Below are 112,530 nucleotides of genomic sequence, written 5' to 3'. Positions count from 1 at the left end.
AACGTCCGCGTCGACATCATGACCGCCCTCGTGTCCTTCGAGCGGGTCTTCGAGGTGCTCGACCTCGAGCCGCTCGTCGCCGACGCCCCGGACGCGCGACCGGTCCCCGCGGGCCCGGTGCGGGTCGACGTCGAGAACGTCGGCTTCGCCTACCCGTCCGCCGACGAGGTCTCGCTCGCGTCGCTGGAGAGCACGGCGACGGGCGACCGCCGGGGCAGCGGGCCGGTCCTGCGCGACGTGTCCTTCACCGTCGAGCCCGGCACCCTCGTCGCGCTCGTCGGGCCGAGCGGTGCCGGCAAGACGACGATCACCTCGCTCGTGGCGCGGCTGTACGACCCGACGGCCGGCTCGGTGCGCATCAACGGCGTCGACCTGCGCGAGGCGTCCGGCGAGTCGCTCCACGACGCGGTCGGCGTCGTCACCCAGGACGCGCACCTCTTCCACGACACCATCCGCGCCAACCTCGAGTACGCCGCGCCGGGCGCCACCGAGGAGCAGATGGTCGCCGCGCTGCGCGCCGCCCAGGTGTGGACGCTCGTCGACTCCCTGCCGGCCGGCCTCGACACCGTCGTCGGCGACCGCGGCCACCGCCTCTCCGGCGGCGAGAAGCAGCGCCTGGCCATCGCCCGCCTGCTGCTCAAGGGGCCCGGCCTCATCGTCCTCGACGAGGCGACGGCCCACCTCGACAGCGAGTCCGAGCAGGCGCTCCAGCGGGCCCTCGACGAGGCCCTGCGCGACCGCTCGGCGCTCGTCATCGCGCACCGCCTCTCGACCGTCCGGCACGCCGACCAGATCCTCGTCGTCGACGACGGCCGCATCGTCGAGCGCGGCACCCACGCCGAGCTCGTCGCGGCGGACGGCCTCTACGCCGAGCTCTACCGCACCCAGTTCGACGACGAGCTCGGTGAGGTCCTCGACACCCCGACGGAGTCCCGCCCCGCCTGAGCCCGCACCGGTGTCAGGCCGGGGCGACGTGCTCGAACGCGCCGCCGCGGAAGGCGTCGACGAAGAGCCGGTAGTCCTCGGTGGCGCGCGTCGAGTACGCCCGTGCGAACTCGACCATCGTCGCGACGAGCGCGTCGGTGTCGTCGCCGACGGCTCGCCCGACGACCTCCTCGACGCTGACCCGGACGAGGTCCTGGTCGGACTCGGAGTCGGCGACGCAGTGGATCTTCGCGCTCGCCCGTCCCAGCTGGGGGAGGAGCACCTCGAGGTCCTCCGGCTCCGAGACGTCGTCCCACGAGAGGTCCGCCTCGTACGGGGAGACCTCGCTGACGACGTACCCGACCTCGCGTCCGTCGGTCTCGAGCGAGGTCCAGCCGAGGAACCGGTCGGCGTGCGCCTGCAGCGCCCGCTGCGAGACCGCCGTCCGGTGGCCGTGGTGGTCGAAGTAGGCGGCGCCGCGCTCGTCGTCGACGACCCGGCTCGGTGCGGCGACGTTCCCCTGCTTCATCGAGAGCACCACGTCGTTGTCCAGAGCCTGGGTGAACCCCTCGACGAGCAGGCTGTAGGCGGGCAGGCCGGCGCTGCCGATGCCGAAGCCGGAGCGTCCGACGACGTCGAGGACGTCGAACGTGACGGTGCCGCGGTGCCGCTCGGGCAGGGTCTCCCGGTAGCGGGCGAACGCCGCCCGCACCCGCTCCTCCTCGTCGGCCTCGAGCCGACGCACGCCGCTCCTCTCGGCGAAGGAGCGGCGGTAGTCGTCGACGACGGTCATCGACTCGAGCATCGCGAAACGGGTCGACATCTTCGCCGCCCGGAGGGCGTCGAGGACCGCACCCTCGGCGGTGTCGAGGGTGAGGGCCCACTCGGTGTCGTCGTCGACCTGCCGGTAGTGCGCGACCTGGTCGACGTAGGCGCGGACGTAGAGGCCGACGAGGTCGTCGATGACGTCGTCGGGCAGCGCCTTCTGCCAACACATCAGCGACAGGCTGGCGCAGAAGCGCGCGAGGTCCCACGTCCAGTGCCCGAGGTAGGCCTCGTCGAAGTCGTTGACGTCGAAGACGAGCCGGCCGTCGGCGTCGAGGTAGGTCCCGAAGTTCTCGGCGTGCAGGTCGCCCTGGATCCAGACCCGGGCGCCGTCGTCGTCGACCCAGCGCTCGTCGAAGCCACCGAACAGCCCACCCTCACCGACGTCGGCGTAGAACAGGCAGGCCGTGCCGCGGTAGAAGGCGAACGGGTCGCGCGCCATCTTGCGGAACTTGGTCCGGAACCCGTGCGGGTCCGCGCGCATGAGCGGCTCGAAGGCCTCGAGGAGGGTCGTGACGATGAGGTCGGTGCGCTGCTCCGGCGTCGTGGTCATGCGGCACTCTCGCACGCCACCCGTGGTGCAGGACCGGCCTCAGCCGTCCTCCTCGTCCCAGATGCGAACCTTCTTCGGCGTCGGCGGGTACTTCTCGGGATGCGCCAGGCGCTCCTCGCGCCGGATGCCGAAGCCGACGAGGACGAACCCGAGGACCGTGGTCATCCACCACTGGTAGGCGTAGGCGAGGTGCGGGCCGAGGCTGCGGTCGGGCGGCAGCAGGGGAGCAGGGCGGGGCGGCGTCGTGCCGTCGGCGGTGCGCTCGGACTCCAGCAGCACGTACCCCGGCAGCAGCGTCGTGCCGAGGGCGCGCGATGCGTCCGGCACCGAGAGGTTGGCGATCTGCCCGGCCGCCGGTGGCTTGTCGGCCGACTGCTCGCCGGGCCGGGCCCAGCCGACGACCGTCGTCTCGCCGGAGGGAGCCGGCGGCACGGTCGGCAGGACGCTGGCGCCCTGGTCCGAGACGCGCACCCAGCCGCGGTCGACGAGGACGTCGGTGCCGCCGTCGTCCGGGCGGAAGGCCCACAGGACCTCGTAGCCGACCGCACCGTCGTTGGGGCGGCCACGGACGAACACCGGACCCGCGGCGTAGCTGCCGGTCATCGTCACGCGCGTCCACTCGGCGTCCGTGCTGACGCCGTCGGCGGTGATGGCCTCGCCGACGGGCACGGGCGTGGCGCGGTAGTGCCGGTCCAGCCGGTCGTTGCGCTCCACCTTCGCCTCGTGCCGGTGGTACTGCCACCAGCCGAGGTGGTAGGCGGCCACCGCGAAGAGGGCCGAGAGGACGAGCGCGCCCAGCCATCGAGGTGTCAGGAGCCGACGCAGCACCACTTCACGCTACGCGACGTACTGTGGACTCCTATGACCGACCTCCCAGAGCCCCGCCTCCTCGACCGCTTCGGCCGCGTCGGGCGAGACCTGCGCGTGTCGGTCACCGACCGCTGTAACCTGCGCTGCACCTACTGCATGCCCGCCGAGGGCCTCGACTGGCTCCCCAAGCCCGAGATGCTCACCGACGACGAGCTGGTCCGGCTCGTGCGCATCATGGTCGGCCTCGGTGTCACCAACGTCCGCCTGACCGGCGGCGAGCCGATGCTGCGGCGCAGCCTCGTCCACGTCGTCGCCGGCATCGCGGCGCTCGAGCCGCGCCCCCGGATCGCCATGACGACCAACGGCATCGGCCTCGACCGGCTCGCCGCGCCGCTCGCGGCCGCCGGGCTGGACCGCGTCAACGTCAGCCTCGACACCATCGACGCCCAGCGCTTCCGCGACCTCACCCGTCGCGACCGGCTCGAGGACGTCGAGGCCGGGCTCAAGGCCGCCGCCGACGCCGGGCTCACCCCGGTCAAGGTCAACGCGGTCGCGATGCGCGGGTTCAACGACGAGGGTGTCGCCGACCTCCTCGGCTGGTGCCTCGACCGCGGCTACGAGCTGCGCTTCATCGAGCAGATGCCGCTGGACGCCCAGCACGCCTGGGACCGCTCGCAGATGGTGTCGCAGGCCGAGATCCTCGAGCGGCTGGGGGAGCGGTTCCGGCTCACCCCCGTCCAGGAGCGCGGCAGCGCCCCGGCCGAGCGCTTCCTCGTCGACGGCGGCCCGCAGACCGTCGGCGTCATCGCCAGCGTGTCCGCGCCGTTCTGCGCCGCCTGCGACCGGGTGCGGCTGACGGCCGACGGCCAGCTGCGCAACTGCCTCTTCTCCCGCTCCGAGATCGACCTGCGCGGCCCGATGCGCGAGGGCGCGTCGGACACCGAGCTCGCCGACCTCGTCATCGGCGAGATGTGGGCGAAGAAGCCCGGGCACGGCATCGACCGCCCGGACTTCGAGCAGCCCGACCGCCCGATGTCGGCGATCGGCGGCTGAACCGGGGCGACCGCGACGGCGTCAGCCGCGGGGCTCGTCCTCGTGGCGCACGGTGCTCGGCACGTGCGTGTACGCGTGGTCGGTGAGGCGCGGGGTCGGGTCGACGCTCGGCGTGACCGGCGTGCGACGGCCGCGCACCCGCGGGGCGACCGAGTTGACGGCGACGACCGCGATGAAGGGCAGGAACACCGCGGCGGCGGCGAAGATCCAGCGGTACCAGTCGTCGATGACGATGGTCAGCACGAAGCAGATCGTGCGGATGGTCATCGTCACGAGGTACTGCTTCATCCGGTGCCGCTGGTCGGCCTCGCGCGAGTCCGCCGCCGTCGTCACCGACTGGGCGTCGGGGTGGCGGTGGCGGGTCGTGGGCACCCGTCCACCATACGTCCGCGGCTGTCCGGCTACCGCTGGGTAGTCCACTAGGTTCGACAGCATGAGCGACCCCCGCACCGTCCTGGTCACCGGCGGCAACCGCGGCATCGGGCTGGCCATCGCCCGCTCCTTCGCGCAGGCCGGCGACCGCGTCGTCGTCACCCACCGCAGCGGGAAGCCGCCGGAGGGCCTCGAGGGCGTCATCTGCGACGTCACCGACAGCGCGTCCGTCGACGCCGCGTTCACCGAGGCCGAGGAGAAGCTCGGCGGTCCGGTCGAGGTGCTCGTGGCCAACGCCGGCATCACCAAGGACGGCCTGCTCATGCGGATGAGCGACGAGGACTTCGACAGCGTCCTCGAGACCAACCTCACCGGCGCCTTCCGCTGCGTGCGCCGCGCGAGCAAGGGGATGATCCGCCTGCGCCGCGGCCGCATCATCCTCATCTCGAGCGTCGTCGGCCTCTACGGAGGCCCCGGGCAGGCCAACTACGCCGCGAGCAAGGCCGGCCTCGTCGGCCTGGCCCGCTCGGTGACGCGCGAGCTCGGCGGACGTGGCATCACGGCGAACGTCGTCGCGCCCGGCTTCATCGAGACCGACATGACCGCGGCGCTGCCCGAGGAGACCCAGAAGACCTACAAGGCGGCGATCCCGGCCGGCCGCTTCGCGACGACCGACGAGGTCGCCGGTGTCGTGCGCTTCCTCGCCTCGCCGGAGGCGGCCTACGTCTCCGGCGCCGTCGTCCCGGTCGACGGCGGCCTCGGCATGGGCCACTGACCGCGACCGTCCCCCGACCCACCACCGAAAGGCCAGCCATGCTGCTCGAGGGCAAGAAGCTCCTCATCACCGGCGTCCTCATGGACTCCTCGATCGCCTTCCACGTCGCGAAGATCGCCCAGGAGCAGGGGGCGGAGGTCGTCCTCACCTCCTTCGGCCGCACGACGAAGATCACGACGGCCATCGCGCGGCGCCTGCCGCAGACCCCGCCGGTCATCGAGCTCGACGTGACGAGCGAGGAGGACCTCGCGGCGCTGCCCGACCGGGTCCGCGAGCACGTGCCGCACCTCGACGGCGTCCTGCACTCGATCGGCTTCGCCCCCCAGGGCGCCTTCAACTTCCTCGAAGCCTCGTGGGAGGACGTCTCGACGGCGGTGCACGTCTCGGCGTACTCGCTCGCCGCCCTCGCGAAGGCCTCGCTGCCGCTCATGCCCGACGGCGGCAGCGTCGTCGGCCTCACCTTCGACGCTCGCTTCGCGTGGCCGGTCTACGACTGGATGGGCGTGGCCAAGGCCGCCTTCGAGTCCACCAACCGCTACCTCGCCCGCGACCTCGGCCCGAAGGGCGTGCGCTGCAACATCGTCGCCGCCGGCCCGATCCGCACGACCGCGGCCAAGTCCATCCCCGGCTTCGAGCAGTTCGAGGAGGCGTGGGGCACGCGCGCGCCGCTCGGCTGGGACGTCAACGACGCGGTGCCCACGGCCCGGGCGTGCGTCTCGCTGCTGTCGGACTGGTTCCCGGCGACGACCGGCGAGATGATCCACGTCGACGGCGGCTACCACGCCATCGGGGCCTGAGGGTCAGGCCTCCGCGGTCTCGGCGTCCTCGATCTCCTCCCGGCTGACGCCGAGGAGGAACAGGACGGTGTCGAGGTAGGGCACGTTGACCGACGTGTCCGCCTGCTCGCGCACGACCGGCTTGGCGTTGAACGCGACCCCGAGACCGGCCACGCCGAGCATGTCGAGGTCGTTGGCGCCGTCTCCGATGGCGACCGTCCGCGTGAGCGGCAGCCCCTCGAGGGCGGCGAACTCGCGCAGCGCGGCCGCCTTGCCCGGCCGGTCGACGACCGCGCCGGTGACGCGACCGGTCAGCCGGCCGTCGAGCACCTCGAGCCGGTTGGCGCGGACGTGGTCGACGCCGAGCTCGACCCCGATCGGCTCGACGACCTCGGCGAACCCGCCCGAGACGAGCGCGACGGTGAAGCCGAGCGACTTGAGGGTGCGCACGAGCGTGCGGGCACCGGGGGTCAGCCGGACGGAGGCCCGCACGTCGTCGAGGACGGAGACCGGCAGCCCGGCGAGCGTCGCGACGCGGGCGTGGAGGCTCTCGGCGAAGTCGAGCTCGCCCCGCATCGCGCGCTCGGTGACCGCCGCGACCTCGGCGGCGGTGCCGGCGTGCTCGGCGATCAGCTCGATCACCTCGTCCTGGATGAGCGTGGAGTCGACGTCCATGACGACGAGCCGCCCCCCGCGCCGGGCCAGGCCGGCCGGGGCGACGGCGATGTCGCAGCCCGTGCTCGCCGAGACGAGCGCGAGGTCGCGGCGCAGCCGGTCGACGTCGGCGCCGGAGACGTCGAGCTCGACCGTCGTCACCGGCCAGCGCGACAGGCGCCGGATGCGGTCGATGTTCGCGCCGTGCGCGGCGACCGCGCGGGCGACGGCTGCGACGTGGCGCGTCTCGAGCGGGCGGGCCATCGCGACGACCGCGGCCCGGCCGGTGCGCCGGCGGGCGTTGTCGCCGCGCCCGGCCACCAGCTGGACGTGCATCCCCATCTCCTCGCCGGCCCGGGTGATGCGGTCGGTGAGGACGTTCTCGTCCGGCCCGGGTGCGAGGAGCACCGACAGCGCGAGGTGCCCGCGGACGACGACCTGCTCGAGGTCGAGGACGTCACCGCCGACGGTCGCGGCCGCCGCGAAGACGGCGCTCGTGACGCCCGGTCGGTCCGGCCCGCTCAGCGAGACGAGGAGCGTGCGCGCCTCGGGGTCGGGCTGCGGCGGGAGGGGCGGCGTCTCGGGGGAGGGCACACCGGCAGGCTAGCCGGACAGCCAGTCCCGCCCAGCGACGAGGTCGCGGACCGGACCGGACGGCTACCGTCGCCGTCGTGCGCATCGTCGTCTCCGGGACCCATGCGACGGGCAAGTCCACGCTCGTCGCCGATCTCGGCGCGGCGCTGCCCGGGCACGACGTCCTGCCGGACCCGTGGGAGCTCGTCGACGAGGACCTCCTGCCGGCCTCCGCGGAGTCGTTCGTCGAGCAGCTGCACGTGGCCGCGGACCGCCTGCTCGCTCTCGGCCCGGGGGAGCGGGTCGTCGCCGAGCGCGGGCCGTTGGACCTGCTCGCCTACCTCGAGGCGCTCGACGCGCTGGGCCGGCCCGGCGTCACGGCGGGCTCGGCGCGCGCGCTGCGGTCGCTGACTGCTCGTGCGCACGCGCACGTCGACCTGCTCGTCGTCCTCCCGCTCGCGGGCACCATCGGCGTGTCCGTGCCGGACGAGGAGGACGCAGCGTTGCGCGAGGCCGCCGACACCGCGCTGCTCGACCTGCTCGACGACGACGAGCTCCTCCCCGCGAGCACGACCGTCCTCGAGGTCGGGGGAGACCGGAGCCGGCGCGTCGGCACGGTGCTCGACGTGCTCGCCCGCCGGGTCAGCCGGTGAGGGAGTCCCGCCAGGCGATCAGGTCGCGGACCGGACCGAGGTCGTGGTCGGGGCCGTTGAGCCCGACCGTGAACAGCCGCGTGCCGACGTCGTGCAGGGCCTGGGCCCCGGCGGCGTAGTCGTCGACGTCCTCGGGCAGGCGCCCGGGCTTGGGCGAGACGCCGGCCGAGCGCTCGATCTCCGAGGGGTCCCGCCCCACCTTCGTGCACCACTCGTCGAGGACGGAGTGCTTGTGCGCCACCGTCTCCGGGTCGCCGAAGCCGTGCCAGACGTCGGCGTGCTGGGCGACGATGCGCAGCGTCTTGCGCTCGCCCCCGCCTCCGATGAGGACGGGGATCTTGCGCGTCGGCGCGGGGTTGAGCTTCGACCACCGCTCCTCGATGAGCGGCAGGTCGCGGGCCAGCGCGTCGAGCCGGCCTCCCGCGGTGCCGAACTCGTACCCGTACTCGGCGTAGTCGCGCTCGAACCATCCCGACCCGATGCCGAGGATGAGCCGGCCCTCGGCGCCGTCGCGGGCGCTGACGTGGTCGACGGTGCGCGCCATGTCGGCGAGCAGCTGCGGGTTGCGGTAGCTGTTGCACGTGACGAGGGCGCCGATCTCGACACGCTCGGTGGCCTCGGCCCACGCCGCGAGCATCGTCCAGCACTCGAAGTGGGCGCCGTCGGGCTCACCGTAGAGCGGGAAGAAGTGGTCCCAGTTGAAGATCACGTCGACGCCCGCGTCCTCGAGCCGCGCGCAGGTGCGGCGGATCTCGGCGTAGCTCGCGTGCTGGGGCTGGAGCTGCGCGCCGATGCGGACCGGCCGGTCGGTGCCGCTCACGCGCCCTCCACCGGTCCGGCGCCGATCTCCTGGCCCTTGCCGACGACCGTGATGCCGGAGTCGGTGACGGTGAACCCGCGCGCGAGGTCGGCCTCGCGGTCGACGCCGATCGTCGTGCCCTCGGGCACCGTGACGTTCTTGTCGATGATCGCGCGGCGGATCGTGCAGTTGCGCCCGATCTGCACACCGTCGAGCAGGACGCTGTCCTCGACCTCGGTGTAGCTGTGCACGTGGACGTCGGGGGAGACGACCGAGCCGATGACCCGCGCGCCGGAGATGACGACGCCGGGGGAGACGGCCGAGTTGAGCGCCTCGCCGAACCGGCCGTGCGCGCCGTGCACGAACTTGGCCGGAGGGAACGGGCCGTAGGTCGTGTAGATCGGCCAGTCGTAGTTGTAGAGGTTGAAGACCGGGTGGATCGAGACGAGGTCCATGTGCGCCTCGTAGTAGGAGTCCATCGTCCCGACGTCGCGCCAGTAGCCCATGTCGCGCTCGGTGCCGCCGGGGACGACGTTGTTCTTGAAGTCGTAGACCGACGCGGCGCCCTGCGCGACGAGGGCCGGGACGATGTCGCCGCCCATGTCGTGCTTGCTGCCCTCGGTCGTCGAGTCCTTGGTCACGGCGTCGATGAGCGCGTCGGCGCTGAAGACGTAGTTGCCCATGCTCGCGAGCACCTCGTCCGGGGAGTCGGGCAGGCCCTCCGGGTCGGTCGGCTTCTCGAGGAACGCGCGGATGCGGGTCGGGTCATCGGGCTCGACGTCGATGACGCCGAACTGGTCGGCGTCGGCCTTCGGCTGGCGGATCGCGGCGACGGTGACGCCGGCGCCGCTCGCGACGTGCTGGTCGACCATCTGCGAGAAGTCCATCCGGTACACGTGGTCCGCGCCGACGACCACGACGATGTCGGGCTTCTCGTCGGTGATCGTGTTGAGGCTCTGGAAGATCGCGTCGGCGCTGCCGAGGTACCAGGACTTGCCGATGCGCTGCTGCGCGGGGATCGGGGCGACGTAGTTGCCCAGCATCGTGCTCATCCGCCACGTCTTGGTCACGTGCCGGTCGAGGCTGTGCGACTTGTACTGCGTCAGCACGACGACCTTGAGGTAGCCGGAGTTGACGACGTTCGACAGCGCGAAGTCGATGAGCCGGTAGATGCCCCCGAACGGCACGGCGGGCTTGGCGCGGTCGCGCGTCAGCGGCATCAGCCGCTTGCCCTCCCCACCCGCGAGGACGATGGCCAGGACCTTGGGACCTCCGCTGCGGTACGCCATGCGACCAACCTATGGGGTGATCGGCCTCGTCGGCAGCCCCCGTTCGCCACTACGGTGAAAACCGTGCGCATCGACATCCTGACCAAGGAGTACCCGCCGTCGATCTACGGGGGAGCGGGGGTGCACGTCGCCGAGCTGACCCGGGCCCTGCGGGAACGGGACGACACCGACGTGCGCGTCCACGCCTTCGGGGGCCCGAGGGACGAGGAGGGGACGACGAGCCACCCCGACCTGCCGGAGCTCGAGGGCACCAACGCCGCCCTCAGCACCCTCGGGGTGGACCTGACGATGGCCGCCGCCTGTGCCGGAGCCGATCTCGTCCACTCCCATACCTGGTACGCCAACTTCGCCGGGCACGTCGCCGGCCTCCTCGAGGGCGTGCCGCACGTGCTGTCGGCCCACAGCCTCGAGCCGATGCGGCCGTGGAAGGCCGAGCAGCTCGGCGGTGGCTACCGGCTCTCGTCGTGGGTCGAGCGCACCGCGTACGAGGGCGCGGCGGCCGTCATCGCGGTGAGCGCGGGGATGCGCGAGGACATCCTGCGCTCGTACCCGAGCGTCGACCCCGCCAAGGTCCTCGTCGTGCACAACGGGATCGACGCCGAGCTCTGGCGGCCGAACGACGCCCCCGACGTCGTGCGTCGGCACGGCATCGACCCCGACCGCCCGGCCGTCGTCTTCGTCGGTCGGATCACCCGCCAGAAGGGCCTGCCCTACCTGCTGCGCGCCGCCGCGCAGCTGCCGCCCGAGGTGCAGCTCGTGCTCCTCGCCGGCGCGCCGGACACCCCGGAGATCAAGACCGAGGTCGAGGGGCTCGTCGAGGACCTGCGCGCCGAGCGCGACGGCGTCGTGTGGATCAGCGAGATGCTCCCGCGCGACGAGGTGACGGCCGTCCTCAGCGCCTCGTCGGTCTTCGTCTGCCCGTCGGTGTACGAGCCGCTCGGCATCGTCAACCTCGAGGCGATGGCGTGCGAGCTGCCCGTCGTCGCGACGGCGACCGGCGGCATCCCCGAGGTCGTCGTCGACGGCGAGACCGGCTGGCTCGTGCCGATCGAGCAGGTCCAGGACGGCACCGGGACGCCGGTCGACGAGGACCGTTTCGTCGCCGACCTCGCGGCCGCCCTCACCGACGCCGTCTCCGACCTCGACCGCGCGGCCCGCTTCGGCGCCGCCGGCCGGCGCCGGGCCGTCCAGTCGTTCTCGTGGGGCACGATCGCCGAGCGCACCCTCGAGGTCTACCGCGGGGTCGTGGGCGCGTGAGCGACACCCGGCACGACCGCGTCCTCGGCAGCGGCGCCACGCCGGTCGAGGGCGCCCTCGGGCACCTGGTCGCCGTCTTCGACAACCGGATCGCGCAGTCGCTGGTGGCGATCGCCACGGCCACCGGGTGGGATGCCACGCTGCTCGACGCCGCCCCTGTCGGGGACGCCCTCGGCGCGCTCGGGACCGTCGACGCGCTCGTCGTGTGCAACCACGACGGCGACGGCGCCTACCCGCTCCTCGGCGACGCGCTGCGGGCCGGGGTGCCCTACGTCGCGATGATGGCCAGCCGCCACCGGTCGGCCGCCCTGCTCGAGCAGCTGCGCGGCGAGGGCCTCGACGACGAGCAGCTGGGCCGCCTGCACGTCCCCGCCGGCCTCTCGATCGGGGGCAGCTCGCCCGGCGAGATCGCCCTCTCGGTCGTCGCGGAGGTGGTGGCCGACGGCCACGGGCGGCCCGGCACCCCGATGCGGGCCTCCTGACCGCGCGGCGCGGCCGGCGCGGAGCACGCCGTCAACTAGGGTCGGTGGCATGAGCGACGTCCTGGCCCTCGCCGGTGTCGGCGTCGTGCGCGGCGACACCACCATCCTCGACGACCTGTCGTGGGAGGTGGAGGAGGGCCAGCGCTGGGTCGTCCTCGGCCCCAACGGCGCCGGCAAGACCACCCTCCTGCAGATCGCCGCCGGCCGGATGCACCCGACGACCGGGGTCGCGGGCGTCCTCGGGGAGGTCCTCGGCGCGGTCGACGTCTTCGAGCTCCGGCCGCGCATCGGCCTGTCGAGCGCCTCGCTCGCGGAACGCATCCCGCCGCACGAGAAGGTCCGCGACGTCGTCGTCACCGCCTCCTACGGCGTCGTCGGGCGGTGGCGCGAGGCGTACGACGGGATGGACGAGGCGCGCGCCGCCGAGCTCCTCGACGCCCTGGGCGCGAGCCACCTCGCCGAGCGGCGGTACGGCACGCTGTCGGAGGGGGAGCGCAAGCGGGTGCAGATCGCCCGCGCCCTCATGACCGACCCCGAGCTCATGCTCCTCGACGAGCCCGCCGCCGGCCTCGACCTCGGCGGCCGCGAGGACCTCGTGCGCCGGCTCGGGGCGATCGCCGCCGACCTCGCCGCGCCCGCCCTCGTCCTCGTGACCCACCACGTCGAGGAGATCCCGCCGCACTTCACCGACGTCCTGCTGCTGCGCGAGGGCCGCGTCGTCGCGCAGGGCCCGATCGAGATCACCCTGACCGCCGAGAACCTCGAGCGCACCTTCGGCATGCCGCTCGAGCTCGAGGTCCGCGGTGACCGCTACGCCGCCCGCGCCCGCTGAGGCGACAGGGAACCGAGGGCGCCGACCGCGCGTCCGAGCCACGACACCGGAGGGAAGGGGAGGCCGATGGACTGGCTGACCGACAACGCCTGGCTCGGATGGCTGGGCGTCGCACTCGTGCTCGCGGCCATCGAGGCCGCCACCGTCGACTTCGTCTTCGTCATGTTCGCCGGCGGCGCGCTCGCCGGGGCGATCGCGGCGGCGCTCGGGGCACCGTTCTTCTTCCAGGTCGTCGTCGCGGTCGTCTTCGCGATGGTGCTCCTGCTCGTCGTGCGCCCGATGCTCAAGCGCAAGTTCACCGACGCGGTCACCGACCACCACATCGGTGCGGCCGGCCTCGTCGGGCGCGAGGCCTGGGTCCTCCAGGCCGTCACCGAGACCGACGGCCGCGTCAAGCTCGCGGGCGAGACGTGGTCGGCTCGGCTCGCCGAGGGCGGCGCGCCCGCCGGTCCCGGCGACCAGGTCCGGGTCATCGCCATCCACGGCGCGACCGCGATCGTCGTCCCGCTGCCCGCACCCCCGACCACCCCCACCACCTGACCCCGTGCCCCGACCGGGCACCGACGGAAAGGCACCACCATGGACGGAATCGGTCCACTCGTCGTCATCCTGCTGCTCGCGGTCTTCGCGATCATCGTGCTCGTCCGCACCGTGCGCGTCGTCCCGCAGCAGACCGCCCTCATCATCGAGCGCCTCGGTCGCTACTCGCGCACCCTCGAGGGCGGGTTGCACTTCCTCGTGCCGTTCGTCGACATCGTGCGCGCCAACATCGACCAGCGCGAGCAGGTCGTCTCGTTCCCGCCGCAGCCGGTCATCACGAGCGACAACCTCGTCGTCTCGATCGACACCGTCATCTACTACCAGGTGATCGACCCGAAGTCCGCGGTCTACGAGATCGCCAACTTCATCGCCGGCATCGAGCAGCTCACCGTCACGACGCTGCGCAACGTCATCGGCTCGCTCGACCTCGAGCAGACGCTGACCAGCCGCGACCAGATCAACGGCCAGCTGCGCGGCGTCCTCGACGAGGCGACCGGCAAGTGGGGCATCCGCGTCAACCGCGTCGAGCTCAAGGCCATCGACCCGCCCGCCTCCATCCAGGAGTCGATGGAGAAGCAGATGAAGGCCGAGCGCGACCGCCGCGCGGCCATCCTCAACGCCGAGGGCACCAAGGCCAGCCAGATCCTCACGGCCGAGGGCGAGAAGCAGAGCCAGATCCTCCGGGCCGAGGGCTCGGCGCAGGCCCGCATCCTCGAGGCCCAGGGCCAGGCCCGCGCCATCCAGCAGGTGTTCGACGCCATCCACCGTGGCAAGCCGACCCAGAAGCTGCTCGCCTACCAGTACCTCCAGGTGCTGCCGCAGATCGCCCGTGGTGACTCCAACAAGATGTGGATCATCCCGAGCGAGCTGACCGACGCGCTGCGCGGCATCGGCGGGGCGCTCGGCGCCACGAAGCCCTCGGGCGACGGCGGCGACGACGAGTGGGTCGACCCGGGCGAGATGCTCGGCAACGCCTTCGAGGAGACGACGCTCGAGGACCCGAAGTCCGCCCTCGAGCGGGCCCGCGGCCAGGCCGCCCAGTCGAGCAAGGAGGCCGAGGAGCACGCCCAGCCGGCCTCGCGCGTCCAGCCCCCCATCCGTCCGGACGCCGACGCGGTGCCGCCGCGCGAGGCGCCCGCGGCCCCGCCGGCGACCGAGCCGATGGCCCCGCCGGCCTCCCCGCCGGTCGAGCCGCCGCCGGCCCCGCCGGCACCTCCGGCCCAGCCCTGAGCCACGCGACCGAGCGCCCGGACCTCCACGAGGTCCGGGCGCTCAGTCGTGGACGACGGCGTCGAGCAGGCCGGGGAAGCGCGCGTCGAGCTCGTCGCGGCGCAGGGTGACGACCCGGTGGCGCCCGGCGGGCTCGTTGCGCACGACGCCGGCCTCGCGCAGCGTGCGCAGGTGGTGCGAGAACGTCGACTTCGGCACGCCCGGCTCGCTCTCGCGGCACTCCTCGACGGTCCGCGGGCCCTCCGTCGCGAGCTCGCGCACGAGCGCGAGGCGCGTCGGGTCGCTCAGCGCGAAGAGCACCACGGGGAGCTCGACGGCGGCGAGGTCGGGGTGGTCCATGAGGCGGGGCGAGGAGGGCCGGGACAACGGTTCGACTTCCTTGGAATAGTGGCCGGTGGCACGAGGTTCAACGGGGCGAACGGTTCGATGATTCCAGAACGGAGCACGGCGATGTCCCTCCGCCTCACCCCGGCCCCGGCCTTCGTGGTCGTCGGTGCCACCGTGGCCACCTTCCTCGCGGCCTCGAGCGCGCCGAGCCCGCTGTACCCGGCCTACGAGGAGGCCTTCGGCTTCGGCCCGGCGACGCTCACCGTCGTCTTCGCCGTCTACGTCCTCGCCCTGCTCGCCGCGCTCCTGGTCGTCGGGCGGCTCTCGGACCACGTCGGCCGCCGGCCCGTCCTCGCCGCCGCCCTGCTCGTCGAGCTCGGGGCCCTCGCCCTGTTCCTCGGCGCGGAGGGGACCGCGGCGCTCGTCGCCGCCCGGGTGGTCCAGGGGCTCGCGACCGGCGCGGCCATGGGCGTGATGGGTGCCTTCCTCCTCGACCTGCAGCGCCACGGGACCCAGCGCGGCGCCGTCGTCAACGGGGTGGCGCCCCTCGTCGGGCTGGCGCTCGGCGGGGTGGTCGCCGGTGCGCTGGCCGACCTCGCGCCCGCTCCGCTGCGCCTGGTCTACGCCGTGCTCGGCGGGCTCGTGGTCGTCCTGCTGCTCGCGGTGCCGTTCCTGCCCGAGACCGCACCCCGTCGCCCGGGCGCGCTCCGCTCGATGCTCCCGGTCGTCGCCGTCCCCGCGGCGGCCCGCGGGACCTTCAGGACGTCGGTGCCCGTCATGGCCGCGACGTGGTCGCTCGGCGGGCTGATGCTGTCGGTCAGCGGCAGCGTGCTCGCGACCCGCTTCGCGGTGCCGGGGCACCTCGTCGCCGGTCTCGTGCTCGGCGCGTTCACCGGGACCGGCGCGCTGGCCTCGTACGCCGGGCGTGAGCGACCGGCCGCCGACCTGCGCCGCTTCGGGCTCATCGCCCTCGTCACCGGGCTCGTCGCCTTCGTCGCGTCCCTCGTCCTCACCCTCCTGCCGCTGCTCGGCATCGCGGTCGTGGTCGCCGGGGCCGGGTTCGGCAGCGCCTTCCTCGGTGCGCTGCGCGCGGTCAGCGCGCTCGCGCAGCCGCACGAGCGCGCCGGCCTGATGTCGGCCGTCTACGTCGTCAGCTACCTCGCGTTCTCGGTGCCCGCGCTCGTCGCCGGTGCACTCACCCTCGCGCTCGGGCTCGACACCACGACAGTCGGATACGCCGTGCTCGTCGGTGTCGTGGCCGCGGCGGCCCTCGCGGTAGAGCTCCGCACTAGGGTGGCCCGGTGTCCCTCGGAGAAGCCCTGCTCGTCGTCCTCGCGGGCATCGGCGCCGGCACCATCAACACCATCGTCGGCTCCGGCACGCTGATCACCTTCCCGACCCTCCTGCTGCTCGGAATCCCGCCGGTCACGGCGAACGTGTCGAACAACATCGGCCTCGTCCCCGGCAGCGTCACGGGCTCGATCGGGTACCGCCGCGAGCTGCGGGGGATGGGTCCGCAGCTGCGTCGCTACGCCCCCATGTCCTTCCTCGGCGGCACCCTCGGTGCGGTGCTGCTGCTCGTCCTCGACCCCGACCTCTTCCGCGCGATCGTGCCGGTGCTCATCGTGCTGGGACTCGTGCTCGTCGTCGCCGGACCGCGCCTCAACGCGTGGACGGCACGGCGGCGCGAGGCGGGAGGGGCCGAGGCCGCGAGCACGCACCGCCGGCTCATGCAGGGTGGGGTCTTCGGCGCCGGCGTCTACGGCGGGTACTTCGGTGCGGCGCAGGGCATCATCCTCGTCGGCATCCTCGGCGCCCTCTCGAGCGACCCGCTCCAGCGCATCAACGGCCTGAAGAACGTGCTCGCCTCGGTCGTCAACTTCGTCGCGGCGCTCGTCTTCGTCCTCGTGGCCCCGGACCAGATCGACTGGCTCGTGGTCCTCCTCATCGCGGTCGGCTCGACGATCGGCGGCGTCGTCGGCTCCACCGTCGGGCGCCGCCTGCCCGCCCCCGTGCTGCGGGCGGTCATCGTCGTCGTCGGCGTCGTGGCCGTCGTCAAGCTCGTCCTCTTCCCGTGACGCCGCTCGTCCTCGTCGCGCTCGGGCTGTCGGTCCTCGCGGGCGCGCTCGTCCAGTCGGTCGTCGGCTTCGGGATGTCGGTCGTCGCCGCCCCGCTCGTCGTCCTGCTGGCCCCGGACCTCATGCCGGTGGCCCTCCTGCTGCCGAGCATCACCCTGCCCGTCCTCCAGCTCTCGCACGGCGTCCGCGACCTGGCCCGCGGGCCGCTGGCCCTCGCCCTCGTGGCCCGGGCCGTCCTGACACCGGTCGGGGTGGCCGTCGTCGCGTGGTTCTCGCCGCGGGCCATCGCGGCGCTCGTCGGCGCGCTCATCCTCGTGACCGTCGCCCTGTCGGTCCGCGCGGTCGACCTGCGCCCGACGCGCGCGAACACGCTCGTCGCCGGAGCGGTCTCGGGGGTCTCGGGCACGGCCGCCGCGATCGGGGGGCCCTTCCTCGCCCTGGTCCTCCAGCACGAGCGGCCCGAGCGCGTGCGCTCGACGCTCGCGGCCTTCTTCCTCGTCGGGTCCGGGATGGCGGTGGCGGGGCTGGCGCTCGGCGGCGAGGTCCACCGCGACCAGGTGCTCGCCGGGCTCGTCCTCATCCCGTTCGCCCTGGTCGGCTACGCCCTCGCGGTGCCCGTCCGCCGGCGGGTGGACCCCGAACGGTTCCGCCGGCTCGTGCTCGGCTTCTGCGTGGTCGCCGGCCTCGTCGTCATCGCCCGCGCCGTCCTGGCCTAGCCTCGTGCGCGTGCCGACGACCGTCTCCGACCCCGCCGACCCCCGCCTCGCCGACTACGTCGCGCTGACCGACGTCGCCCTGCGACGCCGCCTGGAGCCCGAGGGCGGGCTGTACGTCGCGGAGTCCGAGAAGGTCATCCGGCGGGCCCTCGCCGCCGGGCACCGGCCGCGCTCCTACCTCATGGCCGAGCGCTGGCTCACCGACCTCGCGGACGTCGTCGCCGACGCCGAGGCCGACGGCGTGCCGGTGTTCGTCGGCGCCCACGACGTCATCGAGCGCCTGACCGGCTTCCACCTGCACCGCGGCGCGCTCGCGGCGATGCACCGCCCCGTGCTGCCGTCGCTCGCCGAGGTCCTCGAGGCCGCCCGGCGGGTCCTCGTGCTCGAGGACGTCGTCGACCACACCAACGTCGGCGCCGTCTTCCGCTCGGCGGCCGCGCTCGGCGTCGACGCCGTGCTCGTCACCCCGCGCTGCGCCGACCCGCTCTACCGCCGGGCCATCCGCGTGTCGATGGGCACCGTCTTCCAGGTGCCGTGGACGCGCATCGACCCGTGGCCGGGCGGTATCGAGCAGCTGCACGGGCTCGGCTTCCACGTCGCCGCCCTCGCCCTGACCGAGGACTCCGTCGGGCTCGACGAGCTGGCGGCCGACCCGCCCGAGCGGCTCGCGCTCGTCCTCGGCACCGAGGGCGACGGGCTGGCCCGGCGCACCCTCGCCGGGGTCGACACCGTCGTGCGCATCCCGATGGCCGGGGGAGTGGACTCGCTCAACGTCGCCGCGGCCGGCGCCGTCGCCGCCTGGGCCCTGCGCGCCCCGGCTCCGCCGGAGGGGTGATCACGGCATCGGCCGTCCGGACCGAATCCGCGGCGGCGCGTCCGTCGTGCCGGACAGGCGGTCCCGGCCGCGGCTAGCGTGGTCGGCACTGGGGAGAGAGAGCCGAGGAGACCCATGAGCCGACCCACCGCACTCGTCGTCGAGGACTCGCCGGAGTTCGCCCGCGTCGCGGCGTCGCTCCTGGAGTCCGAGGGCTTCCGGGTCGTGCAGGCCGACGACGGCGCCGCCGGCGTCGAGGCCGCACGCCGCCACGACCCCGAGGTCGTCCTCCTCGACATCTCGCTGCCCCAGATGGACGGCCTCGAGGTGTGCCGCCGCATCCGCGAGTTCTCCGACTGCTACGTCGTCATGGTGACCGGCCGCTCCGACGAGTTCGACCGGGTCCTCGGCCTGACGATCGGCGCGGACGACTACGTGACCAAGCCGTTCTCGCCACGCGAGCTGTCCGCCCGCATCCGGGCGATGCGTCGGCGCCCCCGCGTCCACGTCGCCGAGACCGACCTGCGCCGCTTCGGTCCGCTCACCCTCGACCCCGAGGCGCGCGAGGTGCGCCTGCACGGCGAGGTCGTCGACCTCACGCGCACCGAGTACGACATCCTCGAGGCCCTGAGCGGTGCTCCGCGCCGCACCTTCAGCCGCGACCAGCTGATGGCCGCCGTCTGGGGTCCGAACTGGGTCGGGGACGACCACGTCATCTCCGTCCACCTGGGCAACCTGCGCCGCAAGCTGGGGGAGAGCGCCGGCGAGGGCGGGCACATCCGCACGGTGCGGGGCTACGGCTACCGGTTCGAGCCGGCCGAGCCCAGCGCGTCGACCGCTGCCGCCGTCGGCTGAGCCCTGCGGGACCGCAGCCGTGTCAGCGGGAGGCGAGCCAGCCGCGCACCGCCTGCTCCGCCTCGGCGGCGCGGGCGGTCATCGCGCCGACGAGCCCGGTGACGGAGCCCCCGTCGCGGGCCGTGTGCTCCATCTCGCGGCAGACCTCCGAGAGCTCGGTGAGCCCGAGGAGGGCGCTCGCCGACTTCAGCGTGTGCGCGACCCGCACGGTGTCCTCGCGCAGGCCCCCGCGGGCCGCCTCGAGCGCCGCGACGCGCGCCGGCAGCTCCTGGAGGTAGACCTGCGCGATGTCGGCCGCGACGCCCTCGTCGCCCATCTGCTCGACGAGGTCGCTCGGCCGGTAGCCGCCCGTCGCCGGCTGGGTGTCGTCCATGGTCGTCCTCCCGGGGTCTCGGCGGCCCATCCTAGGAACCACGCCTCGCGGAGGCACGGTACGACGGCGCGGACGACCTTGAGGCGATCTTGAGATGACAGTCGCCGACAATGGAAATTCGCCCGTCATCGTCGTCACCATGACCACCACGCCCTCGCGCGCGCTCGCCGCCGCCGCCGCCCTCGCGACCCTCGCCGTGCTGCCGCTCGCCGGCTGCGCCTCGCCCGCCGCCGCGGGCGCCACGAGGGCCGCCACCTCCACGACCACCTCGGCCGCCCCCGAGCACCAGGGCTACACTGTCGTGACCCAGCCCAGCCTGCGCCCGGGCGACCCGGTGCCCCGGCCCACCGAGAAGGTCGTCCTCACCATCACGGGCAAGACCAGCCAGGGCACGGAGGTGCGCCTGGACCTGCCGACGATCGAGCGCCTCGGCCTCGTCGAGTACTCCGTGGACGACAAGCAGGCCGAGGGCCACCGCGTGACCTTCCGCGGCGTCCTCCTGCGCTCGCTGCTCGACTACGTCGGCGCCGAGGACAGCGCGACGCTGCACACCCTCGCGCTCAACGACTACGCCGTCGACGTCCCGGCCTCCGACGCCTTCGACTACCCGACGATGCTCGCGACCTCGGCCGACGGCCGGCGGATGACCGTCGAGCACTACGGCCCGACCCGCATCGTCTACCCGACCGACTCCTTCGACCTCGACCCCGTGACGTACGACCCGCGCTGGACGTGGCAACTGAAGGGGATCGAGGTCCGGTGAGCCTCTCGGGGCTGTGGGAGTTCGCGGAGGGCCGGACCCGCATCCTCGTCGCCCTCGTCATCCCCGCCGTCCTCGCGGTCGGTGGGACCGTCGGCCTGAGCATCCTGACGATGAACGCGACGCGTGAGCTGAGCGCCAACGTCAGGCTGACCCAGGACCTCGTCGACGGGAACGTCCGGACGCTGAGCCAGGCGCAGCGCGAGCTGCTGCGGCTCGAGGACGCGGTCGTCGACGGCCCGGTCGACCCCGACGTCCTCGAGCTGCGCCGCTCGCTCGCCGCCCAGCGGATCCAGGAGGGGACCCTCGACTACCAGGGCCGCACCCTCGGTGACGCGCGCCTGCTGGCGCGCTCCCGCGAGCTCGCCCAGGTGTGGCGTGACGGTCCGGACCGGCAGGTGCAGGCGCTCGTCGCGAACCCGACCTCGATGAGCGGGGCCGACCGCGTCCGCCTGAGCAGCGAGATCCAGGAGCTGGAAGGGCAGTACAACACCCTCGTCTCCGAGGCCGAGAACGTCCGCAAGCAGAACGCCGCGGTCGCCAACAACGCGACCGCCGGGCTGGTCAGCGACACCCGGCTGCTCCTCGGCGGCCTCGTGCTCACGCTCGTCGCGCTCGCCGTGCTCGTCGCCGGCATGGTCTACGTCCTCTACGCCGCACGCCGGGCCCAGCTGGTGCAGACCGCCCGCCTGCGCGAGGCGCGCGCCCAGCTCCAGCGGACCTCGGTCGCCGTCCAGGCCACCGACAACCTCGTCGTCGTCACCGACCCCAAGGGCCACGTCGAGTGGGTCAACGACGCGTTCACGCGGCGCACCGGTTACACCCTCGAGGAGGTCGAGGGCCGCAGCCCCGGCCGCGTCCTCCAGGGGCGCGACACCGACCCCGGGACGGTGCGCCGGATGCGCGAGTCGATCCGTCGTCAGGAGCCCTTCACCGCCGAGGTCCTCAACTACGCGAAGGACGGGAGCAGGTACTGGGTGTCCCTCGACGTCTCGCCGATCCGCGACGGCGAGGTCGTCACCGGCTTCGTCGGCGTCGAGACCGACATCACCAACCGTCGCCTCACCGAGGAGAACCTGCGCCGGGCCAAGGAGACGGCGGAGGAGTCCGCGGAGGCCAAGCAGCGCTTCCTCGCGAGCATGAGCCACGAGATCCGCACGCCGCTCAACGCGGTCATCGGCCTGACCGACCTCCTCCAGGACACCGCGCTCGACGAGCAGCAGCGCTCGTACGTCAGCACCGCCCACCAGAGCGGTCGGCACCTGCTCGCGATCGTCAACGACATCCTCGACTTCAGCGCCCTCGAGAGCGGCGAGCTCGAGATGGAGTCGACCTCGACCGACGTGCGCGCACTCATCCAGGACGTCTGCACGATGTTCACGACGAAGGCCGAGCGGCGGGGACTGTCGCTGTGGTGGTCGGTGGACCCCGACGTCCCCGAGCTCGTCTGCAGCGACCTCGTCCGCCTGCGCCAGGTGCTCATCAACCTCGTCGGCAACGGGCTGAAGTTCACCGAGCACGGTGGTGTGCGGATCCACGCGAGCTACCTCGCGGCCGCGCCCCTCCTGCGCCCCGACGCCGAGACCGCCCCGGGCACGCTCGTCCTCGAGGTGGTCGACACCGGGATGGGCATCCCCGCGGACCGGCTCTCGCGGATCTTCACCGCGTTCGCCCAGGGGGACGCGTCGACGACGCGCACCCACGGCGGCACCGGTCTTGGCCTCGCGATCTGCGCCCGCATCGCCCAGCGGCTCGGTGGCGAGATCCAGGTGCGGTCGACGGTCGGCGAGGGCTCGTCGTTCACGTTCTCGCTGCCCGTGCTCGGCTGCGCCGGCGGCAGCGCCGGCGCCACCGTGGGCGAGCTCGAGGACGAGGTGGTCGTCGTCGAGGACGAGACCCACGACCTGCGGCTGCTGCTCGCCGAGGACGACCCGGTCAACCAGATGGTCGCCATCCACATGCTGCGCCGGCTCGGTATCGAGGCCGACGTCGCCGGCGACGGCATCGAGGCGCTCCAGGCACTCTCGGCGCACCGCTACGACGTCGTCCTCATGGACGTCAACATGCCCAACCTCGACGGCGTCCGTGCGACGGAGCAGCTGCGCGTCCGCCCGGGGCCGCAGCCGCGGATCATCGCCCTGACGGCCAACGCCGCCGAGGGGGACCGGGAGCGGATGCTCGCGGCGGGCATGGACGACTACCTGAGCAAGCCGTACACGCTGGCCGACCTCGAGAAGATCCTCGCGCCGGTCCGCGCGGGCTGACGCCCGGGGCGCTCAGCGGACGAGGCGGTCGAGCAGCCGCTCGACCTCGGCGGCCGGGTCAGCGGCGGACCCACCGTGGACCGGGCCGGGCTGGAGGACGGTCGAGCGCGGCGCGCTGAGCCACCCGAAGCGCTTGCCCTGCGTCGTCAGCGTCGCGTCCACGCCCGCCGGGGGCCGCTCGCACATGCCGCCCACGGCGTCGAGCGCCCCGCGCAGGCCGTCGAGGTCGGCGTCGGGCGCGAAGGCCCGGATGCGGTCCTCGTCGAGGTGCCAGGCGCAGCGCAGCACGCCCGCCGACTGGGAGTGCAGGACGACGCCGACGTTGAGGCACTCGCCGCGGTCGACGCGCGGCACGAAGCGCACGACCACGTACTGGTAGGCGTGGCTCACGGCGCACCGTCCAGCCACGCGGAGGGCGCGGCCAGGCGCATCCCGAGGTGCTCGCGGTAGGCGGCGCGGACGGCGTCAAGGTCGGGCAGGCTCGCCGTGGTCTCGAGCCACTCCTCCGGCACCTCGTCGACGACCTCGCGCAGGACGTCGTCGGTGAGGAGCGGGGCGAACCGCTCGTGCGCGGCCCGGACCGACCCGGCCACCGGCGCCAGGACGTGGCCGCTCGCGTCGAACGGCTGGGCGACGAAGCGCCCGACGTCCGGCGGGCGGCTCGGCCAGGAGTGGTGGAACCACAGGGCCGCCCCGTGGTCGATCGCCCAGGCCCGGCGGTGCCAGACGAGGAGGTTGGGGTTGGCCCAGGTGCGGTCGACGTTGGCCGTGTAGGCGTCGAGCCAGAGGATGGCCGCGGCCTCCTCGGCGCTGGGCGGCCGCGAGCCGTCGTAGCCGAAGGCCCCGGGCAGGAAGTCGACGCCGAGGTTGCGGCCCGGGCTGGCGTTGAGCAGGTCCTGGACCTCCTCGTCGGCCTCGTAGCGGGCGATCGCGCTCGGCAGGTCGACGACGGCCAGGCGCGGGGTCGGGATGCCGACCCGGCGGGCGACCTCGCCGACGAGCACCTCGGCGACGAGGACCTTGCGGCCCTGCCCGGCGCCGGTGAACTTGACGACGTAGGTCCCGAGGTCGTCGGCCTCGACGAGACCGGGCAGCGAACCGCCCTCCCGCAGAGGGGCGACGTAGCGCACGGCGGTCACTGACTCGAGCACCCGACCACCCTACGGCAGCCGTTTAGGGTGGTCGGATGACCACGCAGGAGCGCAGGCTGGCCGGTCGCTACGTCCTCGACACGCCCATCGGGCGGGGCGGGATGGGCGAGGTGTGGCGCGCCACCGACACCGTCCTCGGGCGGCAGGTGGCGATCAAGACGATCGACCTCACCCGCGTCCCCGACGAGTCCGGTGCGGTGCGGTTCGAGCGCGAGGCCCGCGTGACGGCCGGCCTCAACCACCCGCACGTCGTCACGGTGCACGACACCGGTGTCGAGGGCGACACCGCGTACCTCGTGATGGAGCTGCTGCCCGGGCCGAGCCTCGCCGAGCGGCTGCGGGAGGGCCCGTTCGCGGTCGACGACGTCGTCGACGTCGTCCGCCAGGTCGCCGGCGCGCTGCAGGCCGCGCACGGCCGCGGGCTGGTCCACCGTGACATCAAGCCCGCCAACGTGGTCACGGCCGCGGACGGCCGGCTGCGGGTCCTCGACTTCGGCATCACCCAGCTCGGCGACGCCTCGACCCAGCAGGCGCTCACCGCCACGCACACCGTCATGGGGACGGCCGAGTACCTGTCGCCGGAGCAGGCGATGGGCGGGCGCGTCGACGGCCGGGCCGACCTCTACGCGCTCGGCTGCCTCGCCTTCGCGCTGCTGACCGGTGAGCCGCCCTTCTCGGGCCCCACGGCGGTCGCGACGATGATGATGCACACCCACGACCCGGTGCCCGACGTGCGCGACCTGCGCCCCGACACCCCGGCCTGGCTGGCCGGCCTCGTGTCGTCGCTGCTCGCCAAGGACCCCGCCGACCGACCCGCCGACGCGGGCGCCGTGCTCGCCGCCGTCGACGCGCGCCGCGCCCCCACCGGTGGCGCCGCGGCCGCGGGGGCCGCCGCAGCCGCGACGACGGTCCTGCCCGCCGGTGGGGCCGACCGCACCCAGCGACTCTCGAGCACCCCGCTGCCCCCGCCGCCGCCGCCGACGACCGGTCTGCCGCCGCGCGAGCCGGAGCGGAGGCGCGGCGCGTCCACCCCGTGGGTGCTCGCGATCCTCGCGCTGCTGGTCGTCGGCCTCGTGGGCTGGTACCTCGTCACCTCGCAGGACGACACCGGGGGCGCCGACGCCTCGCCGAGCGCCTCGCCCACCGCGTCGGCCCAGCAGTCGGCCCCGGAGCAGTCGACACCGGCCGAGACCACGCCCGAGCCGGAGCCGACGACGGCCTCGCCCGAGCCCACCCCGAGCGAGACCCCCTCCGACACGCCGACCGACACCGCGCCCGACGGCACGCCGGTCACGGACGCCTACGCGTCGCTCCAGGAGGCGGTGCAGCAGGCCGCCGCGGACGGCACCGTCGACGCCAAGGTGGCGCGCGACGTCGCGAGGCACGCCCAGGCCACGGAGCGGGCGCTGTCCGGCGCCGACGCTCGCAAGGTCTCCGACGAGGCGCAGAAGCTCGCGGACGAGTACGCGAAGGCGGTGGAGGACGGCTCGGTGTCGGCCGACGCCACGGGCACGCTCGACCCCCTCGTCCAGGCGGTGCTCGACGCGGCCGACGCCTACGCGGGCGGCTGAGCCGACGGGGCGCCGGCCCCGCCCACGACGAAGGCCCCGAACCAGTGGTTCGGGGCCTTCGTCGTCGTGCTCTGCTGTGTCCGAGGGGGGACTTGAACCCCCATGCCCTATACGGGCACTAGCACCTCAAGCTAGCGCGTCTGCCAATTCCGCCACCCGGACGAGTGGTGTTCTTCGGGCCCGTGGGGAGGCCTTCCGACAGCGCGAAACATTACACGGTCACCGGCCCGGAACCGAAATCGCCCCTGCCGCGCCGAGGCTCCTAGGGTGGGGGACATGACCGACACGCTGCGCCCCGAGGACGAGGTCGTCCGGATCTGCCAGGAGCTGATCCGCATCGACACGAGCAACTACGGCGACGGGAGCGGTCCCGGTGAGGCGGAGGCGGCCGCCTACGTCGTCGAGCAGCTGCGCGAGGTCGGGCTCGACCCGCAGACCTACGAGTCCGAGCCCGGTCGGGTCACCGTGGCGGTCCGCATCCCGGGCGCCGACCGCGAGCGCGGCGCCCTGTGCGTCCACGGCCACCTCGACGTCGTGCCCGCGAACGCCGAGGACTGGTCCGTCGACCCGTTCGCGGGGGAGGAGCGCGACGGCTGCGTCTGGGGCCGCGGCGCCGTCGACATGAAGGACATGGACGCGATGATGCTGGCCTCGGTCCGCGACATCGCCCGCCGCGGCGTCGTGCCGCCGCGCGACCTCGTCGTCGTCTTCTTCGCCGACGAGGAGGCCGGGGGCGTGCAGGGCTCGCACTTCATGGTCGAGCAGCACCCCGAGGTCTTCGAGGGCGTCACGGAGGCGATCAGCGAGGTGGGCGGCTACAGCGTCACGGTCACCGACCGTGACGGGCAGGAGCGCCGCACGTACCTGCTGCAGACGGCCGAGAAGGGCATCGCCTGGCTGCGGCTCACCGCCACCGGGCGCGCCGGGCACGGGTCGGTGCCCAACGACGAGAACGCGATCGTGCGCCTGGCCGAGGCGATCGCCCGGATCGCGGCGCACAAGTGGCCGCGCGAGTACATCCCGTCGGTGCGCACGCTCCTCGACGGGCTGTCCGAGCTGACGGGCACCGGCTGGTCCGACGAGGACCTCGAGGACCTGCTCGAGCACCTCGGCGGCGCGCAGGGCTTCGTGCGCGGCACCCTCCAGGACACGAGCAACGTGACGATGCTCGCCGCCGGGTACAAGCACAACGTCATCCCGCAGCACGCCTCGGCCAACGTCGACTGCCGCTTCCTGCCCGGGCACGAGGACCTGCTCATGGACACCCTGCGCGAGCTGGCCGGGGAGCACGTGCAGGTCGAGGTGCTCCACCGCGACATCGCCCTCGACGCGCCGTTCGACGCGCCGCTCGTCGAGCGGATGGTCGACGCGCTGCGCACCGAGGACCCGGACGCCGAGGTGCTGCCGTACTGCCTCTCCGGGGGCACCGACAACAAGGCGCTGTCGCTGCTCGGCATCACCGGCTACGGGTTCGCCCCGCTGCGGCTGCCGGCCGACCTCGACTTCGCCCCGATGTTCCACGGGATCGACGAGCGCGTGCCGACGGACTCGCTGCGCTTCGGCACGCGCGTCCTCGGGCGCCTGCTCGAGACCTGCTGAGCCGCGCCCGCGGCGTCGTCAGACGGCGATGTCGTAGGTGCGGCGCGCGCGGATGATCTTCCGGCGCAGCCAGGTGCGGGTCAGCCCACCCACGTAGGTGCGGGTGGTCGCCAGCTCCCAGTGCCCGTACTCGGCGTGCTCGGTCAGGGCGCGGCGGATGTCGTTGCGCTTCACCTCGCGCCCGAAGCTCAGGACGAGGTACTCGTAGTCGGCCACCGACACATTCTGCGCCAGGACCGGTACGGTTCGGGACATGGCCTCGGACCCGCGCGCCGCGCTCGCCCACCTCGTGTCCGCTCTCGAGCGGCACCTGGAGGCCGCGAGCACCCGGCGCGGTGAGGACGACCCGACCGTCGTCGCCGCCTACGAGGACGTCGCCGACGCCTTCGAGGAGTACGACGGCGCCCTGTACGACGCCTACGGCGAGATGACGCCGCTCGACGTCTACGCCGGGGACGACGACGAGGACCTCGACGACCACGACGACGAGGACGGCGACCGCGCCCGGATCTACTCCGGTCTCGACGACGACGAGTTCGACGACGAGGACGACGACGACGACGAGAAGGACGACTGAGCCCTCGTCCGCACCGCCCGCGGGCCGCGGGTCAGGCGTGCTCGGCCGAGACCTCGTCGAGGGCGTCGACGATCTGCTCCGGCAGGTCGAGGCCCTCGGAGGCCAGGAGCACGCTCAGCTGGCCCGGTGTGCGCGGCCCGACGACGGGCGCGGCGACTCCCGGCCGGTCACGGACCCACGCGAGCGCGACGACGGCCGGCGCGACGCCGAGGCCGTCCGCCGCGGTGCGCACCGCGTCCACGACACCGCGGGTGTGGTCGCCGACGTGCCGTCCGGCGAACCGCGAGAACTCCTCCGAGGCCAGCCGCGAGTCGGCGCTCACCCCGGCGCGGTAGCGCCCGGTGAGGACCCCGCGGCCGAGCGGCGACCAGGGCAGGAGGCCGAACCCGAGCGAGGCCGACGCGGCGACGAGCTCGCGCTCGGGACGTCGCTCGACGAGGGAGTACTCGACCGAGTCGACGGCCAGCGGGACGCCGGCGTCCTGGAGGAGCGACATCGTGCGGGCGGCCTGCCAGCCGACGTGGTTGGAGACGCCGACGTAGCGGGCCCGTCCGCTCTGCCAGGCGTGCACGAGGGCGCCGACGGTCTCCTCGAGCGGGGTCTCGTCGTCCCAGGTGTGCGCGAGCCAGACGTCGACGTGGTCGGTGCCCAGGCGGCGCAGCGACAGCTCGAGCTGGTGGAGCATCGTGCGGCGGGAGCAGTCGACGACCCGGTGGCCCGTGGACCGGCTGATGCCGGACTTGGTCACGAGGACGACCTCGTCGCGGTCCGGGCCCCGGAGGAGGTCACCGAGCAGCTCCTCGGCGGCGCCGCCCGCGTAGCCGTGGGCGGTGTCGACGAGGGTGCCGCCGGCCGACCGGAACGCCGTGAGGAGGTCCTTGGCGTCCTCCGCCGACGTGCGGGTGCCCCACGCCATCGTCCCCAGGCCGAGCCGCGAGACGGTGAGTCCGGTGGCTCCGAGGCGGCGCGTCTCCATGGCCGCGACCCTACCCGCGCGCGTCGACCGGCCTGCGCCACACCGAGACGTGGGCCTCGCTGTCCGCGGTGAAGGGGGAGCCCCGCCAGTCGGCGCTGCGCCGCTCGAGCTCCATCCCGGCGAGGCGCGCCATGAGGTCGCACTCGGACGGCCACACGTAGCGGAAGTGGTGCTCGCCGTTCCGGAACGAGCCGTCGGGCTCGCGCGTGTAGTGGTGCGAGGTGGCCTCCTGCGTCGCCGGGTCGTAGGTGTCGAACCCCACGTGGTCGGGCGATACGTCGAACGGGACGGCCGTCTGGCCCGGGGGCAGCCGGCGCAGCGCGGGGACCCCGATCTCCACGACGAAGCGTCCTCCGGGCCGCAGGTGTCGGGCGGCGTTGCGGAAGACCTCGACCTGCTCGTCCTGGGTGCGCAGGTTGCCGAGGGTGTTGAACACGAGGAGGACCAGCGAGAACGTCCCGGGCCGGCCCGCCGTGGCGCTCGCCATGTCACCGACGGTCACCGGGAGGCCGGGGAGCTTGCGGTGCAGGACGTCCACCATGGGCTCGGAGAGCTCGATGCCGTGCACCTCGAGGCCCCGCTCGGCGAGAGGGATGGCCACCCGCCCGGTGCCGACGGCCAGCTCGAGGACGGGCCCGTCCCCGGCGAGGGCAGCCAGCGCGTCGACGGCCGGGTCGAGGACCTCGGGGGCGAACATCCCGGCCGACGCCCGGTCGTAGCGTTCCGCCGTCGCGCGGTCCCACAGGTCGCTGCTCGTCATCGGGACCACGATGCCGTCCTGCCCGGATGCCCGCCACCGGTTTTGCTCTCGTGCGGACCGCGGGGCGCCCACCTATGCTCGGCCTCGTGAAGGTCGTCATCCCGGGGGGAACCGGTCAGGTCGGAGGCATCCTGCGCAGGGCGCTCTTGGCGAGCGGGCACGAGGTCGTCGTCCTCAGCCGCAGCCCGCAGCAGCTCGAGGGCGGGGTGCGGCACGTCGTCTGGGACGGGCGGACGGTGGGGGAGTGGGCGCGTGAGCTCGACGGCGCCGACGCGGTGGTCAACCTCGCGGGTCGGACCGTCAGCTGCCGCTACACGGAGAAGAACCTGCGGCAGATGATGGACTCGCGCGTCGACTCGACGCGCGCCGTCGGCCGGGCCCTCGAGGCCGCCGCTGCGCCGCCGCCGGTCTGGCTGCAGATGAGCACCGCGACGATCTACGCCGACCGCCGCGACGGCGCGCACGACGAGGCGACGGGGGTCATCGGCGGCCACGAGCGGGGGGTCCCGGACTACTGGGAGTACAGCGTCCGCATCGCCCGCGCGTGGGAGGCGGCGCAGCAGGAGGCCGACCTGCCGCACACCCGCCGGGTGGCCCTGCGCGCCGCGATGGTCATGAGCCCGGACCGGGGCGGGGTCTTCGACGTCATGTCGTGGATGGCCCGCCTGGGAGTCGGGGGACCGGTGGCCGGGGGAGGGCAGTACGTGTCGTGGATCCACGACGCCGACTTCGTCCGGGCGGTGCTCCTGCTCCTGGAGCGTGACGACCTGGCCGGTCCGGTCAACCTCGCGGCCCCCGGCCCGGTGACCCAGCGTGAGCTGATGCGCGGTCTGCGCCGGGCGTGGGGCGGGCGCCCGGGCCTGCCGGCCACCGCGTGGATGGCCGAGCTCGGCGCGCTGGCCCTGCGGACAGACACCGAGCTGCTCCTCAAGAGCCGCCGGGTCGTGCCCGGACGTCTGCTCGAGGCCGGCTTCGAGTTCGAGCACCCGACGTGGGACGAGGCGGCCCGAGACCTGGTCAGCCGCCGCCGAGGGCGCGGCGCGACGGAGCCCGTGCCGGTCCTCGGTCAGAAGGGCGGGGCTGCGCCGGGGTCCTGACCGCGTCGGACGACGCTGCGCCGGTGCGGCGACAGGTCGACCGGTGGCCACCCCGTCACGTGGTGCACCTCGACCCGGCAGCCGTCGCGTGGTCGACCGGCCAGGGCGGCGGACTCGAGCCGGTGCTCGAGCGCCGAGTGCGGGCCGTCGGGGACGGCCAGACGGGGTGCGGCCGTCGAGGATGGCACCGGAGCCTCCTCTTCGGTCCGCCGCAGGACGAGCCCGGGCGGGTCGGGTGGTCGCGTGGTCCGGGTGCGACCGGCCGGGTCGAGCCACGTGAGCTCGCCGTCGGCCGAGAGCGTCACGCGCCACCCCGGACGCTGCTTGACGCGGTGGTGCCGACGGCAGAGGCAGACGAGGTTGGCGGCGTCGGTGGGACCGGCCGGCCAGGGACGGACGTGGTCGACGTCGCAGAACCGCGCCGAGACGGGGCAGCCGGGGAAGCGGCAGTGCCGGTCCCGGTCCCGGACGAACGCGGCGAGGCGGGCGCCGGGGCGGTAGGCGGCCGTGGCGAGCCATCCGGCCTCGACGAGCACCGGGTCGGGGCCGCCGGGGCCGACGACCTCGACGAGCGCGTCGGCCGGGAGGTCGGCGACGGCCGCGGACGCCATGACGACCCGGACCCCGACCGAGGCGTGGGCGACGACGAGGTCGGTCAGCGCCTTGGCCCGGGCCCGGTCGATCGTGGCGCAGGTGCCGTCGGCCACGTAGCGCTGCGCGAGGTCGTCGACGGCGGCCCAGGCCGTGCACGCCTCCTCGGAGGGGAAGGTGCCGAGCCAGGTGTCGACCCCGGGCTCGTCGGCCCAGCGCCGCAGCGAGGAGGCCTCACGCGCGCGGACCGCTCGCTGCCGGAGCAGGTCGGGGGAGAGGCGGGCGAGGACGCGACGGACCCTGCGCCGCAGCCGGCTCGCGTCCTCCCGCTCGAACCACGGTGCGACGGCGTCGACGACCGTGCGGGCGACGTCGGCCGGTGCCTCCTCGAGCTCGCGCGCCACGACGTGGGCGCGGTGGGCGTCCAGCGCGCCGGAGGCCATCGCCGTGTGCAACCCGCCCAGCCCGGTGCACGACGGGCTGCCCTCGGGTCCGTCGGCGGCCCGGCGGACGGCGTCACGGACCCGCGACTCGGCGGCCCGCGGCGACAGGTGGAGGACGCCGCTGACCACGGCGGGTGCGTCGAGGGAGACGTGCCCGGGCGCCCGGTGCGTCTCGACGAGCTCGCCGTCGTCGAGGACCATCGGCTCGATGGCGGCGAGGCGCACGAGCACCTCGTCCTGGCGCGCGGTGGCGACGTCGACCAGCGAGCCCAGGGCGCCGAGCGCCTCCGCCCACTCCACGGTCGACCCCGACGAGGCGGCCGGAGGACCGACCGCGGCGAGCGCCTCCCGGGCGCTGCGCACGGCATCGATCACGTCCTGCGGTGCGGCTGTGGTGGGCATCGGCTCCCCCTCCCCTCGTGCCCCCATCCTACCGGCGGGCACCGACAAACATCTCGTTCTCCACAGCCCGATCCGGCCTCACCGCAACCTTTTTCGCACCACAGGACCCACGCGACACAGGGCGCCAGCACCGTCGGGCCCACCGCGCCCGCGCGGGTGGGGCTAGCCTGCGGTCATGCGTCTGGGACTGGCCGGCGGGTACGCCGGGATGGGCATGGGTGAGGACCTCCTCGACCTCGTGCAGGAGGCCGACCGGCTCGGCTACGCGTCCGTGTGGGTGGCCGAGGCCTACGGGTCCGACAGCCCGACGGTCCTCGCGTGGCTCGCCGCCCAGACCGAGCGGATCGGGCTGGGTGCGGGCGTCATGCAGATCCCGGCCCGCACGCCCGCGATGACGGCGATGACCGCGGCGACCCTCGACACCCTCTCCGGGGGGCGTTTCCTCCTCGGCCTCGGGGTGTCCGGGCCGCAGGTGAGCGAGGGCTGGCACGGGGTGCGCTTCGCCGACCCGCTCGGTCGCACCCGCGAGTACGTCTCGATCGTCCGGTCGGCGCTGCGCCGCGAGGCCGTCAGCCACGACGGCGAGCACTTCACGCTGCCGCTGCCCGACGGCGCCGGCAAGGCCCTCCGCCTGACGATCCACCCGCCGCGGCAGGACCTGCCCGTCTACCTCGCCGCCGTCGGCCCCCGGAACCTGCGCCTCGCCGGCGAGGTCGCCGACGGGTGGCTCGCCGTCTTCCTCTCGCCGGAGCACTCGGCCGACCAGTTCGCGGCCGTGCGCGAGGGGCGCGAGAAGGCCGGCCGGGGCACGCCCGAGGACCCGATGGCCGGCTTCGACACCGTCGCGTCCGTCCCCGTCGTCGTCACCGACGACCTCGAGGCCGCCCGCGCCGCCGTCGCCCCGTACACCGCGCTGTACATCGGGGGGATGGGCAGCCGGGAGCAGAACTTCTACAACCGGCTGGCCCGCCGGATGGGGTTCGACGAGGCCGCCGACACCATCCAGGACCTCTACCTCGCCGGCCGTCCCCGCGACGCCGCCGACGCCGTGCCCATGGAGCTCGCCGACGCGACGGCCCTCCTCGGCCCGCCGGAGCGGATCGCGGAGCGCGTCGGCCGGTACGCCGACGCGGGGGTGACGACCCTCTCGGTGGCGCCGTACGCGCGAACCACCGATGAGCGGCTCGCCGTCCTGCGGCTGATGGCGGACGTCGTCCGCTGAGCGCGGCGTTTGGGCGATGACGGGGCGCGCCCCCTAGTCTCGTCGGGTGCCCGTCGAGCTCTCCTACTTCCAGGCCGTCGTCCTCGGCGTCGTCGAGGGACTCACCGAGTTCCTGCCGATCTCGTCGACCGGACACCTCACGATCGCCGAGCACCTGCTGGGGCTCCCCGTCGACGCCAACGCGGTGACGGCGTACACGGCCATCATCCAGATCGGCGCGATCGCCGCGACGTTCCTCTACTTTGCGCGCAAGATCGGCCGCCTGTTCATGGCGTGGGTGAACGGCCTGCGCGACACCGCAGCCCGCGAGGCACGCGACTACCGGCTCGCGTGGGTGGTCATCGTCGGGTCGATCCCGGTCGGCCTCGTCGGCTTCGCCCTCAAGGACGTCATCTCGGGGCCCCTGCGCAGCCTGTGGGTCGTCGCGGCCGCCCTCGTGCTGTGGAGCGCGGTCATCTGGTGGGCCGAGTCGCGCCACGACGCGCTCGAGGCGGCCGGCACCCAGCGCGACGAGACGCAGCTGACGCTCAAGGACGGCCTCGTCATCGGGCTCGTCCAGTGCTTCAGCCTCATCCCCGGCGTCTCCCGCTCGGGCGCGACGATCTCCGCCGGGCTCGCCCGCGGCATCAACCGCGTCACGGCGACCGAGCTGTCGTTCTTCATGGCCATCCCGGCCCTCACCGCCGCCGGCCTCTTCGAGCTCGTCGACGCGTGGGACGACCTCAAGGTCCTCGGCGCCGGCCAGATGCTCGTCGGCATCGTCGTCGCCTTCGTCACCGCCTACGCCTCGATCGCGTGGCTGCTCAAGTTCGTCGCGAGCAACTCGCTGCGCCCGTTCGTCTGGTACCGCGTGGCCCTCGGCCTCGTGCTCGCCGGCGCCCTCGCGGCGGGCCTCATCACCGCGACCTGACCGGCCCCTCGCGCCCGCCCCACGACGACCGACTGTCGATGCGAGGGTTCGCGGCGACGTCGCGAGTGGCCGTCTGCGTCGGTGATCGTCACCGGGCCGAACGTGATCATGACATCGGATGCTCCGCTGCCGCGGTGGAAGCCGGTTGCCCTGGTGGTTCGGACGGCCAAGGTGCAGGGCGGCCGTCCGCTCGAGCCTCTCCTCCCGTTCCAGGATCAAGGTGCTCAGGTCCGCAGGGGGCAGGTGACTCGGTCGTCCTCGACCGTCGAGACAACACCGTCCCCGGAGCCTCCCACGCTGGAACCGGCGTAATCGGCATCGCAACGGGGCGCGTGAACGGCGTCCGTGCGCCAGGGCGATGTGCGGCAGATGAGGGCGGCTGAGCAACCGCGCCGTCACTGGGGTGACGCGGATGTTGGCGCGGGACGCGGATGTATCCGCGTCCTCCGTGAGCTTCTGCGTCGTCACCGTGACGGCGCGGAAGTTCACGCCGATCGAGATGTCCGTTGACACGGCCGGGCGGGGCCTGCGACGGGCGCACGCCCGGGGTCAGAGCCAGCCGGCGCGCTTGAAGAGGCGGAAGAGCGTCGTGCACCCGAGCGCCATGACGCCGAGCACGGCGAAGTAGCCGTAGTGCCAGCGCAGCTCGGGCATGTTGTCGAAGTTCATCCCGTAGATGCCGGCGATCATCGTCGGGAGCGCGGCGATGGCGACCCAGGCCGAGATGCGGCGCATGTCATCGTTCTGCTGTACCGACACCTGGGCCAGGTGCGCCGAGAGGATGCCCGACAGCAGGTCGTCGTAGGACTCGACGTGGTCGAGCACCGACTGCAGGTGGTCCGAGACGTCGCGCAGCTGCAGCCTCAGCTCGCCCTCGGGCACGGGGCTGCGCGGCGAGTGGTGGAGCATCTTCAAGGGCTCGGCCAGGGGCAGGACCGCGCGCCGGAACTCCAGCACCTCGCGCTTGAGCCGGTAGATGACCGCCGTGTCGGTGCGCGCGTCGGAGAAGACGGCCGTCTCGATCTCGTCGAGGTCGGTCTGCACCTCGGCGTCGATCTCGACGTAGCCGTCGACGACCCGGTCGAGCACGCCGTGCAGGACGGCCAGCGGGCCGGCGCGCAGCAGCTCGGGGTCGGCCTCGAGGTGGGCCCGGATGCCGGTCAGCGGGGTCAGCTCGCCCCGGCGGACGGTGACGACGAAGTGGTCGCCGACGAAGACCATCACCTCGCCCGTCTCGATGTCGGAGGTGCGGTCGATGTAGCGCAGCGGCTTGAGGACGACGAAGACGCTGTCGTCGTAGAGCTCGACCTTCGCGCGCTGGCGCCCCTTGACCGCGTCCTCGACGGCGAGCGGGTGCAGCTGGAGCTCGACGTTGACGTCGTCGAACTCCTCCTGCGTCGGGTCCTTGAGCCCGATCCACAGGAACGAGGTGGGGTCGCCCGAGGCACGCAGGCCCTCGAGCTCGTCGGACAGGTCCCCGCAGGTGCGGCGGTGCCCGTCCTCGTAGATGGCGCGGTCGACGATCACGGTGGCCATTGTGGGTGACGCGTGGGCCGAGCACGGGGTGCGACGCCTACAGTTCACTCTCGTGGCGATCGTCCTCCTCCTGCGGCACGGGCACTCGACGGCGAACGCCGAGGGGGTGCTCGCCGGCTGGACCGAGGGCGTGGGCCTGACCGACACCGGTCGCGGGCAGGCCGCCCGGGTGGCCGAGCGGCTCGCGCCGCTCACCGTCGTGCGGGCCGTCAGCAGCCCGCTCCAGCGGTGCCGCGAGACCGCCGCCGTCGCCGTGCCGGAGCTCGAGGTCGGCACGGACGAGCGCCTCGGCGAGTGCCACTACGGCTCGTGGACGGGGCGGAAGCTCGCCGACGCCGCGAAGGACCCGCTGTGGCGCACCATCCAGGACGACCCCGCCGCGGCGACCTTCCCGCCGTCGGAGGAGCACGCGGGGGAGTCGCTCGGGCAGATGGCCGAGCGCGTCGTCGGCGCCGTCCGTGCCCTCGACGCCGAGGTCGAGGCCGAGCACGGGAAGGCCGCCGTGTGGCTGGCCGTCAGCCACGGCGACCCCATCAAGGCGGTGCTCGCCGAGGCGGTCGGGGCGGGCATCGGCGGACTGCAGCGGGTGCGGGTCGACCCCGGCTCGGTCAGCGCCGTCCACGTGACACCGACCCGGATGGTCCTGCTCACGAGCAACACCCACGGCGGCGACCTCGCGGGGCTCGTCGCGATGCCGACCCAGCACGCCGCCGGCGACTCGACGGTGGGCGGGGGAGCGGGCTGACCGGTCGGAGGGGTTCGCGGTCCCGGCGTTGATCGACCGTCACTCCTGCGAATACTGTGCAGGAGTTGTTGCACACTGTTCGCAACAACAACCGTCGACAGCCGGAGGTCACCATGCACGTCCCCGACGGGTTCCTCGACGCACCGACCTCCGTCGCCACCGGCGTCGTGGCCGCGGGCGTCGTCGGGGCCTCCCTCGTGCGCGCCTCCCGGCGCGAGCTCGACGAGCGCACCGCGCCGCTGGCCGGCCTCGTCGCCGTCTTCGTGTTCGCCGCCCAGATGGTCAACTTCCCGGTCGGGGCCGGCACCTCCGGGCACCTGCTCGGGGCGGCGCTCGCCGCGGTGCTCGTCGGCCCGGCGACCGCGACGCTCTGCCTCGCCGTCGTCCTCGCCGTCCAGGCCTTCCTCTTCGCCGACGGCGGCGTCACGGCGCTCGGCACGAACGTCGTCCTCATGGGCGTCGTCGGCGTCTGGGTCGGCTACGCGGTCGCCCGCGGCGTGCTGGCCCTGCTGCCCAAGCGCCTCGCGAGCATCCCCGTCGCAGCCTCCGCCGGCGCGTTCGTCAGCGTGCCCGTCGCCGCGCTCACCTTCACCGGCCTCTACGCCGTCGGCGGAGCAGCGCCGATCCCGCTCGGCACGCTCGCCGCGACGATGGTCGGCTGGCACGTCCTCATCGGGCTCGGCGAGGCGGCCATCACCTTCCTCGCGGTGACGAGCATCGTCGCCGCCCGTCCCGACCTCGTCCACGTCGCGCGCGGTCGGATGCCCGCGCTCGAGCTGCGCACCCCGGAGCCCGTCGCATGAGCACCGCCACCGACACCCCGCGCGTCAGCACCCGTCGTCTCGTCGTCGTCGGGCTGGCCGTCTGCCTCGTCATCGCCGGCGTCGTCTCCTTCTACGCCTCCAGCCACCCGGACGGCCTCGAGCACGTCGCGGCCACCCTCGGCTTCGAGGGCGTCGCCCGCGACTCGGCCGCGGCCGGGTCGCCCCTGGCCGACTACGGGGTCAAGGGGGTCGGCGACGCCCGGCTCTCCGGCGGCCTCGCCGGTGTCATCGGCGCGGTCGTCACCGGCCTGGTGATGTTCGGCCTCGTGCTGCTCGTGCTGCTCGTGCGTCGCCGCGGCCACCGGACCCACGACTGACGTGGGGTCCGGCCCCGGCCGGCACCTGCACGTCGAGGGCCGCTCGGTCCTCCACCGGCTGCCCGCCCACGTCAAGCTCGTCGGCCTCGTGGCGTTCGTCCTCGCCGTCGTCGCCGTGCCCTCCGAGGCGCACCCGGCCCTCGGCGCGCTCCTCGCCCTCGCCGTCGTGCTCCTGCTCACGGCGCGGGTCCCGGCCCGCCACGTGCTGCCCCGCCTCGCCGTCGAGACGCCCTTCGCGGTGTTCGCGGTCGTCCTGCCGTTCGTCGCGGTCGGCCCGCAGGTCGCCCTCGGACCGGTCACGGTGTCGCAGACCGGTCTGACCGCCGCCGTGGCGCTGCTCCTCAAGGGGACGACCGGCGTGCTCGCCGCCGTCACCTTCGCCGTCACGACCCCGCCCCGCGACCTCGTGCGGGCGCTGCAGCACCTGCGGGTGCCCGACCCGCTCGTGCTCATCGCCTCGTTCATGGTCCGCTACCTCGACGTCGTCGCCGACCAGCTGCACCGGATGAAGGTCGCCCGCCTCTCGCGGGGGTTCTCGGCCCGCTCGGTGCGCTCGTGGCCGGCGCTGGCCGCCGGCACCGGCGCGCTGTTCATCCGCAGCTACGAGCGCGGCGAGCGCGTGCACCTGGCGATGGTCAGCCGGGGCTGGAGCGGGTCGATGCCCGTCACCGCGCCCCTGACCGCCACCGGCCGCGACTGGGCCGTCGGCCTCGCACCGGCCGCGGTGGCGCTCGTCGTCGCCGTCTCGACGAGGATGGCCGGATGACCACCCCCGTCCTCGACCTCCGCGCCGTCGCGTACGCCTACCCGGGCGGCCACCAGGCGCTCTTCGGCGTCGACCTCCACGTCCACCCGGGGGAGCGGGTCGCGCTCCTCGGCCCCAACGGCGCCGGCAAGACGACCCTGGTCCTGCACCTCAACGGCGTCCTGCTGCCGGGCCACGGATCGGTGACGGTCTCGGGCCTGCCGGTCGTCGAGGAGAACCTCCTCGAGGTGCGCCGGCGCGTGGGCATCGTGTTCCAGGACCCCGACGACCAGCTCTTCATGCCGACGGTCCGCGACGACGTCGCCTTCGGACCGGCCAACCTCGGCCTGCGCGGCGCCGAGCTCGAGGGCCGGGTCACCGAGGCGCTCGAGGCGGTCGGGGTCGGTGACCTCGCCGACCGCGCCCCGCACCACCTGAGCTTCGGCCAGCGCCGACGCGTCGCCATCGCGACCGTCCTCGCGATGCGCCCCGAGATCCTCGTCCTCGACGAGCCGTCGTCGAACCTCGACCCCGCGTCGCGGCGCGAGCTCGCCGAGATCCTCCACGGCCTCGACGTGACCATCCTCATGGTCACCCACGACCTGCCCTACGCGGTCGAGCTCTGCCCCCGGTCGGTGGTCCTCTCGGAGGGCACGATCGTGGCGGACGGGCCGACCCTCGACCTGCTCCGGGACGAGGACCTCATGGCCCGCCACCGCCTGGAGCTGCCGGCGGGGTTCTCGATCTAGGGTGGGTGCCATGCCTGCCACCGTGTTCGACCCGCCGGAGCGCTTCGTCGCCGGCACCGTGGGCCCCCCGGGCGGCCGCACCTTCTTCCTCCAGGCCCGGGGCGGGGGTCGCACCGTCTCGGTCTCGCTCGAGAAGGTGCAGGTCAACGCACTCGCCGACCGGGTCAACGACCTGCTCGACGCGCACGCCGAGGGCGCGGCCACCGAGCCGCTGGGCGAGGGCGACACCGACCCGCTCGACGCCCCCATCGAGGACGAGTTCCGGGTCGACACCCTCGCCCTCGCGTGGGACCCCGAGCGTCGCGTCCTCGTCATCGAGTGCCACGACCAGGACCCGGAGGAGACCGACGAGGACGGGCTCGAGACCCTGCGCGTCGTCCTCGACCCGGTCGCGGCGCGGGCCTTCGCCCGGCGCTGCGGCAAGGTGCTCTCCGCCGGCCGGCCCGCGTGCCCGTTCTGCGGCCAGCCCCTCGACCCCACCGGCCACATCTGCCCTCGTGCCAACGGGTACCGGCGCTGACCTCGAGGAGCTGCTGACCCACGGCGAGCTGACGCCGGTGGGCCGCATCCAGGGCTCCTCGAACGGCGCGCTCCTCTGCTTCGTCGGCGACCCGGCCGACGAGGTGCTGGCCATCCACAAGCCCGAGATGACCGAGCGCCGGCTCTGGGACTACCCGGACGGCACGCTCGTGGCCCGCGAGCGGGCGGCGTGGCTGGTCAGCGAGGCCGGCGGCTTCGACGTCGTCCCGCCGACCGTGCTGCGGGAGGGACCGCGGGGGCACGGCTCGGTGCAGCTGTGGGTCGGGTCGGTGGGGGAGGACGACACCCCGCCGCTCGTCGACGTCGTCACGCCGGGGGAGGTGCCCGACGGCTGGCTCGTCGTCCTCGAGGGGGAGTCACCGCTCGGGGAGCCCGTCGTCGTCGCGCACTGCGGTGAACCGGCCCTGCGCACCGTCGCCGTCCTCGACGCCGCGCTCAACAACTCCGACCGCAAGGGCAGCCACGTCCTGCGCGACGGCGCCGCCGTGCGGGGCTGCGACCACGGGGTCAGCCTCGGCGTCGAGCCCAAGCTGCGGACCGTCCTGTGGGGCTGGGCCGGCGAGCCGCTGCCGGACGCCGACCTGGCCCGCCTGGAGCGCCTGGCCACCGCGCTGGGCGCCGACCTGCCCGACGCGCTCGAGCCGCTGCTGACCCCCGCGGAGGTCGACGCGCTGACCCACCGGGTCGCCATGCTGCTGCGCCGCCGGCGTCACCCTCTCCCAGCACCGGGCTGGCCCGCCATCCCGTGGCCGGCGCTCTGACCACGCCCCGTACGCTTGCCCGGTGAAGTCGTGGCCCACCCCCTTCGTCCCTGAGGTCCCCGGAGTCGGAGAGCCGCTCCGGCTGCACGACACCAGCCGAGGCGCCGTCGTCCCCGTCGGGGCCGGCGAGGTCGCCCGCATCTACGTCTGCGGCATCACGCCGTACGACGCGACCCACCTCGGGCACGCGGCCACCTACGTGACGTTCGACCTCGTCCAGCGCGCGCTGCGCGACGCCGGGCACCGGGTCGAGTACGTGCAGAACGTCACCGACGTCGACGACCCGCTGCTCGAGAGGGCGGCGCGCGACGGCCGCGACTGGCGCGAGCTCGCGACGTCCGAGATCGACCTGTTCCGCGAGGACATGACCGCCCTGTCGGTCATCCCGCCGGACGCCTACCGCGGTGTCGTCGAGTCGATGGACGAGATCCGGCTCGCCGTGCGGCGGCTGCTGGACTCCGGTGCGGCGTACCGGGTCCCGCTGCCCGACAGCGAGGGTGACGGCGACGACGTCTACCTCGACCTCGCCCGGACGCCGGACTTCGGTGACGTCTCGCGGTGGACGCGGGAGCAGATGCTCGACGTCTTCGCCGAGCGCGGTGGCGACCCCGACCGCGAGGGCAAGCGCGACGCGCTCGACCCCCTCCTGTGGCGCGGCGCGCGGGCCGGCGAGCCCTCGTGGGAGGACGAGGTCCTCGGCAGCGGCCGTCCCGGCTGGCACATCGAGTGCACGGCCATCTCGCTCGAGCACCTCGGCCACCCCATCGACATCCAGGGCGGCGGCAGCGACCTCGTCTTCCCGCACCACGAGATGAGCGCCGTCCAGGCCGACGCGCTGACCGGCGACGACGTCTTCGCCCGCCTCTACGTCCACCAGGGCATGGTCGGCTACGAGGGCGAGAAGATGAGCAAGTCCAAGGGCAACCTCGTCCTCGTCTCGAAGCTCCGCGCCGACGGCGTCGACCCGATGGCCATCCGCCTCGTCCTGCTCGCCCAGCACTACCGGACCGACTGGGAGTACACCGACTCCCTGCTGGCGCAGGCCCAGACCCGCCTCGACCGGTGGCGCAGCGCCCTCTCGACGAACGGGGGCGCCGACCCGACGGCGACCATCGCGGCGGTGCGCGCCGCCGTCGCCGACGACCTGTCGACGCCGCGCGCGCTCGAGGCCGTCGACGCGTGGTGCGACGAGACCCTGGCCGGCGCCTCCGGCGAGGATCCGGCCGCGCCCGGGCTGCTGGCCCGGACGCTCGACGCCGTGCTCGGGGTCCGGCTCTGACCGACCCTCAGACGGGGCCGGAGGTGCCGGGCTCGTCCGTGCCGCGGCGGCGCAGGTAGCGCTCGAACTCCTTGGCGATGGCGTCGCCGCTCGCCTCGGGGAGCTCGGCGGTGTCCTGCGCCTCCTCGAGGCTCTCGACGTACTCGGCGACCTCGCTGTCGGACTCGGCGAGCTCGTTGATGCCCCGCTCCCAGGCGCGGGCGTCGTCCTCGAGCTCGTCGTGCTCGATCGGGGCGTCGAAGAGCTCCTCGAGGCGCCCGACGAGCGCGAGCGTCGCCTTCGGGCTGGGGGAGTGGCCGGCGTAGTGCGGCACGGCGGCCCAGCACGACACCGACGGGATGCCGACCTGGGTCGCCGCGTCGGAGACGACGCCGACGATGCCGGTGGGCCCCTCGTAGCCGCTCACCTCGAGGCCGTGGCGGTGCCGGGTGTCCTCGTTGTCGGAGGTGGCGGTGACCGGGATCGGGCGGGTGTGGGCGACGTCGGCCATGAGGGCGCCGAGCGTGACGACCATCGAGACGTCGGCGGCCTCGGCGAGCTCCATCAGCTCGACGGCGAAGGCCCGCCAGCGGAACGACGGCTCGACGCCCTGGACGATGATGACGTCGCGGCCGAGCGAGGTGTCGCGGGCCACGAGGATGCGGGTGGTGCGCCAGCTGATGCGGCGCTTGCCGCCCTCGACGACGACCCGTGGCCGGTTGACCTGGAAGTCGTAGTAGTCCTCGGGGTCGAGGGCCGCGACGACCTCGGCGCCCCAGACGTCCGCGAGGTGCTCGAGCACGGAGCTGGCGGCCTCCCCGGCGTCGTTCCAGCCCTCGAACGCGGCGATCATCACGGGGTCGTGCAGATCGCCGATGTCCTCGAGCTCGATCACGGGGGTCCTCCTCAGGCGGGTCAGGACTCCACCCTACGGCTCGATAGGCTCCTCGTTCATGAGCCTCCCCGCAGCGGTCCTCTGGGACATGGACGGCACCCTCGTCGACACCGAGCCGTACTGGATCGCCGCCGAGCACGCGATCGTCGAGGAGCACGGCGGGACGTGGAACGACGAGTTCGCCCACCAGCTCGTCGGCAACGACCTCATGGTCTCGGCCGAGTTCATCCGGGCCAACTCGCCGATCGACTGGGAGCCCGAGCGGATCGTCGACGAGCTGCTCGTCCGGGTCGTCGCCCAGGTCCGCGAGCACGTGCCGTGGCGGCCGGGGGCGCGCGAGCTGCTCGCCGCCCTGCGGGACGCCGGTGTGCCGAGCGCGCTGGTGACGATGTCGTGGCGCGTGCTCGCCGACGCGGTCGTCGAGGCGCTGCCGGACGGTGCGTTCGCGGTGGTCGTCACCGGGGACGAGGTGTCGCACGGCAAGCCGCACCCGGAGCCCTACCAGGCGGCGGCGCGGATGCTCGGCGTCGACCCGGCCCGCTGCGTGGCCATCGAGGACAGCCCGACGGGCGTCCGCTCGGCCGTGGCGGCCGGGGTGCCGACCCTGGCGGTCCCGCACGTCGTGCCCGTGCCCGAGACGGCCGGCGCGGTGCAGGTGAGCGGCCTCGACGGGATGACCCCGCAGGGGCTCGCCGAGGCCGTCGCGTCACTCGTCGTCGGGTGACGCCTCGCCCGAGCGGGCGGGGTCGAGCGCGATGAGCCCCGCGCCCTCGGGCAGCGGCGGCGGGGTGCCGCCGAACTCGGGGCAGTACTCGTGGAAGTCGCACCAGTCGCACAGCCGCGAGGTGCGCGGGCGCCAGTCGCCGGACTGCGCGGCCCGCACGACGGCGTCCCAGATCGCGCGGACGTTGCGCTCGATGGCGCGCAGGTCGCGCTCGTCCGGGACGTAGCGGACGACCTCGCCGTTGCCGAGGTAGACCAGCTGGAGCATCTTGGGGACCTCGCCGTGGATGCGCCACAGCACGAGGGCGTAGAACTTCATCTGGAAGAGTGCCTTGGCCTCGAAGAGCTCGCCGGGGGAGCGGCCGGTCTTGTAGTCGACGACCCGCATCGCACCGTCGGGGGCGACGTCGAGCCGGTCGACGTAGCCGCGCAGCGTCAGGCCCTCGATCTCGGTCTCGACGTACAGCTCGCGGGCGGCCGGCTCGAGCCGGGTCGGGTCCTCGAGGTCGAACCACTGCTCGACGAGGGTGCGCGCGCCGGCGAACCAGGCGTCCTCGGTCAGCTGCTCGTCGTCCTCGATCATCGCGGCGAGCTCGGGGCGCTCCTCGACGAGGGCGCGCCAGCGGGGCTCGAGCAGGGCGGTGGCGGCCGCGGGGGTGCGCTCGTCGGCCGGCAGCTCGAAGAGGTGCTCGAGCACGGCGTGGACGAGGGTGCCGCGCGCGGCGGCGGGGGACGGGGGACCCTGCAGCTTGTCGATCGTGCGGAAGCGGAACAGCAGCGGGCACTGCTTGAAGTCCGCGGCGCGGCTCGGCGAGAGGGCGGGGGTCATGGGGCCCACGGTAGGCGCCGGCCCCGACACCGCCGAGCCGCCACCCCGGGGCACCGTGGACGGCTACCCTCGCCCCGTGGGGAGAACGGTGCACGTGGGGTGGGCCACGGCGATGCTCGAGGACGTCTGATGCGCAGCATGAACCAACCGCCAGGGACGCGCGCGCTGACGCTCGTGGCGGTGGGGCTGGTCGTCGTCTTCGTCGACCTGTCGGTCGACGGGTTCGACCTCGTGGCCGACCCCCTCGGCTGGGCGCTCGTCGTGGTGGGGCTGCACCGGGTCCGGTCCCTCCACGCGGGCTTCGCCGTCACCCGGGCGGCCGCCCTGACGGCCGCCGTCCTCTCCGTGGCCGAGGTCGCCGCGGCCACGGGCCTGCTCGGCCGGGCGACGTGGCCCGGGCTGCTCGTGACCATCGCGGACCTCGGCGTCGTCGCCGGCATCACGCTGGCGCTCAGCGCGCTCCTGCGGTCCGACGACCCCCGCAGCGCCCATGCGGCCCGGACGATCCTCGGCGCAGACGTCATGGCCACCGCCGTCGGCCTGACGCTGTTCGGCCTGCACTCGGCGACGACCTCGCCCCTCGGGTTCGTGCTGCAGGGTGGGACGAACGACGCCGTGACCGTCCTCTTCCTGCTGGTGGTCCTGGCCGGCCTCGCGGCCCGGGTCTGGTTGGTCGTCCTGCTCGTCCAGGTGGCCGACCGCCTCGAGCCCGGCCCTGCACGCGGTCCCGAGGTCGGTCCGGCGTCCGGGCCTCAGTCCTCCGGGGTGTAGCCGAGGTTCGGGCCGAGCCAGCGCTCGGCGGTGCGCAGGTCCCAGCCCTTGCGGGCCGCGTAGTCCTCGACCTGGTCGCGCCCGAGCCGCCCGACGACGAAGTACTGGCTCTCCGGGTGGGCGAAGTACCAGCCGGACACCGACGCGCCCGGCCACATGGCCATCGACTCCGTCAGCCGCACCCCGGTGCGCTCCTCACCGCCGAGGAGCGCCATGAGGGTCGTCTTCTCCGTGTGGTCGGGGCACGCCGGGTAGCCCGGCGCGGGTCGGATGCCGCGGTACTTCTCCGCGATGAGCGAGGCGTTGTCGAGGCGTTCGTCGGCCGCGTACCCCCAGAGGTCCGTGCGGACCCGCTGGTGCAGCCGCTCCGCGAACGCCTCGGCGAGCCGGTCGGCGAGGGCCTCGAGCATGATCGCCGAGTAGTCGTCGAGCTCGTCCTTGAACGCCTGGAGCCGGTCCTCGAGGCCGAGGCCGGCCGTCACCGAGAACGCGCCGACGTGGTCGCGCAGGCCCGTCTCCTTCGGCGCGACGAAGTCGGAGAGGCACTTGTTGGCGACGCCCTCGCGGTGCCGCCCCTGCTGGCGCAGCCCGTGGAGGGTCGTGAGCACGCTCGTGCGCTCCTCGTCGGCGTACACCTCGAGGTCGTCCCCGACGGAGCTCGCCGGGAACATCCCGACGACGCCGCGCGGGTGCAGCCAGTGCTCCCGCTCGATGCGGTCGAGCATCCGCTGCGCGTCGTCGAAGAGCTTGCGCGCGACCTCGGACGTCGTGGGGTTGTTGAGCACGTCGGGGTAGCGCCCGCGCACCTCCCAGGCGAGGAAGAACGGCGTCCAGTCGATGTACTCGCGCAGGTCCGCGACCGGGTAGTCCTCCCAGACGCGGGTGAACTGGTGCGCGGCGCGCCTCCAGCGGCTGTCCTTCGGCGCCGACCAGCGGTCGCCCTCCTGCTGCGCGAGCAGGTGCGGGCGCATCGGACGGTACGAGGACCAGTCCAGCGCAGGGGCGTTCGCGCGGGCGGTGGCGAGGTCGGCCAGCGGGCGCTCACCGGACTTCGCGGCGTGACGGCGACGCAGCTCGGCGTACTCCTGGGCCACACCGTCGACGAGCGGGCCGCGCTGGGCGTCCGAGAGCAGCTGGCTGACGACGGGCACCGACCGGCTCGCGTCCTTGACCCAGACGACCGGGCCGGAGTAGCGCTCGTCGACCTTGACGGCCGTGTGCGCCTTCGAGGTCGTCGCCCCACCGAGCAGCAGCGGCAGGTCGAGGCCCTGGCGCTCCATCTCGGTGGCCACCTGGACCATCTCGTCGAGGCTGGGCGTGATGAGCCCGGACAGGCCGATGACGTCGGCCTTCTCCTCACGCGCGGTGTCGATGATCTTCTGCAGCGGGACCATGACGCCGAGGTCGACGACGTCGTAGTTGTTGCACTGGAGGACGACGCCGACGATGTTCTTGCCGATGTCGTGCACGTCGCCCTTGACCGTGGCCATGACGACCTTGCCCTTGCTCTTCTGCCGGGCGGCCTCGTCCTTCTCGGCCTCGATGTACGGCACGAGGTGCGCGACGGCCTTCTTCATGACGCGGGCGGACTTGACCACCTGGGGGAGGAACATCTTGCCGTCGCCGAAGAGGTCGCCGACGACGTTCATCCCGTCCATGAGCGGGCCCTCGATGACCTCGAGCGGGCGGCCGCCGGCCTCGGCGATCTCGACGCGCAGCGCCTCGGTGTCGTCGACGACGTGGTCGTCGATGCCCTTGACGAGCGCGTGGGTGATCCGCTCGCGCAGCGGCAGCTCGCGCCACTCCTCGGCGGCGGCCTCGGCGGCCTGCCCGTCGGAGCGGAACTCCTCGGCGAGCTCCAGCAGCCGCTCGGTCGCCTCCTGCGGGTCCTCGCGCCGGTTGAGCACGACGTCCTCGATGGCGTCGCGCAGGCGCGGGTCGAGCGTGTCGTAGGGCACGAGGGCGCCGGCGTTGACGATGCCCATGTCCATCCCCGCGTGGATCGCGTGGTAGAGGAACACGGCGTGGATGGCCTCGCGGACGGCGTTGTTGCCGCGGAAGCTGAACGAGACGTTCGAGACACCGCCGGAGACCAGGGCGTGGGGGAGGTTCTCGGAGATCCAGCGGGTGGCCTCGATGAAGTCGGTGCCGTAGGCGGCGTGCTCCTCGATGCCGGTGGCGACCGCGAAGACGTTGGGGTCGAAGATGATGTCCTCGGCCGGGAAGCCGACCTCCTCGGTCAGCAGCCGGTAGGCGCGCCCGCAGATCTCCTGGCGGCGCTCGAGGCTGTCGGCCTGGCCCTCCTCGTCGAAGGCCATGACGACGACGGCGGCCCCGTGCTTGCGCGCGAGCCGGGCGTGCGCGAGGAAGGGCTCGACGCCCTCCTTCATCGAGATCGAGTTGATGATCGCCTTGCCCTGGGTGACCTTGAGGCCCGCCTCGATGACGTCCCACTTGCTCGAGTCGACCATGACCGGGACGCGGCAGATGTCCGGCTCGGAGGCGATGAGCTTGAGGAAGCGGTCCATCGCCGCGACGCCGTCGATCATCCCCTCGTCCATGTTGACGTCGATGACCTGCGCGCCGGACTCGACCTGCTGGCGGGCCACCGAGAGCGCGGTCGGGTAGTCCTCCTCGCGGATCAACCGGCGGAAGCGGGCCGAGCCCGTGATGTTCGTGCGCTCGCCGACGTTGACGAAGAGGCTGTCGTCGGCGACGACGAGGGGCTCCAGGCCCGAGAGCCGCAGCGCCGGCGCGACCTCGGCGGGCTCGCGCGGCGTGCCGTCCGCGGCGGCCGCCGCGATGGCGGCGATGTGCCCGGGCGTCGTGCCGCAGCAGCCGCCGACGATGTTGACCAGGCCGGCGGAGGCGAACTCGCCGACGACCTCGGCCATCGCCTCGGGGCCCTCGTCGTACTCGCCGAAGGCGTTGGGCAGGCCGGCGTTCGGGTGGGCGGAGACGAAGCAGTCGGCGATCCGCGACAGCTCGGCGACGTAGGGCCGCAGGTCGCTCGCGCCGAGCGCGCAGTTGAGGCCGATGGCGAGCGGGCGGGCGTGGCGCACCGAGTACCAGAAGGCCTCGGTGACCTGCCCGGACAGCGTCCGCCCCGAGGCGTCGGTGATCGTCCCCGAGATCATGACCGGCCAGCGGCGGTCGTGCTCCTCGAAGAGGGTCTCGAGGGCGAAGATCGCCGCCTTGGCGTTGAGCGTGTCGAAGATCGTCTCGACGAGCAGCACGTCGGCGCCGCCGTCGACGAGGCCGCGGGCCTGCTCGAGGTAGGCCTCGGCCAGCTCGTCGAAGCTCGTGTTGCGCGCGCCGGGGTCGTTGACGTCGGGCGAGATGGAGGCGGTGCGGTTCGTCGGCCCGAGGGTGCCGAGGACCCAGCGCGGACGGCCGCTGCGCTCCTCGACCGCGTCGCACGCGGCCCGGGCCAGGGTCGCGGCCGCGACGTTCATCTCGTACGCGAGCTCGGACATCCCGTAGTCGGCGAGGGAGATCCGCTGCGCGTTGAAGGTGTTGGTCTCGACGAGGTCGGCGCCGGCGTCGAGGTAGGCCTCGTGGATCTCGCGGATGACGTCCGGCTGGGTCAGCGACAGCAGGTCGTTGTTGCCCCGCAGGTCGCTCGGGTGGTCGGCGAACCGGTCTCCGCGGTAGTCGGACTCGGACAGCTGGCGGGCCTGGATCATCGTGCCCATCGCGCCGTCGAGGACGAGGACCCGCTCACGGAGTGCACTGGTCAGGGCGTCGGTGGCATCGGGTCGGTGCTGGGCGCTCACGGGGCTGCTCGGGGTCCTCTCGGGACGTCGTCGGGGAGGACATCAGTATGCCGTCCGGCTCGCGTAGGGTCGGCGGCATGTCCACCTCGCCCCCGGCCCCGGCGGGATCCGTGCGGCTGGGCCGGGTCGCGACGGTCCCCGTCTACCTCGACCGGACCTGGCTCATCCTCGCCGTCCTCGTGGCGTTCCAGGGCTACCGGGCCGGCTCGGTCAACGGGCCCACCTACGGCGTCGCCTACGCCGCCTGGCTCGTCGTGTCGATCCTCGTCGCCGTCCTCGGGCACGAGGTCGGGCACGCCCTCTCGGCCCGGCGCCTCGGCTTCCACGTGCACCAGGTGGTCGCCACCGTCTGGGGCGGGCACACCTCGTACGACGCCACCGGCGCCACCCCGGGGCGCACCGCCGTCGTCGCGCTCGCCGGGCCCTTCGTCAACGCCGTGCTCGCCGCCGTCGGCCTCGGGATCGGCTGGTCGCAGGACGGCGACGTCGGCCAGTTCGCGTGGTCCTTCGGCCTGCTCAACGCCCTCCTCGCGGTGTTCAACCTCCTGCCCGGGCTGCCGCTCGACGGTGGCGCCGCCCTCCAGTCGCTCGTCTGGGCGGTGACCGGCCGCCGCGACCTCGGGCTGCTCGTCGCCGGGTGGATCGGACGGCTCGTCGCCGTCGGCATCGTCGTCTGGTTCCTCGTCCTGCCGCTGCTGCGCGGAGACACCCCGCAGCTGTTCGACCTGCTCATCGGCCTGGTCATGGCGTGGGTGCTGTGGAGCGGCGCGACGGCCGGGCTGCGCCGCGCCAAGGTCGAGCGGCTGTTCGACACCGTTCGGGTCGGGGACGCCGCGGCGGCCGTCACCGTCCTGCCGCCCGAGACCCCGCTGGCCGTCGCGCGCGAGCATCCCGCCTACGTCCTCGTCGCCGACGACACCGGCCGCCCGACCCTCCTGCTGCGGCGCGTGCCCCTGGACGCGCCTGCGACGACCCCGGTCGGGGCCCTCGTCGAGCGCCTGCCCGACGCCAACGTCCTCGAGGCCGAGCCGGGCGACGAGCTCGGCCGGCCGCTGCGGGCGATGGCCGAGTCGGGGGTCGAGGTCGTCGTCCTCACGCGGGGCGGGGCGCCGTGGGGCCTGCTCGTGCCCGCCGGCATCGACGCCGCTGCCGGACGCACCCGACGCCGCACCTAGACTCCCCGCCATGAGTGCCACCGGAGCCGAGCACCGCCGCGGCCCCTTCGCCGAGGGCGACCGCGTCCAGCTGACCGACCCCCGGGGCCGGCTGCACACGATCACCCTCGCCCCCGGGAAGCAGTTCCACACCCACCGCGGCCACCTGAGCCACGACGACCTCATCGGGGCGCCCGACGGCTCGACGGTGACCAACACCGCCGGCGTCCAGTACCTCGCCCTGCGGCCGCTCCTCGCCGACTGGGTCATGTCGATGCCCCGCGGCGCCGCCGTCGTCTACCCCAAGGACGCCGGCCAGATCGTCATGATGGCCGACGTCTTCCCCGGCGCGACGGTCGTCGAGGCGGGCGTCGGGTCCGGCGCGCTCTCGATGTCGCTGCTGCGCGCGGTGGGGGAGCACGGGCGGCTGCTGTCCTTCGAGCGGCGCGAGGACTTCGCGGACATCGCCCGGGGCAACGCCCGCGAGTTCTTCGGCGGTGACCACCCCGCGTGGACGGTGACCGTCGGCGACCTCGTCGAGTCGCTGCCCGAGGCCGTCGAGCCCGGCACCGTCGACCGCGTCGTCCTCGACATGCTGGCCCCCTGGGAGTGCCTCGACGCCGTCTCCGAGGCGCTGGCGCCCGGCGGCGTCCTCATCTGCTACGTCGCCACCGCGACCCAGCTCTCCAAGGTCGCGGAGGCGATGCGCGACCACGGCACGTACACCGAGCCGCAGGCGTGGGAGTCCCTCGTGCGCGGCTGGCACCTGGAGGGCCTCGCCGTCCGCCCCCAGCACCGGATGCACGGGCACACCGGCTTCCTCGTGACGACCCGCCGCCTCGCCCCCGGCACCACCCCGCCGCTGCGCAAGCGCCGGCCCGGGAAGGGCTACGTCACGAGCGAGGAGGCGACCGAGGCCGACTGGACCCCCGAGAACGTCGGCGAGCGGGTGCCCTCGGACAAGAAGGTTCGCAAGGTGCGGCGTTCGGTGGCCGGAACCTCCGACTCACCCTGATCCGCCGGGGTTAGGCTCGGGTATGAGCACCGACGAGCCCCGTGGACCCGAGGACACGACCGAGCGCCTGGAGGCCGAGCGCGCGTCCCTCGAGGCCGAGCTCGCGGCGATGCGCCGGTCGGGCGAGGCCAGCCCGGCCCAGCTGCGCTCGCTCGAGCGCGACCTGGCCAAGGTCCGCTCCCAGGCCGCCACCCTCTCGGCGCAGAACGAGCGCCTCGTGCGCACCCTCCGGGACGCCCGCGAGCAGATCGTCACCCTGAAGTCGGAGGTCGACCGGCTCGCGCAGCCGCCCGCCGCGTACGGCACGGTGCTCGAGCTCTTCGACGACGGCACCGCCGACATCCTCACGAGCGGCCGCAAGATGCACGTGGCGGTCAGCCCGTCGATCGACGCCGGCGACCTGCGGCCCGGCCGCGAGGTGATGCTCAACGAGGCGATGAACGTCGTCGCGGCGCACGGCTTCGAGACCGTCGGCGAGGTCGTCCTGTGCAAGGAGGTGCTCGAGGACGGGCGCGTCCTCGTCGTCGCGCAGGCCGACGAGGAGCGGGTCTGCCGGATGGCGGCCTCCCTCGACGACGTCACGGTCCGGGCCGGCGACGCGCTGCTGCTCGAGTCGCGCTCCGGGTTCGTCTACGAGCGCATCCCCAAGGCCGAGGTCGCCGACCTCGTCCTCGAGGAGGTCCCGGACATCGGCTACCGCGACATCGGGGGGCTCGGTCGGCAGATCGAGGCCATCCGCGACGCCGTGGAGCTGCCCTACCTGCACGCCGACCTCTACACCGAGCACCAGCTCAAGCCGCCGAAGGGCGTCCTGCTCTACGGCCCGCCCGGCTGCGGCAAGACGATGATCGCCAAGGCGGTCGCGGCGAGCCTGGCCCGCAAGGTCGCCGAGAAGGAGGGGCGCGAGCCCGGCAAGTCCTTCTTCCTCAACATCAAGGGCCCCGAGCTGCTCAACAAGTACGTCGGCGAGACCGAGCGGCACATCCGCCTCATCTTCCAGCGGGCGCGCGAGAAGTCGAACGAGGGCTTCCCGGTCGTCGTGTTCTTCGACGAGATGGAGTCGCTCTTCCGCACCCGCGGCTCGGGCGTGTCCTCCGACGTCGAGACGACGATCGTCCCGCAGCTGCTCGCCGAGATCGACGGCGTCGAGGGCCTCGAGCACGTCATCGTCATCGGCGCCTCGAACCGTGAGGACATGATCGACCCCGCGATCCTGCGCCCCGGCCGCCTCGACGTGAAGATCAAGATCGAGCGCCCGGACGCCGAGGCCGCCCGCGACATCTTCGCGAAGTACCTGACGGTCGGGCTCCCGCTGCACGCCGACGACGTCGCCCAGAACGGCGGGTCGGACGACGCCACCGTCCAGGCCATGATCGACGCGGTCGTCCTGCGCATGTACTCCGAGGAGGAGGAGAACCGCTTCCTCGAGGTCACCTACGCCGGCGGCGACAAGGAGGTCCTCTACTTCAAGGACTTCAACTCCGGCGCGATGATCCAGAACATCGTCGACCGGGCGAAGAAGATGGCCATCAAGGACCTCCTCGACACCGGCCAGCGCGGCCTGCGGGTCGACCACCTGCTCCAGTCGTGCACCGACGAGTTCCGCGAGAACGAGGACCTGCCGAACACGACGAACCCGGACGACTGGGCGCGCATCTCGGGCAAGAAGGGCGAGCGGATCGTCTACATCCGCACGCTCATCAAGACCAAGGAGGGCACCGAGCCCGGCAAGTCCATCAGCACGGTCGCCAACACCGGCCAGTATCTCTGACCCCACCCGCCTCACCTTTTCGGGGTCACCCCGAAATGTCCACGAGACCCCGGCTCGGAGCCGGGGTCTCGTGGACGAAGTCCTGTGTCGGAGGCCGGTCAGGCCTCCAGCGCCTGCCAGGTGTCGGAGCCGACGACGCCGTCGACGACGAGGCTGCGCGAGGACTGGAAGGACCGCACGGCCGAGTCCGTGCCGGAGCCGAAGACGCCGTCGACCGACGCCGCGAAGCCCTTGGCGGACAAGCACGTTTGCACCGCACGCACGGCGTCCCCGGACGAGCCGGACTGGACGGTGACGACGAGCGCCGTCCACGTGTTGGTGCCGACGATGCCGTCGGCGGTGAGGCCGCGCGAGGACTGGAAGGACCGGACGGCCGAGTCCGTGCCGGAGCCGAAGACGCCGTCGACCGACAGAGACTGCCCGCGCGCCCGCAGCAGGTACTGCGCGGTCGTGACGCGGAAGCCGCTGCTGCCGCTGCGCACCGTCGTCCAGCTGATCGGCTCGGGGTCCGGGGTGCCGCCCCCGCCACCGAGGGACGCCGCGAGGGACGAGAGGCGCGAGTCGCCCGGCGGCACGTTGATCTCGAAGTGCATCTCGTCCTTGCGGCCCGAGTAGTCGCCGCCCCACCGGACGACGCCGTTGCAGCGGGTGAGGATCGTGCGGATCGCCGAGACCTGCGCCGAGCTGAACGTGCCGGACGCGCCGAGGGGATGGTCCGGGGCGTTGACGTCGATCGCCGTGCCGCTGGAGTGGTTGGACAGGGTCGTGCTGCCGGAGATCTCGCGGTAGCTGTGGCCCCAGCACCCGGGGGAGTAGAGGGCCTCGACGGTCGAGTTCACCTGCTGCGCGACGTAGCGCAGGACGGTGTACACGTCACCGGTCCGCACACCCGCCGGGAAGGTCGCGGCCCCGACGGCGAGGGAGGTCAGCGGCACCTGGCTCGAGGTGCCGGCGGGCCAGCCGTTCTGCGACGTCGCCGCGAACGCGCCCTCGGCGGTGGCGGCCACGGCGCCGCCCGCGACGAGCAGCCCGCCCGCTCCGCGCAGGAGGGCCCGCCGGCCGAGCGGACGGGGTCGGGCGGGGACGGTGACGTCGTGCTGGTCGCACATCGGGGGCTCCTCGTGGGGGTGCGTGGGGGTGGGCACGGACCCACCGACGCTACGAAAAGGCATGGAGCGGGGCCAGCCGAGGCGCCGGCGGACCACCGCCTGCGCCGCACGCGGGAAGGGTGAAACCACAGGTCAGGACGCGTGGGTAAAAGTTGCGCCAACGTTCGGCAGGCACCGGTCAAGCCGGGCCGGGGCGCCTCAGGAGGGCAGCAGCCGGGCGATGAGGCGCCAGCCGACGAGGAAGACCGTCAGCACGGTCGTCGCGACGACGACGAACGAGACCGCGACGCCCTGCGCGGCCACGGCCCGCAGGGCCATCCCGACCGCCACGGTCGCGACGACGACGACTGCCCCGAACGCGACGCTGCGCGGGCCGGAGTCCAGGACGATGCTCGCGAGCAGCCAGCCGGCGGCCGTGCCGACGAGGAACGGCAGCGCCGTGCGCGCGATGCCGGCGAGGTCGAGCCCCTCGGCGTGCGAGCGCCGGCCGACGGCGGCGAAGACGACGACGAGCACGACGTCGAGCAGCGCCGGGACGAGCCGGCTCATCCGCGCACCTTGTCGAAGAGCGAGCGCTGGCGCGGCGGGGCGTGCATCGGGTCGACGCCGTCGAAGAGGCTCGAGACCGACTCGCCCTCGTGGATGCGCTTGATGGCCTCCGCGAAGAGGCCGGCGACGGAGCGGACGCGCAGGGCCGGCCAGTCCTGCGGGGCCGGCACGGTGTCGGTGGTCACGACCTCGCGGATCATCGGGTGCGCGGAGAGCCGCTCGACCGCCCGGCCGGCGAACAGCCCGTGGGTGCAGGCGACCGAGGCCTCGGTGACCCCGCGCTCGGCGAGGCGGTCCAGCAGCTCGACGATGCTGCCGCCGGTCGCGATCTCGTCGTCGAGGACGATCGCGCGCTTGCCGACGACGTCGCCGACGATCGAGTCGATGACGACCCGGTCGTCGCCGAGGCGCTTCTTGGACCCCGCCGCGACCGGCAGCCCGAGGAGCCGGGCGAACTGGGTCGCGTCCTTGGCGTTGCCGAGGTCGGGGGAGACGACGACGGTGTCGTCGAGGTCCTGGTCGACGAAGTGGTTGGCCAGCTCGCCGAGCGCGGTGAGGTGGTCGACCGGGACGGAGAAGAAGCCGTGGACCTGCGGGGCGTGGAGGTTCATCGTGATGACCCGGTCGACGCCCGCGGTCGCGATGAGGTCGGCGACGAGCCGGCCGCCGAGCGAGATGCGCGAGGCGTCCTTCTTGTCCGAGCGGGCGTACGCGAAGTGCGGGATGACCGCGGTGACCATCGCCGCGGAGGCACCCCGGGCGGCGTCGACCATGAGGAGGAGCTCCATGAGGGAGTCCTGCGTCGGCGGCACGAGCGGCTGGACGATGTAGACGTCGCGCTGGCGGCAGTTGGCGAGCAGCTGGGCCTGGAGGCAGTCGTTGCTGAACCGCGCCGTCACCGACTCCGAGAGCGGCACCCCGAGCCCGTCGCAGATGCGGTGCGCGAGGTCGCGGTGCGCCGAACCGGAGAAGACGACGATCTCGCGCATGGCGTCAGGCTATCGGCCGCGAGAGCGCACGGGACAGCTCGGTGACGAGCTCGACGCGCTGCATCCGCCCGACCCGCGTCGCCCCGGGGAAGGTGGCGAAGCCGTGCGGCACGCCGAGGTAGTTGGTGAGGCGCACCGGCACCCCGGCCTCCTCGAGCGCCGCGGCGTAGCGCGACCCGTCGTCGCGGATGGGGTCGCGGTCGGCGGTCTGGACCAGCGCCGGCGGCAGGCCGGCGAGGTCGCCCCAGAGCGGCGACACGAGCGGGTCCTTCGCGTCGGCGCCGGGCGGGAGGTAGTGGTCGCGGAAGGCGTCGACGGCCGCGCGGTCGAGGACCGGGGCGTTGGCGTTGGTGACGAGCGAGGGGGAGGCCATCGTCAGGTCCGTCGCGGGGTAGAGCAGGGCCTGGTGGCGCAGGTTCGTCATCCCGTGGTCGCGCAGCACCTGGGCGACGACGGCCGCGAGGTTGCCACCGGCCGAGTCGCCGGCGACCGCCATCCGGGAGGTGTCGGCGCGCAGGACGTCGCCGTTGGCCCCGACCCACGTCGTCGCGTCGACGCAGTCGAGGGCCGCCCGCGGCGCCCGGTGCTCCGGCGCCATCCGGTAGTCGACCGAGACGACGACGGCCCCGACCTGCCCCGCGACGAGCGTGCAGAGGGAGTCGTAGTCCACGACGTTGCCCCAGACCCAGCCGCCGCCGTGGAACCACATGACGACCGGCACGTCGTCGCGCGCGTCGGGCAGCGCCCGCGGCCGGTAGATGCGCAGCGGGATCTCGTGCTCGTCGCGGGCCGGAGCCGTCCCGTAGGTGATGCCGACGGCCGGGTCGACCCGTCCGAGGACGCGGTCGGCGAGGGCACCGCGCGGCCGCGGCGTGGCCCGCGCCTTCTGGATGGCGGCGAGGTCGGCGGTCGCGATCTGCGACCGTCCGAGGTCGGCCACCAGCGAGACGAGCGTGGTCAGCGGGGGCATCCCGCGGTAGTCGTGCACGGGCTCAGTATGGTCGGCACATGACCGTGCGCCGGGTGATGGGGATCGAGACCGAGTACGGGATCGTCGTCCCGGGGGACCCGCAGGCCAACCCGATGGTCGCCTCGGGCGACGTCGTGACGGCGTACGCGACCTCGCGCGGCATCCGGCCGGCCCGAGCCAGCTGGGACTACGCCGACGAGGCGCCCCTGCGCGACGCCCGCGGCTTCGACATGGGGCGGGGCACGGCGCACCCGAGCCAGCTGACCGACGTCGAGGACCCGACCCTCGCCAACGTCGTCCTGACCAACGGGGCCCGGCTCTACGTCGACCACGCCCACCCGGAGTACAGCTCGCCGGAGGTGACGACCCCGCGGGCCGCCGTCGCGTGGGACCGGGCCGGCGAGCTCGTGATGCGCGATGCGGTGGAGCGCCTGGCCACGGTCCCGCCCGGGGTCAACCTCTACAAGAACAACACCGACGGCAAGGGCGCCTCGTACGGCACCCACGAGAACTACCTCATGTCGCGCGCCACGCCGTTCGCGTCGGTCGTCACCCACCTGACGCCGTTCTTCGTCGCCCGCCAGGTGATGTGCGGCAGCGGGCGGGTCGGCATCGGGGTCGACTCGCGGACCCCGGGCTACCAGATCGCCCAGCGCAGCGACTTCTTCGAGGTCGAGGTCGGCCTCGAGACCACGCTCAAGCGGCCGATCATCAACACCCGCGACGAGCCGCACGCCGTCGCCGACCGCTACCGCCGCCTCCACGTGATCATCGGCGACGCCAACCACGCCGACGTCGCGAACCTCCTGAAGATGGGGACGACCTCGCTGGTCCTCGCGATGATCGAGGCCGACGCGCTCGTGCCCGACCTCGGTGTGCGCCGCCCCGTCGCGACCCTCCACGAGATCTCGCACGACCCCACGCTGCGCCAGCGCCTCGAGCTGCTCGACGGCCGGAAGATGACCGCGCTCGAGCTGCTCTGGGAGTACCACGACCGCGCCGCCGCCTTCGTGGAGGAGCGCTCCGCGGGCGAGCCGGACGCCGACACCGCCGAGGTCATGCACTGGTGGGGCACCGTCCTCGACAAGCTGGGCCGCGACCCGATGGAGGCGCGCCGCGAGGTCGACTGGGTCGCCAAGCTCGCCGTGCTCGAGGGCTACCGGGAGCGCGACGGCATCGGCTGGGGGGACCCGCGCCTCAAGGCCGTCGACCTCCAGTGGTCCGACGTGCGGGCCGAGCGCGGCCTCGCGCACCGGCTCGTCGCAGGCGGGCGGCTCGAGGTCCTCGTCGACGAGGCCGAGGTCGTCCGCGCCGTCACCGAGCCCCCGGCCGACACGCGCGCGTGGTTCCGCGGCACCTGCCTGCGGCGCTTCCCGGAGTCGGTCGTCGCGGCGTCGTGGGACTCGGTGATCTTCGACGTCGCCGGGCAGCGGATGCTCCAGCGGGTGCCGATGCTCGAGCCGCTGCGGGGCACCGAGGCCGGGGTCGGCGACATCGTCCGCAACGCCCCGGACGCCGCCTCACTCCTGCGCGCGCTCGCCACCGCCGACGAGCGGGGTGACCGAGGCGCGGACGCCGACGCGCCCTGACGTCGGCGAACCCGGGTCTGCGACTAGGCTCGGGGACACGACCACGACCCGAGGAGGGTGACCATGGCCGGTCAGGAGCAGATCAAGCCGCAGCGTCGCGACGACGGGCCCGACGACGTCGACACCCCGGGGCCCGCAGCCGCCGCCCCCGCCGCCCAGGTGAGCGAGATCGACGACATCCTCGACGAGATCGACGGCGTCCTCGAGTCCAACGCGGAGGAGTTCGTCCGCGGCTTCGTCCAGAAGGGCGGCCAGTGAGCGCCGGAGCCGACTCCGGGCGCCTGCCCTCCGCGTACCTCGTCCCGGGGTCCTCCAGCTTCACCGACTTCCTCTCCGCCCACGCCCCGGCCCTGCTGCCCTCGCGCCGGCCGCTGCCCCCGGGCGCGGCGCTCGAGGCACCGCACGGGACCACCATCGTGTCCGTCACCTACACCGGCGGGGTCGTCATGGCCGGTGACCGTCGCGCGACGATGGGCAACGTCATCGCCAACCGCGACATGGAGAAGGTCTTCGCCACCGACGAGTTCAGCCTCGTCGGCATCGCGGGCACGGCCGGCCTGGCCATCGAGCTGGTCCGCCTCTTCCAGGTCGAGCTCGAGCACTACGAGAAGATCGAGGGCACGCTGATGTCCCTCGAAGGCAAGGCGAACCGCCTCGCGTCGATGATCCGCGGCAACCTCGGGATGGCGATGCAGGGCCTCGCCGTCGTGCCGATGTTCGCCGGCTACGACCTCGAGCAGGGGCGCGGCCGGATCTTCTCCTACGACGTGACCGGCGGGTGCTACGAGGAGCAGGACCACCACAGCGTCGGCTCCGGCTCGCTCTTCGCGCGCGGCGCGCTGAAGAAGCTCTACCGGCGCGACCTCACGGCCGAGCAGGCGGTGCGCGTGGCCGTCGAGACGCTCTACGACGCCGCCGACGACGACTCGGCCACCGGCGGCCCGGACGTCGGCCGGCGCATCTGGCCGACCGTCGGGCTCGTCGACGCCGAGGGCGCGCGGTTCGTGCCGCAGCCGGACCTCGCGCCGGTCGTCGACGCCATCATCACCGAGCGCTCGGAGGAGGCCCGATGACCGCCGGGATGCCGTTCTACGTCTCGCCCGAGCAGCTGATGAAGGACCGGGCCGACTTCGCGCGCAAGGGCATCGCTCGCGGCCGCTCGGTCGTCGTCCTCCAGTTCGACGCCGGCATCGCCTTCGTCGCCGAGAACCCCAGCCGGGCGCTGCACAAGGTCTCCGAGATCTACGACCGGATCGCCTTCGCCGCGGTGGGCAAGTACAACGAGTTCGAGAACCTGCGGGTCGCGGGCGTGCGCTACGCCGACCTGCGCGGGTACTCCTACGACCGCTCCGACGTCACCGCGCGCGGGCTGGCCAACGCCTACGCCCAGACGCTCGGCACGGTGTTCACGCAGGAGTCCAAGCCCTACGAGGTCGAGATCGTCGTCGCCGAGGTGGGGGCCACGCCCGAGGGCGACCAGGTCTACCGCCTCACCTACGACGGCTCGGTCGCCGACGAGCACGGCTTCGTCGCGATGGGCGGGGGAGCGGAGCAGATCGAGACCGGCCTGCGCGAGGCCTGGCAGCCGGGGATGCACCTCGCCGACGCCCTCGCCCTCGCCGTCCGCCTGCTCGGCGCCGACCCGGCCGGCGGCGAGCCGCGCACGCTGGCCCCCGAGCAGCTCGAGGTGGCCGTCCTCGACCGCCACCGGCCGCGCCGGCGCTTCCGCCGCGTGCAGGGCGACCTCCTCGCCCGGCTGCTCAGCTCCGACGACCCCACCGCCGACGTGCCCGCCGGCGACGACGGCGACTCGGCCCGCAGCGCGGCCACCAACCCGCAGACGCAGCGTCCCGAGGCGGCCTCCGAGGGCGGCGAGGACGCGTGAGCACGCGCGGCAACCGGCGGATCTTCGGGATCGAGAACGAGTACGGCATCACCTGCTCCACCGGCGGCCAGCGCACGCTGACCCCGGACGAGGTGGCGCGCTACCTCTTCCGGAAGGTCGTCGCCTGGGGCCGCTCGAGCAACGTCTTCCTCACCAACGGCTCGCGCCTCTACCTCGACGTCGGCTCGCACCCCGAGTACGCGACGGCCGAGTGCGACTCCATCCGGCAGGTGGTCACCCATGACCGGGCGGGGGAGCGGATCGTCGAGGGCCTCGTGGCCGACGCCCAGCAGCGCCTGCGCGAGGACGGCGTCGCCGGCGACATCTACGTCTTCAAGAACAACACCGACTCCGCCGGCAACTCCTACGGATGCCACGAGAACTACCTCGTCACGCGCTCCGGCGAGTTCCAGGCGCTCTCCGAGACGCTGCTGCCGTTCCTCATCAGCCGCCAGCTGACCTGCGGCGCAGGCAAGCTCGTCACGACGAGCAAGGGCGCGTCGTACGCGCTCAGCCAGCGCGCCGACCACATCTGGGAGGGCGTCTCGTCGGCGACCACCCGCAGCCGGCCGATCATCAACACCCGCGACGAGCCGCACGCGGACGCCGAGCACTACCGGCGGCTGCACGTCATCGTCGGCGACTCCAACATGGCCGAGCCGACGACGATGCTCAAGATCGGCTCGGCCGACCTCGTCCTGCGGATGATCGAGAGCGGCGTCGTCATGCGCGACCTCACGCTCGAGAACCCGATCCGGGCGATCCGCGAGATCTCGCACGACATGACCGGCCGGCGCACCGTGCGCCTGGCCAACGGCCGCGAGCTGTCGGCCTTGGATCTCCAGCGCGAGTACCACGCGAAGGCGGCCGAGTTCGTGCAGCGCGAGGGCGCCGCCGACCCGCTCCACGAGCGCGTCCTCGAGCTGTGGGACCGCACGCTGACCGCCGTCGAGACCGGCGACCTCGGGATCGTCGGCCGTGAGATCGACTGGGTCGTCAAGTACCGGCTCATCGACGAGTACGCCTCACGGCACGGCCTGGACCTCGACCACCCGCGCCTGGCGCAGATCGACCTCGCCTACCACGACATCGACCGCTCGCGCGGTCTCTTCTACCTGCTCCAGCGACGCGGACGCATCGAGCGGGTCGTGTCCGACCCGGAGGTCTTCGAGGCCAAGGTGCGCCCGCCGCAGACGACGCGGGCCAAGCTGCGCGGTGACTTCATCCGGGCCGCGCAGGCGCAGCGGCGCGACTTCACCGTCGACTGGGTCCACCTCAAGCTCAACGACCAGGCCCAGCGCACGGTCCTGTGCAAGGACCCCTTCCTCGCCGAGGACGCCCGCGTCGACCGGCTCATCGAGGGCCTCACCGCCTGACCGGCGTCCGCTGCGCCTCCTGACGCAACCGGGACGAGCGGTGGGGGCGCGCTGTGCCGACCCGATCTCGCCTCGCCGCACTCCCGTCGCCCGGCCGCCGCGCCATGCCACCCCGGCGCAGCGACAGCACCCCGGCACGGCGAGAGGACCCCGGCACGAAGCGCGGACCACTCATCCCGACTGCGTCGGATGGTGACGCTCGCGCGACGAGCGGTCGTGGTGCGCTGTGCCGACCCAAACTCACCGCGCCGCCCTCCCGTCGCCCGGCCGCCCCGCCATGTCACCCCGGCACAATGAGGATTCCCCGGCACGGCGACAGCACCCGGCCCGAAGAGCGGACCGCGCATCCCGATCGCCCGCGTCCACCGGGCTCTCAGGGAGCGATGCGGGAGTTCCCATCCGTCGCGGTTATCGTGAGGAGACCGGTCGCGTCCCACTCCGCGCGGCGTCCCCGTCCCGAAGGTGTCCCAGACTCGTGCCCCGTCGCCTCACGTCCGTCCTGTCCGTCAGCGCCCTCGCCGGCGCGCTCCTGCTCACCGGCTGCGGTGAGGAGGAGGCCACGACCCCGTCGAGCTCGATCAGCGGCGTCCAGGTCACCGGCGAGGCCCAGAAGGAGCCGAAGGTCACCGTCAAGGCGCCCGTCGCGGTCTCGCGCACCGAGTCGCAGGTCCTCACCGAGGGCGACGGCGCGGCCGTCACCAAGGACGACCTCGTGACCCTCCAGGCCATCCTCGTCAACGGCAAGGACGGCAAGGTCGTCACGAGCACGTGGAAGACCGGCACGGTCGGCCTCGACCTCGACGACCAGAACCTCTTCGCCTCCTTCAAGAGCCAGATCCCTGGCAAGAAGATCGGCACGCGGATGGTCATCGCGTCCACGCCGGCCGACGCCTACGGCGAGACCGGCAACCAGCAGCTCGGCATCACCAAGGACGACCCGGTGATCTTCGTGCTCGACCTCGTCGGCGCCACCAAGGTCCTCGACGAGGCGCAGGGCACCGCCGTCGCGCCGAAGAAGGGCCTGCCGACCGTGACGATGAACGCCGGGAAGCCGGCGACCATCACCCCGGCCAAGGGCGTCAAGGCCCCCACGAACACCGTCGTCCAGCCGCTCGTCGAGGGCACCGGCGCCGCGGTGAAGAAGGGCCAGACCGTCCGGGTCGCCTACACCGGCGCGCTCTACCGCAACGGCGAGGTCTTCGACTCCAGCGCCAACCGTCCCGAGCAGCCCTGGTTCGAGTTCAAGCTCGGCGAGGGCCAGGTCATCAAGGGCTGGGACACCGGCCTCGAGGGCCAGAAGGTCGGCAGCCGCGTGCTCCTCGTCATCCCGCCGAAGGACGGCTACGGCGAGCAGGGCAGCGGCGACAAGATCAAGGGCACCGACACCCTCGTCTTCGCGGTCGACATCCTCGCCGCCTACTGACCCACCACCCCCACCGACACCCAGAGAGGCATCACCCTGTGACCGAGCTGACCAAGCCCGAGATCGACTTCCCCGGCGACGAGGCCCCGACCGAGCTGGTCGTCGAGGACATCACCGTCGGCGACGGCGCCGAGGCCACTCCCGGCAGCACCGTGTCGGCCCACTACGTCGGGGTCGCGCACTCCACGGGTGAGGAGTTCGACGCCTCGTGGAACCGCGGCGCGCCGCTCGAGTTCCGCCTCGGCGTCGGCATGGTCATCGCCGGCTGGGACGAGGGCATCGCCGGGATGAAGGTCGGCGGCCGCCGCAAGCTGACCATCCCGTCGCACAAGGCCTACGGCGAGCGCGGTGCGGGCGGCGTCATCAAGCCGGGCGAGTCGCTGATCTTCGTCGTCGACCTCATGGACGTGCGCTGACCGACCCCGCGTGGGACCCGGCCGCCGCCGCCACCAGGAACGGCGCCGGGTCCTCCGCGAGGCCGCGGCCCATCGTCGACAGGCCCACCGGGCTCGTCGCGAGGGCCTCGGCCAGCCCGTCCGCGGGCACCTCCACCGGCGTCAGCCGGGCGCGCGCCGTCCCGACGAGCCGCGCGAGCTGCTCGCGCACCCGGGCGTCGAGCGCCGGGTCCGGCAGGGTCGTGACCGGGACCTCGGCCGGGGCGTAGAGCGCCCGCCCGTACGCGGTGAGGCTGTGGTGGCTGATACCGAGGTGCCGGTCGCGCCGGTCGGCGCCCGAGACCCGCAGCGCCGCGACCGGCCGTCCGCCGAGGACGTCGGCGGCGTGCAGCGCCTCCACGGCCGCCACCCCCGAGTACCCCCAGCGGGTGCCGGTGCCGACGTTGCCCGGGCCCTGGGCCACGACCGCGACGTCGGCGCCGACGACGTGCCGTGCCGCGAGCAGCCCCGTGTGCACGGTGACCGCCTCGTGGTCGCCGCCGTAGGCCTGGCCGACCGTGAGGCACGACGCGAGCCAACCGGCCTCGCGCAGCCCGGCCACCGCCCGCGAGAACGCGGCCGGGAGGGCCCCGCCGTCGGTCATCACGTAGGCGACCGTCGCGTCCGGCCGCACCGCCCGGATGCCCGCGAGCACCGCGGGCAGCGCGCTGTGCAGGTCCGCGACGACGACCGGCATCCCGCCCAGGTCGTCGGCCCCGGCGAGCACGTCGTGGTGCGGGGACTCCTGCTCGTCGACGGCGAGGAGCATCTGCTGCAGCGGCGTGTAGCGCGCCTTGACGATGTGGCCCGGCCCGGCCGGGGGATCGGCGGGCAGCACGTCGCCCCGGGCGACGACGAAGGCCAGCCCACCGGTGCCGAGACCGCGCAGCAGCGCCGACGCGTTGAGCAGCACCCGCTCACCGGCCTCGGGCGCGCCCGTCAGGGCCGTGTAGGCCAGCGCCCGCACCCGCTCGCCCGTCCCCTCGAGGTCGACGGCCAGCTCGACGGAGCCCGGCCCACGCCGGACCTCCTCGGTCACGGTCCCGGCGCGCCAGTGCATCACGCGGGGCAGCGTAGCCGTCGGGTAGCGTCTCCCGGGTGAGCAGCCAGAGCGGGGGAGGTGCGCCGAGCGCGGCCCAGGTCAAGACCGAGCGCCTGCTCAACCTCGTCCTCGTGCTGCTGTACGCGCGCCGCCCGCTCGCGAAGGCCCAGATCCGCCGGCTCGTGCCGCAGTACGGCCAGTCGGCCTCCACCGAGGCCTTCGAGCGGATGTTCGAGCGCGACAAGGACGAGCTGCGCGAGCTCGGCATCCCGCTCGTCACCGAGGACATCGACGCCTTCCACGACGACGAGCCCGGCTATCGGATCCACCAGCGCGACTACGCGCTGCCCGACATCGCCTTCGAGCCCGACGAGCTCGCCGTCCTCGGCCTCGCGAGCCGCACCTGGGCACAGGCGTCACTCGCCGGCCCGGCGGCGCAGGCCCTGCGCAAGCTGCGGGCGGCGGGGGTCGAGCGCGACACCGAGTCGCTCATCGGCATCGAGCCGCGGCTGCGCACCGCCGAGCCGGCCTTCGACGCCGTCAAGGACGCCGTCGTGCGCCGGGTGCCGCTCACCTTCACCTACCGCCGGCCCGAGGCGGCCGAGGGCGCCGAGCGCCGCGTGCAGCCGTGGTCGCTCGTGTCGTGGCACGGGCGCTGGTACCTCAACGCCTGGGACCTGGACCGCGAGGCGCCCCGGGTCTTCCGCCTCTCGCGCATCAGCGGCACGGTCCGACGCGCAGGCCGCCCCGGCTCCTTCGAGGTCCCGGCCGACCACGAGCCGCGGGTCATGGTCGACAGCATGGCCGGGTCCGCGACGCAGCCCAGCCCTGCCGTGCTGCGGGTCCGGGTCGGGGCGGGCCACGCGCTGCGGCTGCGCGCCCGGACGGTCGGCGAGGTCGACGACGAGTGGTCGCTCGTCGACCTCGACTACGGCGACGTCTGGTCCTTCGCCGAGGAGGTCGCCGGTTACGGCGCCGACGTCGTCGTCGAGCAGCCGCCGGAGCTCGTGGACGCCGTCGTCGAGCGCCTGCGCGGCACTCTCGCCGCGCACGGCGGAGGGGGGTCCTGATGCCGCCCGCACCGCAGGAGACCGCCACCGCGCGGCTCGCGCGCCTGCTGACGATGGTGCCGTGGCTGGTCAACCGCCAGGGCATCGACCTCGAGGAGGCAGCCGCCGACCTCGGCGTCTCGACCGAGCAGCTCGAGGCGGACCTGCAGCTGCTCTTCCTCTGCGGCTACGGCCAGATGCCCGACGAGCTCATCGAGGCCGACTGGGAGGGCGGACGCGTCTTCGTCGGCAACGCCGACTCGATCGCCCGGCCGCTGCGCCTCGGCGTCGACGAGGCCGTCACCCTCATCGTCGGGCTGCGCGCCCTGCGCGAGGTCCCGGGCCTCGACGAGCGCGACGCCGTCGACCGGGCCCTCGCCAAGCTCGAGGCCGCCGCCGGCGAGGCCGCCGACCCCGCGAGCCGCGTGCTCGCGGAGGTCGCCGACGGCACCTCGGCCGACCTGCTGGCCCGCGCCCGCACCGCCCTCGCGACCCGCCGCCGGGTGCACCTGCGCTACCTCGTGCCCGCGCGCGACGAGGCCACCGAGCGCGACGTCGACCCGATGCGCGTCGTCGGCATCGACGGCCGCTGGTACCTCGAGGGCTGGTGCCACCGCGCCGAGGACACCAGGCTGTTCCGGCTCGACCGCGTCGAGGAGCTGACCGTCCTCGACGTCGACGGCACCCCGCCGCCGCAGGCCGCCGAGCGCGACCTCTCCGAGGGCACGTTCCGACCGGCGCCGGACGACCTCGTCGTCACCCTGCGCCTGCTGCCCGGCGCGACCTGGGTCTCGGACTACTACCCGGTCGAGTCGCTCGAGGAGGTGCCGGCCACCGAGGGCGGCGGGCAGGTCGTGCGCATCGCGACGGCCGACACCGCGTGGCTGCACCGGCTGCTGCGGCGCCTCGGCGGGCGCGGCTACGTCACCGAGCCGGCCGACGTCGTCGCCGAGGTGCGCGAGGGCGCGGCCGCGGCGCTGGCGGGCTACCCGGCGGCCGGCGCCGAGCGGGAGGGCTGACCCGTGCTGCCCTGGTGGGGCTGGGTGCTGCTGTGGGTGCTCCTCGTCGTCGGGGGCGCCGTGCTCGTCGGGCTGCGGGCCCGCGCGACGTGGCGCAGCCTGCGGGCGCTGACCGCCGAGCTCGGGCGGGCGGGCCGGCTCGTCGAGGAGCTGGAGCAGGTGGCCTCGCGGCAGCCCGACCCGGAGCCGCCGGTCACAGCGGTCCTGCAGGATCCTCACAGCCTCCGCGAGGAGCATCGGCGCGAGCGGGCCCGGCAGGCCGACGCGCGGAGAACTCGTCACGCCGAGCGGATGCCTCCCTGGGCCCGCGTACACTGACGGACGACCGCGATCTCTGAAGGAGATGGACCCACATGGGCAGGCTCGGACCCACCGAAATCATCATCATCGCTGTGCTGATCATCGTGATCTTCGGCTGGAAGCGGCTCCCCGACGCCGCCCGCAGCCTGGGTCGCTCGGCCCGCGTCTTCAAGTCCGAGGTGGACGAGATGAAGCGCGAGAACGAGGCCAACAAGACGCCCGCGGCCGGTGAGACGGTGCGCGGCGAGTCGCTGACCACCGCCCGCTCCACCGACGACGTCGTCACCCCGGACCCGAACGGCAACGCGGTGCACGAGCGCACCCCGCGGACGGACAACCAGTCCGGCCCGACCGCCTGACGCCGGAGGCCCGCACCCTCCATGGCCCGACTGCGCCGACGCCCTCACGACCCCGAGGGCCGGATGACGCTGGCCGAGCACTTCCGTGAGTTCCGTCGACGCCTGTTCGTCGCGGCGGCGGCGGTGCTCGTCGGCGCCATCGTGGCCGCCATCTTCTACGACGACGTCTTCGAGTTCCTCGCCGACCCCTTCTACGAGTACGCGCGCGCCAACCCCCAGAACGACATCAGCCTGAACTTCGGTGAGGCGACCTCCGCGCTGTCCAACCTCATCAGCCTGTCGATCTTCGTGGGCGTGGTCGCCTCCAGCCCCGTGTGGCTGTGGCAGGCCTGGCGCTTCGTCGTCCCGGGGCTGACCCGCAAGGAGAAGCGGCTCAGCCTCGCGTTCGTCGGCTCGACCGTCCCGCTGTTCCTCCTGGGCTGCGGCCTCGCCTACGCGATCCTGCCGCAGAGCCTCGCCATCCTCTACGGCCTCTCGCCGGCGGGGACGTCGAACATCCAGCAGGTGTCGATGTACTTCTCGTTCGTCACCCGCTTCATCCTCGTGTTCGGCATCGGGTTCCTCTTCCCGGTCATCCTCGTCGGTCTCAACCTCGTCGGCGCGATGCCCGCGACCCGGCTCATCAAGGGCTGGCGCGTCTCGGTCGTCCTCATCTTCGTCTTCGCCGCCGTCGCCACCCCGACCGCCGACCCGTTCACGATGTTCGTCTTCGCCGCGCCCCTGACCCTCCTGTACTTCGGCGCCTGGTTCGTCTGCCGTGTCCTCGACAAGCGCAAGGCCGCGAACCGGCCGGACTGGCTGGACGTCGACGACACCGAGGCCTCCTCGCTCTGAGCGCCGTGCGCGTCGGCATCGTCGTCAACCCCACGTCGGGCAAGAACACCGGCGCCCGCGTCGGGGTCGAGGCCCTGACCCTGCTGCGCGCCGCCGGGGCCGAGGTCGTCGACCTCTCGGCCGCCGACGCGACCGGCGCCCTGGCCCACGGTCGCGCGGCCGTCGCGGAGCGCTCCGTCGACGCGCTCGTCGTGGCCGGCGGTGACGGGATGGTCCACCTCGGGGCCAACCTCGTCGCCGGGACCGGCATCCCGCTCGGCGTCGTCGCCGCGGGCACCGGCAACGACATCGCCCGCGAGCTCGGTCTGCCGGTGCGCGACGCCGCCGCGGCGGTCGAGCGCATCCTCGCCGGGCGCACGCGCGCCGTCGACGCCGCGCGCCACGTGACGCCCGCGGGGGAGGATCGCTGGTTCCTCGGGGTCCTCGCCGCCGGGTTCGACGCCGTCGTCAACGAGCGCGCCAACCAGTGGCGCTGGCCGAAGGGCCGGATGCGCTACAACCTCGCGATCGTCCGCGAGCTGCCCGTCTTCCGGCCCATCCCGTACGCGCTGACCCTCGACGGCGAGCGGCACGAGACCGAGGCGATGCTCGTCGCCGTCGGCAACGGCCCCTCCTACGGCGGTGGGATGCGGGTGACGCCCGACGCACGCTTCGACGACGGGCTGCTCGACGTCCTCGTGCTGCACCGCCTCCCGGTGCCCGAGTTCCTGCGCGTGTTCCCCAAGGTCTTCAGCGGCGGTCACGTCGGCCACCCGGCGGTCGAGGTGCTGCGCGCCCGCCGTGTCACGCTCGAGGCCACCGGCATCGTCGGGTACGCCGACGGCGAGCGGTTCGGGCCGCTGCCGCTCGACGTCGAGGCCGTGCCCGGGGCGGTGTCGGTCCTCGCGTGACCCGCACCGCCCTGCGGTGACGCACCCCTGACGTAGCCTGAGGCCATGCCCAGTCCCGCCGAGCGGTACGCCGCGGCGCAGGCGCGGTCCCGCCGGGAGCGGACCGAGCTCGGCCGCTTCACCGCCGCCCTCGACTTCCCGCTCGACGACTTCCAGCTCCGTGCGTGCGAGGCGGTCGAGGAGGGCAAGGGCGTCCTGGTCGCGGCTCCGACGGGCGCCGGCAAGACGATCGTCGGCGAGTTCGCCGTGCACCTGGCGCTGGCCACCGGCCGGAAGGCGTTCTACACGACGCCGATCAAGGCCCTCTCCAACCAGAAGTACCACGACCTCGTGCGCGTGCACGGAGCGCAGAACGTCGGTCTGCTGACCGGCGACAGCTCCGTCAACGGCGAGGCGCCGGTCGTCGTCATGACGACCGAGGTCCTGCGCAACATGATGTACGCCGGCTCCTCGACGCTGACCGGGCTCGGCTTCGTCGTCATGGACGAGGTGCACTACCTCGCCGACCGCTTCCGCGGCGCGGTCTGGGAGGAGGTCATCATCCACCTGCCCGAGTCGGTGCAGGTGGTGTCCCTCTCGGCGACGGTCAGCAACGCCGAGGAGTTCGGCGCGTGGCTGGCCGAGGTGCGCGGCAACCACGAGGTCGTCGTCTCCGAGCACCGGCCGGTGCCGCTCTTCCAGCACATGCTCGTCGGCACGACGATGTTCGACCTCTTCGCGGGCAACCGGGTCAACCCGGACCTGCTCCACGCCATCCGGAACGCCGAGCAGCGCGGCCGGCACACCGAGGACGCGCGCCGGCTCGGCGGCCCCTCCGGCGGCGGTCACCGCGGGGGTCGGGGGCGCCGCGACCACGCCGCCCCGCGCGGACCCGGCGGGGGAGCGGGCGGTCGGGGCTTCGCGCGCGGCAGCCGCCCGGCCGGGGGCGCCACCCGCGCCGAGGTCGTGCTCGACCTCGAGCGCGAGGGCCTGCTCCCCGCGATCACCTTCATCTTCAGCCGGGTCGGCTGCGAGGCCGCCGTTGGGCAGCTGTTGTCCGCCGGCGTCCGGCTGGTCCCCGAGCGCGAGGGCGAGCGCATCCGCCGGCACGTCGAGGAGCGGGTCGAGTCGCTCGCCGACGAGGACCTCGGGGTGCTCGGCTTCTGGGACTTCCTCGAGGGGCTGAGCCGCGGCTTCGCGGCGCACCACGCCGGGATGCTCCCGCTCTTCCGCGAGATCGTCGAGGAGCTGTTCACCGACGGCCGCATCCGGGCCGTGTTCGCCACCGAGACACTGGCGCTCGGCATCAACATGCCGGCCCGCACCGTCGTCCTCGAGAAGCTCGTCAAGTACAACGGCGAGGCGCACGTCGACATCACGCCCGCCGAGTACACGCAGCTGACCGGGCGCGCCGGGCGGCGCGGCATCGACGTCGAGGGGCACGCGGTCGTCCAGTGGACCCGCGGGATGGACCCGATGGCCGTCGGCGGCCTGGCCTCGACCCGCACCTACCCCCTGCGCTCGAGCTTCCGCCCGACGTACAACATGGCGGTCAACCTCGTCCGGCAGGTCGGCCGCGAGACGACCCGCGAGCTGCTCGAGACCTCGTTCGCGCAGTTCCAGGCCGACCGCGCCGTCGTCGGGCTCGCGACCCAGCTGCGCAAGAACGAGGACGGCCTCGACGGCTACGCCGAGGCGATGCACTGCGACTTCGGCGACTTCCGCGAGTACGCCCGCATCCGCCGCGAGCTCGCCGACGCCGAGAAGGACGGCCGCAAGGCGCGGGCCGCGTCGCGGCGCGCCGAGGCGGCGGTGTCGATGGAGGCGCTGCGCGTCGGCGACGTCATCCGCATCCCCGCCGGACGGCGGGCCGGGTGGGCCGTCGTCGTCCAGCCCGCGCGGACGGCCAAGGGCGCCCCGACCGGGCCCGGCGTCGTCACCGAGGACAAGCAGTTCCGCCGCCTGACGCTCGTCGACGTCCCGGAGCCGGTCGAGGCGATGGCCCGGGTCGCGGTGCCGAAGCACTTCAACCCCAAGTCGCCGAAGTCGCGCCGCGACCTCGCGACCGCGCTGCGCGTCGCGACACCGCACGGCCTCGAGGACGCGCCCTCGCGCCGCGGGCGCACCGACGCGACCGCCGACACCGACCTCACCGACCACCTGCGACGGCAGCTGCGCGAGCACCCGTGCCACCAGTGCCCGCGCCGCGAGGAGCACGCGCGGTGGGCCGAGCGGTGGTGGCGGCTCAAGCGCGAGACCACCGGTCTGCAGCGGCGGGTCGAGGGGCGGACCAACACGGTCGCGCGCACCTTCGACCGCATCTGCGACGCCCTCGAGTCCCTCGGCTACCTCGCCGAGCACGGCTCGGTCGTCACCGAGCGCGGCGAGCGGCTGCGGCGCCTCTACACCGAGAAGGACCTGCTCGCCGCCGAGTGCCTCCGGCACGACGTGTGGAAGCGCCTCGACGCGCCGGGGCTCGCGGCGGCCGTCTCGGCCCTCGTCCACGAGCCGCGGCACGAGGAGGCCGACGTCTCGCCGCGGATGCCGACCGACGAGGTCGCCCACGCCGTCCGCGAGATGGAGCGGCTGTGGGCGGGCATCGAGGAGCTGGAGACCGACCACGACCTGCCGACGACGTCGATGCCCGACGGCGGCATGGCGTGGATGGTGCACCGCTGGGCCTCCGGCGGCCGCCTCGACGACGTGCTGCGCGGCCAGGACATGGCCGCCGGCGACTTCGTGCGCCGGTGCAAGCAGCTCGTCGACCTCCTCGACCAGGTCGGGGACGCCGCCACCGACACCGCGCTGCGGCGCACGGCGCGGCAGGCCGTCGACGCGGTCATGCGCGGCGTCGTCGCCGCCGACCGGCTCGACTGAGCCGGCCGGCGCGGCGCGTCACCCGGCGAGGACCTCGCCGATCCGGATGTGGTTGCCGAACGGGTCGCGCAGGGCGAAGTCGCGGCCGTAGGGCTGGTCGACGATCTCCTGCGTGATGTCGGCGCCGGCGGACTGGACGCGCGCGAACATCTCCTCGACGTCGTCGGTCGTGAAGGCGAGCCAGCCGCCGCCGGCCCCCTTGGTCACGAGGGCGCGCACCTGCTCGGCCGTCGCCTCGTCGTGCGCGGGGGCGCCGGGCTTCTCGAGGAGGATGGACTTGGGGTCGCCGGGCACGTGGACGGTCAGCCAGCGCATCGGGCCGAAGTCCATGTCCTGCTCGACCTCCAGGCCCAGCACCTCGGTGTAGAAGCGCAGCGCCTCGTCCTGGTCGAGCACGAAGATCGAGGAGATGTTGTTGCGGGTCAGCATGGTGGTCCTTCCGGTTCGGGTGTCGGGGACGACGCTAGGGCGCGGACGCGGAGCTTCGCTTCTCCGAAAGTGCGCCGTGCGCGACGACCCGTCGTACGGTGGCCCGGTGAGCGCCGCCGAGGAGGACCGCAACCGGCGGCTGCTCCGGGCGCGCGACCTCGTCGACCGGCACAGCACCGAGCCGCTCGACGTCGAGGCCCTGGCGCGGGTCGCGCACATGAGCCGGGCGCACTTCATCCGGGAGTTCCGGACGGTCTTCGGCGAGACGCCGCACCGCTACCTGCAGCGGCGGCGCATCGAGCGGGCGATGACCCTGCTGCGCACCACCGGCACTCCCGTGACCGACGTCTGCATGGCCGTCGGGTTCTCCAGCCTCGGCACCTTCAGCCGCACCTTCACCGAGGTGGTCGGCCTGTCTCCCACCGAGTTCCGTCGTCAGGACGACCCGGCGACGGCGTTCGTGCCGACGGCGTTCCGGATGCGCTGGACGCGGCCGGCTGGGGAGCGGGCCGCGGACGGGGTCAGGCCAGCCCGAGAGCGGTGAGCAGCCGGCCCACCGGGTTCTCGATGCCGTGGCGCGCCGCGAGCTCGTCGAGCGCGAGCCGGTCGGCGACCTGCGTGGGCAGCGCGAGGTCGACCTCGGGCACCGGGGCGTCGCGCACGACGCGGACGACGGTCGGGGCGACGTCGAGGTAGGCCGAGGCGGCCTCGAGGTTGGTCCGCCGCGCGCCCTTGATCGCCGGGTCGCCGGAGTCGACGGCCGCGCGCAGGGCCGCGAGGGAGCCGTACTGCTCGATGAGCTGGGCGGCGGTCTTGTCGCCGATGCCCTTGACCCCCGGCAGCCCGTCGCTCGTGTCGCCGCGCAGCACCGACATCTCGAGGTAGGCCTCGCCGGTCGGCACGCCGTACTTCTCGCGGAGCATCGACTCCGTGGCGATGTCCGGCTCCCGCACACCGCCCTTGCCGGTGTAGAGGACGCGGACGGCCTGCGCGTCGTCGACGAGCTGGAGGAGGTCTCGGTCGCCGGTCACGACGTCGACGGGCATGACCCCGTGGTGCCGGGTCGTCAGGGTGCCGATGACGTCGTCGGCCTCGTGGTCGGGCACGCCGATCCGGGCGATGCCCACCGCGGCCAGCGCCTCGCGGATGAGCGGCACCTGCGGGGTGAGGTCGTCCGGGCTCTCCTCGACGGCGTCGGAGCCCTCGGTCAACCGGTGCGTCTTGTACGTGGGCACGAGGTCGACGCGCCACTGGGGGCGCCAGTCGTCGTCCCAGCACGCGACGAGGTGCGTCGGCCGGTGCTGCGTCACGAGGGTGGCGATCATGTCGAGGAACCCGCGCAGCGCGTTGGTCGGCGTCTCGGAGGCGTCCTTGCGCTGGTCCGGGACGCCGTAGAACGCCCGGAAGTACAGGGAGGCGGAGTCGAGCAGCAGCAGCTTCGGGAGTCGTCCGTCGTCGAGCGCCATGCCGAGAGCCTACGGGCGGTCGGCGAGTCCGGGTGGTGACGGGGGAGGTCGCACTACGCTGACGCCGTGGAAGACCTCGACCGGCGCATCGTCGACCTGCTCACCGAGGACGGCCGGACCAGCTACACCGACCTCGGCAAGGCCCTCGGCATGTCCACCTCCGCGGTGCACCAGCGGGTCCGCCGGCTCGAGCAGCGCGGGGTCATCAAGGGATACACCGCCCGGATCGACCACCGCGCCGTCGGACGGCAGCTGACGGCCTTCATGTCCGTCACCCCGCTCGACCCGAGCCAGCCCGACGACATCCCGGAGCGCCTCCAGGGCATCGAGCAGATCGAGGAGTGCCACTCGGTCGCCGGCGACGAGAACTACATCCTCAAGGTGCGTGTCGCGACGCCGGCCGAGCTCGAGGAGCTCATCGCCCGGATCCGTGGCGCCGCGCACGTCTCGACCCGGACCACGGTGGTGCTCTCGACCCCGTGGGAGTGAGCATCCCGCCGGGGCTGCCGAGCGACCTGCACCACTACCTGCAGGACGCCCGGGACGCGATGCTGCGCACGCTCGACGGCCTGTCGGAGTACGACGTCCGGCGGCCCCTGACACCGACGGGCACCAACCTCCTCGGCCTGGTCAAGCACCTCACCGGGGTCGAGGTCGGGTACTTCCTGCAGTCCCTGGGGCGCCCGGCGCCGACCCTGCCGTGGGACGAGGACGGCTCGGTCTGGGACAACGGCGACCTGTGGGCCCGCGCCGACGAGAGCCGGCCGTGGGTGCTGGACCTCTATCGCAGCGCGTGGACGCTGTCCGACGCGGCGCTCGCCGAGGTGCCGCTCGACACCCCCGCCGAGCCGCCGTGGTGGCCGGAGGCGACCCGGCGGACGACGTTCGGTCACCTCGTGGTCCGCGTCGTCGCCGAGACCGCGCAGCACGCCGGCCACGCCGAGATCCTCCGCGAAGGGCTCGACGGGCAGGTCGGCCGCGACGCCGCGGCCTTCGGCGAGGACGCCGGCTTCGAGCGCCTCGTCGCCGACGTCCAGCGCGCGGCCGACGCCCACCGCTGACGGCGACGGCGGTCATCCGTCCGCGAGGCGGCGCTCCTGGTCCTCGGTGACCAGCTCGGCGTTGACCATCGCCCCGGTCCGGGTGCCGGCCGCGGCGGCCATGACCACCTGACCCATCGGCTCGGTGACGTTGCCCGCGACCCAGACCCGGGGGACGGACGTCCGCCCGACGGGGTCCGCCGCGACGTGCCGCGCGAGGACCTGCCCCTGCATCTCGAGGTCGACGAGCGCGAGGCCGAGGTCGTCGAGGAGCGCGTCGCGTGCCTCGACCCGCGTCTGCACGGCGACGGCGTCGGCGCCCACGACCCCACCCGGGGTCTCGAGGCCGACGAGCGCACCGTCGCACTCGACGACGCCGGTCGCCGGGCCGTCCACCACCGCCACGCCCAGCCGCACGAGGCGCTCGCGCGCCGCGGCGTCGAGCACGGACGGCTCGTGCACGAGGACGGTGAGGTCGGCGGTCAGCTGCCCGAAGAGGCCGGCCTGGTGCACGGCCATCGGCGTCGTCGCGAGCACGACGACCCGGCGGTCGCGCACCTCCCAGCCGTGGCAGTAGGGGCAGTGGACGACGGCCGTGCCCCAGTGCCGGTGCAGCCCCGGGACGTCGGGCAGGACGTCGACGGCGCCGCCGGCGAGCACGAGGTGACGCGCCGTCCACGCGGACCCGTCGGACGCCGTGACGACGAGCCGGTCGTCCTCCCGGCGGGCCGAGCCGGCCGCGGAGGCGACGACGCGGCCCCCGTACGCCTCGAGCTCCGCACGGCCACGCGCGAGCAGCTCCAGCGGCGGCACGCCGTCGTGGCCGAGGAACGCGTGCACCCCGCCGGCCGGGGCGTTGCGCGGCTCACCGGCGTCGAGGACGACGACGGACCGGCGGGAGCGGGCGAGGACGGTGGCGGCCGAGAGGCCGGCGGCCCCACCGCCGACCACGAGGACGTCGACGGGCAGGGGAGCGGAGGTGGTGGTCATGGACCGACGATGCGTCCGCGCCGAGCGGGTCGGCAAGGTACGTTGCCGGAGTGGCAAACCTCGACCCGACCGCCGTGGGGCAGCGCCTGCGCGAGGTCCGCACCCGCCGGCGCATGACCCTCGCCGAGGTCTCGGCCGGCACCGGCATCTCGGTCAGCACCCTGTCCCGGCTCGAGTCCGGCTCTCGGCGGGCGACGCTGGAGCTGCTCGTCGGGCTGGCGCGCGTCTACCGCGTGACCCTCGACGAGCTCGTCGACGCTCCCCGCACCGGCGACCCCCGCGTGCACCTGCAGCCGGTGGAGCACCCGTACGCACAGGTCGTGCCGCTCACCGAGCGGGTCGGCGGCCCGCGAGCGTTCAAGATGGTGCTTCACCCGGACGGGCGCGAGCCCGACCCACGCAGCCACGAGGGCTACGACTGGATCTACGTCCTCGACGGCCGTCTGCGCCTCGTGCTCGCCGAGCACGACGTCGTCCTCGGCGTCGGCGAGGTCGCCGAGTTCGACACGCGCACCCCGCACTGGTTCGGGTGCGCCGACGACCACCCGGTCGAGCTGCTGAGCATCATGGGGCCGCAGGGGGAGCGGATGCACGTGCGCGCCCGCCCGCGGCGGCGCGACTAGCGCCCGATGTCCGCGAGGGTCGCGCCGGTGACCCGGACGAGGTCGGCCGGCGCGACCCCGAGGTCGAGGCCGCGGCGCCCGCCGGAGACGTAGACGACGTCGAACAGCTCCGCGGACTCGTCGACGACGGTCGGCAGGGCGCGCTTCTGGCCGACCGGCGAGATGCCTCCCACGACGTAGCCGGTCGACCGCTCGGCGTCCGCCGGGTCGGCCATCGTCACGCGCTTGACCCCGAGCGCGCTCGCCATCGCCTTGAGGTCGAGCTGCCCGGCGACCGGGACGACGCCGACGGCGAGCCCGGCGCCGGTGTCGACGAGGAGGGTCTTGAACACCTGCTCGGCGGGCAGCCCGAGGACGTGCGCCGCCTCGAGCCCGTAGGAGGGCGCGGCCGGGTCGTGCGCGTAGGCGTGCTGGGTGAACGCGACGCCCGCCGCCGTGAGGGCCACGGTGGCGGGCGTCCCGGACGGTGCGCGGCGGACCATGCCGCCGAGCCTAGGGCCGGCGCTCAGACGAGGTCGGCGACCGACGCGGCGCGGGACGCCCCGGCACCGGCGACGGCCTGCTCGTGCACCGCCTCGACGTCGGTGTTGGCGCGCCACCACTCCTGGCCGGACTCGGGGAGGGTGTAGATCGGGTCGTAGTAGACGTACTCGCGCGACAGCGCCTCGGCGTCGTCACCCTCGATCGACGTGCGGTAGTTCTTGCGCCAGAACGACATCCCCTTCTCGGTGTCGTAGCTGTCGACCTGGTGCACCCAGCGCTTGCCGACGAACGGCACGTCGCAGACGATGCGCGGCGTCGCGAACCCGGGCAGGTAGCCCATGATCGAGTGCTGGAGGTGCTGGGCCTCGGCCAGCGAGAGCCGCCAGTGCTCGGCGAACGGGATCATGTCGCACATGTAGAAGTAGTACGGCGTGATGCTCGCCTCGTCCTGGAGGGCGAAGCAGAGGTCGAGCAGCTGCTCGGAGGAGTCGTTGACGCCCCGCATGAGCACGCCCTGGTTGCGCACGTCGCGCACCCCGGCCTCGAGCATCGCCTTCGCCGCCTGCGCGACGAGCGGCGTCACGGACTCGGCGTTGTTGACGTGCGTGTGGATGGCCAGCGAGACACCACGCGAGCGGGCCTTGGCGCTGACCCGGGCGACGCCCTCGACGACGTCGGGCTGGAGCCAGTGTTGCGGCAGGCCCATGAGCGCCTTGGTCGCGAGCCGGATGTCGCGGATGTTCTCGACGTCGAGGAGCTTGTCGAGGAAGCCCTCGAGGTTCTTCCACGGCATGTTCGCGACGTCGCCGCCGGAGACGACGACGTCCCGGACACCGGGGGTGCGCTGGAGGTAGTCGAGCATCGCGGCGTAGCGGTCGACCGGCTTGCCCGCGAGCTTGAGCTTGGTGAACTGCGGGGTCGAGTTGCCGACGAGGTCCATCCGCGTGCAGTGGCCGCAGTACTGCGGGCACGTCGGCAGCATCTCGGCGAGCACCTTGGTCGGGTAGCGGTGGGTCAGGCCCTCGACCGCCCACATGTCGTGCTCGTGGAGGCTGTCGCGCGTCGCGAACGGGTGGCTCGCCCAGTCGGTGCGGCGGTCGGAGAACACCGGCAGCATGTAGCGGCGCACCGGGTCGGCGTAGAACGCGTCGGTGAACGCGGCGCCGGCGGCCGGCATCGGGCTGTCGGTCGAGGCGACCATCGTGTTGAGCATCTGCGGCGGGACGAGCATCGACATCGTCGCCCGCTCGGCCTGGTCGCGGTCGACGTCGGCGTAGAAGCGCTCCTCGAGCAGGTCGCCCATGACGGCGCGCAGCTGCCCGACGTTCTTCACGCAGTGGGACCGCTGCCACTGCGCGCTCTCCCACTCCTCGCGCGTGACGTCCCGCCAGCCGGGGAGGCGGGTCCAGTCCGGCTCCACCAGCTCACGTCGCCGGTACGCGTAGGGCTGCTCGATGCTCGTCGCCATGCGTGGCAGGATACGGGACGGATGGCGCCCCTTGCACGCGCTCACCGCAAGAACTGCGGCGGCGTGTCGGATATCGAGGAGATTCTTGTGCGGACGACCCCCAGCTCACCCGTTGGCCTCCACCGCGTGATCGAGCCCGCCGGTGCGTCGCTGCCGCAGGCGGCGCGCGTGCTCGATGCCGGCCCCGAGCTGTGGCCGGACGAGGTGCGCATCGACGTCGAGACGCTCAACCTCGACGCGGCCTCCTTCCGGCAGCTGACCGAGAAGCACGGAGGCGACGGCGAGGCCGTCCGCGCCGAGGTGCTCGCCATCGTCGGGGAGCGCGGCAAGATGCAGAACCCGGTGACGGGGTCCGGCGGGATGCTCGTCGGCACGGTGGCGGAGGTCGGCCCCGAGTCGCCGCTCGGGCTGGCGGTGGGGGACCGGGTCGCGACCCTGGTCTCCCTGTCGCTGACCCCGCTCGTGATCACCGACGAACTCGAGCGCTGGGACGGCCGCTCCGAGCGCGTGCCCGCGTCCGGGACGGCCGTGCTCTTCGGTCGTTCGATCGCCGCGCGCCTGCCCGAGGACCTCTCGCCCGACCTCGCCCTCATGGTCATGGACGTCTGCGGCGCCCCGGCGCTCGTCGCCCGGGTCGTCGCGGAGCACCTGGCGCGGGGAAGCGCCCCGACGGTCGCGGTGCTCGGCGCGGCGGGCAAGTCCGGTTCGCTCTCGCTGGCCGCCGCGCGCGACGCCGGCGCCGGCCGTCGCATCGGGGTCGTGCCGACGCAGGCCGAGGCCGAACTGCTGCGGCCCACCGGCCTCGCCGACGAGGTGGTCGTCGCGGACGCCCGCTCCCCGCTGGGGCTCTCGGAGGCCGTCGCCGCCGCCGGAGGACCGGCCGACGTCACCGTCGTCTGCGTCGACGTGCCCGGCTGCGAGCAGCCCGCCGTCCTCGCGACCGCGCAGGGCGGCACGATCATCTACTTCTCGATGGCCACCAGCTTCGCCGCCGCGGCGCTCGGGGCCGAGGGGCTCGCCGCCGACGTGCGGATGCTCGTCGGCAACGGCTACGTCCCGGGGCACGCCGACCTCGCCGTCGACATCGTCCGGCGCGACCCGGCGGTGCGCGGCCTGTTCGAGTCGCGCCTGGCCGCGGAGGGCTAGCCGGCGGGCTGCTCGCGCAGCACCGGCATCTCGACGAACCCGTCGACCGACGCCAGGCGCAGCACCACGCGGGCCGGGGCGGGCATCCGCCGCAGGCCCTCGGCCGGGTCGAGGTCGTGCGGCGGACCGAGGGTCAGGAGGCTCCGGCCGCGAACGTCACGTGGTCACCGTCGCGGAACGCGTTGACCGGGTTCCGGTCCGTCCGTCCCGACCGCCGCCCGACGTGCTCGACCTCGGCGAAGGAGCCACGACCGACCAGGTGCACCGTCAGCCGGTTGGTCACGTGCTTGTTGACGGACCGGAGGGCGTTCGGGAACGGCACGACACCATCGTGGCCCCGTCCCCGGCACGGCGCCAGCGTCCGGGATCCTAGAGTGGCGCCGTGCCGACGACCCTGTACCGCAACGCCCGTGTCCGCACCCCCGAGCACCCGGCGTGCACGGCGCTCGTCGTCGGCGACGACGGACGCGTGGCCTGGCTCGGCGACGAGGCCGGGGCTGACCGGCACGCCGACGCGGTGGACGCCGTCGTCGACCTCGGCGGGGCGCTCGTCCTGCCCGGGTTCGTCGACGCGCACGCTCACGTGTCGCACACCGGCCTCGGGATGCGCGGGGTGGACCTGTCCGGGACGCGCACCGTCACCGAGGCGCTCGACCTCGTCGCCGCGGCGGCCCGCGAGCTCCCCGGCGCACCGGTCTTCGCGCACGGCTGGCAGGAGCAGGACTGGACCCGCGAGCGGGCGATGACGGCCCTCGAGCTGGACCGTGCCACCGGGGGAGGGGTGGTGTACGCCTCGCGCATCGACGGCCACTCGGCGGTCGTCTCGACCGCGCTCGTGGCCCTCTCCGGGGCCGACGCCGTCGACGGCTGGTCGGCGAGCGGTTTCGTCGTGCGGGACGCGAAGAACGCCGCCCGGTCCGCCTTCGACGCCTCCCGCAGCCACGCCGACCGGCGCGAGGACATCGAGGTGGCCCTGCGGACGGCGGCATCCCTCGGAATCGTGTCCGTGCACGAGTGCGGCGGACCGCTGCTCACCTCCGCCGAGGACTTCGCCGACGTCCTCGACCTCGGCCGCCGGGCCGACCTGCCCGAGACCGTCGGCTACTGGGCCGAGGCCGTCACCGAGCCGGGCCAGGCCCGTGCGCTGGCCGGGCTGCACGGAGCCGTCGGGCTCGGGGGCGACCTCAACATCGACGGGTCGATCGGGTCGCACACGGCGCTGCTGCGCGACGACTACCTCGACGAGCACGGCTGCCGCGGGACGGCGTACCGCGACGCGGCCGGGGTCCGCGACCACGTGGCGGCGTGCGCCGCCGCCGGGGTGCAGAGCGGTTTCCACGTCATCGGCGACGCCGGTCTCGACCTCGTCCTCGAGGGGTACGTGAAGGCCGCCGAGCTGGTGGGGGAGGAGACCGTACGCGCCTCGCGACCGCGCCTCGAGCACGCCGAGATGGTCGACGCCGACGGCATCGCGACGATGGCCCGGCTGGGGATCGCCGCCAGCGTGCAGCCGGCCTTCGACGCGTACTGGGGTGGGCGCGAGGGGATGTACGCCGCGCGCCTCGGGGCCGAGCGCGGGGTGGCGACCAACCCGTTCGCGTCGTTCGGCCGGGCGGGGGTGCGACTGGCGTTCGGCGCCGACTCCCCGGTCACGCCCTTCGCCCCGTGGGTCGCCGTCCGGGCCGCGGTCGAGCACCGCGACACCGCCGAGCGCATCGACACGGCGACCGCGCTCGCGGCCCACACCGTCGGCGGCCACGACCTCGCCGGGCGGGACGGTGGCGTCCTCGCGGTCGGAGCGGCCGCCTCCTTCGCGGTCTTCTCGGTCCCGGCCTACGCCGCGGACGACCTGCCCGCGCTCGGCGGCGGTGCGCCGCTGCCGGAGTGCCTGCTCACCGTGCGTGACGGGGTCGTCCTGCACGACGCCTCGGCCTGAGCCCCACGTCGCTCGGCGCGTCCGGTCGGTTCCCGTCGCGCGCAGGCTGGCGCCGTGCAACGCTTCGGCCGTCGCGTGCGTCCATGGCACGAGGACCACACCACGGCAGCGGGGAGGCAGTCATGAGCGACGGCGGCGCGAGCGGCGGGTTCGACTCCGGGTCGAGCGGGGGAGGCTTCGACTCCGGCTCGTTCGGCGGAGGCGGCTTCGACTCCGGGAGTGGCTCGTTCGACCCCGGTCCCGCCGGAGGCATCGACCACCACGGGATGCACGGGGTTCACGGGGTGCATGGCCACGGGATCCCGGGGATGCACGGCGCTGAGTCACCGCTGTGGACGCACGAGCAGCAGATGCGCCACCACCGGTCACGACGGTCCGGGGGCAGCATGCCGACGAGCCCGGTCGGCATCGTGCTGTTCGTCGTCGTCGCGATCATCGCGCTCGTCGTGTTCTCGAACATCGCCTCCCGCTCTACCGAGGTCTACCCGGGCGTCCCCTCGAGCGAGGTGTTCGACGACGGCTCGGGCGACGTGCCGTTCGACCTCCCCGAGGAGCCCTGACGTCGCCGCCCCGCGGCGTCCACCCGCGCGTCAGCGCTGCACGCGGTGCTGGGGTTCGGTGGTGCGGGTGGCGCCGTCGGGGCCGTGCCAGGTGACGGTGCCGTCGGGGGTGAGGCGGGGTCGCCACCGGCTCTGTTGCTTGAAGCGGTGGTGGCGTCGGCAGAGGTCCTCCAGCCCGGTCGGGGTGGTCTGGCCGACGGGCCAGGGCCTCACGTGGTCGAGGTCGCAGCGTTCGGCGGGTCGGGTGCAGCCCCACATCCGGCACGTCCCGTCCCGGGTCTTCACGAACTCGCTGATCGCCGTCGAGGGCTTGTACGCGGCGGTCGTGAGCGATGCCAGCGTGCCGGTGTCGGCCTCGAGGACCGCGCGGGCCACCTCGAACGGCAGCAGCTTGAGGAGGTTGGCGAGGGTGGCGGGGTCGACCCAGCCCAGACCCGGCAGCTGCGTCCCCGACACCGCATACCCCGGCGACACGACCGCTTGCGTGTAGGCGAGGTCGCCGTCCAGCTCGGCCGGCTCCTCCAACCACGACAGCTCCTCGCGCGAGTCAGCGTCGAGGTCGCCGTACCGGACGACCTCCCCGGTGGTGGCGTCCACGAGGGTGTCCTCGTCGTCCCACTCCACCCGGAACCTCGTCCCGCACTGCTCCTCGGGCGCCGGCCGGTCCGTGACTACAGGCACCCCGAGGGTGACCTGCGCCGAGACCTTGACGTTGCGCAGCACGAGGTCGGCCAACGCGTCCGCGCGCGACTCCGGCACCGACAGGCCCTCGTCGACCTGCCGGTAGCCACCGGCCAGCTCCTCCACCGCCGCCCACATCGCCGAGGACGTCGCCGTCGGCAGGGACGCGAACCACTCCGTCAGGCCGTCCTCACCCGGGCACACCTCCACCCGCCGCCCCTTGCGCGTCCGCGCCACGTGCGCCGCGACCTGGTCGGCCGCCACCCGCGTCGCGACCCGCCGCGCCTCACCCGCGACCCGCGCCGGGTCCATCGATCCCAGCCGGGGCGCCAGTGCCTCGTCCACCTGCCCGCAGGCCTCGGCGTCCAGACCGGCGCAGGCGTCGATGACCTTGTGCGCCGACGCCGCCGGGACCTCACCGGCCAGCAACAGCTCCAGCAGCCGCGGGAAGCACCCACCCAGCGCCGCCCCGAGGGAGACCTTGCGCGAGGCCAGGCCCTCGGTCAGCCCGGTCGCCAGCGCCATCTGCGTCGAGGCCATCTGGTCCATGTACCCCAGCGGGTGGATGCGCTCGGTCCCCAGCAGGGTCAGCTCGAACCGGGCTCCCCAGGCCCCCGCCAGAGCCGTCGCGCCCTCGGCCGCGTTGACCACGCCCTGCAGCTGCCCGGCCAGCGCGAACGCCTCGTCCTCCGACAGCGACTGACCCGACTCCGCCAGCTCACGACCCAGCCGCGCGCACTCCTCGCGCAGCCCCGCAATGCTGCGGGAGAGGGTCTCGGTGTCCATGCCTCAGTGTACCGAACACGTGTTCGACGGGCAAAGGTCAGTAGGCATCTGTGGACAACGAATATCCGCCCACGACAGCCGGTTTCGAGCGGCCCTCAACGACGTTCAGCGCGCTTTCCGTTCCATCCACTCCTCGCGCAGCAGGGCGTAGGTCAGGCCGTCGACCCACCCGAGCTCGGCGTGCCAGGAGTCGCGGACGCCGTGCTGCTCGCGCCGCATCCCCGCCTTCTCCATGACCTTCCACGAACCGATGTTGTCCGCGAAGCAGCCGGCCGTCACCCGCCGCAGCCGCAGGTCCTCGAACGCGATCTCCAGGAGCACCACCAGCGTGCGGCTCGCGAGGCCTCGCCCGTGCACCGCGGGGTCGAACAGGTACCCCACCAGCCCCTCGGAGCGCAGGTGCTCGGTGCCGCCGTCCTGACCCATGCCGTCGAGGACGTCGACGAAAGCGGTCCCCGCGACGCGCCCCTCGTGCTCGACGGCGAGCGGCAGGGTCCACTCCGGTCGATCCCGGAGGCGCTCGAGCATCTCGGCCTCGGTCATCGTCGTGCGCAGCAGCCACCGGGCGACGTCGGGGTGGTTGCGCCACGCCATGACGGCCGCGACGTCCGCCTCGACGGCCGGGCGGAGCACGAGGTCCCCGTCCCGGCGCGGGCGGACCGGGGGCAGGCCGGGGTCGTCGCTCATCCCTCGATCGAACCAGACGGGGACGAGCACCTCCATCCAGCTCACGCGCCCGGGTCGCGCCGCGAGGATCTGCGGCGCGCGGCCGGATCCGCTACAAGTCCTGCGGCCGAATTGCTAGATTGACGCCGTGTCTTCGCGTCGTCCTGCCCTGCTCGACCTCGACCCCGCCGTCGTCCGCAAGGCCCGCAGCCTCGCACGGCGCGCCGGCAAGCCCGTCGTCGACCTCGCCCGAGCCCACACGACCGTCTCCGTCGAGCGCGCCACGCTGCGCCTGGCCGGCCTCTCGGGCGCCGACCACGAGGGCACGCCGTGGGTCAACCACCTCGTCGACGCGGTGCGCGGCGAGGTCGGGCTCGAGCACGGCGTCACCACCCCGGTCTGGGACGCCCTGCGCCGCGGCGAGGCCCCGGACCTGCTGACGCTCGCCCAGAAGGCGAGCAGCGGGGGAGTGTCGTTCCGCCTCCCCGAGGGGCGTGACCTCACCGGCTCGCGCAAGGCCGCCCGCAGCGCCGTCGCGAAGGGCGTCCGCACGGTCGACTCCCAGCGCCGCGCCCGGGAGCGGATGATCGCCAAGGTCGGTGACGCGCCGCGCACCCCGTGGGTCTACCTCATCGTCGCGACCGGCGACATCCACGAGGACATCCCGCAGGCGCAGGCCGCCGCCCGCGAGGGCGCCGACATCATCGCGGTCATCCGCTCCACCGGGCAGAGCCTCCTCGACTTCGTCCCCGAGGGCGCGACGCGCGAGGGGTACGCCGGCACCTACGCGACGCAGGAGAACTTCCGCCTGATGCGCGCTGCCCTCGACGAGAGCAGCCGCGAGCTCGGCCGGTACGTCCGCCTGACCAACTACGCCAGCGGCCTGTGCATGCCCGAGATCGCCGCCCTCGCCGGGCTCGAGCGGCTCGACATGATGCTCAACGACTCGATGTACGGGATCCTCTTCCGCGACATCAACCCGATCCGCACCTTCGTCGACCAACGCTTCAGCCGCCAGGTCCACGCGCGCGCCGGCATCATCATCAACACCGGCGAGGACAACTACCTGACGACCGCCGACGCCGTCGAGGCCGCGCACACCGTCACGGTCAGCCAGCTGCTCAACGAGTACTTCGCCAAGGAGGCGGGCCTCGAGGACTGGCAACTCGGCCTCGGGCACGCGTTCGAGATCAACCCCGACATCCCCGACAGCTTCCGGATCGAGCTGGCCCACGCCCTGCTCGCCCGTCAGCTCTTCCCGGACGCGCCCCTGAAGTGGATGCCGCCGACGAAGCACATGACCGGTGACGTCTTCCGCGGCTACCTCCTCGACGGGTTCTTCAACCTCGTCGGCGCGATGACCGGGCAGGGCATCCTCCTCGTCGGGATGATGACCGAGGCCGTCGTCACGCCGTGGCTCTCCGACCGCGACCTCGCCCTCCAGAACGTCCGCTACGTCATGGACGCGGCCGGCGGCCTCACCGAGGACTTCCACCCGCCGCGCGACGGGTTCATCCAGACCCGAGCCCGCCAGGTGCTCTCGGAGGCGGTCGACCTGCTCGACACGATCGTCACCGACACGAGCACCCGCGGCACCCAGTACCCGCAGCCGCTGCTCGCCGCGATCACCGACGGCACCTTCGGCGCGATGAAGCGGCCGCCGACCAAGGGCAAGGGCCTCGACGGCGTCTTCGTCAAGGCCGACGGCTACGACAACCCCGCGACCGCCCTCCTCGAGGAAGGGGCCACCCGATGAGCGCGACCCCCACCCCGGCCACGCCCGGCCCCCTCGTGCGCCCCTACGGCGACACGACCGGCGACGGGATGGTGCAGGTCTCCTTCACCCTGCCGCTGCCGCACGACAAGCGCGCCGAGGGCGCCGCCCTCCAGCTGGCCGCGAAGATGGGCATGAGCCCGGCGCTGCTCGTCCACGCCAAGGCGATGGGACCGCACTTCACGTTCTTCGTCGTCTACGGCTCGGTCACCCACCTCGTCGACCTGCGCGAGGTCCAGGTCGTCGAGCGCGAGTTCCCGCTGCTCGGCTCGGCCGAGGTCAACCAGGCGATCCGGAGCCACCTGGGGCGAAAGCTCGTCGTCGTCGGCGCGTGCATCGGCACCGACGCGCACACGGTCGGCATCGACGCCATCCTCAACATCAAGGGCTTCGCCGGTGAGAAGGGCCTGGAGTACTACCGCGAGATGAAGGTCGTCAACCTCGGCGCCCAGGTCCTCGTGCCGGAGCTCGTGGCGAGCGCCCGCGAGGTCGGCGCCGACGCGGTCCTCGTCTCGCAGGTCGTCACCCAGAAGGACGCCCACATCCACAACACGACGACGATGTCGGCCGCCTTCCGCGAGGCGTTCCCCGCCGGGGAGGTGCCGCTGCTCGTCGTCGGCGGCCCCCGCTTCGAGGAGGGCTCGGCCTCGGCGCTCGGTGTCGACCGCGTCTTCGGCCGCGGCACCACACCCGGCGAGGTGGCGTCCTACCTCGTCCACGAGCTCGTCGCCCCCCGCACGAGCACCGACCCCCGAGGAGAGCAGCGATGACCCGAGCCGAGGTCGGCCGCACCGTCACCCACCGCCGCTACGTCCCGTACTCGCACGCGCACTACGCCGGCAACCTCGTCGACGGCGCGTACAGCCTCGCCGCGTTCGGCGACGTCGCCACCGAGATGTGCATCGTCACCGACGGCGACGAGGGCCTCTTCGCCTCCTACTCCGACGTGCAGTTCCGCGCGCCGGTGCGGGCCGGCGACGTCATCGAGATCGAGGCCCGGATCGTCCGGGTCGGCAGCCGCTCGCGCGAGATGGAGTTCGAGGTCCGCGTCGTCGGCCGTGGCGCCCCGGAGCGCGGGGAGTCGGCGGCCGACGTCCTTGACCCGCCGGTGCTCGCCACGACCGCCCGCGGGGTGGTCGTGGTCCCCCCAGCCGGGTGACCTACCGTGGGCCGGTGCCCACCCCGCTCCGGCTGCCGGCCGCCCTCGTCGGTGCCGTCCTCGCCGGCCTCGCGCTCTGGCTCGCCTTCCCCACGCACGACCTGTGGTGGCTCGCCCCGGTCGGCGTGGCGCTGCTCGGGGCCGTCGTCCTCGTGGCCGGCGCCGCGCGCGGGTTCCTCCTCGGCCTCGTCGCCGGCCTGGCGTTCTTCGTCCCGACCCTCTCGTGGTCCGGGGTGTACGTGGGCAGGCTGCCCTGGTTCGCCCTCGCGACCCTCGAGGCGCTCTACCTCGCCGTGATGGGCGCCGTCGTCGGGTACGCCGGGCGACGCCTGGTCGCTGCCGGGCACCGACGCGCGGCGCTGCTCCTCGTCCCGCTCGCCTGGGTGGCCCAGGAGTGGGCGCGCTCCACCACTCCGTACGGCGGGTTCCCGTGGGCGCGGCTGGCCTTCAGCCAGGCCGACAGCCCGCTGGCGCACGTCGCCCGCTGGCTCGGGGCCCCCGGGGTCACCTTCGCCGTGGCCGTCGTCGGCACCGGCCTCCTGGCCCTCGGGTGGGGCCTCGTCGGACGCCGGCCGGGCCGCGTCGTCGCGGGGCTCCTCGTCGCCGTCGCCCCGCTCGCCGCCGGACTGCTGCCCCTGCCCACCGACGGCCGCCCCGAGACGATCGGCTTCGTCCAGGGCAACGTCCCCACGGCGGGGCTGGAGTTCAACGCCCAGCGGCGGGCCGTGCTCGACAACCACGTCAAGGGCACCTTCGAGCTCGCGAAGAAGGCCCCGGAGGACCTCAGCCTCGTCGTCTGGCCCGAGAACGCCTCGGACATCGACCCGTTCCGCAACGCCGACGCCGACGCCGAGATCCGCGCGTCGCAGGCCGAGGTCGGCGTCCCGCTCATGATCGGCGCCGTGCTCGCCGAGCCCGTCGGGGCCAACTCCAACGTCTCGCTCTTCTACACCGGCTCCGGTCAGCCGCAGCGCTACACGAAGCTGCACCCGGTGCCGTTCGCCGAGTACATCCCGCACCGCGAGTTCTTCGCGATGTTCACCCCGATGGCCAACCTCGCCGGCAACTTCGTCGCCGGCGACACGATCGGCGTCTTCCGGGTGCCGACGGCGGGCGGCGAGTACGTGGCCCTGCCGACCATCTGCTTCGAGGTGGCCTACGACGGCCTGATGCGCGACAGCGTCGCGGCGGCCGGCACCACGCCCTCGGTGCTCGTCGTCCAGACGAACAACGCGACCTTCGGCTACACCGCCGAGAGCGAGCAGCAGTTCGCGATCTCGCGCATCCGGGCGATCGAGCACGGCCGCAGCGTCGTCCACGTCTCCACGGTCGGTGTCTCCGGGTTCGTCGCACCCGACGGCAGCGTCTCCGCCGAGACCGGGCTCTTCACCGCCGCACAGGCCGCCGAACCCGTCGTCGTGCGGACGGAGACGACGCCGGCCGACCGGGTGGGGGAGGCCCCGGTGCTGCTCGCGAGCGCGCTGCTGGCCCTGCTCGTCCTGTCGTCGGTGCGCGTGGGCCGGCGCGTTAGGGTGACGGCAGAGTCCAGCCCACCCGAGGAACACCCCGTTGCCTGAGAGTCCCCGCCCGCCGATCACGCGTGTCGCCGTGCTCGTCCCCACGTACAACGAGCGCGAGAACCTCCCCGCCGCCGTCCACGGCGTCCGGACCGCCGTCCCGACCGCCGACGTCGTCGTCCTCGACGACGCCTCGCCCGACGGCACCGGCCAGGTCGCCGACGAGCTGGCCGCCGCCGACCCGCAGGTGCACGTCCTGCACCGCGCCGGCAAGGAGGGCCTGGGCGCCGCCTACCTCGACGGCTTCCGCTGGGCGCTCGAGCGCGGCTACGACGCCGTCGTCGAGATGGACGCCGACGGCTCCCACCGCCCCGAGCACCTCCCGTCGCTGCTCGCCGCGGCCGCGGACGCCGACGCCGTCATCGGCTCGCGCTGGGTCCCCGGCGGCAAGGTCGTCAACTGGCCGCTGCACCGCAAGGCCCTCTCGGTCGGCGGCAACCTCTACGTCAAGGTCCTCCTCGGGATGCCCGTCAACGACGCGACGGCCGGCTTCCGCGTCTACCGGGCCGACGCCCTGCACGTCATGGGGCTGGACGACGTCGCCTCGCAGGGCTACTGCTTCCAGACCGACCTCACCTGGCGCGCCGTGCGCGCCGGCCTGCGGGTCGTCGAGGTCCCCATCACCTTCGTCGAGCGCGAGGTCGGGGCCTCGAAGATGAGCCGCGACATCATGACGGAGTCGCTGCGGCGGATCACCGGCTGGGGCGTGCGGCACCGGGCCCGCCAGGCCCGGGAACTGGCGCGCCGCCCGGAGCGTTGGCACGAGCTGTGAACCACCCCGGTGCCACCCCCTACGCCGGCCGCGGCCGGCGTGGACGGCTGGTGCGCCGCCTGCTCGTCGTCGTCCTCGTGCTCGTCCCGCTGCTCGAGATCTCGACCGTCGTCCTCGTCGGCGACGCGATCGGCGGCTGGCCCACCGTTCTGCTCCTCCTGCTCACCTCCGTGCTCGGCGCGTGGGTCATCCGCCGGGAGGGCTCCCGCGCCTGGGCGGCCCTGCGCGACGCCCTGCGCAGCGGCCGGATGCCGGCCCGCGAGCTCGCCGACGGCGTGCTCGTGCTCGTCGGGGGCGTCCTGCTGCTCGTCCCGGGCTTCCTCACCGACCTGCTCGGGGCGCTCGTGCTCCTGCCGTGGACGCGTCCGCTGGCCCGGGTGTGGCTCGAGGCGGTGGTCGCCCGGCGGCTGCTCGCGCCCTTCGGCGGTCCGCGGCGCCCGGGGGAGGGCCCGCCCGACGTCGTCCAGGGACAGATCGTCGATTGACCCGGCGTCCCACGACGTCCGACGCCACGCACGCCGGAGCCCCGGTCACCTGCTCGGTGACCGGGGCTCCGGCGTGGGGTGGACGGCTCAGGCCGTCTTGCGCGAGGTCTTCTCGCCGCGCGACTGGCGCAGCAGCGTCAGGCGCTCCTCGAGCAGCTCCTCGAGCTCGGGGATGGAGCGACGCTCGAGCAGCATGTCCCAGTGGGTGCGCTGCGGCTTGACGGGCTTGGCCTCGGGCTCGGGGCCACCGCCCTGGAGCTTGGCCTCGGCGCCGCACCGGCACTCCCACGTCGGCGGCACGTCGGCCTCGACGGAGAAGGGGAGCTCGATGGTGTGGCCGTTGGGGCACAGGTAGGTCGTGATGTTGCGGTCGGAGGGGACGACGTTCGCGTCCGTCTCCATGCTGAGGGCGCCGAGCCGGCTGCCGCGCAGGCTTCGCTCTGCCATGGGTGTCTCCCGGAGTTCGAATGTCCCGGGCCGGGGTCCTCGCGGCCGGGTCAATGGTTGGAGAACGTGCGCCCGGGGTTCGTTGTTCCGGGGGTCACCGGATGGCAGGCGGGCGTGTGACGCAGATCACCCGAAGGCTCACACGATCCGCGGCAGCTCGTTCCCCGCGTCCATGATGCCCTGTCGGACGTCGACACGCCGAAGGACGAGGTAGCCGAGGACGAAGAAGACGACGAGCGCGACGATCGCCGGGCGGTAGGAGTCGGTGAGCTGGTGGACGACCCCGAAGATCAGCGCCCCGAACCACGAGGTGCCGCGCTCCATCGCCTGGTAGAAGGCGAAGAACTCGGCCTCCCGGGCGCGGGGGACCAGCTGCGAGAAGAGCGAGCGGCTCAGGGCCTGGCTGCCGCCGAGGACGATCCCGATGAAGATGCCGAGGACGAGGAAGGGCAGGAACGCCTTCTCGGGCAGGAAGAACGCGAGGACGACGATCGCCGACCACGCGACCAGGCTGCGCAGGATCGTGCGCCAGGCCCCCCAGCGGGCGGCGAGCCAGCCGAAGAGCAGCGCGCCGCCGAAGGCGACGAACTGCACGAGGAGGATGAGGGCGATGAGCTGGCTCTGCTCGAACTTCAGCTGCTCGGCGCCGTAGAGGCTGCTCGAGGAGATGACCGTCTGGATGCCGTCGTTGAAGAAGAGGTAGGCGAGCAGGAACAGCAACGTGTTCGGGTAGGCGCGCAGGTCGCGGAAGGTGTGTCCGAGCTGGCTGAGGCTGCCGCCCACGATGCCCGCCCGCGGCGCGTCCGCGAGCTCGGTGCGCGGGGCTCCGCGCAGGTTCCACATCCCGACGACCGGGATGAGGGTGAACAGCGCCCACCAGAGGCCGGCCGAGAGGAGGCTGATGCGGACCGCGGTGCCGGTCGTGGCACCGACGAGCTCGGGCTTGCTGACGATGACGAGGTTGACCGCGAGGAGCAGGCCGCCACCGAGGTAGCCCAGGGCCCAGCCGCGGCTGGAGACGCGGTCGCGGTCGTCCGGGCGGGCGATGCGGCACAGCAGCGCGTCGTAGACGACGAGCGAGGCTCCGAGGCTGATCGAGGCGATGATCATCATCAGGGCCCCGAAGCGCCAGTTCGTGCCGGACAGGAAGTACAGCAGCACCGCGGCCGCCGAGCCGGTCCACGCGAAGACGCCCATGAGGCGCGCCGGGCGGGGCGTGCGGTCCGTGACGGCGCCGACGAAGACGAGCAGGACCGCGGAGACGATGGTCGCCAGCGTCACCGTGTACGGCGCGACCGACCCCGGGTCCAGCGGCGCGGTGAGGACGAGGACGACGGTGGCCAGCGCCAGCGGCGGGACGAGGGTCGAGGGACGGTAGGGCAGGCGCGTGTCGCGCGCGTACGCGACGAGCGAGAGGACGAGGCCGACGAGCAGCGCGACGGCCGCGACCATCGCGAGGCCGGGGACCCAGCCCGGCAGGCCTTCCGCCGCGGGGACCACGTAGAGGTCGGTCGTGCAGCGGGCGTCCTCGGCGAGCCCGGGGCAGGCCGCCTCGGTCGCGACCTCGGTGAGGTAGGGGCCGAACAGGACGGTGCCCACCGTCGTCACGAAGGCCGAGTTGGCCCAGTCGTACCAGTACCAGGGGCGGTGGTAGCGGGTGGTGTCGGCCCAGGCGTCGGTGGCCTCGGACTGCGTCGTCATGAGCGGCAGCGTTCCACACGCGGGGGCGGCGCCGCCGTAGGTCGCGCTACTCGGTCGGGCGCGTCACCGCTCAGCCCGCGTACTCCCAGTGCCACGGCTCGGGGAGCTGACCGCCGGCCTCCGCCCACGCGGGGTGGAACCAGCCGTAGAGGGGTGCGTTCTGCCGCATCCAGCGGTGGGCCGCCGAGCCGAAGTCGTCGATGCCGCCGCACAGGTCGAGGGCCCGGCCGAGACCGTGCCGGCTCGTGCCGGGGGTGGCGGCGAAGCTGCCGCGGGTGCCCTTGATCGCCACCTGCTCCGGGTAGGAGCGGTAGGAGTCGGTGACGCACAGGGGGCTGCCGGTCTGCGCGGCGTAGGCCTGGCTCATCGCGTTGAAGGCGGCGGCCGCGGCGGGGGAGAGGCGCTCGCCCGGGGCGCTCCACAGCGGGCAGAGCGCGCTGTCCGGGAACTGGCCGTTGGGGTGGTCGCCGCTGTCGTCGGAGCACGGCTTGCCGACGTGGGCGGTCTCGACGACGGCGTTCGAGAGCGCGTCGAGCAGGCGGGCGGCCGCCTTCTTGGCCTCGGGGGTCCGGGCGCCGACGAGGGCGCTGGCGATGGGGCCGGCCTTGTCGACCTCCTTCATCTGCAGCGCCCGCAGCGCGCCGATCTTCTCGCGCTGCTCGCGCATCACGCCGTCGAGCTCCTTCTTCGCGGCGGCGACGCGGACGCGGGCGTCGGTGGCGGTCCGCTCGGCCTGCTCGGCGGTCGTCGTCAGGCGGACCTGCTCGGCGGTGAGGACGCGCACCTCCTGGAGGGCGCGCGTGCGCTCGCCCGTCAGGTAGGAGAGGTCGCCGAGGGGGTCGCTCACCTCGTCGTCGCGGGCGTCGAGCGCGTCGAGCATCCCGGTGAGGTCGGAGTTGCCGCCGCCGTTGGAGTAGACGTCGAAGACCCAGTCGCGGACCACGGCGCGGGCCCGGGCCAGCCGGTCCTCGAGGGCGGCCAGGTCGGCGCGGGCGCCCTCGGCCTCCTCGTGGGCGTAGTTCTCGGTGTCGGTCGCCGCGGCGAGCTCCTCGAGGACGGTGTTGGAGCGGGCCGAGAGCTCGTCCATCTTCCGGGTCTGCACGGCGAGCTCGGAGGTGGAGCCCTCGATGACGGCGGAGATGCGGTCGGCCTCGGCGACCTGGGCGGCGACGACCTCGGGGGAGAGGGTGGGGTCGGCGTCGGGCTCGCTGTCGCCCTCCGGCGGGGTCCCGGTGACGACCGGCGCGAGAGTCGTTGTGGCAGTGGGGGATACGCTCGGAGACGGCGTGACCGAGGCGGTCGGCGTGGGGGTCGCGACCGGGTCGGCGACGGCGGCGGCCGCAGCCGGGCCGAGCGGCACCGCGGCGGCGACGGCGACCACGAGTGCGCGGCGGAGCACGGCCCCACGGACGACGGAAGAACGCACCACGACTCGTTTCGAATGGTCTCGGGGCGCCGCGGACGACACCCGGCGCGCAGCCCTGCACCGCGTACCTGCCCCCACCATAGGTCGCCGACCCGGCACCTGTCCCGGGTCCGCGGCGAAAGGTCACCCGATCGTCAGGTACACGTCGGCCGGGCGGCCGGGCCGGGGTCGGCCGGTCGGCCCTCGTCGTCCACAGGCGGGGGAGCGGGCCGCGCCCGTCCACAGGTCGCGCTGCGGTCCTTGCCGCCACCCTCCGTCCGGGGGTGTGCTGGTCCCGGGACCCGGCGACCGGCGCCGGGCCGGGCTGCAGGGGGTCTCATGGCACGAACCAGCGACGTCGACCGCACAACCGTCGACCGGACCGGCGACGTCAACACCGTCCACCTCGTCGGGCGCGTCACCTCGCTCGACCCGCCGCGCACGCTGCCCAGCGGCGACGTCGTCCACGGCGTCCGGGTCACCGTCGGCCGCGACGCGCGGGCCCGCCCGGGTGTCGACGCCCTCGACGTCGCGTGCTGGAGCGCCGTGACCCGCCGGGTCGCGGGCCGGCTCGAGGTGGGCGACCGCGTCGAGGTCGACGGCAGCCTGCGGCGGCGGTTCTTCCGGGCCGGCGGCGCGCCGGCGAGCCGGTACGAGGTGGAGGCCCGGCGGCTCCGGCGGGTCGCGGGGGGCTCGCCCTAGGGTGGGCGGATGGACGGGGCCGACTCGCACGACGTCATCCGGGTCCAGGGGGCCCGCGAGAACAACCTCAAGGACGTCAGCGTCGTCCTGCCCAAGCGCCGCCTCACGGTGTTCACCGGGGTGTCGGGGTCGGGCAAGAGCTCGCTCGTCTTCGGCACGGTCGCCGCGGAGGCCCAGCGCCTGGTCAACGAGACCTACAGCGCGTTCGTCCAGGGCTTCATGCCGAGCCTCGCCCGGCCGGACGTCGACCGGCTCGAGGGGCTGACGACGGCGATCATCGTCGACCAGGAACGGATGGGCGCCAACCCGCGCTCCACGGTCGGGACGGCCACCGACGCGCACGCGATGCTGCGCATCCTCTTCAGCCGCCTCGGCCGTCCGCACGTCGGCCCGCCGACCGCGTTCTCCTTCAACGTGCCGACGCGCACCGCGAGCGGGGTGATGGCGACCGAGAAGGGCGGACGCGTCGAGAAGAGCGTCGTCAAGGGGGCGGTCTACCTCGGGGGGATGTGCCCCCGGTGCGAGGGCATGGGCCAGGTGACGGACATCGACCTCGGCGCCCTCTACGACGCCGAGCGCTCGCTGGCCGCCGGTGCGCTGCTCGTGCCCGGGTACTCGATGGACGGCTGGTACGGGCGGCTGTTCGCCGGGATGGGCCTGCCCATGGACGTCCCCGTCGGCTCGTTCACCGCGAAGCAGCTCGACACGATGCTTCACGCCTCCCCGACGAAGATCCGCGTCGAGGGCGTCAACCTCACGTTCGAGGGGGTCGTGCCCCGCATCCGTCGCTCGATGCTCAGCAAGGACCCGGAGGCGATGCAGCCGCACGTCCGGCGGTTCGTCGAGCGGGCCGTCACCTTCCAGACCTGCCCGGGCTGCCACGGGGCCCGGCTCGGGCCCGAGGTCCTCGCGTCGCGCGTGCACGGGCACAACATCGCCGAGCTGTGCGCGATGCAGGTGAGCGACCTCGCCGCGTGGGTCGCGGATCTCGACGAGCCGTCCGTCGCGCCGCTGCTCGCGGGCCTGCGCCACCTGCTCGACTCCTTCGTCGACATCGGGCTGGGCTACCTCTCGCTCGACCGGCCCGCCGGGACGCTGTCCGGCGGGGAGGCCCAGCGGACCAAGATGATCCGGCACCTGGGGTCGGCCCTCACCGACGTCACCTACGTGTTCGACGAGCCGACGATCGGGCTGCACCCGCACGACATCGGGCGGATGAACGAGCTGCTGCTGCGGCTGCGCGACAAGGGCAACACCGTGCTCGTCGTCGAGCACAAGCCCGAGACCATCGCCGTCGCCGACCACGTCGTCGACCTCGGGCCGGAAGCCGGCGGGGCCGGGGGAGAGGTCTGCTTCGAGGGGAGCGTCGAGGCGCTGCGCCGGAGCGACACCGTCACCGGCCGCCACCTCGCCGACCGGGTCGCGCTCAAGCGCTCGGTCCGCACCGCCACGGGCGTGCTCGAGGTCCGGGGCGCGTCGACGCACAACCTGCGCGAGGTTGACGTCGACCTCCCGCTCGGGGTGCTCTGCGTGCTCACGGGCGTCGCCGGCTCGGGCAAGAGCTCGCTGGTCAGCGGGTCCGTCGAGGGACGCGACGGGGTCGTCGTCGTCGACCAGGGCGCCATCAAGGGCTCTCGCCGCAGCAACGCAGCGACGTACACCGGTCTGCTGGAGCCGGTCCGCAAGGCCTTCGCGAAGGCCAACGGGGTGCCGGCGTCGCTGTTCAGCTCCAACTCCGAGGGCGCGTGCCCGACCTGCGGCGGGGCCGGGGTCGTCGTGACGGAGCTCGGCGTGATGGCCAGCGTCGAGACCCCCTGCGAGGAGTGCGAGGGCCGGCGGTTCCGGGCCGAGGTGCTCGGGTACACCCTCGGCGGCCGCTCGATCGCCGACGTCCTCGACCTGACCGTCAGCGAGGCCGAGGCGTTCCTCGCGGCGGGGGAGGGGCGCGTCCCGACCGCCCACCGGGTGCTCCGGCGGCTGGCCGACGTGGGCCTGGGGTACCTGACCCTCGGGCAGCCGCTCACCACGTTGTCGGGTGGCGAGCGTCAGCGGCTCAAGCTCGCGACACGGATGGGGGAGTCGGGCACGACCCTGTACGTGCTCGACGAGCCGACCACCGGCCTGCACCTGGCCGACGTCGAGAACCTGCTCGCCCTGCTCGACCGCCTCGTCGACGGCGGCACCTCGGTCCTCGTCGTGGAGCACCACCAGGCCGTCATGGCGCACGCCGACTGGGTCGTCGACCTCGGGCCGGGCGCCGGCCACGACGGCGGGCGCGTCGTCTTCGAGGGCACACCGGCGGACCTCGTCGCCGACGGCTCGACGCTCACCGGGCGCCACCTCGCCGCGTACTGCGCGTCGTGAGCGCACCGTTCGACCAGTCGGACGCAGCGGTCCGGATGGAGTGGGGGCCGGTCGGCGCGGCCGTCGTGCGCGCCGACCTCGCGGTCGTCGTCGACGTGCTCAGCTTCACGACGGCCGTCACCGTCGCCGTGGGCCGGGGGAGCACCGTGCTGCCGTTCGCCTGGCGGGACGAGCGCGCGGCGGCGTACGCGGCCGCCCACGACGCCGTCCTCGCCGTCGGCCGACTCGAGGCCCGGCGCGCCGGGGCCGTCGGGGCGCCGTCGCTCTCGCCGGCCGGGCTGCTCAGCGGGCCGGTCGTGCCGCGCCTGGTGCTGCCGTCGCCGAACGGCTCGACGATCAGCGCGTCGCTGCGCGACGCCGGCGCGCACGTCGTCGCCGGGTGCCTGCGCAACGCCTCGGCCGTCGGGCGGTGGCTCGCACCGTCGGTGGCGTCCGGGTCGACCGTGGTCGTCGTGGCCGCGGGTGAGCGCTGGGTCACCGACGGGTCGCTGCGCCCGGCGCTCGAGGACCAGCTCGGCGCAGGAGCCGTCCTGACGGCCCTGAGGGACGCCACGGGCTCGACGTCGGCGTGGAGCCAGGAGGCACTGAGCGCGGCCGACCTGTTCGACGTCGTCCGGCCGCGGCTGCGCGACCGACTACGGGCGTGCGTCGGTGGGCGTGAGCTCGCCGCGGCCGGCTTCGGGGACGACGTGGACGTCGCGGCCGACCTCGACGCGAGCGAGGCGGTGCCGGTGCTCACCGAGCGGGGTTTCGTGGCTGCCGGCGCCCTCTCGTAGAACGCCGATAATCGACATTATGTCATTACGCGTCAGGAGAGACGACGGTGCGGCGGCCGACCCGCTCCCCGCGTAGGCACGGGCCGTCACCGCGGCGTCGAGGTGTGACCGGTCGGACGTCGACGCCGCGCAGCGCCACCTACAGTGAGCCCGTGCCGGACCTCGACCCGCTCCTGGGCTACGCCAACCGCACCGGCCGTGCGCCGGGACGCGGCGTGCGAGCCCTCGGTGTCGTCCTGCCGGGCGTCCGCCGGGTCCAGGGCACGGCCGCCCCGTGGGCCGACGCCTGGGCCGCGCACAACCGCCGCGCCCTCACGACGCCGGGTCGCCGGTGGGTCGTCCTCGGCGACTCGATGTCGCAGGCGGTCGGCGCCTCGGCCTGGGACACCGGCTGGGTCGACCGGGCCGCCGCGAGCCTCGCCGACGACGGACTCCCCCTCGTCGTCGTCAACCTCTCGGCCACCGGCGCCCGCACCGCCGACGTCGTCGACCAACAGCTGCCCGTCCTGCGCGCCCTGCCGCCGGCGCTCGGCACCGACGCCCCCGACCTCGTCTCGGTCATGGTCGGGTCCAACGACCTCTTCGCCGGTGGTGCCGTCCGCGACCGCCTCCCCGACGAGTTCGGCCGGATGGTCGCCGCCCTGCCCCGGGGCGCCGTCGTCGCGACGCTCCCCCAGCCGCGCACCGCGGCGCACCGGGCCAACGCCCACCTCGAGCAGGCCGTGGCCCGCGGCGAGCTGCGCCTGGTCGACATGCGCGCCGAGGGCCCGAGCAGCTGGCGCGGGCGCCTGGCCGCCGACCTGTTCCACCCCAACGACGCCGGCTACGCCGAGCTGGCCCGCGCCTTCGTGCCGCACCTGCGCGCCGCCCTGCAGGCCTGACCGCCGCACCGCCGTACGCTGTCCCGCGATGCAGTGCGACTACTACGACGCCGGCCGGTGCCGCTCGTGCACCCTCATGGGCACGCCGTACGCCGACCAGCTGGCCGAGAAGGTCCGGCACGTCCGCAGCACGCTCGCGCCGCACGCCGGCGCCACGACCTGGCTCGAGCCGGTGCGCTCCCCCGCGTCGCACTTCCGCAACAAGGCCAAGCTCGTCGTCGGCGGCAGCGCCGGACGCCCGACGCTCGGCATCCTCGACACCGGTGGCCGTGGTGTCGACCTGCGCCGCTGCGGCCTCTACGAGCCGGGCCTGTCGGCGACCTTCGACCCGCTGCACCGCCTCCTCGCCGACCACCGCGTCGTGCCGTACGACGTCCCGGCCCGGAAGGGCGAGCTCAAGCACCTGCTCGTGACCCACTCCCCCGACGGCGAGCACCTCGTGCGCTTCGTCGTCCGGACGCAGGAGGGGCTGCAGGCCGTACGCCGGCTCCTGCCCGACCTGCGCGCGGCGCTGCCGTCGGCCCGCGTCATCACCGTCAACCTCCACCCCGAGCACAAGGCGGTGCTCGAGGGCGAGACGGAGGTCGTGCTCACCGACGACGCGGTGCTGCCGATGCGGCTCGGCGGGGTCACGCTGCGGCTCGGGCCGCGCGCGTTCTTCCAGACCAACACGACGGTCGCGACCGCCCTCTACGCCCAGGCGGCGGAGTGGGCGGACCGCCTCTCCCCCACCGCCGTCACCGACCTCTACTGCGGCGTCGGCGGCTTCGCGCTGCACCTCGCGACCCCCGGTCGCCGCGTCACGGGCGTCGAGGTGTCGTCCGAGGCGGTCGCGGCCGCCCGGGCATCGGCCAGCGAGATGCGTTCTGCCACAGCGGGTCTCGACATCACTTTCACCGCCGGGGACGCGACCGACGGCGTGCCCGGCGACCCCGACCTCGTCGTCGTCAACCCGCCGCGCCGGGGCATCGGCGCCGACCTCGCCGCTCGGCTCGAGGCCTCGCCCGCCCGCCACGTCGTGTACTCCAGCTGCAACGTCGACACCCTCGCCCGCGACCTCGACGCCATGCCGTCCTTCACCGTCCGCGAGGGGCGCGTCGTCGACATGTTCCCGCAGACCCGGCACGTCGAGACCGTCCTGCTCCTCGAGCGCGCCTGACCCGCCCGCGTCCCCGGCGCCGACCTAGGGTCGGGTCATGACCTTCTCCATCGCCGCCCGCGACGGGGACGCCTGGGGCGTCGCCGTGGCCAGCAAGTTCCTCGCCGTCGGATCCGTCGTGCCCCGGGTCGTCCCCGGCGTCTGCGCCGTCGCGACCCAGGCGATGGCCCGCGTCGCCTACCTCGACGAGCTCGAGGCCGGGCTGCGGGCCGGCGACGCCACGTCCGCCGTCCTCGCCGCGGCCACGGCGGCCGACCCCGGTCGCGAGGACCGCCAGGTCGGGGTCGTCGGCCCGGACGGCGCCGCGACCTTCACCGGGTCCGGCTGCATGACGTGGGCCGGCGGCGAGGCCGAGGGCGACGGGCGCACCGCCTTCGCCGTGCAGGGCAACATCCTCACCGGGCCCGAAGTGGTCGAGGCGATGGTCACCGCCTGGCGCGCGCAGGCGGACCTGCCGCTGGAGACCCGGCTCATGGCGGTGCTGCTCGCGGGCGACGCGGCCGGCGGCGACTCCCGCGGCCGGCAGAGCGCGGCCCTCCTCGTGCGCGCCCCCGGTGCCGGCTACGACGCGAGCGGCGTCGTCGCGGACCTGCGGGTCGACGACCACCCGGACGCGACGACCGAGCTCGCCCGTCTGCACGGCCTCTCGACGCTGTACTTCGGCACGGCGCAGGACGTGCGGTCGCTGACCGGCGAGCTGCGCGACGAGGTCGGCGCCCGCCTCGCGGCGCTCGGCCACCCCGGCGAGGTCGAGGCCGCGCTCGAGGCGTGGATGGGCGAGGCCAACCTCGAGAACCGGCACGCCGCCGGCGGCATCGACGCGCGCGTCCTCGCCGTCCTGCGCGGCGAGGAGCAGGGCTGAGACCGCGGGCAGACCGGTCCTTGACCGAACTGTTCGCAACCCTGACCGACTCCTGACGCCACGCTGGCCACCGCCTGACCCACCGGCGATAACGTTGTCGGCAGGTGGTCAGCAGGTCCTCCGGCCGCAGGCCCGGCACCGTCGAGGTGCCGCCTGTCCTCCCCCTCCGGCCGCGGCCGGGGACCGACCACCCACCGCCGCCTCGGCGCCGGCCGGCTCACCGGCGCCGAGGCGCACAGACCCGTCGGCGTCGCGCCGCAGGCCGTGGGTACCCCGGTCCGGCGCGACGCCGACAACCACTGCGACGTCGGCAACCACTGCCCCGGGCCTCGCTCAGCGTGCGGGCCAGGCCCCCGCCCCCTGGCGGACGACCTCGCCCGACGGGTCGGCGCCGGTGAAGTCGACGACCGTCGTGGGCTCGGTGCCGCACTCCCCCGAGTCGATGACGACGTCGACCACGTGGTCGAGCTCCTCCTTGACGCTCCAGCCGTCGGTCATCGGCTCGCTCTCGCCGGGGAGGATGAGCGTCGAAGAGAGCATCGGCTCGCCGAGCGCCGCGAGCAGCGCCCGCACGACCGGGTGCTCGGGGATGCGGACGCCGACCGTGCGCTTCTTCGGGTGCAGCAGCCGCCGGGGCACCTCGTGCGTCGCCGGGAGGATGAACGTGTACGGCCCGGGGGTGGCCGCCTTGACCGCGCGGAAGACGTGGTTGTCGACGTGGACCAGCTGCCCGAGCTGCGCGAAGTCGCGGCAGACGAGCGTGTAGTGGTGGCGGTCGTCGAGCCGGCGGATCGTCCGGATCCGCTCCTTGGCCTGCTGGTCGCCCATCCGGGCCCCGAGCGCGTAGCCGGAGTCGGTGGGGTACGCCACGAGGCCGCCCTCGTCGAGCACGGCCACGGTCTGCGCGATCGAGCGCGGCTGGGGGTCGACCGGGTGGACGTCGAGGTAGCGCGCCATCCCGTCAGCCTAGGCCCGCGTCAGTCCTCGTGGTACGTCACCGGGGCGCCGCGCTGCACGGTGCGCGAGACGGTGCACAGGCGGTCACCACTCTGGGCGATGGCCCGCGGCAGGCGCTCGCGGGCGCGGTCGCCGTCGGCGCCCTCGGGGAAGCGCACGCGGAAGGTGATCTCGATGTCGGAGAGGTGGTTGCCGCCCGCGTCCTTGCTCTTCTCGCCCTCGGACACGACGTCGAAGGAGGTCGGCTCGGCGATCCGGCTCGTGATGAAGTCGACGTCGGTCGCGCTGCAGGCGGCCATCGAGACGAGGAAGAGCTCGACCGGTGTGAAGTCCGGCGAGTCGCCGCCACCGCCGACGAGCATCGTGCCGCCGCGCTCGTTGGTCACCTCGTAAAGGCCCTTGCCGACGCGGGTCATCGACACGCTGCGGTGGCCGAGCCCGGTCCCGCCGGTCTCCTCCTGGGGCTGCACCATGCCTGCTCCGTCCTCTCGGGTCCGGGGCCGACGTCCGCCGGCCGCGGGCGCCATCCTGTCACCCGGGGGCTGGAAGGATGCGGGCATGTCCTCGCGCGGCCGCCTCGTCCTGCTCCGTCACGGCGAGACCGAGTGGTCCGCCACCGGGCGGCACACCGGTCGGACCGACCTGCCGCTGACGTCGGCGGGCGAGCGGGACGCCGCGGCGCTGCGGGGGCCGCTCGGCACCTTCGACGTCGCCCTCGTCGTCTCCTCCCCGCTCCAGCGGGCCCGGCGCACCGCGGAGCTGGCCGGGCTGCGGGTGGACCGGGTCGACCCGGACCTGCACGAGTGGGACTACGGGGGCTACGAGGGGCTGACGACCCCGGAGGTGCGCGAACGGCGCGGCGGCGACGCGTGGACCGTGTTCGAGGACGGCGTGGTCCCCGGCGACACCCCCGGTGAGACCGTCGAGGAGGTCGCGGCGCGGGCCTCGCGGGTGCTGCAGCGGGTGGAGCCCGACCTCGCCACGGGCGACGTCGTCCTCGTCGGGCACGGCCACGCCCTGCGCGTCCTCACCGCGACCTACCTGCGGCAGGAGCCGCGGTTCGGGGCCTGCGTCGTCCTCGACGCGGGGGCGCTGTGCGTCCTCGGGCAGGAGCACGGGCGCCCGGCCATCCTCGCCTGGAACGCGCGCGACCGGCCCCCCGGCTGACGCCCTACGGCAGCGGCCAGGTGTGCACCGGCTCGTTGGAGTCCATCAGCTCGGAGTAGCGGGCGAGCATCCGGCGCAGCGCGTCGCGCCGGCCGTGCCCCTGCGCCTCGAGGTGCTCGACCGTGCGAGTCTGCCACTCGGCGCCGTTGACGCCCGTCGTCGCCCGCCCCTCGATGATGCCGAGATAGCGCTCGCGCACGGCGTCCGAGACGCCCCACGACCGCAGCCCCTCGTGGGCCATCGGCAGCAGGTGGCGCAGGACGAGCTCGTCGGCCGAGACCTCGCCGAAGCCCGGCCAGTACAGGCGCGCGTCCATCCCCGAGCGGGCCGCCCGCTCGAAGTTGTCGGCGCAGGCGGCGAAGCTCATCTTCGTCCAGACCGGCCGGTCGGCGGCCGCGAGGTGGCGCACCGCGCCGTAGTAGAACGCGGCGTTCGCGAGGACGTCGGCGATCGTCGGGCCGGCGGGCAGGACGCGGTTCTCGACCCGCAGGTGCGGGGTCCCGCCGACGATGTCGTAGATCGGGCGGTTCCAGCGGTAGACCGTGCCGTTGTGCAGGCGCAGCTCGGCGAGCTCGGGCGCGACCCCGGCCTCGAGCTTGGCCATCGGGTCCTCGTCGGTGATCTCGGCGAGGAGGGTCGGGAAGTAGCGGACGTTCTCCTCGAAGAGGTCGAAGATGGAGGTGATCCAGCGCTCACCGAAGAAGACGCGCGGGCGCACGCCCTGGTTCTTCAGCTCGACGGGACGGGTGTCGGTGGCCTGGCTGAACAGCTCGATGCGCGTCTCGGCGTGCAGGCGCTTGCCGAAGAAGTACGGGCTGTTGGCGGCCAGGGCCAGCTGCACCGACGACAGCGCCTGGGCCGCGTTCCAGTGCTGCGCGAACTCGTGCGGCGCGACCTGGAGGTGCAGCTGCACCGACGTGCACGCCGACTCGGGGGCGATCGAGGAGCAGTACGTCGCCACCCGCTCCCCCGTCGGGCCCTCGATGTCGAGGTAGACGTCCTCGCCGCGGGCCAGGACGATCGAGTCGTTGAGGGCGGTGTACCGGTTGTTCGCGCTGATCCAGTCGCCCTCGTAGTGCTCGGGCATGATCGTCGGGAGGATGCCGATCGCGACGATCTTCGAGCCCACCTCCTTGGCCGCCTGGTCGGCGGCGTTGAGGCTCTCGCGCAGGTCGTGCTCGAGCTCGATCGCGGAGTCGCCCGGCAGCGGCCGCGGCGGCACGTTGAGCTCGATGTTGTAGCGCGCCAGCTCGGTCTGGTAGCCGGGGTCCGCGATGGCCTCGAGGACGGCCGCGTTGTGGAAGTGCGGGTCCTGCTGCTCGTCGACGAGGTTGAGCTCGATCTCGAGGCCGGTCATCGGCCGGTCGAACTCGAACGAGCTCGTCGTGAGCATCCGCTCGAAGACGTCGAGGTTCTGACGCACCTTCTCGCGGTACCGCTGACGCTCCTCGCGCGAGTAGCTCTGCGCCGTGACCTCCGCACCCATGACGACAACCAACCACATCCGGTGGGGGCGCGGAAGCCGGAGCCGCGTTTCGGTCCACGAGCCTGTCGGGGGTGTCTCCTAGCGTGGACCCCGTGCGGTTCCTCCACACCTCCGACTGGCACCTGGGACGCTCGTTCCACGGGGTCGGGCTCCTCGCTGCCCAGGCGGCCCACCTCGACCACCTCGTCGAGGTCGTGCGCACCGAGCGGGTCGACGCCGTCCTCGTCAGCGGCGACGTCTACGACCGGGCGATGCCGGCTCCCGACACGGTCGCGCTGCTGTCGCAGACCCTCGAGCGGGTCGTCGACGAAGGTGCGCAGGTCGTCGTCTCCAGCGGCAACCACGACTCGGCGGTGCGGCTCGGGTTCGCCTCGGGCCTGCTCGAGCGCGCCGGCGTGCACATCCGCACCTCCGTCGCGGACGTCGGCCGGCCGGTGCTCGTCGGCGACGTCGCCGTGCACCCCCTCCCCTACCTCGAGCCCGCCCTCGTCGCCGACGCCCTCGGCGCTCCCGAGCGCACCCACGCCGCGGTGCTGCGGGCGGCCCTCGACCGGGTGCGCGCCGACGCGGCGACCCGTGGGGGGCGCACCGTCGTCATGGCCCACGCCTTCGTCTCCGGGGGGTTCTCCAGCGACTCCGAGCGCGACATCTCCGTCGGCGGGGTGTCCGCCGTGCCGCTCGACGTCCTCGACGGGGTCGACTACGCGGCCCTCGGGCACCTGCACGGGCGCCAGCGCGTCTCCGACACCGTGCGCTACAGCGGCTCCCCCGTCGCCATGAGCTTCAGCGAGCACGGCCACACCAAGGGTGCCCTGCTCGTCGACCTCGGCGGGGCGGAGCCTGTCGTCACCGAGGTCGACGCGCCGGTGGAGCGTCCCCTCGCCGTGCTGCGCGGCACCCTCGAGGACCTGCTCGCCGACCCGCGGCACACGTCGGCGGAGCGCGCGTGGTGCCAGGTGACGCTCACCGACCCGGCCCGCCCGCTCGGGGCGATGGAGCGGGTGCGCCGGCGCTTCCCGCACACCCTCGAGCTGCGCTTCGAGCCCGAGGGCGCCGCCGTGCCGCTGCGCTCCTACGCGGCGCGGGTGCAGGCGGCCTCCGTCGTCGACGTCTGCTGCGACTTCCTCGACCACGTGCGGGGCGGGCGCCCCGCCGACGAGGAGGAGCGGGACCTGCTCGACGAGGCCGTCACCGCGGCGCGCGTCGCCCGCGGCCTCGCCGACGACGAGGGCGTCGCGTCGAGCCGGGGAGCGGGCGCGGCGTGAGGATCCACCGCCTCGAGGTCCAGGCCTTCGGGCCCTTCGCCGGGCGCGTCGACGTCGACCTCGACGCCGCCGCGTCGGCGGGGCTCTTCCTCGTCCACGGCCCGACCGGGGCCGGCAAGACCAGCCTCCTCGACGCCGTCTGCTTCGCGCTCTACGCCGACGTCCCGGGCAGTCGCTCGCGGCGCTCGCTGCGCTCCGACCACGCCGACGCCGAGACCCCGCCCGAGGTCGTGCTCGAGGTGACGGTCGCCGGCCGGCGCCTGCGCATCACCCGTTCCCCGGAGTGGTACCGCCCCAAGCGCCGCGGCGACGGCACGACCCGCGTGCAGCCCTCGGTCGTCCTCGAGGAGCTGCGGTCCGGGCGCTGGGCGGCGCTGAGCACCCGGCACGACGAGGTCGCCGACGTCGTCAAGGACCTGCTCGGGATGGGCCTGCAGCAGTTCTCCACCGTCGTGCTGCTCCCGCAGGGCGAGTTCGCGCGCTTCCTGCGCGCCGAGCCCGAGGAGCGACGCGCGCTGCTCGAGCGGCTCTTCGACATCGGCGTGTACTCCGACGTCGAGCAGTGGCTGGCCGAGACCCGTCGCACCGGCGCCGCGGAGCTCGACGAGGCCCGCTCGGCGCTGGACGCCGACCTGCTGCGGCTCGCGGACGCCCTCGAGCCGCTCGCGACGGCCGACGCCGACACCGCCCTCGCCGAAGGCCTCCTCGAGCAGCTTCAGGACCGGCTCGGTGCCGTCGCCGCCGACCTCGCCGAGCGCCTCACCGACTCGCTGGCCGCCCTCGACGCGGCCGAGGGCGCCGAGGGCGCCGCCCAGCAGGCGCTCGCCGACGGCCGGGCCGTCGCCGCGGCCCGCGCCCGGGGCGAGGCGGCGCAGGCACGGCTCGACGCGCTGGAGGCCGCCGCCCCCGAGCACGACGCGCGCACCCGCCGGCTCGAGGCCGCAGACCGCGCCGCCGGCCTGCGCGGCCACCTCGCCGCGGTCGAGCGGCTCGGGCGCGAGGTCACCGACCTCGAGCGCGCCGTCGGAGACGGGCGTCGCCGCGTCGCGGACCTCGGGGTCGAGGTCGGCGACGACGCCGACCTCCTCGCCGAGCAGGTCGCCGCCCTCGACGACACCGTCGCCGCCGTCGCCCGGCACACCGAGGCCGCTCGCGACCTCGGGACGGCGCTCGCGGAGGGCACCGCCCGGGCCGAGACCCTCCGCGCCCGGCACGCGCGGCTCCTGCTCGAGCTCCCGGCCGCGCGCACGCTCGCCGCGGACGCCGCCGCCCTCGTCACCCGGCTCAGCGTCGAGGGCGGGCGCACCACCGACCTCGCCGCCGCCGTCGTCGAGGAGGAGCGCCGGCTCGCCCTGCTCGACGAGGTCGAGGCCGACCGGGCCGCGCGGGCGGCCCTCGACCCGGCGCTGCTCGCGGCCCGCGACGCCCTCTCCGAGCGGCTCGCGGACCTCATCGGGCTGCGCCAGCGCCGCCTCGACGAGATGGCCGCCGAGCTCGCGACGGCGCTCGCCGAGGGTGAGCCGTGCCCGGTCTGCGGCGGCACCGAGCACCCGAGGCCCGCCCACGCCACGGACCCCGTCACGCCGCAGCAGCTGGCCGCCGCCGAGGACGAGGCGACCGCCGCGCGCGCCACGCTCTCCGGGCTCGAGGCCCGCGCCGGCGCCCTCGACGCGGCCGTCCGCACCCGACGCGAAGTCCTCGAGGGCGCCGACCGCAGCACGGTCGTGGCGGCGCGCGACGCGGCCACCGCATCCCTGGCGCAGGCCCGCGCCGCCGAGCAGCGCCTCGCCGAGGCCACCGCCGAGCAGGCTCGGGCCGGGGCGGAGGCCGAGCGCCTGTCCACCCTCGTCGAACAGACCGCGACGACGCTCGGCACGCTCGAGGAGCGGCTCGGCGAGGTCACCGCCGAGGCCGAGTCCGTCCGCGACCGGCTGGCCGAGGACCTCGCCGCGCACGCCGACTGCCCGTGCCGCGGCACCGAGCCCGCCCACCACCGGTCCGTGCACCGGGTGCTCGCCTCCCTCGCCCACGAGCAGGACGCCCTCGTGGCCGCCCACCAGCGGCGGGACGAGGCGGCCACCGCCCTCGAGGCCGCCCTCGCCGAGGCCGGCTTCGCCGCCGTCGACGAGGTGGCCGCCGCGCTCCTCCCGGTCGCCGAGACGGACCGGCTGCGCGACCTCGTCCTCGCGCACGGCCGCGACCGCGCCGCCGCCCGCGCCGTGCTCGACGACCCGGACGTCGCGGTCGCCCTCGCCTCCCCCGCACCCGACCTCCCGGCCCTGGTCGAGGCCCACGGCGCCGCCCGGCGAGCCGTCCTCGCCGGCAGCGCGGCCCACGACGTCCTCGTGCGCGCCGGCCGGGCCCTGGACCGCCTGCGCCCGGCGCTGGAGGAGCAGGCCGCGCTCGTCGTGCGCCTCGCCGAGCGCCACGCGCGGGTGCGCGACCTCGCCGACACCGTCGCCGGGACCGGCGCGGACAACACCTTCCGGATGCGCCTCAGCGCGTTCGTGCTCGCCGCCCGCCTCGAGAAGGTCGCCGCCCTGGCCAACGAGCGGCTCGCCGTCATGGGCGCCGGCCGCTACCTGCTCGAGCACTCCGACGACCGCGCGGCCCGCGGGGCGCGGTCCGGGCTCGGCCTCAAGGTCCTCGACCAGTGGACCGGCCGCGTCCGCGACACCGCCACGCTGTCCGGCGGCGAGGCGTTCATGGCCTCCCTCGCCCTCGCGCTCGGCCTCGCCGACGCCGTCCGCGAGGAGGTCGGCGGCCTCGACCTCGGCACGCTCTTCGTCGACGAGGGCTTCGGCAGCCTCGACGACGACAGCCTCGAGCAGGTCGTGTCGGTGCTCGACGGGCTGCGTGAGGGCGGCCGCGCCGTCGGTGTCGTCAGCCACGTCGCCGACCTGCGCTCGCGCATCACCCACCAGGTCGTCGTGACCAAGGGGGTGTCCGGGAGCGGCGTCACCGTCCGTGCCGGCGACGCCGCCCCCGCGGCCTAGGGCCTCAGTCCTCGAACGCCTCGGGCGAGGGGCACGAGCAGATGAGGTGCCGGTCGCCGTACGCGCCGTCGATGCGGCGCACCGGCGGCCAGTACTTCGCCGCCGCGTCGACGCCGTCGGGGTAGGCGGCGGTCCTCCGGTCGTACGGGTGGTCCCACTCCCCCACGAGCGAGACCGCCGTGTGCGGCGCCTGGCGCAGCACGCTGTCGGAGACGGCCACCGAGCCCGCGGCGACCTCGTCGATCTCGCGGCGGATGGCGATCATCGCGTCGCAGAACCGGTCGATCTCCTGGAGGTCCTCGCTCTCGGTCGGCTCGACCATGAGCGTGCCCGCGACGGGGAAGGACATGGTCGGGGCGTGGAAGCCGAAGTCGACGAGGCGCTTGGCGACGTCGTCGACGGTGACGCCGGTCTCCTTCGTGATGCCGCGCAGGTCGAGGATGCACTCGTGGGCGACGAGGCCGTCGGCGCCGGAGTACAGCACCGGGTAGTGGTCGCGCAGCCGCGCGGCGACGTAGTTGGCGTTGAGGACGGCGACCTCCGTGGCGTGCCGCAGGCCCTCACCGCCCATGAGCCGGACGTAGGCCCACGAGATCGGCAGGATGCTCGCCGAGCCGTACGGCGCCGCCGCGACCGGACCGACGCCGGTCTCGGGCCCGGCCGCCGCGTCGAGCGGGTGGTTCGGCAGGTACGGCGCGAGGTGCTCACGGCACGCGACCGGGCCGACGCCGGGGCCACCGCCGCCGTGCGGGATGCAGAAGGTCTTGTGCAGGTTGAGGTGCGAGACGTCCGCGCCGAACTTGCCCGGCCGGGCGAGCCCGACGAGCGCGTTGAGGTTGGCGCCGTCGACGTAGACCTGGCCGCCGGCGTCGTGGACGAGCCCGCAGAGCTCGGTGATCGTGTCCTCGAAGACGCCGTGCGTCGAGGGGTAGGTGACCATGATCGCGGCGAGGGTGTCGCGGTGCTGCTCGATCTTGGCGCGCAGGTCGTCGAGGTCGACGTTGCCCGACACCGGGTCGGTGCCGACGACGACGACCTTCATCCCCGCCATGACCGCGCTCGCCGCGTTCGTGCCGTGGGCGCTGCTCGGGATGAGGCAGACGCGGCGCTCGTCGTCGCCGTTGGCCCGGTGGTAGGCGGCGATGGCCAGCAGGCCGGAGAGCTCGCCCTGGCTGCCCGCGTTCGGCTGCAGCGAGACCGCGTCGTACCCGGTGACCTCGCAGAGCCACTGCGAGAGCTCGTCGACGAGGCCGCGGATGCCGCGGGTCTGCTCGTGCGGTGCGAAGGGGTGCAGGTTCGCGAACTCGGGCCAGGTGACCGCGACCATCTCGGTCGTCGCGTTGAGCTTCATCGTGCAGGAGCCGAGCGGGATCATCCCGCGGTCGAGCGCGAAGTCGCGGTCGGCGAGGCGGCGCAGGTAGCGCAGCATCGCGGTCTCGGAGCGGTGCGCCGAGAAGACCGGGTGGGTGAGGTACTCGGAGGCGCGCACGAGCGCCTCGGGCCACGCCGGGGCCGCGACCTCGACCCGCTCGGGGGCCGTGGCGCCGAGGGCGCGGGCGACCTTGCCGAGCACGGTCGTGTCGGTGGTCTCGTCGACGCTCAGCCACACGGTGTCGTCGTCGTGCTGCCAGAGGTTGACCCCCTCGGCGAGGGCGGCGGCCACGACGGTGTCGGCCCGCCCCGGGACGTGCAGGGCGAGGGTGTCGAAGAACGGGACGTCCGCGACCTCCACGCCCGCGGCACGCAGCGCGTCGGCGAGGGCCACGGCGTGCGCGTGGATCCGCAGCGCGATGGCACGCAGGCCGTCGGGGCCGTGGTAGACCGCGTACATGCTCGCCATGACGGCGAGCAGCACCTGCGCGGTGCAGATGTTCGAGGTCGCCTTCTCGCGGCGGATGTGCTGCTCGCGGGTCTGGAGGGCCAGGCGGTAGGCCGGCGCGCCGTCGGCGTCGACGGAGACGCCGACGAGCCGGCCCGGCAGCGTGCGCTCGAGCCCCGCGCGCACGCTCATGTAGCCGGCGTGCGGGCCACCGAAGCCCATCGGCACCCCGAAGCGCTGGGTCGTGCCGACGGCGACGTCGGCGCCCCACTCCCCCGGCGGCGTGGCGAGGGTGAGGGCGAGCAGGTCGGCGGCGGCGGTGACGAGCGCGCCGGCCTCGTGCGCGGCGTCGGCGACGGCCCGCAGGTCGTGGAGGCGGCCGTCCGCGGCCGGGTACTGGAGCAGGACGCCGAAGACGTCGCGGTCACCGGCGGCGGCGCGCAGCGCCTCGACCGAGGCGACCTCGGTGAGGTCGGCGACGACGACGTCGAGCCCGAGCGGCACGGCGCGGGTGCGCACCACGGCGAGCGTCTGCGGGAGGACGGCGGCGTCGACGACGAGCACGGCGTCGGCGGCGGCCTTCGAGGAGCGGCGCATCAGCGTCATCGCCTCGGCCGCGGCGGTGCCCTCGTCGAGCAGCGAGGCACCGGCGGTCGGCAGGCCCGTGAGGTCGGCGACGACGGTCTGGAAGTTGAGGAGCGCCTCGAGACGGCCCTGCGAGATCTCGGGCTGGTAGGGCGTGTAGGCCGTGTACCAGGCGGGGTTCTCGAGGACGTTGCGCTGGATGACGGCGGGCGTCAGGGTGCCGTAGTAGCCGAGGCCGATGAGCGAGGGGACGACGCGGTTGCGCGCCGCGACCTCGCGCAGCTCGGCGACGACGGCGGCCTCGGAGCCGGCGGCCTCGACGTCGAGGGCCCCCTCGAACCGGATGCCTTCCGGCACCGCGGCGGCGAGGAGGTCCTCGAGCGACTCGCGCCCGACGACCTTGAGCATCCCGGCGAGGTCGGACTCGCGGGGGCCGATGTGGCGGGCGGCGAAGGCGGGAAGGGCTGGCGTGCTCACGAAGGTCCTCCGGAGGGCAGACGATGCTGACGTCCTCCCCCTCTGTCGCGTCGGTGGACCCTCCAGAGGTGCCTGTCCCGTGCGGTCCCTTGCGCCTGAGAGGTTCTGGGGAGAATTGCCCCTTCGGCGCCCCGGCCGGCAGTGCCGGGGACTCTCCCGCACGGTGTGAGCGGCAGGGTCAACCTACCACCGGAGGCGCCGGCGGCCGGGGTGGCGGGCTCAGGCGAGACGGGCGATGCGGCGGGCGCCGAGCTCGTCGCCGGGCTGGATCGCCTCGGCGCCGCCCTCGGAGGCGGCCCGCTCGCTCGGCAGGTCCGAGAGCGTGCCCTCGACCTCGCGCCAGACCTTGCCGACGGCGATGCCGAACACGCCCTGGCCGCCCTGGAGCAGGTCGATGACCTCGTCGTTCGAGGTGCACTCGTAGACCGAGGCGCCGTCGCTCATGAGCGTGATGCCGGCGAGGTCGTCGACCCCGCGGGCGCGCAGCACGGTGATGGCGCCACGGATCTGCTGGAGCGAGACCCCGGTGTCGAGGAGCCGCTTGACGACCTTGAGCACGAGGATGTCGCGGAAGCCGTACAGGCGCTGCGTGCCGGAGCCGCCCGCCGAGCGGACCGAGGGCTCGACGAGCCCGGTGCGCGCCCAGTAGTCGAGCTGGCGATAGGTGATGCCGGCCGCCTTGCACGCCGTGGGGCCGCGGTAGCCGACCTCGTCGTCGAGCTGGGGCAGGTCGTCGGCGAACAGCACGCCCTGCGCGACGACGGGCGCGGGGGTGCCGCCCTGTCGCGCTTCTCCGGTGGAGCCCACGCCTACCTCCTGATGGTGCCGGCTGCTCCGGACGACGATACGCCCGGGAATGACATCGACGTCACTCTCCCGGCCACTTCTGTGACTGGTGTGACAGTAGGGGCGGCTGTGACGGCGGTCAACGACCGCAGGCCCCGCACGCTCACCGGCGTGTCGCGGTCAGGACCCCGTCTCGGTGTCGAAGTCGTCGGCGGAGACGTCCTCGAGGAAGGCCTTGAACTTCTCGACCTCGTCGTCCTCGCTCTCGGCCATCTCGACCCCGGCCTCGTCGAGGAGCGCCTCCTCGGCGACGATGTCGGCGCCGGCGCGCAGCGCGAGGGCGATGGCGTCCGAGGAGCGGGAGTCGATCGTCGTGCCGCCGGCCTCGCCGCCGCCGTCGATGTCGAGCGCGGCGTGGAACGCGCCGTCCTGGAGCGAGACGATCCGCACCCGGGTCAGCGTGTGCCCGAGGTCGTCGATGACGGTGCGCAGCAGGTCGTGGGTGAGCGGGCGCGGGGGCACGACACCCTGCTGGGCGTACGCGATCGCCGTGGCCTCCGCCGCGCCGATCCAGATCGGCAGGTAGCGGACGCCGTCGCGCTCCCGGAGCAGGACGATCGGCTGGTTGCCCGGCATCTCGACCCGCACGCCGAGGACGTCCATGAGCTTCACCCCGTCACCGTACCTCGCGACCCCGACGCCGTGCCCGGGCGCTCATCCGGAGGTGTCGAGGCCGGCGCGCACGAGCGCCGTGTGGAGGGTGAGGACGAGGTGGGTGACCTCGGCGGCGGCGCGGCGCCGGTCCTCGCCGCGCAGGCCGCCGGTCACCTGCTCGACGAGCCCGACCTCGCGGTCGGCCGCGGTCCGCGCCGCGCGCAGGTGCCGGGCCTCGACGCCGAAACGGGCCAGGCCCGCGGCCGCGCGGGCGGCGCGCAGGTCCTCGCGCCCGTGCATCCCGTCGGCCCCCGGACGCAGCAGGCCGTGGTCGAGGAGGTCGGCGACGAGACCGGCGTCGAGGCCCGCGGCGGTCGCGAGCTCGGCCCGGGTGAGCCGGAGCGGGGTGCCGGTCTCGACGAGCTCGGCGACGGCGGGCACGGCGGGGTCCGCCGCAAGGTCGGGCACGACCGGCGGGCGACCCGGGCCGTCCGGCACCAGGCCGCGCTCGAGGGCCTCGAGCGAGTCCTTGATGACCCGCAGCGGCCAGAACAGGTCGCGCTGGGCCCGTAGGACGTAGCGCAGGCGCTCGACGTCGGCCTCGGTGTAGCGCCGGTAGCCCGACCCGGTGCGCTCGGGCGTCACGAGACCCTCGGCCTCGAGGAAGCGCACCTTCGAGACGGTGACGTCCGGGAAGTCCTCGGCGAGGGCCGCGACGACCGCCCCGATGGTCAGGGGTCGCACGGCGGGGGCGTCAGGCCTGGGCCGAGGCGTAGAAGACGAGCCGGAACTTGCCGATCTGCACCTCGTCGCCCGTCGACAGCTCCGCCTCGTCGACGAGGTCGCGGTTGACGTACGTCCCGTTGAGCGAGCCCACGTCGCGCACGACGAAGGTCCCGCCGGAGCGCTGGAAGACCGCGTGCCGGCGCGAGACCGTCACGTCGTCGAGGAAGATGTCGCTGTCGGGGTGACGACCGGAGACGACCTCGTCGTCGTCGAGGAGGAAGCGCGCGCCGGTGTTCGGCCCGCGGAGCA

The 112,530-nt window shown here is 73.9% G+C and carries 114 protein-coding genes, 1 tRNA gene and 1 riboswitch (2 of these 116 cut by a window edge); of the genes, 72 read left to right on the top strand and 43 right to left on the bottom strand.

The genetic code is table 11. The features are described 5' to 3' along the window. Positions 1-945: the 3' end of an ABC transporter ATP-binding protein gene (locus J3473_RS02930; RefSeq protein ID WP_207021818.1), read on the top strand. It extends 957 nt beyond the left edge of the window; 945 of the gene's 1,902 nt are visible here — the last part of the coding sequence; the start codon falls outside the window, past its left edge; the stop codon is at positions 943-945. A gap of 13 nt (positions 946-958) precedes the next feature. Here J3473_RS02930 and J3473_RS02925 read toward each other — a convergent pair whose 3' ends face one another. Further along, positions 959-2,302 (bottom strand): DUF2252 domain-containing protein, encoded by a 1,344-nt coding sequence (locus tag J3473_RS02925; RefSeq protein WP_207021817.1) that lies wholly within the window; start codon positions 2,300-2,302, stop codon positions 959-961. A 39-nt stretch (positions 2,303-2,341) separates the two neighbouring features. Then, the gene (locus J3473_RS02920) at positions 2,342-3,130 is read right to left on the bottom strand and encodes an SURF1 family protein (RefSeq protein WP_242525648.1); all 789 of its coding nucleotides are present in this window, start codon (positions 3,128-3,130) and stop codon (positions 2,342-2,344) included. Between the two features lie 33 nt (positions 3,131-3,163). Here J3473_RS02920 and moaA point away from each other — a divergent pair, with 33 nt between their 5' ends. Next, entirely contained in the window at positions 3,164-4,165 is a 1,002-nt protein-coding gene (gene moaA, locus J3473_RS02915) for a GTP 3',8-cyclase MoaA (RefSeq protein ID WP_030528427.1), read from the top strand. Between the two features lie 21 nt (positions 4,166-4,186). Here the strand turns inward: moaA and J3473_RS02910 are convergent, their stop codons facing one another. Beyond that, positions 4,187-4,537: a DUF3099 domain-containing protein gene (locus tag J3473_RS02910; RefSeq protein ID WP_242525647.1), complete on the bottom strand. Its 351-nt coding sequence runs from the start codon at positions 4,535-4,537 to the stop codon at positions 4,187-4,189. A gap of 61 nt (positions 4,538-4,598) precedes the next feature. On the opposite strand from J3473_RS02910, the gene fabG reads away from it, so the two are divergent. Together fabG and fabI are read left to right on the top strand one after the other, a co-directional pair. Further along, positions 4,599-5,312: a beta-ketoacyl-ACP reductase gene (gene fabG / locus J3473_RS02905; RefSeq protein WP_207021815.1), complete on the top strand. Its 714-nt coding sequence runs from the start codon at positions 4,599-4,601 to the stop codon at positions 5,310-5,312. A 38-nt stretch (positions 5,313-5,350) separates the two neighbouring features. After that, the gene (fabI, locus tag J3473_RS02900) at positions 5,351-6,109 is read left to right on the top strand and encodes an enoyl-ACP reductase FabI (protein ID WP_030528430.1); all 759 of its coding nucleotides are present in this window, start codon (positions 5,351-5,353) and stop codon (positions 6,107-6,109) included. A 3-nt stretch (positions 6,110-6,112) separates the two neighbouring features. Here the strand turns inward: fabI and serB are convergent, their stop codons facing one another. Next, the gene (gene serB, locus J3473_RS02895) at positions 6,113-7,336 is read right to left on the bottom strand and encodes a phosphoserine phosphatase SerB (RefSeq protein ID WP_207021814.1); all 1,224 of its coding nucleotides are present in this window, start codon (positions 7,334-7,336) and stop codon (positions 6,113-6,115) included. Between the two features lie 77 nt (positions 7,337-7,413). On the opposite strand from serB, the gene J3473_RS02890 reads away from it, so the two are divergent. Continuing rightward, positions 7,414-7,968 (top strand): AAA family ATPase, encoded by a 555-nt coding sequence (locus J3473_RS02890; RefSeq protein ID WP_207021813.1) that lies wholly within the window; start codon positions 7,414-7,416, stop codon positions 7,966-7,968. On the opposite strand, the gene J3473_RS02885 is transcribed toward J3473_RS02890, so the two are convergent. Together J3473_RS02885 and glgC are read right to left on the bottom strand one after the other, a co-directional pair. Then, the gene (locus J3473_RS02885) at positions 7,958-8,788 is read right to left on the bottom strand and encodes an LLM class F420-dependent oxidoreductase (protein ID WP_207021812.1); all 831 of its coding nucleotides are present in this window, start codon (positions 8,786-8,788) and stop codon (positions 7,958-7,960) included. The genes J3473_RS02890 and J3473_RS02885 overlap by 11 nt on opposite strands. After that, complete coding sequence (gene glgC / locus J3473_RS02880) at positions 8,785-10,056, bottom strand: glucose-1-phosphate adenylyltransferase (protein ID WP_207021811.1); 1,272 nt, start codon at positions 10,054-10,056, stop codon at positions 8,785-8,787. Before glgC ends, J3473_RS02885 begins: the two co-directional genes overlap by 4 nt. A gap of 63 nt (positions 10,057-10,119) precedes the next feature. Here glgC and glgA point away from each other — a divergent pair, with 63 nt between their 5' ends. From glgA to J3473_RS02855, 5 genes are all read left to right on the top strand, one after another. Further along, positions 10,120-11,313 carry a glycogen synthase gene (glgA, locus tag J3473_RS02875; RefSeq protein ID WP_207021810.1) on the top strand — a complete coding sequence of 398 codons (1,194 nt, stop codon included), beginning with the start codon at positions 10,120-10,122 and terminating at the stop codon, positions 11,311-11,313. Then, positions 11,310-11,795, top strand: coding sequence for an XdhC family protein (locus tag J3473_RS02870; RefSeq protein ID WP_207021809.1), 486 nt, complete (start codon positions 11,310-11,312; stop codon positions 11,793-11,795). Before glgA ends, J3473_RS02870 begins: the two co-directional genes overlap by 4 nt. A gap of 49 nt (positions 11,796-11,844) precedes the next feature. Then, a complete protein-coding gene (locus tag J3473_RS02865; protein WP_030528438.1) occupies positions 11,845-12,627 on the top strand; it encodes an ABC transporter ATP-binding protein in 783 nt (260 codons plus the stop codon). Between the two features lie 66 nt (positions 12,628-12,693). Beyond that, entirely contained in the window at positions 12,694-13,167 is a 474-nt protein-coding gene (locus J3473_RS02860) for an NfeD family protein (RefSeq protein WP_207021808.1), read from the top strand. A gap of 39 nt (positions 13,168-13,206) precedes the next feature. Beyond that, positions 13,207-14,397: an SPFH domain-containing protein gene (locus J3473_RS02855; RefSeq protein WP_030528440.1), complete on the top strand. Its 1,191-nt coding sequence runs from the start codon at positions 13,207-13,209 to the stop codon at positions 14,395-14,397. Positions 14,398-14,439: 42 nt separating this feature from the next. On the opposite strand, the gene J3473_RS02850 is transcribed toward J3473_RS02855, so the two are convergent. Continuing rightward, complete coding sequence (locus J3473_RS02850) at positions 14,440-14,736, bottom strand: helix-turn-helix transcriptional regulator (RefSeq protein WP_030528441.1); 297 nt, start codon at positions 14,734-14,736, stop codon at positions 14,440-14,442. A gap of 111 nt (positions 14,737-14,847) precedes the next feature. Between J3473_RS02850 and J3473_RS02845 the strand changes: the two genes are divergently transcribed. From J3473_RS02845 to J3473_RS02825, 5 genes are all read left to right on the top strand, one after another. Beyond that, a complete protein-coding gene (locus tag J3473_RS02845; protein WP_207021807.1) occupies positions 14,848-16,110 on the top strand; it encodes an MFS transporter in 1,263 nt (420 codons plus the stop codon). Next, the gene (locus tag J3473_RS02840) at positions 16,026-16,802 is read left to right on the top strand and encodes a sulfite exporter TauE/SafE family protein (protein WP_207021806.1); all 777 of its coding nucleotides are present in this window, start codon (positions 16,026-16,028) and stop codon (positions 16,800-16,802) included. The genes J3473_RS02845 and J3473_RS02840 overlap by 85 nt, the downstream gene beginning before the upstream one ends. Further along, positions 16,799-17,518 carry a sulfite exporter TauE/SafE family protein gene (locus tag J3473_RS02835; RefSeq protein ID WP_207021805.1) on the top strand — a complete coding sequence of 240 codons (720 nt, stop codon included), beginning with the start codon at positions 16,799-16,801 and terminating at the stop codon, positions 17,516-17,518. Before J3473_RS02840 ends, J3473_RS02835 begins: the two co-directional genes overlap by 4 nt. 10 nt (positions 17,519-17,528) lie before the next feature. Then, positions 17,529-18,353, top strand: coding sequence for an RNA methyltransferase (locus tag J3473_RS02830; protein WP_207021804.1), 825 nt, complete (start codon positions 17,529-17,531; stop codon positions 18,351-18,353). A 114-nt stretch (positions 18,354-18,467) separates the two neighbouring features. After that, entirely contained in the window at positions 18,468-19,187 is a 720-nt protein-coding gene (locus J3473_RS02825; RefSeq protein WP_207021803.1) for a response regulator transcription factor, read from the top strand. A 22-nt stretch (positions 19,188-19,209) separates the two neighbouring features. Here the strand turns inward: J3473_RS02825 and J3473_RS02820 are convergent, their stop codons facing one another. Continuing rightward, positions 19,210-19,560, bottom strand: coding sequence for an Hpt domain-containing protein (locus J3473_RS02820; protein ID WP_207021802.1), 351 nt, complete (start codon positions 19,558-19,560; stop codon positions 19,210-19,212). A 139-nt stretch (positions 19,561-19,699) separates the two neighbouring features. Between J3473_RS02820 and J3473_RS02815 the strand changes: the two genes are divergently transcribed. Together J3473_RS02815 and J3473_RS02810 are read left to right on the top strand one after the other, a co-directional pair. Continuing rightward, entirely contained in the window at positions 19,700-20,323 is a 624-nt protein-coding gene (locus tag J3473_RS02815; protein ID WP_207021801.1) for a molybdopterin-dependent oxidoreductase, read from the top strand. Further along, positions 20,320-22,584 (top strand): ATP-binding protein, encoded by a 2,265-nt coding sequence (locus tag J3473_RS02810; RefSeq protein WP_207021800.1) that lies wholly within the window; start codon positions 20,320-20,322, stop codon positions 22,582-22,584. The genes J3473_RS02815 and J3473_RS02810 overlap by 4 nt, the downstream gene beginning before the upstream one ends. Positions 22,585-22,596: 12 nt before the next feature. On the opposite strand, the gene J3473_RS02805 is transcribed toward J3473_RS02810, so the two are convergent. Both J3473_RS02805 and J3473_RS02800 read right to left on the bottom strand, forming a co-directional pair. Further along, positions 22,597-22,974: a DUF3037 domain-containing protein gene (locus J3473_RS02805; RefSeq protein ID WP_051750494.1), complete on the bottom strand. Its 378-nt coding sequence runs from the start codon at positions 22,972-22,974 to the stop codon at positions 22,597-22,599. After that, complete coding sequence (locus J3473_RS02800) at positions 22,971-23,735, bottom strand: HipA family kinase (RefSeq protein ID WP_207021799.1); 765 nt, start codon at positions 23,733-23,735, stop codon at positions 22,971-22,973. The genes J3473_RS02805 and J3473_RS02800 overlap by 4 nt, the downstream gene beginning before the upstream one ends. Before the next feature lie 35 nt (positions 23,736-23,770). Between J3473_RS02800 and J3473_RS02795 the strand changes: the two genes are divergently transcribed. Beyond that, positions 23,771-25,306, top strand: coding sequence for a serine/threonine-protein kinase (locus tag J3473_RS02795; protein ID WP_207021798.1), 1,536 nt, complete (start codon positions 23,771-23,773; stop codon positions 25,304-25,306). Between the two features lie 77 nt (positions 25,307-25,383). Here J3473_RS02795 and J3473_RS02790 read toward each other — a convergent pair. After that, positions 25,384-25,468: transfer RNA gene (locus J3473_RS02790), tRNA-Leu, on the bottom strand. A 114-nt stretch (positions 25,469-25,582) separates the two neighbouring features. Here J3473_RS02790 and J3473_RS02785 point away from each other — a divergent pair. Beyond that, on the top strand, positions 25,583-26,905 hold the full coding sequence (locus J3473_RS02785) for a M20/M25/M40 family metallo-hydrolase (protein ID WP_207021797.1): 1,323 nt from the start codon (positions 25,583-25,585) through the stop codon (positions 26,903-26,905). Positions 26,906-26,923: 18 nt separating this feature from the next. Here the strand turns inward: J3473_RS02785 and J3473_RS02780 are convergent, their stop codons facing one another. Then, a complete protein-coding gene (locus tag J3473_RS02780) occupies positions 26,924-27,121 on the bottom strand; it encodes a DUF5703 family protein (protein ID WP_242525646.1) in 198 nt (65 codons plus the stop codon). Positions 27,122-27,158: 37 nt separating this feature from the next. On the opposite strand from J3473_RS02780, the gene J3473_RS02775 reads away from it, so the two are divergent. After that, positions 27,159-27,482, top strand: a complete 324-nt coding sequence (locus tag J3473_RS02775) for a primosomal protein (RefSeq protein ID WP_207021796.1) — start codon at positions 27,159-27,161, stop codon at positions 27,480-27,482. Between the two features lie 31 nt (positions 27,483-27,513). Here J3473_RS02775 and J3473_RS02770 read toward each other — a convergent pair whose 3' ends face one another. Both J3473_RS02770 and J3473_RS02765 read right to left on the bottom strand, forming a co-directional pair. Beyond that, positions 27,514-28,458: an aldo/keto reductase gene (locus tag J3473_RS02770; RefSeq protein ID WP_207021795.1), complete on the bottom strand. Its 945-nt coding sequence runs from the start codon at positions 28,456-28,458 to the stop codon at positions 27,514-27,516. Between the two features lie 10 nt (positions 28,459-28,468). Further along, entirely contained in the window at positions 28,469-29,218 is a 750-nt protein-coding gene (locus tag J3473_RS02765) for a class I SAM-dependent methyltransferase (protein ID WP_207021794.1), read from the bottom strand. Positions 29,219-29,304: 86 nt separating this feature from the next. On the opposite strand from J3473_RS02765, the gene J3473_RS02760 reads away from it, so the two are divergent. Further along, a complete protein-coding gene (locus J3473_RS02760; RefSeq protein ID WP_207021793.1) occupies positions 29,305-30,315 on the top strand; it encodes a TIGR01777 family oxidoreductase in 1,011 nt (336 codons plus the stop codon). Here the strand turns inward: J3473_RS02760 and J3473_RS02755 are convergent. Next, positions 30,285-31,751: an HNH endonuclease signature motif containing protein gene (locus J3473_RS02755; protein WP_207021792.1), complete on the bottom strand. Its 1,467-nt coding sequence runs from the start codon at positions 31,749-31,751 to the stop codon at positions 30,285-30,287. The genes J3473_RS02760 and J3473_RS02755 overlap by 31 nt on opposite strands. A 175-nt stretch (positions 31,752-31,926) precedes the next feature. Here J3473_RS02755 and J3473_RS02750 point away from each other — a divergent pair, with 175 nt between their 5' ends. Both J3473_RS02750 and J3473_RS02745 read left to right on the top strand, forming a co-directional pair. Beyond that, complete coding sequence (locus J3473_RS02750; RefSeq protein WP_207021791.1) at positions 31,927-32,973, top strand: LLM class F420-dependent oxidoreductase; 1,047 nt, start codon at positions 31,927-31,929, stop codon at positions 32,971-32,973. A 46-nt stretch (positions 32,974-33,019) separates the two neighbouring features. After that, positions 33,020-33,883, top strand: coding sequence for an undecaprenyl-diphosphate phosphatase (locus tag J3473_RS02745; protein ID WP_207021790.1), 864 nt, complete (start codon positions 33,020-33,022; stop codon positions 33,881-33,883). 549 nt (positions 33,884-34,432) lie between these two features. Here the strand turns inward: J3473_RS02745 and corA are convergent. Further along, positions 34,433-35,410 carry a magnesium/cobalt transporter CorA gene (corA, locus tag J3473_RS02740; RefSeq protein WP_207021789.1) on the bottom strand — a complete coding sequence of 326 codons (978 nt, stop codon included), beginning with the start codon at positions 35,408-35,410 and terminating at the stop codon, positions 34,433-34,435. Between the two features lie 61 nt (positions 35,411-35,471). On the opposite strand from corA, the gene J3473_RS02735 reads away from it, so the two are divergent. From J3473_RS02735 to mshC, 8 genes are all read left to right on the top strand, one after another. Further along, positions 35,472-36,164, top strand: coding sequence for an MSMEG_4193 family putative phosphomutase (locus J3473_RS02735; protein WP_207021788.1), 693 nt, complete (start codon positions 35,472-35,474; stop codon positions 36,162-36,164). A gap of 113 nt (positions 36,165-36,277) precedes the next feature. Further along, positions 36,278-36,967, top strand: coding sequence for an energy-coupling factor ABC transporter permease (locus J3473_RS02730; RefSeq protein WP_207021787.1), 690 nt, complete (start codon positions 36,278-36,280; stop codon positions 36,965-36,967). After that, positions 36,964-37,305 (top strand): PDGLE domain-containing protein, encoded by a 342-nt coding sequence (locus J3473_RS02725; protein ID WP_207021786.1) that lies wholly within the window; start codon positions 36,964-36,966, stop codon positions 37,303-37,305. Before J3473_RS02730 ends, J3473_RS02725 begins: the two co-directional genes overlap by 4 nt. A 1-nt stretch (position 37,306) precedes the next feature. Further along, positions 37,307-38,071 carry a cobalt ECF transporter T component CbiQ gene (gene cbiQ, locus J3473_RS02720; RefSeq protein WP_207021785.1) on the top strand — a complete coding sequence of 255 codons (765 nt, stop codon included), beginning with the start codon at positions 37,307-37,309 and terminating at the stop codon, positions 38,069-38,071. Next, positions 38,068-38,799, top strand: a complete 732-nt coding sequence (locus tag J3473_RS02715) for an energy-coupling factor ABC transporter ATP-binding protein (RefSeq protein ID WP_030529222.1) — start codon at positions 38,068-38,070, stop codon at positions 38,797-38,799. Before cbiQ ends, J3473_RS02715 begins: the two co-directional genes overlap by 4 nt. A gap of 10 nt (positions 38,800-38,809) precedes the next feature. Next, on the top strand, positions 38,810-39,319 hold the full coding sequence (locus J3473_RS02710; protein WP_030529221.1) for a DUF3090 family protein: 510 nt from the start codon (positions 38,810-38,812) through the stop codon (positions 39,317-39,319). Further along, positions 39,297-40,100 carry an SCO1664 family protein gene (locus J3473_RS02705; RefSeq protein ID WP_207021784.1) on the top strand — a complete coding sequence of 268 codons (804 nt, stop codon included), beginning with the start codon at positions 39,297-39,299 and terminating at the stop codon, positions 40,098-40,100. Before J3473_RS02710 ends, J3473_RS02705 begins: the two co-directional genes overlap by 23 nt. A 22-nt stretch (positions 40,101-40,122) precedes the next feature. Next, positions 40,123-41,379 carry a cysteine--1-D-myo-inosityl 2-amino-2-deoxy-alpha-D-glucopyranoside ligase gene (gene mshC, locus J3473_RS02700; protein ID WP_207021783.1) on the top strand — a complete coding sequence of 419 codons (1,257 nt, stop codon included), beginning with the start codon at positions 40,123-40,125 and terminating at the stop codon, positions 41,377-41,379. A 7-nt stretch (positions 41,380-41,386) separates the two neighbouring features. Here the strand turns inward: mshC and J3473_RS02695 are convergent, their stop codons facing one another. Next, a complete protein-coding gene (locus J3473_RS02695) occupies positions 41,387-42,253 on the bottom strand; it encodes a PAC2 family protein (protein WP_207021782.1) in 867 nt (288 codons plus the stop codon). A 58-nt stretch (positions 42,254-42,311) separates the two neighbouring features. On the opposite strand from J3473_RS02695, the gene J3473_RS02690 reads away from it, so the two are divergent. Next, positions 42,312-42,977: an HAD family phosphatase gene (locus J3473_RS02690; protein ID WP_207021781.1), complete on the top strand. Its 666-nt coding sequence runs from the start codon at positions 42,312-42,314 to the stop codon at positions 42,975-42,977. Here J3473_RS02690 and J3473_RS02685 read toward each other — a convergent pair. Beyond that, entirely contained in the window at positions 42,960-43,805 is an 846-nt protein-coding gene (locus J3473_RS02685; protein WP_207021780.1) for a PD-(D/E)XK nuclease family protein, read from the bottom strand. The two genes, J3473_RS02690 and J3473_RS02685, sit on opposite strands and share 18 nt — an antisense overlap. A gap of 138 nt (positions 43,806-43,943) precedes the next feature. Between J3473_RS02685 and J3473_RS02680 the strand changes: the two genes are divergently transcribed. After that, complete coding sequence (locus tag J3473_RS02680; protein ID WP_207021779.1) at positions 43,944-44,576, top strand: hypothetical protein; 633 nt, start codon at positions 43,944-43,946, stop codon at positions 44,574-44,576. Here the strand turns inward: J3473_RS02680 and metH are convergent. Further along, positions 44,558-48,352, bottom strand: coding sequence for a methionine synthase (metH, locus tag J3473_RS02675; protein WP_207021778.1), 3,795 nt, complete (start codon positions 48,350-48,352; stop codon positions 44,558-44,560). The genes J3473_RS02680 and metH overlap by 19 nt on opposite strands. Positions 48,353-48,429: 77 nt before the next feature. Here metH and J3473_RS02670 point away from each other — a divergent pair, with 77 nt between their 5' ends. Genes J3473_RS02670 through arc form a run of 3 tightly spaced genes read left to right on the top strand, consistent with a single transcriptional unit; the run spans position 48,430 to position 52,292 of the window. Further along, the gene (locus tag J3473_RS02670) at positions 48,430-49,527 is read left to right on the top strand and encodes a site-2 protease family protein (protein ID WP_207021777.1); all 1,098 of its coding nucleotides are present in this window, start codon (positions 48,430-48,432) and stop codon (positions 49,525-49,527) included. Positions 49,528-49,537: 10 nt separating this feature from the next. Continuing rightward, positions 49,538-50,521 (top strand): tRNA (adenine-N1)-methyltransferase, encoded by a 984-nt coding sequence (locus J3473_RS02665; protein ID WP_207021776.1) that lies wholly within the window; start codon positions 49,538-49,540, stop codon positions 50,519-50,521. A 22-nt stretch (positions 50,522-50,543) separates the two neighbouring features. After that, the gene (gene arc, locus J3473_RS02660; RefSeq protein WP_207021775.1) at positions 50,544-52,292 is read left to right on the top strand and encodes a proteasome ATPase; all 1,749 of its coding nucleotides are present in this window, start codon (positions 50,544-50,546) and stop codon (positions 52,290-52,292) included. Between the two features lie 98 nt (positions 52,293-52,390). Here arc and J3473_RS02655 read toward each other — a convergent pair whose 3' ends face one another. The 4 genes from J3473_RS02655 to J3473_RS02640 all read right to left on the bottom strand — a co-directional run bounded on the left by J3473_RS02655 (position 52,391) and on the right by J3473_RS02640 (position 55,927). Then, complete coding sequence (locus tag J3473_RS02655) at positions 52,391-53,437, bottom strand: peptidoglycan-binding protein (protein ID WP_242525645.1); 1,047 nt, start codon at positions 53,435-53,437, stop codon at positions 52,391-52,393. Positions 53,438-53,599: 162 nt separating this feature from the next. Beyond that, complete coding sequence (locus tag J3473_RS02650; protein WP_207021774.1) at positions 53,600-53,950, bottom strand: DUF3054 domain-containing protein; 351 nt, start codon at positions 53,948-53,950, stop codon at positions 53,600-53,602. Continuing rightward, positions 53,947-54,939: a ribose-phosphate pyrophosphokinase gene (locus J3473_RS02645; RefSeq protein WP_030529209.1), complete on the bottom strand. Its 993-nt coding sequence runs from the start codon at positions 54,937-54,939 to the stop codon at positions 53,947-53,949. Before J3473_RS02645 ends, J3473_RS02650 begins: the two co-directional genes overlap by 4 nt. 4 nt (positions 54,940-54,943) lie before the next feature. Beyond that, a complete protein-coding gene (locus J3473_RS02640; protein WP_242525644.1) occupies positions 54,944-55,927 on the bottom strand; it encodes an alpha/beta hydrolase in 984 nt (327 codons plus the stop codon). Positions 55,928-55,947: 20 nt separating this feature from the next. Here J3473_RS02640 and dop point away from each other — a divergent pair, with 20 nt between their 5' ends. The 7 genes from dop to J3473_RS02605 all read left to right on the top strand — a co-directional run bounded on the left by dop (position 55,948) and on the right by J3473_RS02605 (position 62,598). Beyond that, a complete protein-coding gene (dop, locus tag J3473_RS02635; RefSeq protein WP_051750649.1) occupies positions 55,948-57,498 on the top strand; it encodes a depupylase/deamidase Dop in 1,551 nt (516 codons plus the stop codon). 63 nt (positions 57,499-57,561) lie between these two features. Further along, positions 57,562-57,756 (top strand): ubiquitin-like protein Pup, encoded by a 195-nt coding sequence (locus tag J3473_RS02630; protein ID WP_030529206.1) that lies wholly within the window; start codon positions 57,562-57,564, stop codon positions 57,754-57,756. After that, entirely contained in the window at positions 57,753-58,571 is an 819-nt protein-coding gene (gene prcB, locus J3473_RS02625) for a proteasome subunit beta (protein WP_207021773.1), read from the top strand. The genes J3473_RS02630 and prcB overlap by 4 nt, the downstream gene beginning before the upstream one ends. Beyond that, positions 58,568-59,383: a proteasome subunit alpha gene (gene prcA / locus J3473_RS02620; RefSeq protein ID WP_207021772.1), complete on the top strand. Its 816-nt coding sequence runs from the start codon at positions 58,568-58,570 to the stop codon at positions 59,381-59,383. Before prcB ends, prcA begins: the two co-directional genes overlap by 4 nt. Further along, complete coding sequence (gene pafA, locus J3473_RS02615; RefSeq protein WP_207021771.1) at positions 59,380-60,759, top strand: Pup--protein ligase; 1,380 nt, start codon at positions 59,380-59,382, stop codon at positions 60,757-60,759. The genes prcA and pafA overlap by 4 nt, the downstream gene beginning before the upstream one ends. A gap of 475 nt (positions 60,760-61,234) precedes the next feature. Then, positions 61,235-62,182, top strand: a complete 948-nt coding sequence (locus J3473_RS02610; protein ID WP_207021770.1) for an FKBP-type peptidyl-prolyl cis-trans isomerase — start codon at positions 61,235-61,237, stop codon at positions 62,180-62,182. A 38-nt stretch (positions 62,183-62,220) separates the two neighbouring features. Next, positions 62,221-62,598 (top strand): FKBP-type peptidyl-prolyl cis-trans isomerase, encoded by a 378-nt coding sequence (locus tag J3473_RS02605; protein ID WP_030529201.1) that lies wholly within the window; start codon positions 62,221-62,223, stop codon positions 62,596-62,598. Here J3473_RS02605 and J3473_RS02600 read toward each other — a convergent pair. Then, the gene (locus J3473_RS02600; protein ID WP_242525643.1) at positions 62,582-63,679 is read right to left on the bottom strand and encodes a DUF3866 family protein; all 1,098 of its coding nucleotides are present in this window, start codon (positions 63,677-63,679) and stop codon (positions 62,582-62,584) included. The two genes, J3473_RS02605 and J3473_RS02600, sit on opposite strands and share 17 nt — an antisense overlap. Before the next feature lie 35 nt (positions 63,680-63,714). Here J3473_RS02600 and J3473_RS02595 point away from each other — a divergent pair, with 35 nt between their 5' ends. Genes J3473_RS02595 through J3473_RS02565 form a run of 7 tightly spaced genes read left to right on the top strand, consistent with a single transcriptional unit; the run spans position 63,715 to position 70,965 of the window. Then, positions 63,715-64,728 carry a YafY family protein gene (locus tag J3473_RS02595; RefSeq protein WP_207021769.1) on the top strand — a complete coding sequence of 338 codons (1,014 nt, stop codon included), beginning with the start codon at positions 63,715-63,717 and terminating at the stop codon, positions 64,726-64,728. Beyond that, positions 64,728-65,726, top strand: coding sequence for a YafY family protein (locus J3473_RS02590; RefSeq protein WP_207021768.1), 999 nt, complete (start codon positions 64,728-64,730; stop codon positions 65,724-65,726). The genes J3473_RS02595 and J3473_RS02590 overlap by 1 nt, the downstream gene beginning before the upstream one ends. Before the next feature lie 3 nt (positions 65,727-65,729). Beyond that, on the top strand, positions 65,730-66,044 hold the full coding sequence (locus J3473_RS02585; protein WP_207021767.1) for a hypothetical protein: 315 nt from the start codon (positions 65,730-65,732) through the stop codon (positions 66,042-66,044). 35 nt (positions 66,045-66,079) lie between these two features. Beyond that, entirely contained in the window at positions 66,080-66,385 is a 306-nt protein-coding gene (gene tatA / locus J3473_RS02580; RefSeq protein ID WP_207021766.1) for a Sec-independent protein translocase subunit TatA, read from the top strand. Positions 66,386-66,406: 21 nt separating this feature from the next. After that, on the top strand, positions 66,407-67,219 hold the full coding sequence (gene tatC, locus J3473_RS02575) for a twin-arginine translocase subunit TatC (RefSeq protein WP_242525641.1): 813 nt from the start codon (positions 66,407-66,409) through the stop codon (positions 67,217-67,219). 5 nt (positions 67,220-67,224) lie between these two features. Next, entirely contained in the window at positions 67,225-68,109 is an 885-nt protein-coding gene (locus J3473_RS02570; RefSeq protein WP_242525640.1) for a YegS/Rv2252/BmrU family lipid kinase, read from the top strand. Positions 68,110-68,154: 45 nt separating this feature from the next. Beyond that, entirely contained in the window at positions 68,155-70,965 is a 2,811-nt protein-coding gene (locus tag J3473_RS02565; RefSeq protein WP_207021765.1) for an RNA helicase, read from the top strand. 18 nt (positions 70,966-70,983) lie between these two features. Here the strand turns inward: J3473_RS02565 and J3473_RS02560 are convergent, their stop codons facing one another. Beyond that, the gene (locus J3473_RS02560; RefSeq protein WP_207021764.1) at positions 70,984-71,394 is read right to left on the bottom strand and encodes a VOC family protein; all 411 of its coding nucleotides are present in this window, start codon (positions 71,392-71,394) and stop codon (positions 70,984-70,986) included. Positions 71,395-71,500: 106 nt separating this feature from the next. On the opposite strand from J3473_RS02560, the gene J3473_RS02555 reads away from it, so the two are divergent. After that, positions 71,501-71,938 carry a helix-turn-helix domain-containing protein gene (locus J3473_RS02555; protein WP_207021763.1) on the top strand — a complete coding sequence of 146 codons (438 nt, stop codon included), beginning with the start codon at positions 71,501-71,503 and terminating at the stop codon, positions 71,936-71,938. On the opposite strand, the gene J3473_RS02550 is transcribed toward J3473_RS02555, so the two are convergent. Then, a complete protein-coding gene (locus tag J3473_RS02550) occupies positions 71,916-72,860 on the bottom strand; it encodes a 5'-3' exonuclease (RefSeq protein WP_030529190.1) in 945 nt (314 codons plus the stop codon). The two genes, J3473_RS02555 and J3473_RS02550, sit on opposite strands and share 23 nt — an antisense overlap. 66 nt (positions 72,861-72,926) lie before the next feature. Between J3473_RS02550 and J3473_RS02545 the strand changes: the two genes are divergently transcribed. Next, positions 72,927-73,349 (top strand): Lrp/AsnC family transcriptional regulator, encoded by a 423-nt coding sequence (locus J3473_RS02545; RefSeq protein ID WP_030529189.1) that lies wholly within the window; start codon positions 72,927-72,929, stop codon positions 73,347-73,349. Next, entirely contained in the window at positions 73,346-73,921 is a 576-nt protein-coding gene (locus J3473_RS02540; protein ID WP_242525639.1) for a DinB family protein, read from the top strand. Before J3473_RS02545 ends, J3473_RS02540 begins: the two co-directional genes overlap by 4 nt. A 12-nt stretch (positions 73,922-73,933) precedes the next feature. Here the strand turns inward: J3473_RS02540 and J3473_RS02535 are convergent, their stop codons facing one another. Continuing rightward, positions 73,934-74,890 carry an NAD(P)/FAD-dependent oxidoreductase gene (locus tag J3473_RS02535; protein ID WP_207021762.1) on the bottom strand — a complete coding sequence of 319 codons (957 nt, stop codon included), beginning with the start codon at positions 74,888-74,890 and terminating at the stop codon, positions 73,934-73,936. A gap of 50 nt (positions 74,891-74,940) precedes the next feature. On the opposite strand from J3473_RS02535, the gene J3473_RS02530 reads away from it, so the two are divergent. After that, on the top strand, positions 74,941-75,513 hold the full coding sequence (locus J3473_RS02530; protein ID WP_242525638.1) for a helix-turn-helix domain-containing protein: 573 nt from the start codon (positions 74,941-74,943) through the stop codon (positions 75,511-75,513). On the opposite strand, the gene ybaK is transcribed toward J3473_RS02530, so the two are convergent. Together ybaK and J3473_RS02520 are read right to left on the bottom strand one after the other, a co-directional pair. Next, positions 75,510-75,995, bottom strand: a complete 486-nt coding sequence (gene ybaK, locus J3473_RS02525; RefSeq protein WP_030529185.1) for a Cys-tRNA(Pro) deacylase — start codon at positions 75,993-75,995, stop codon at positions 75,510-75,512. The genes J3473_RS02530 and ybaK overlap by 4 nt on opposite strands. 23 nt (positions 75,996-76,018) lie before the next feature. Next, positions 76,019-77,464 carry a KamA family radical SAM protein gene (locus J3473_RS02520; protein ID WP_207021761.1) on the bottom strand — a complete coding sequence of 482 codons (1,446 nt, stop codon included), beginning with the start codon at positions 77,462-77,464 and terminating at the stop codon, positions 76,019-76,021. A 126-nt stretch (positions 77,465-77,590) separates the two neighbouring features. Here J3473_RS02520 and J3473_RS02515 point away from each other — a divergent pair, with 126 nt between their 5' ends. Beyond that, complete coding sequence (locus J3473_RS02515) at positions 77,591-78,610, top strand: L-erythro-3,5-diaminohexanoate dehydrogenase (protein ID WP_242525637.1); 1,020 nt, start codon at positions 77,591-77,593, stop codon at positions 78,608-78,610. A gap of 133 nt (positions 78,611-78,743) precedes the next feature. On the opposite strand, the gene J3473_RS02510 is transcribed toward J3473_RS02515, so the two are convergent. Further along, entirely contained in the window at positions 78,744-78,932 is a 189-nt protein-coding gene (locus J3473_RS02510; RefSeq protein ID WP_207021760.1) for a hypothetical protein, read from the bottom strand. 60 nt (positions 78,933-78,992) lie between these two features. On the opposite strand from J3473_RS02510, the gene J3473_RS02505 reads away from it, so the two are divergent. Continuing rightward, a complete protein-coding gene (locus J3473_RS02505; RefSeq protein ID WP_207021759.1) occupies positions 78,993-80,546 on the top strand; it encodes an amidohydrolase in 1,554 nt (517 codons plus the stop codon). A gap of 122 nt (positions 80,547-80,668) precedes the next feature. Continuing rightward, positions 80,669-81,106, top strand: coding sequence for a hypothetical protein (locus tag J3473_RS02500; protein ID WP_207021758.1), 438 nt, complete (start codon positions 80,669-80,671; stop codon positions 81,104-81,106). 30 nt (positions 81,107-81,136) lie between these two features. Here J3473_RS02500 and J3473_RS02495 read toward each other — a convergent pair whose 3' ends face one another. Both J3473_RS02495 and J3473_RS02490 read right to left on the bottom strand, forming a co-directional pair. Continuing rightward, a complete protein-coding gene (locus tag J3473_RS02495) occupies positions 81,137-82,573 on the bottom strand; it encodes a DUF222 domain-containing protein (RefSeq protein ID WP_207021757.1) in 1,437 nt (478 codons plus the stop codon). 105 nt (positions 82,574-82,678) lie between these two features. Then, positions 82,679-83,260, bottom strand: coding sequence for a GNAT family N-acetyltransferase (locus J3473_RS02490; protein ID WP_207021756.1), 582 nt, complete (start codon positions 83,258-83,260; stop codon positions 82,679-82,681). Positions 83,261-83,387: 127 nt separating this feature from the next. On the opposite strand from J3473_RS02490, the gene J3473_RS02485 reads away from it, so the two are divergent. From J3473_RS02485 to J3473_RS02460, 6 genes are read left to right on the top strand one after another with little or no spacing between them, the layout of a single operon-like run. Further along, entirely contained in the window at positions 83,388-84,995 is a 1,608-nt protein-coding gene (locus J3473_RS02485) for a lysine 5,6-aminomutase subunit alpha (RefSeq protein WP_207021755.1), read from the top strand. Beyond that, complete coding sequence (locus J3473_RS02480; protein ID WP_207021754.1) at positions 84,992-85,783, top strand: OAM dimerization domain-containing protein; 792 nt, start codon at positions 84,992-84,994, stop codon at positions 85,781-85,783. Before J3473_RS02485 ends, J3473_RS02480 begins: the two co-directional genes overlap by 4 nt. Next, entirely contained in the window at positions 85,780-86,172 is a 393-nt protein-coding gene (locus J3473_RS02475; protein WP_030529176.1) for a hotdog domain-containing protein, read from the top strand. Before J3473_RS02480 ends, J3473_RS02475 begins: the two co-directional genes overlap by 4 nt. A 14-nt stretch (positions 86,173-86,186) precedes the next feature. Continuing rightward, positions 86,187-87,749: an apolipoprotein N-acyltransferase gene (gene lnt, locus J3473_RS02470; RefSeq protein ID WP_207021753.1), complete on the top strand. Its 1,563-nt coding sequence runs from the start codon at positions 86,187-86,189 to the stop codon at positions 87,747-87,749. Continuing rightward, positions 87,742-88,521, top strand: coding sequence for a polyprenol monophosphomannose synthase (locus J3473_RS02465; RefSeq protein ID WP_207021752.1), 780 nt, complete (start codon positions 87,742-87,744; stop codon positions 88,519-88,521). Before lnt ends, J3473_RS02465 begins: the two co-directional genes overlap by 8 nt. Then, positions 88,518-89,006 carry an FxsA family protein gene (locus J3473_RS02460; RefSeq protein WP_242525636.1) on the top strand — a complete coding sequence of 163 codons (489 nt, stop codon included), beginning with the start codon at positions 88,518-88,520 and terminating at the stop codon, positions 89,004-89,006. The genes J3473_RS02465 and J3473_RS02460 overlap by 4 nt, the downstream gene beginning before the upstream one ends. Before the next feature lie 87 nt (positions 89,007-89,093). Here J3473_RS02460 and J3473_RS02455 read toward each other — a convergent pair whose 3' ends face one another. The 3 genes from J3473_RS02455 to J3473_RS02445 all read right to left on the bottom strand — a co-directional run bounded on the left by J3473_RS02455 (position 89,094) and on the right by J3473_RS02445 (position 92,553). Next, positions 89,094-89,453 carry an RNA polymerase-binding protein RbpA gene (locus J3473_RS02455; protein WP_030529172.1) on the bottom strand — a complete coding sequence of 120 codons (360 nt, stop codon included), beginning with the start codon at positions 89,451-89,453 and terminating at the stop codon, positions 89,094-89,096. 138 nt (positions 89,454-89,591) lie between these two features. After that, positions 89,592-91,154, bottom strand: a complete 1,563-nt coding sequence (locus J3473_RS02450) for an MFS transporter (RefSeq protein ID WP_030529171.1) — start codon at positions 91,152-91,154, stop codon at positions 89,592-89,594. Positions 91,155-91,224: 70 nt separating this feature from the next. Then, complete coding sequence (locus J3473_RS02445) at positions 91,225-92,553, bottom strand: D-alanyl-D-alanine carboxypeptidase family protein (protein WP_207021751.1); 1,329 nt, start codon at positions 92,551-92,553, stop codon at positions 91,225-91,227. A gap of 345 nt (positions 92,554-92,898) precedes the next feature. Between J3473_RS02445 and J3473_RS02440 the strand changes: the two genes are divergently transcribed. The 6 genes from J3473_RS02440 (at position 92,899) to J3473_RS02415 (ending at position 99,303) form a co-directional block, all read left to right on the top strand. Then, positions 92,899-93,261 carry a single-stranded DNA-binding protein gene (locus tag J3473_RS02440; RefSeq protein ID WP_051750644.1) on the top strand — a complete coding sequence of 121 codons (363 nt, stop codon included), beginning with the start codon at positions 92,899-92,901 and terminating at the stop codon, positions 93,259-93,261. Between the two features lie 9 nt (positions 93,262-93,270). After that, entirely contained in the window at positions 93,271-95,625 is a 2,355-nt protein-coding gene (locus J3473_RS02435) for an excinuclease ABC subunit UvrA (protein WP_207021750.1), read from the top strand. Further along, positions 95,622-96,401, top strand: a complete 780-nt coding sequence (locus J3473_RS02430; protein WP_242525635.1) for a 2-phosphosulfolactate phosphatase — start codon at positions 95,622-95,624, stop codon at positions 96,399-96,401. The genes J3473_RS02435 and J3473_RS02430 overlap by 4 nt, the downstream gene beginning before the upstream one ends. A gap of 152 nt (positions 96,402-96,553) precedes the next feature. After that, positions 96,554-97,282, top strand: a complete 729-nt coding sequence (locus J3473_RS02425; RefSeq protein ID WP_207021749.1) for an SGNH/GDSL hydrolase family protein — start codon at positions 96,554-96,556, stop codon at positions 97,280-97,282. 28 nt (positions 97,283-97,310) lie between these two features. Then, positions 97,311-98,441 (top strand): methyltransferase domain-containing protein, encoded by a 1,131-nt coding sequence (locus tag J3473_RS02420; protein ID WP_207021748.1) that lies wholly within the window; start codon positions 97,311-97,313, stop codon positions 98,439-98,441. 37 nt (positions 98,442-98,478) lie between these two features. Further along, on the top strand, positions 98,479-99,303 hold the full coding sequence (locus tag J3473_RS02415) for a DUF1028 domain-containing protein (RefSeq protein WP_207021747.1): 825 nt from the start codon (positions 98,479-98,481) through the stop codon (positions 99,301-99,303). Between the two features lie 333 nt (positions 99,304-99,636). Here the strand turns inward: J3473_RS02415 and J3473_RS02410 are convergent, their stop codons facing one another. Together J3473_RS02410 and J3473_RS02405 are read right to left on the bottom strand one after the other, a co-directional pair. Further along, positions 99,637-100,260: an L-threonylcarbamoyladenylate synthase gene (locus J3473_RS02410; RefSeq protein ID WP_207021746.1), complete on the bottom strand. Its 624-nt coding sequence runs from the start codon at positions 100,258-100,260 to the stop codon at positions 99,637-99,639. 20 nt (positions 100,261-100,280) lie between these two features. After that, complete coding sequence (locus J3473_RS02405; RefSeq protein ID WP_207021745.1) at positions 100,281-100,733, bottom strand: OsmC family protein; 453 nt, start codon at positions 100,731-100,733, stop codon at positions 100,281-100,283. An 85-nt stretch (positions 100,734-100,818) separates the two neighbouring features. Here J3473_RS02405 and J3473_RS02400 point away from each other — a divergent pair, with 85 nt between their 5' ends. Next, the gene (locus J3473_RS02400) at positions 100,819-101,427 is read left to right on the top strand and encodes a histidine phosphatase family protein (protein WP_207021744.1); all 609 of its coding nucleotides are present in this window, start codon (positions 100,819-100,821) and stop codon (positions 101,425-101,427) included. Positions 101,428-101,431: 4 nt separating this feature from the next. On the opposite strand, the gene J3473_RS02395 is transcribed toward J3473_RS02400, so the two are convergent. After that, positions 101,432-102,913 carry a glutamate-cysteine ligase family protein gene (locus J3473_RS02395; protein ID WP_207021743.1) on the bottom strand — a complete coding sequence of 494 codons (1,482 nt, stop codon included), beginning with the start codon at positions 102,911-102,913 and terminating at the stop codon, positions 101,432-101,434. Between the two features lie 92 nt (positions 102,914-103,005). Here J3473_RS02395 and J3473_RS02390 point away from each other — a divergent pair, with 92 nt between their 5' ends. Together J3473_RS02390 and J3473_RS02385 are read left to right on the top strand one after the other, a co-directional pair. Further along, a complete protein-coding gene (locus tag J3473_RS02390; protein ID WP_207021742.1) occupies positions 103,006-104,178 on the top strand; it encodes an exonuclease SbcCD subunit D in 1,173 nt (390 codons plus the stop codon). Next, complete coding sequence (locus J3473_RS02385; RefSeq protein ID WP_207021741.1) at positions 104,175-107,174, top strand: AAA family ATPase; 3,000 nt, start codon at positions 104,175-104,177, stop codon at positions 107,172-107,174. Before J3473_RS02390 ends, J3473_RS02385 begins: the two co-directional genes overlap by 4 nt. Positions 107,175-107,178: 4 nt before the next feature. On the opposite strand, the gene gcvP is transcribed toward J3473_RS02385, so the two are convergent. The 5 genes from gcvP to J3473_RS02360 all read right to left on the bottom strand — a co-directional run. Then, positions 107,179-110,055 (bottom strand): aminomethyl-transferring glycine dehydrogenase, encoded by a 2,877-nt coding sequence (gene gcvP / locus J3473_RS02380; protein ID WP_207021740.1) that lies wholly within the window; start codon positions 110,053-110,055, stop codon positions 107,179-107,181. Between the two features lie 72 nt (positions 110,056-110,127). Beyond that, positions 110,128-110,224, bottom strand: a riboswitch (glycine riboswitch). Positions 110,225-110,274: 50 nt separating this feature from the next. Continuing rightward, entirely contained in the window at positions 110,275-110,862 is a 588-nt protein-coding gene (locus J3473_RS02375) for a MerR family transcriptional regulator (RefSeq protein WP_030529156.1), read from the bottom strand. Between the two features lie 159 nt (positions 110,863-111,021). After that, positions 111,022-111,513, bottom strand: coding sequence for a bifunctional nuclease family protein (locus tag J3473_RS02370; RefSeq protein WP_030529155.1), 492 nt, complete (start codon positions 111,511-111,513; stop codon positions 111,022-111,024). Positions 111,514-111,555: 42 nt separating this feature from the next. After that, a complete protein-coding gene (locus J3473_RS02365) occupies positions 111,556-112,239 on the bottom strand; it encodes a MerR family transcriptional regulator (RefSeq protein WP_207021739.1) in 684 nt (227 codons plus the stop codon). Between the two features lie 10 nt (positions 112,240-112,249). Continuing rightward, on the bottom strand, positions 112,250-112,530 hold the 3' portion of the coding sequence (locus tag J3473_RS02360) for an FHA domain-containing protein (RefSeq protein WP_030529153.1). It continues 178 nt past the right edge of the window; the window shows 281 of its 459 coding nt (coding positions 179-459); its start codon lies beyond the right edge, outside the window; it ends in the stop codon at positions 112,250-112,252.

The sequence above is a fragment of the Phycicoccus sp. DTK01 genome, from assembly GCF_017312765.1.
Lineage (GTDB): Bacteria > Actinomycetota > Actinomycetes > Actinomycetales > Dermatophilaceae > Phycicoccus > Phycicoccus jejuensis.
Note: the sequence above shows the minus strand (reverse complement) of the source record. Positions and strands in the feature narration are given on the sequence as shown.

Bases quoted from the DNA above. Each gene is read 5' to 3' on its own strand.
- J3473_RS02685 (WP_207021780.1), bottom strand. From the start codon at position 43,805: ATGACCCCCGCCCTCTCGCCGAGCCGCGCCGCGGACTTCAAGCAGTGC.
- J3473_RS02650 (WP_207021774.1), bottom strand. From the start codon at position 53,950: ATGAGCCGGCTCGTCCCGGCGCTGCTCGACGTCGTGCTCGTCGTCGTC.
- arc (WP_207021775.1), top strand. From the start codon at position 50,544: ATGAGCACCGACGAGCCCCGTGGACCCGAGGACACGACCGAGCGCCTG.
- J3473_RS02590 (WP_207021768.1), top strand. From the start codon at position 64,728: ATGCCGCCCGCACCGCAGGAGACCGCCACCGCGCGGCTCGCGCGCCTG.
- J3473_RS02765 (WP_207021794.1), bottom strand. From the start codon at position 29,218: ATGACGAGCAGCGACCTGTGGGACCGCGCGACGGCGGAACGCTACGAC.
- J3473_RS02535 (WP_207021762.1), bottom strand. From the start codon at position 74,890: ATGACCACCACCTCCGCTCCCCTGCCCGTCGACGTCCTCGTGGTCGGC.
- J3473_RS02405 (WP_207021745.1), bottom strand. From the start codon at position 100,733: ATGGTGCAGCCCCAGGAGGAGACCGGCGGGACCGGGCTCGGCCACCGC.
- J3473_RS02785 (WP_207021797.1), top strand. From the start codon at position 25,583: ATGACCGACACGCTGCGCCCCGAGGACGAGGTCGTCCGGATCTGCCAG.
- J3473_RS02860 (WP_207021808.1), top strand. From the start codon at position 12,694: ATGGACTGGCTGACCGACAACGCCTGGCTCGGATGGCTGGGCGTCGCA.
- J3473_RS02410 (WP_207021746.1), bottom strand. From the start codon at position 100,260: ATGGCGCGCTACCTCGACGTCCACCCGGTCGACCCCCAGCCGCGCTCG.
- J3473_RS02415 (WP_207021747.1), top strand. From the start codon at position 98,479: ATGACCTTCTCCATCGCCGCCCGCGACGGGGACGCCTGGGGCGTCGCC.
- J3473_RS02855 (WP_030528440.1), top strand. From the start codon at position 13,207: ATGGACGGAATCGGTCCACTCGTCGTCATCCTGCTGCTCGCGGTCTTC.
- J3473_RS02500 (WP_207021758.1), top strand. From the start codon at position 80,669: ATGAGCGACGGCGGCGCGAGCGGCGGGTTCGACTCCGGGTCGAGCGGG.
- J3473_RS02565 (WP_207021765.1), top strand. From the start codon at position 68,155: ATGCCCAGTCCCGCCGAGCGGTACGCCGCGGCGCAGGCGCGGTCCCGC.
- J3473_RS02630 (WP_030529206.1), top strand. From the start codon at position 57,562: ATGGCCGGTCAGGAGCAGATCAAGCCGCAGCGTCGCGACGACGGGCCC.
- ybaK (WP_030529185.1), bottom strand. From the start codon at position 75,995: ATGGTCCGCCGCGCACCGTCCGGGACGCCCGCCACCGTGGCCCTCACG.
- J3473_RS02710 (WP_030529221.1), top strand. From the start codon at position 38,810: ATGCCTGCCACCGTGTTCGACCCGCCGGAGCGCTTCGTCGCCGGCACC.
- fabI (WP_030528430.1), top strand. From the start codon at position 5,351: ATGCTGCTCGAGGGCAAGAAGCTCCTCATCACCGGCGTCCTCATGGAC.
- J3473_RS02480 (WP_207021754.1), top strand. From the start codon at position 84,992: ATGAGCGCGACCCCCACCCCGGCCACGCCCGGCCCCCTCGTGCGCCCC.
- J3473_RS02400 (WP_207021744.1), top strand. From the start codon at position 100,819: ATGTCCTCGCGCGGCCGCCTCGTCCTGCTCCGTCACGGCGAGACCGAG.
- tatC (WP_242525641.1), top strand. From the start codon at position 66,407: ATGGCCCGACTGCGCCGACGCCCTCACGACCCCGAGGGCCGGATGACG.
- fabG (WP_207021815.1), top strand. From the start codon at position 4,599: ATGAGCGACCCCCGCACCGTCCTGGTCACCGGCGGCAACCGCGGCATC.
- J3473_RS02795 (WP_207021798.1), top strand. From the start codon at position 23,771: ATGACCACGCAGGAGCGCAGGCTGGCCGGTCGCTACGTCCTCGACACG.
- J3473_RS02730 (WP_207021787.1), top strand. From the start codon at position 36,278: ATGCACGTCCCCGACGGGTTCCTCGACGCACCGACCTCCGTCGCCACC.
- J3473_RS02455 (WP_030529172.1), bottom strand. From the start codon at position 89,453: ATGGCAGAGCGAAGCCTGCGCGGCAGCCGGCTCGGCGCCCTCAGCATG.
- J3473_RS02725 (WP_207021786.1), top strand. From the start codon at position 36,964: ATGAGCACCGCCACCGACACCCCGCGCGTCAGCACCCGTCGTCTCGTC.
- J3473_RS02670 (WP_207021777.1), top strand. From the start codon at position 48,430: ATGTCCACCTCGCCCCCGGCCCCGGCGGGATCCGTGCGGCTGGGCCGG.
- J3473_RS02770 (WP_207021795.1), bottom strand. From the start codon at position 28,458: ATGGAGACGCGCCGCCTCGGAGCCACCGGACTCACCGTCTCGCGGCTC.
- J3473_RS02420 (WP_207021748.1), top strand. From the start codon at position 97,311: ATGCAGTGCGACTACTACGACGCCGGCCGGTGCCGCTCGTGCACCCTC.
- J3473_RS02680 (WP_207021779.1), top strand. From the start codon at position 43,944: ATGAACCAACCGCCAGGGACGCGCGCGCTGACGCTCGTGGCGGTGGGG.
- J3473_RS02520 (WP_207021761.1), bottom strand. From the start codon at position 77,464: ATGGCGACGAGCATCGAGCAGCCCTACGCGTACCGGCGACGTGAGCTG.
- J3473_RS02490 (WP_207021756.1), bottom strand. From the start codon at position 83,260: ATGAGCGACGACCCCGGCCTGCCCCCGGTCCGCCCGCGCCGGGACGGG.
- J3473_RS02755 (WP_207021792.1), bottom strand. From the start codon at position 31,751: ATGCCCACCACAGCCGCACCGCAGGACGTGATCGATGCCGTGCGCAGC.
- J3473_RS02475 (WP_030529176.1), top strand. From the start codon at position 85,780: ATGACCCGAGCCGAGGTCGGCCGCACCGTCACCCACCGCCGCTACGTC.
- J3473_RS02645 (WP_030529209.1), bottom strand. From the start codon at position 54,939: ATGCGCGAGATCGTCGTCTTCTCCGGTTCGGCGCACCGCGACCTCGCG.
- J3473_RS02450 (WP_030529171.1), bottom strand. From the start codon at position 91,154: ATGACGACGCAGTCCGAGGCCACCGACGCCTGGGCCGACACCACCCGC.
- prcA (WP_207021772.1), top strand. From the start codon at position 58,568: ATGACCGCCGGGATGCCGTTCTACGTCTCGCCCGAGCAGCTGATGAAG.
- J3473_RS02440 (WP_051750644.1), top strand. From the start codon at position 92,899: ATGGCACGAACCAGCGACGTCGACCGCACAACCGTCGACCGGACCGGC.
- J3473_RS02845 (WP_207021807.1), top strand. From the start codon at position 14,848: ATGTCCCTCCGCCTCACCCCGGCCCCGGCCTTCGTGGTCGTCGGTGCC.
- J3473_RS02715 (WP_030529222.1), top strand. From the start codon at position 38,068: ATGACCACCCCCGTCCTCGACCTCCGCGCCGTCGCGTACGCCTACCCG.
- J3473_RS02815 (WP_207021801.1), top strand. From the start codon at position 19,700: ATGACCACCACGCCCTCGCGCGCGCTCGCCGCCGCCGCCGCCCTCGCG.
- J3473_RS02925 (WP_207021817.1), bottom strand. From the start codon at position 2,302: ATGACCACGACGCCGGAGCAGCGCACCGACCTCATCGTCACGACCCTC.
- glgC (WP_207021811.1), bottom strand. From the start codon at position 10,056: ATGGCGTACCGCAGCGGAGGTCCCAAGGTCCTGGCCATCGTCCTCGCG.
- moaA (WP_030528427.1), top strand. From the start codon at position 3,164: ATGACCGACCTCCCAGAGCCCCGCCTCCTCGACCGCTTCGGCCGCGTC.
- J3473_RS02395 (WP_207021743.1), bottom strand. From the start codon at position 102,913: ATGGGTGCGGAGGTCACGGCGCAGAGCTACTCGCGCGAGGAGCGTCAG.
- dop (WP_051750649.1), top strand. From the start codon at position 55,948: ATGACCGTGCGCCGGGTGATGGGGATCGAGACCGAGTACGGGATCGTC.
- J3473_RS02825 (WP_207021803.1), top strand. From the start codon at position 18,468: ATGAGCCGACCCACCGCACTCGTCGTCGAGGACTCGCCGGAGTTCGCC.
- J3473_RS02820 (WP_207021802.1), bottom strand. From the start codon at position 19,560: ATGGACGACACCCAGCCGGCGACGGGCGGCTACCGGCCGAGCGACCTC.
- J3473_RS02850 (WP_030528441.1), bottom strand. From the start codon at position 14,736: ATGGACCACCCCGACCTCGCCGCCGTCGAGCTCCCCGTGGTGCTCTTC.
- J3473_RS02560 (WP_207021764.1), bottom strand. From the start codon at position 71,394: ATGCTGACCCGCAACAACATCTCCTCGATCTTCGTGCTCGACCAGGAC.
- J3473_RS02550 (WP_030529190.1), bottom strand. From the start codon at position 72,860: ATGGCGCTCGACGACGGACGACTCCCGAAGCTGCTGCTGCTCGACTCC.
- J3473_RS02495 (WP_207021757.1), bottom strand. From the start codon at position 82,573: ATGGACACCGAGACCCTCTCCCGCAGCATTGCGGGGCTGCGCGAGGAG.
- tatA (WP_207021766.1), top strand. From the start codon at position 66,080: ATGGGCAGGCTCGGACCCACCGAAATCATCATCATCGCTGTGCTGATC.
- J3473_RS02750 (WP_207021791.1), top strand. From the start codon at position 31,927: ATGCGTCTGGGACTGGCCGGCGGGTACGCCGGGATGGGCATGGGTGAG.
- J3473_RS02775 (WP_207021796.1), top strand. From the start codon at position 27,159: ATGGCCTCGGACCCGCGCGCCGCGCTCGCCCACCTCGTGTCCGCTCTC.
- J3473_RS02665 (WP_207021776.1), top strand. From the start codon at position 49,538: ATGAGTGCCACCGGAGCCGAGCACCGCCGCGGCCCCTTCGCCGAGGGC.
- J3473_RS02690 (WP_207021781.1), top strand. From the start codon at position 42,312: ATGAGCCTCCCCGCAGCGGTCCTCTGGGACATGGACGGCACCCTCGTC.
- J3473_RS02865 (WP_030528438.1), top strand. From the start codon at position 11,845: ATGAGCGACGTCCTGGCCCTCGCCGGTGTCGGCGTCGTGCGCGGCGAC.
- J3473_RS02435 (WP_207021750.1), top strand. From the start codon at position 93,271: ATGGACGGGGCCGACTCGCACGACGTCATCCGGGTCCAGGGGGCCCGC.